Consider the following 112,246-nt stretch of genomic DNA (forward strand, 5'->3'; position numbering starts at 1 on the left):
GGGGGCCGGGGCACCCCCCGGGCGCTCGACTCCCCCAACCCCCGACCGCCGAGCGGAATCTGGCGCTCCGTCAGAACACGCACACCCCTTGATGTGACGTGCCCATGTCGTCACGCTGTTACCTGGCGCACCCCGTACGGAAACCTGGCGCCGCCACGATGACCGGGCCGCAGCCCGGCGCCCACGGGGACGGCCCGCCAAGGTCCCCCCACGTCAAGGGAGTTCACATGACCGTCCGCAATGTCTACGCGCGTCGACTCGCCGTGCTCGCCACCTCGGCCGCCCTCACCGTCACCGGTCTCCTCGCCACCGCGCCCGCCGCCCAGGCCGCCATGCCCACCCCGGTCAGCGCCGCGACCGCGCGCACCTACCTGGCCGCCCTCACGGTGAAGGCGGAGGGCTCCACCTCGGGTTACAGCCGGGACCTCTTCCCGCACTGGATCACCCAGTCCGGCGCCTGCAACACCCGCGAGACCGTCCTCAAGCGGGACGGGAAGAACGTCGTCACGGACTCCTCCTGTGCCGCCACCGGCGGCAGCTGGTACTCCGAGTACGACGGCGCCACCTGGACCGCCGCGTCGGACCTCGACATCGACCACATGGTCCCGCTCGCCGAGGCCTGGCGCTCCGGCGCCAACTCCTGGACCACCGCCCAGCGCCAGTCCTTCGCCAACGACCTGACCCGGCCGCAGCTCATAGCCGTCACGGACAACGTCAACCAGGCCAAGGGCGACCTCGACCCGGCGAAGTGGATGCCCTCGCGGACGGCCTACCGCTGCACGTACGTCAGGGCCTGGGTGCACGTGAAGTACCACTGGAACCTGAGCGTCGACTCCGCCGAGAAGAGCGCCCTCCAGTCCGCCCTCAACGGCTGCTGACACCAACCCACTTGAAGAAACGTCACGGCGGGATTGCCGGGAAGTGAACACGACCGCACACTTCCCGGCGGTCCTATGTTGAACTTGCAAGTACTAGTGAGGCAACCCTAACCTACGGTCTCATCGGTTCCGTCCCCCATCTCGTCCGCCGACGGACGAGGCCAGACCGAAGGAGTCCACCCCATGAGCAACACCAGCAATCCCGGCAGCCCAGCCACGCCCGGGAAGACGGCCGCCGCGAGCACCGGCGCCGGCGCCGAGGGGACGGCCGGCCTCGCGGCCCGCCTGAACCGGGCCCAGCCGTACGCGCTCGGCCTCTTCCGCATGGTCGCCGGCCTGCTCTTCGCCTGCCACGGCGCCGCCTCGCTCTTCGGCGTCCTCGGCGGGGCCCACGGCGGCGGCACGGTCGAGGCGGGCACCTGGCCCGGCTGGTACGCGGCGGTGATCCAGCTCGTCGCGGGCGGCCTGGTCCTGCTCGGCCTCGGCACCCGCAGCGCCGCCTTCCTCGCCTCGGGCTCCATGGCGTACGCGTACTTCAAGGTCCACCAGCCCGAGGCCCTCTTCCCGCTGCAGAACGGCGGCGAGCCCTCGGCCCTGTTCTGCTGGGTCTTCCTGCTGCTCGTCTTCACCGGACCGGGCGCACTGGCCCTGGACCGGCTCTTCGGGGCCGGGGCCCGCGACGGCGCGGCCGTGACGGTGCGGGAGAGGAAGACCGAGGAGCGCGAGGAGCAGGCCGCGCCGGTCACGGCCTGACCCGAACCCGGCCCACGGGCCCGGAGGACGTACAGGACCGGGAGGCTGCACGAGCCTCGGCGTCCTACAGGAGAGGGCCGGTGTCCACAGCGCGGATTCCGGCCCTTTCCGTACGGGTGCGCACCCGGTGCCGGCCCCCGTACCGGACGATTCCCTTCAGGTTCCCGCACGTTCCCGCACGTTCCCGCACGTCCGAACACCGGCGTCGCGCACCGGGGCCGGCACCCCTCCGGACGTCGGCACCGGGCCCCTCCGGGCGTCGGCACCGGGCGTCGGCACCGGCCGGGCACCCACCCGGCGGCGGATCCCCCGTTCCGCGTAGGCTCTGCCCCTGTGAATCTGCTCGACAGCCTGGGCTCGCTGCGGTCGCTCACCGCCGGTCCATGGATCTACCCGGTGGTGGCGACGTCGATCCTGCTCGACGTCTTCCTGCCCGTGCTGCCGAGCGGCTTCCTGGTGATCACCGCGGCCACGGCGGCGACCGCCGCGACGGCCACCGCGACCTCCCCCGACGTGCCGTCGCTCCTCCCCCTGCTGCTCTGCGCGGCCACGGCCTCGGTGCTCGGCGACTTCCTCGCGTACCGGCTGGCGCGCCGGGGCGGGGCCAGGCTGGACCGGGCGATAGCGCGCTCACGGCGCCTCACCCTGGCGCAGGAACGTCTCGGCACCGCCCTCGTCCGGGGCGGCGGACTGCTCGTGGTCCTCGCGCGCTTCGCCCCGGCGGGCCGCTCGGTGGTCTCGCTGGGCGCGGGCGCGGCGAAGCGGCGCAGCAAGGAGTTCCTGCCGTGGTCGGCGCTCGCGGGCGTGGTCTGGGCGTCGTACAGCGTGGGGCTCGGCTGGCTGGGCGGTCAGTGGCTGGGCGCGACCTGGTTCAGCGCGGGGGTGTCGACCCTCGCGCTCTTCCTGGCGGGCGGCCTCGCCGCGTACCTCATACGGCGTCCGGCCGAGGCTCCGGCGCCCGCTTCCTGACCGCCGGGTGCGGGTGCGCCCCGCGCACCTCCAGGCCGTCGAGGAGTCTCGCGGTGGCCTCGGCGACCTCGTCCACGGCCCGCTCGAAGACCTCGCGGTTGTGGGCGGCGGGGGCGCGGAAGCCGGAGATCTTGCGGACGTACTGGAGGGCGGCGGCGCGGATGTCGTCCTCGGTCGCCTCCTCGGGCAGTGCGGGCGGGCGGAGCGTCTTGATGCTGCGGCACATGCCTCCAGTGTGGCGCGCCCCACCGACAACCGCGCCGGCCCGACAACCGCGCCGGCCCGGACCCCCGCCCCTACGCCCCGACGCCGCCGAGGCCGCGTCTGCTCCGTGCGTTGATCTCGGCGGTGCGGGCCCGCAGCTCGTGCAGGGGCGTGGCGGGCTGGACGTCGACGGGCTCGGCCTCCCACTCGGTGCCGCCGTGGACGGCGCGGATGCGGAAGCGCCCGGAGACGCTGTCCAGATAGAAACCGACCCGCCCGGTGGCGGTGTCACGGACGAGGTCACCGACCTCGGGCAGTGGCTGCACGCGTCCCCTCCGTCCCGAACCTGAAGCATGGGGACACTCAGGGAAGCGCGGCGGACCCGCCCTGTCAACGTATCTCTAGAGATGTCCCCCGATGGATGGATCGACCGGTCGGGACGGCGTACACGTGTGCTTCCGCGTCGAGGGGTGCGCCGTAGGGTGTCCCGCAGATGAAGGGAGTGGTCCACCCGTGACTGACCAGGACAGCGCTCGACGGCCCAAGTACCAGCGGATCGCGGACGAGTTGAGGGCCGCGATCCGTTCGGGCGCCTTCGCGCCGGGCGACCGGCTCCCCGGCGAGAACGACCTCATGACGACCTACGAGGTGGCGCGGATGACGGCCCGGCAGGCCCTCTCGGTCCTGCGGACCGAGGGACTCGCCGAGGCGCGCAAGGGCTCCGGGGTGTTCGTCCGCGTCTTCCGCCCGCTGCGCCGCCGGGGCATCCCGCGCCTGGCGGGCGACCACTGGGGCGGCGGCCGCTCGGTCTGGTCGGCGGACGTGGAGGACCGGGACCTGGTGGTCGACCGGATCGAGGTGGGCGAGGCGGAGGCCGGCGCCCGGGTCGCGGAGGCGCTGAACCTGCCGCCGGGCGCGCCCGTCTGCGTCCGGAGCCGCCGGTTCGTCCTGGACGACAGGCCGGTGCTGCTCTCCGTCTCGTACCTCTCCGCCGACCTGGTGCGCGGGACGCCGATCGCCGAACGGGACACGGGTCCGGGCGGCACGTACGCGCGCCTGGCGGAGCTGGGCCGGCGGCCGGTGCGCTTCCGGGAGGAGATCCGCTGCCGGATGCCGACGGCGGACGAGTCGGAGCGGCTGGCCCTGGAGCTGGGGACGCCGGTGGTCCTCATCGACCGCACGGCCTTCACGGAGGCGGGGGTGGCGGTGGAGCTGAACGAGATGACGCTGGACTCGTCGTCGTACGTGCTGGAGTACGACTTCGACGCGTAGGGCCCCGTCCCGGGCGGGCCCCGCGAGCGGTCCGCGTCACGCGCCCGGCCCGGCGGGCGTCCCGATCCGGGCGTCCCGGTCCGCCCCGGGGACGAACCGCAGCCCGGGGTCGGCGTGGGCGATCTCCCCGGGGTACTCGGCGGCGGCGAGGGCGACGGCCTCGGCCGGTTCCGCTCCCGGCCCGACGTGGGTGAGGACGAGGCGGCGGGCCCGGGCGTCGGCGGCGCTCCGCCCGGCCTGCGCGGCCGAGTGGTGCCCCGGCCCCTCCCCGTCGGCCTCGCAGAGGAACAGGTCGCAGTCACGGGCGAGTTCGACGAGGGAGGGGCAGGGCTCGCAGTCCCCGGAGTAGACGAGCGAGCGCCCCCGCCCGTCCTCGACGCGCAGGGCGAAGGCGGGCGGGCCGCCGTGCTCGACGGCCCGGGAGCGGAGGGTGAGCCCGCCGACCCGGGTGACGTGCCCGTCGTACAGCTCCTCGACGGCGAAGGCCTTCTCGACGGGGCTGCGGACGGGCCCGTTGGTGAGGAAGCCGGCGAGGCGGTCGGCGGTGCCGGGCGGGCCGAGGAGCGGAAGCGGCAGGGGGAGGTCGAGTCCGCCGTACAGCAACGCGTAGGAGGCGGTGAGGAGATCGGCGCTGTGGTCGGCGTGCAGGTGGGAGAGCCACACGGCGTCGATCTCGCCGAGTGCGGCGTACCGCTGGAGCTCCGCGAGGGTGCCGGTCCCGGCGTCCACCCACACCCGCGCGCCGCCGCCCTCGACGAGGAAGCCGGAACAGGCGTTGTCCGGGCGGGGGTAGGGGGTGGCGGATCCGAGGACGGTGAACCGCAGGACGTCGCTGACCATGCGCCGACCCTAGAACACCCGTATCCCTCCGGCCCCCGCTTTCCCGGAACTTGTGCAGAGGGGGTGAAGGAGCTGCGTATCCTGTGTGCGCGCCGGGCCTCCACCGTCGGGGATCCGGCAGAAATCGAGGGACATCCATGCTTCGTGCACGCACGCTCGCGGCCCTGACCGCGGCCGCCGCCTCCGGCGTCCTCCTGCTGCCCGCGCAGGCCCAGGCCGCCGGTTCGGTCCACCTGTACAAGATCTGGTACGACAGCCCCGGCACGGACAACCGGTCCGCCGCCAGCCTCAACGGCGAGTACGTGCAGATACGCAACACGACCAACGCGGCGGTCAACCTGCGGGGCTGGACGCTCACGGACGCGGCCAACCACAAGTACACCTTCGGGAACCTCACCCTGGGCAAGGGCAAGATCGTGACGGTCCGCACGGGCCGCGGCACGAACACCGCCGCGAACGTCTACCAGAACCGCGGCGCGTACGTCTGGAACAACGACCGCGACACGGCGACGCTGCGCAAGTCGAACGGCGCGAGCGTCGACACCTGCTCGTACAACTCGACGCGGGTGGACTACAAGTGGTGCTGAGGCGCGACCGCGCCTGAGGGGGTGGGCCCCGGAGCCCGGGGCCCACGCCGAAGACCCCTACTCCTCCCCCTCCCGGGGTACTTCGCCACCCCGGGCGCGCTCCACCTTCACGCTCTCGGCCCGGACGCTCTCCACGAGCACGCTCTCGGTACGGGCGGCGGGAACTTCCTGCCGCACGTCGGAGTTGACCTGCCCGCCGAGCGTCATGACGTTCAGGGTGGCCGCGTTCTCGTTGGCGATGGCCTTCTCGACCCGGGCGACCAGCACGGAGAACGCCTCCCGCTTCGACAGGCCGCGATAGGGCCCCACCTTCGTCTCGAAGTAGACGCGCTCGTGCCCGAGGAGCTGCTCGGTCGAGCGGTAGTTCTTCCACTGCTCCCGGTACCGGTAGACGCTCTCCAGCGACACCGCGGCGACGACGACCACACTCAGGACCGTGGCCGTGACCCGGGCGAAGCCCAGGTCCAGGTTCACGAACACCGGCACGAACGCCGCGCCGACGACGGACACGGTCCGCATCCGCAGGTGCATCGCCTTCATGCGGGTCGCCTTGGCGTCGTACCACCCCTGGTACTGCTCGACCCTCGTCTCGATGTACCGCTGCGGCGTCATCTCGCCGCCCTGAAAGCCCTGTTCGGGCACGTCCCCCACCTCAGCCATGCCGGGAGTAGACCCGCGCCCCGACGCCTCCGTCAACTCTCCGCCCATTCCCCCGGGTCCCGCCACGAGGTACGTTCGCCCGGAACCCGACGGCTCTGCCCTCAGCGGCACTTCAAGGAGGCCCCCGATGTCACGAACCCACACCGCCATGGCCCTCGGCGTCCTCGCCGCCGCCCTGGTGACCCTGGCGGGCCACGCCGCGGCCAGCGCCGCCACGGCCGGCGAGCGCGAGACGGGCACGGTCAAGACGGTGGTCGTGGCGTCGGCGGGCGACAAGAAGGTGGAAGTGATCAAGGCCTGACCCGCAACGACTCCGCCTCGAACACGAAAAGCCCCGGACCGATCACGGCCCGGGGCTTTCGCACGCGGATCCGACGCGATCCTCAGGGCCGAGTCCGGCGACACCACACACCCCTTCGGCGTGGCCGCCACGGCGGGCACGACCGAGAGCCGGTGGCGGTTCACGGGCCGGCTGCCCGGGGGCGCCGCACCCGAGGCGGTGTCAGCACCCCGTGCCACCATCCTCCCGTGCTGAAGATTCCCGGTTACGAGCAAGGCCCGCTGGTCCAGGGCTCCGCCTATCTGAACGACCCGTTGTTCTGGCCGGTGCACTTCGGCACCTGCCTGCGGAGCGAGGACGCGCAGCGGGCCGCGTTCGGCGCCGACTGGGACGCCGCGGCGGACCTGCTCCACCTGCTGCACGACGAGCGCGAATGGCCGGTGTTCGACGTGCCCCTGCGCTCGGGGCACACCTTCCACGTCGTCTACCGCAACGTCGAGGGGGAGCGCGGGGTGGACTACCTGATCCATCACCCGACGTGGCCGGCGGCGGAGACCGTCGCCGTGGACGACGGTCACTTCATGGGACCCGGCACGGCCTGGCCGGAACTGCTGTCCGTCGCCCGGCAGCCGACGACAGGAGGCCTCGACGACGCCGACGCCCGCCTCCTGCTGCTCTTCCCGACGCTCGGCGACGCGCTGCTTCCCGACGACGCGGCCACCACCCTCACCTCCGCACTCGCCGCCCGCACCGTCATCGAGGAACCCGCGGAGGTGGCGCGCATGCTCCTCCACCACCAGGGCCAGTGGGCCCACGCCCACTGGAGGCGGGCGGACGGCGCCTGGATCAACGACGGAGGACACTCCCACCGGAACCCCGCCAACGCCTTCGCACTGCCCCCAAGCCGCCTCGTGGAGATCAGCGACGCCCTGAACGACGGGGAAACGACGGCTCACCGGGACCACACCTGAGAGCCGTACGGGCCCGCGCCGCGCCACGGACGACGGGACGGCGCACCTCCCCCGAAGGCACGGAGAAGCCCCCGGCCGCTGCGGCCGGGGGCTTCTCGTCTGTGGGCGCGGACGGTTTCGAACCGCCGACATCTGCTTTGTAAGCCTGGCACCCGCAGCTGATCCGTCATCGCAGCTCAGACCCTCTGCGCACTGCGACGGCTGTGACAAGTGGTGGACGCCGTAGCGATCCTCCAGTGACCGTGGTTGACCGTTCGATCTGGCACGCATCTGGCACGCGTCCGCCGGCTTCCTCATCGACCGCGAGCAGCCGCACCTTCCGTCAGGTCGGTGACACGCCGGGCGGTCACCAGGTAGCCCGCGAACCTGACATCCGGCCTGGCCTTCGCCCACCCGTCTGCCTTCTCCACCGGTACCAGTACGGTCGTGCCCGGAACGGGGTAGTTCACCTTGTCCGTGGCACCCGGGGGCACCCCGTAACGGCAGTGCACCTCGTCGATCGACACCACCTCCACCGAGGTGGGCGCGTGTCCCTCGTCCTGGCCGTGATGCTCTTCGCAGAAGTCAATCTCATCCGCGCGTTCGGCACCGACGATGTCGGCATAGTCCTCCGGATCGACCTCCAGCAGCGTCCACGAGACAACGTCCCCCGGCTTGAAATTCTCTCCGCAGCACTGCATCTGCCAGTCATCGACCCAAATCGTCAACGTCATGGCGTCATTGTCCACCGAGCGACCCACGCTCAAGAGGGCCTCGGACAGGACTGCCAGCGGTGGCAGTGCTGTCAAGGAGAGATGTCGGGCCGGCCCGGGGCTTGCCGCCCTTCGGCAGCCAACTCTTCGCTTTCCAGAGCCGCGATGGCGCGCCGACGCCACCTGACCGTCAGCACCGTGGCGACCACACCTGCGAGTAGGGCCATGGCGACGCTGCCCCACACCACGGCGGCAATCGCGTACCCGAGTGTCTCCAAAGCCTTTCACGCTCCCGCTTCGTCATCTTCGTCGCTGCCCACGGTCTCCAACAAACGCCGCCTCGCCTGCTCCAGGCGGCCGACGTAGTCAGGCATGAACACCTCGGGCAGAGTCGTCTCCAACGTTCCGGAAATCGCGTAGATCCCCGACCAGGCCGCCCGGTCCGGCACGATGGCGTCCAGCTTGTCGGACTGCATCATGACTTCATACAGCCAGTCAGACAGGACGAATGCCTGGTCACGCGTGAGTTTGATGATCACAGGTTCTTCGTCCACACGGTGACCGTACAGCCAAGGTCGGAAGAGCGGCTGTGGACTGGAGTTGTTCTGGAGCGAGCGACCTACAGGCGTCGCCCGCGTCCGGCATGACGATTCGAGCCACGGACGTCAGTGCCGGTTGATCGGAACCTCGTAGACGATCTCGCACAGGGAAGCAGGTACGACGATGTCCGCCGTCTCTACGGGCCTGCCCTGATCGCTGTAGTACGTCCGCCGGATGTGTGTGACGAGCGCGGCCTTCTGGATCCCGAGAAGTGACGCCTCCTCTGCGGTGGCCTGCCGTGGTTCGGGCTGCTCGACGGCATGGCTGACCGTGACGCCGATCTCGGCCATCCGGTTCACGACGCCAGCCCCGGCGTGAGGCCCACCCTCAGGAAGGACGATGAGCGTCCCGCCGGTGAGGTCGTACGGCTCCCAGCTCGTCGACAACTGCATGGGTCGCCCGTCGGTAAGGAACTCATACAACGTACGGACGCAAAGGGCACCCTCGGTGATGCCGAGCCGCGCCGCGATCTCCGCCGGCGCCGGAACCTTGGCCTCGGTCCGGCTCTCCCAGTCCCCCTGCTTACCCAAGGCCTTCATGTCAACCCGGAACGGCGAACCGCCACCCTGCTCGCGCGCTGACGAGCGGACCACGCGCACACGCTGACGAGGCTCCGCGACGTACGTTCCGGATCCCGCCCGCCCCTCAAGAACCCCTTGGGAGATCAGCAGCTCCTGCGCCCGACGGACGACGTTCTCGCCGACGCCGCACTCCTGGCCGATCTGGGCACGCGAGGGGAGCCGGTCTCCAGGCTCCCACTCGTGCTCCGCGATCCTCCGCCGGAGTTCGTCAGCGATGCGGAGATACGGCGGCTGCTGCTCAGGCATATGGAAAATCTAGTCCACTAGCCCTAATCTAGTTAACTAGCTTCACGCAAAGTGATCCCTTGGTGACGGAGGCTCTCCTGTGCCCGCTTCGACAGCAAGCGCGGAGGACATCGCCGCCAGGTTGTCCGCCCTCGGACTCACCACGCGCGTGGAGGAGCACGCCCGTCACACGTGGATCGAAGCGGAGGTGCCGGAATCGCTCCCCGCCGAGACATGGCGGGAGGCCTTGGAAGTGGTGGCGGAGGCCGATCGATTCGGACTCCAGGCCAGCAGCTTGAGCGGCCGCACCTTATGGGCCGCCGTACACAGAACGGTCCCCGCGACGGGCGCTGTCCGGGGACCTGGCCATCAGCGATAGGAGCTGATCAGCGTGTTAAACCGTATCCGCCGTGCAGTTGGGCGCACCAGAGTGCGTCCTTTAGGGACGCCGTGCTTCGTGCCGCCGGAGGTCAACTGATGCATGTGAAAGCCGTCCCCTACCGATCGAGCTCGTGTCGGATCGGCACGCACCACGAGTGTGCACAGTCCTCGCCGTCCCTGGCGCCGGTCGGCGTCCCCGTGATCTACGAGGCGTGCGACTGCCCCTGCCACCCGGCGGCTGGCCGGGAAGCGCCGGAGGAGGCGACCTCATGAGGAGCTGGACGCCGAGCGGTGCGCTGGCCTCCAGCGTCGAGATCACCTCGGCCAACGTCCAGCGGGGCGACGTCATCCAGATCGGCGGCCAGCCGTGCCGCGTGGCCGACCTCATCCAACTTCCGGGCGGTGCGAAGCGCCTCTTCTTCGAGTCGGGCGAACTGCTGACCATGCACTCCCGAACCCGGCTCATCGCCTTGAGGATGCAGAGAGTTGGTGATCAGCGCCGTGGCCTCTCGCCGTCACGTCATCGCCGATGACCTCAGGGCCCAGATCTCGACCGGCCGCTTCAAGGCCGGCGACCGCCTGCCCTCCGAAGCCCAACTCGCCGCCCGCTACACGGTCAGCACACCGACCCTGCGGAGCGCCCTCGCACTCCTCCAGGCGGAAGGCCTCGTCGAAAAGGTCCACGGCAAGGGCAACTTCGTCCGTCTCCCTCTTCGCACGATCAAGTACATCGGGGGCGGCCTTACACCACCGACTCCGGCTCTGCAGATCAGCATCCGCGCCACCAAAATCCGGGCACGCGGCCACCTGTCCACCTTGCTGCGAGTGCCAGCAGGGAGCCCCCTCACCGAATTCCACTGCCTGAGCCACGACGACACCTCCCCGCACAGCCTGGCCCGCGTCTACATCCCTCGCGATCTGGCGCCGGCTGTCATACCGGACGAGTCGACTTGGCCCGCAACCATGGCGACACCACTAGCCGAGATCGAGGAGAGGCTCTGCGCTCGCCTCCCCACCCCGGTGGAAGCAGCAACCCTCCGAATCAGCCCGACCCTTGCTGTTCTGGCTGTCACCCGCGTAGCGACTGATACCGCCGGCCGCGTCGTGGAGGCAGCGCTCCTGGCCCTCCCCGGCGACCGTGCGGAAGCCGTCTTCGCCACCCACTACACGGCCGACAACAGGAGGGTCGAACGATGACGCCCCACAACGAGCTCCGACTCCTCCCGTGGTCAGGCCCCGACGGCAAGCCCTGCTTCCTGAGCACTGACACCAGCGACGGCCCCGTGTCTCGACTGGCCGACTACACCGAAACCACCCAACTCGCCGTCGGCACAGAGCTCCTGGAGCACGCCCAGAAAGTACTCATCGACGAGACGTCGGATCTGGAAGAACTCCGCCTCTTGGCGTCGGACCTCGCTGGCGCCCTACGAGACGCACTCCGCGTAGCCACAAGCCGCGGCCACCGCCTCCCGGCCACTCCCGCTCATGAGGGCGACGACGAAGGGCCGCGGCTACCCGCTGCGGCCTTCTGCTAGCAACGCATCACCAGCGCAGAGAAGCCCCGGGCCAGAGCCCGGGGCTTCTCTGCACACAGCGCCGGAGAACGCATGCCATGAGAGCAATGTCGCTGGTCAGCCACCCACTCAGCCTGATGCGCCTCCGGAGGGTAGGTGTTCAGCGACCATCCCTGCCTCGCAGGAGCCCTGACCGTCCGCTCAATCGCGGCACGCGTTTCGCGCACTACGCGCGCGCGAAACGCTAACCTAGCAGTCGGACGTCTCCGGCATGGGATACAGGTGTTCAATGTCAGGCTGCCGGCCACCAGCCAGTGGGTCGATCACAGTGCGACTAAAGGATGCAGCAACACCTCTTTAGCGGAGCAGGGAAAGTGGGGGCACTTTGGGCGAACTGTGGGGCAAGGCCGCGCTCGGAAAGATCTTCATCTCGCACTCCTCGGCCGACAAGTCATTCATTCGCAGCCGCATCGTTGCCCCTCTGGAGAAGTTGGGATACAAGACATGGCTCGATGAAAAAGAGTTGATGCCAGGAGATCCCCTGCCACGTCGGGTGGCTCAAGGGATACGCGAAGCGAAGGTTCTGATCGTGGTTGTGTCGATCTCCTCCGTCAAGTCGGACTGGCTGAGATACGAGCTCAACGTGGCGGTAGACCTGATGATCAAGGGAAGCCTCCGCCTGGTCCCTGTGATCATCGATCAGGTGCAGATTCCCTCCGAGCTTGAAAGCCTTCTTTACGCAGATATGCGAAAGGGGATGCGCGGCGGCTTCAAAAAGATTGCCACAGCCCTTGAATACGAGGCGGCACGGTACCCTAAACCGGCCTCTCAAGTGTCTGTAGCTTCCGAATTCAGCTATCTCCGCGGCCAAGCGTATGAAACCATCCTGGCCGACGAAGCTGGCCGTGGCTTCTTTCATGCCTGGACGGACGTATCTGCCACGCGATCGATCAACTGGTCAGGATTTACTGTGCTTAACGTTGACGTGCGCGTTGACATGGTGCACAACTACGTCAATCGTAATGTCTTCGACTCTAGTGACCTCGATGACTGGATGGCGCAACTTGACGAGACCTCGGTTGACTTCGCGCTGCTAATCTTTGAGGGCGACATCAAACCTGAAGCAACCGCCAGTTTCAGCCAGCCGAAAGAATCCGTTTGGGTACAGACCTTCCCCGAAAGCCTTCTGACCGGAAGCCGTTCACATATCATTATTGAGGCCGGTGCCGAAAAGTCGCCAGAGCAGATCGAGAAGAGCCTGCGAGATGCCGTTAAGGTGATGACAAAGCGTGTTGCCAATCGCAGGCCGTCGATTTTAGAGGCAACAGGGATGGATACCCAATTGAGGGAATCATCGCCTGAATGACAGGTTCGCGCTCCAGATCATTCGTCGCCCTATTTGTTGCACGGACGCCGCGTGCGCGGATCTCAGCCCACCTTGCCACCACAGCCCAAAGTAGCGTCTGAGTACGTCTGACTCAGACCGGCCACGTGTGGACCGCAGCCTGTTGGCCATCCCCGACCCGTGACTTCCCAAAGTAGATTGGCGCCATGGAACAGATGTACAACCTGGAAGACGTTTTCAAGCTCAACGGAGTGCCCGACATTACCTTTGTTCGGCCGGTTGAGTTCCCACGCCTCCTTGTGGCGCTTAGGACTAACGGACGTGGGGTTGTAATTGAAGGGCCCTCGGGGATCGGCAAGACGAGTGCGGTGACTAAGGCTCTCGAAGAGCTCGGAATCCAGGCCGATGTCCTGACTCTCAGCGCCCGCAAAAAGGCCGATCTTGAGCTCATTAATGAACTTCCCGATATCGATTCCGCCGGCCTTGTGGTCATCGACGACTTTCATAGGCTTGATCCAAGCATCAAGCTAAGGATTGCGGACTATCTGAAGGTCCTCGCGGACGAGGAGCGAGCCGACACCAAGATCGTAATTATTGGCATCAATCGGGCCGGTGAGTCACTAATTTCGTTCGCGCCCGACCTTTCTGGGCGAATCGAAATTATCAAGTTCGAGGTCAATCCCGATGATCGCGTCGAGGAGCTCATCCGCAAGGGGTGCCAGGCGTTGCATATCGAGTTTCCCTTCGAAAAGGAGATCGTCCATTCAGCGGACGGGAGTTTCAACATTGCCCAGATGCTCTGCCATGACGCCTGCCTTGCTGGTGGAGTGATGGGCACCCAAGACGACTTCTCCTCTCTTTCGACATCTTTCGAGTTGATTAGGGAGCGTGTTCTTGATCGACTCAACACTTCGTTCTATCGTCGTGCAGAAACTTTCGCCAAAGGGAAGAAGCTGCGGCGCGAAGGAAGGGCACCTTACCTGCAGATCCTCAAATGGCTTTCGGAGTCCGAAGAGTGGACTATCGACATGGATCGAGAATTGTCCAAGCGCCCTTCCCTGCGGGGTAGCGTGGGGCAAGTGGTCGAGAAGGGACACTTGGCTAACCTGTTGGACGAGATCGACTCAATCCGAGACCTCTTGCACTATGATAGTGAGGCCCGGGTACTGGCAGTCGAAGATCCGAAATTCTTTTTCTTCATCAAAAACCTCTCTTGGAATAAGTTCGCTGAGCGGCTCGGGTATCTGGATGTGACGTTCTCATCTCGGTACGACTTTGCACTCTCTTTCGCAGGGAGCGATAGAGATGTTGCGCGATTGCTTTTCGATGCTCTTTCCGAGATGGAATTCGAGGTCTTCTACGACGCTCACGAGCAAGACCGCATTCTGGCGGCCAACGTTGAAGAGTACCTCGCTCCAATCTATAAGAGCGAGGCGACCTACGTAGTTGCAGTTCTGGGCGAGGATTATCCAAAAAGGATTTGGACTAAGTTCGAATCAGAGCAGTTCCAAACGCGATTTGGCGAAAATTCCGTCATTCCTGTCTGGTTCGCTGATACCGAATACGGCATCTTTGATACATCGCGTAGTTACGGCGGAGAAGTTGTCGATCGTAACCAGCCCTTGGAGCCGCAGGTTGATAGGATCGCCGCCCTACTGGCCGCGAAAGTCAAGGAGCATCGCATCCAGGGCAACAATGGATCGCTAGGAGCCGAGCAATTGAGCCTTCCCGACTCAGAAGAAGAGGTGTCAGAATAATGCGAGCGCCGTCTAGTATCGACGTGAAGCTGAATCTGAAGTTCTTTGAGATCAGCGGCACGTGGCAGCCTAATGATGCTGAGCGCCGGGCAGCTTGGGACCTATACGTTGAGCTGATCACAAGGGTCACCATTGCACCGATGCGGCAAGATGAGGGATTGCTGCGAGAGGCGCTAACCAGCGTCTATTCCATCTTCGCCAGTACGCGAGAAATCCTCAAGCGTTATGGTCCTGAAGTTGCCGAGCCGAAGAAGAATGGACAATACAATTTCGCCTTCCTCGCCATAGCTCTGCTGAACTACGAACTCCGGCCCATTCTTTCGAAATGGCATCCCGAGCTGGAACAGTGGGAGACACTGCAAGAGCCTGCCGTATCGCGTCGTGAGCATGAAGCGGCCTGGAGCCGCAGCGTGGAACTTAGAGAAGAGCTCAGCAATATGCGGAGGACCATCATGGTCTACGCAAACACTTTGGGTGCTGCATGCGGTGTCCCTGATCTCTCTTCCGCTGTGCCTGAAGCATGAAAAATGCTGGCAGTGCCTAGAGGTAGAGGTCGGCGGAGCGGCTTTGGGCTGGAGCTGCTTTGGGGCGAGTGATCATGGCCCCGTAAGCTTTCGGCGCGTCGGGCAGTCTGTGGACCTGCCCGGTAAAGCACGACGTTGGGGCCATGATCTTAGAGGCTCGCCCCAAAGTGACTGCCTAAAGCCGTGGAGCCGACCGCCCCAGCCACAGAGGGGTTGACCACCCATCAACCCGAGCCGTCAGGCGTGCGGACGGCGGCCGGGCTGGAGCGGGGCGCAGACAGGAGCGCAGGCCCGGGCGACGGGCCGCGCGCGCCGCGCCGTGCGCGGCGGGCGCCTTGATGAAGTAGAGAAAGTCTTACCGCGCTGGCCTCAGAGGGCGATTGGCTTGTAGGCCATGGCTCTCTCGACAACCTTCTCGGGCGTCAGCTCGGGGTCGAGGTCCCAGAAGATGTAGTCGCTGATGTGCGGGCAGGACAGGCCCCGTTCAAGGGTGGCCAGGATCTGGGAGGACTCTGCCTCGGGCGTCTCTGGGTTCATGAGGCGTTCGACGAGGGGGATCGCTTCCTCGCGGGTCATCCGCAGTGCTAGTTGCGTAGTCACTTGTGCGTGATCAGCTGGCGGCCGTCGTGGCTGCGGACGTGGGGGCCGTTTTCGTCCAGGGCGTCTAGGAGGCGGATCGCGTAGACCTCAGCCATGCGCTCCTTGACCTCGGCCGGCGTGAGCCAGTCGACCGCGGTGGATTCGTCTGAGGTTCGCTCGGTACCGCCGGAGGGCTTGCAGCGGAAGACCAGGGCGACGATGCCGCGGGTGGTGTTCTTGTAGACGCCCGTCAGCTCGTCCACCTCGACGTGGATGCCCGTCTCCTCCAGGACCTCGCGGGCCACGCCCGCTTCCGGAGCCTCGGTGAGTTCGAGGACTCCGCCCGGGAGTTCCCACGTGCCATTGTCCGCTCGGCGGATGGCCAGGAGGCGCCCGTCTTCGCGCACTACCGCTCCGGCCACGGACACCGAGTGGAGTGGCGTTGACTTTGTTCCCGCGCTCCCGTTACTCATGTACAGGAGCATATGAGAGTGGGTAGGACTGTGGGAACTCCAGCAGGAGCTGGCAGAGCCGTACCTAGGTACGTGCAGATTGCGGACGAGATCGTTCAGCAGATCCGGTCTGGCGTGCTGAAGCCCGGCGACATGGTGCCCAGTGAGTCCGAGCTCGTCGAGCGGTATGGGGTCGCCGGCGGGACCATCCGTAAAGCCATGGTTGAGGTACGGGCCAGTGGTCTCGTCGAGACCCGGCATGGCAAGGGGTCGATCGTGAAGGACCGGCCTCCTGTGCGACTTCGGTCCTCGGATCGGTTTCGCGCTTCGCATCGGCGGGGCGGTAAGGCTGCCTACCTCGCCGAGTCCGCGCAGTCCGGCGCCACTGCAAAGGTGAGCGTTCTCTACATCGGGCCCATGGAAGCGCCCGCGGACATCGCCGAACGGCTCGGTGTCGATGCGGGGACACAGGTACTCGCGCGGCGGCGTCTGTACTTCCGGAACGGGACGCCCGTCGAGACCGCCTCGTCGTACCTGCCGTGGGACGTTGTGAAGGACATCCCCGAGCTGTTCGCCGAGAACCCTGGCCCCGGCGGCATCTACGCCCGGCTCGAAGACCACGGCCACACCTTCGCCGAGTTCGTCGAAACGCTTCAGGCCCGGCCGGCCTCGAAGGCGGAAGCGTCCGAGCTGGCCCTAAGTCCTGGCGCCTCCGTGGTGCACCTGCTGCGGGATGCCGTGACGAAGGAGGGACGGGTCGTGGAGGTCTGCGACACCCTCATGGCTGCTGACCAGTTCGTTTTCCAGTACCGGATCCCCGCGACCGACTGACGCGCGCTCAACTTCCCTCAACCCGCTGCGGTTTCCTTCTGCGGCGGGTTGACTCATGTATAGGAGTGGTGCACTCTTCTTCATGTCACTCCTATACAGGAGTGAATGAGCCCAACCTCTATAGAGGAGTGATCCGCTATGCGTCAGATCCCCGTCGACACGTCCGCCGCGATGGTGATGGTGGCCCAGCCCCCGGCCCCGAAGATCGCGAACCGGCAGACCGGCGAGATCGCCACCGACCGGGACACCGGTGCCCCGCTGATGACCGTCGACGTCATGTTCGTCATGGACGGCAACGCCGAGATCCTCAACCTGACCGTCCCCAAGACCGGCATCTCCGAGGAGCTGTCCATGGGCACCCCGGTCGCCCTGACCGGGGTCGTCGCCCGGCCGTGGGAGAACGAGTTCAACGGCCAGAAGCGCCACGGCATCAGCTTCCGCGCGGTCGCCGTCACCTCGCTCGCCGCCGCGAAGGTCGGCTGACCCATGACCGCGTTAACGGTCACCCTCGCGCTGGTCGCCACGGTCGCACTGCTGCTGCAGTGGCAGCGTCCGGCCTGGTACTGGATGAGCTTCGGTGTCGTCTTCGCGGTGGTGCGGATCCTCGCCCGGTACGCGTCGGTCATGGACGCGTGTGGGCTGACCGTCCCGCCCTCGCGCTGGCGCCTGGCGCTGGCCCGGATGACCGGCCGGCCCATCCCCGACTCGCGGGCGCCCCGGATCCTGCGGCTACGGCCGACGCGTACCGGGCTCGTACTGCGGGTGAAGCTACGCCCCGGTCAGGACGCGTTCGACTTCTCCGCTGCCTCGGACCGGCTCCGGCACTCTTTCGTCATGCAGAACGTCACCGCCCGGGAGATCCGCTCGGGTGTCGTCGAGCTACGGATGACCGGGTACGACGTCCTCAAGCGGGTGCAGATGCCCGCGGCCGCCCGTGGTGGGGTGATGCGGGTTCCGGTCGCCATGCGGGAGGACGGGGAGGTCTACTACCGCGACTACCGCCAGACCCCGCACGCGCTGAACGTCGGTGCCACCCAGTCCGGAAAGTCCGTCTATCAGCGCAACCTCGTCGTCGCGCTCGCCACGCTGGATGTCGCCCTCGTCGGGATCGACTGCAAGCAGGGAGTCGAACTCGCCCCGCTCGCCAGACGGTTCACCGCCCTGGCCGACAACCCTGATGCAGCTGCCGACCTCCTCGACGCCCTTGTCGAGCACATGGAGGACGTCTATCAACTGATCCGAAGCGAGCAGAGATTGAGTGCAGACCTGCCGGATGCGGAGATCACCGCCGACATCTGGGACCTGCCCGATCACCTACGACCGACGCCGATCGTGCTCCTGGTCGATGAGGTCGCCGAACTCGCCCTCTTCGCTACGAAGGAGGAGGAGAAGCGGCGGGATCGGATCATCACCTCCCTCGTCCGGCTCGCCCAGCTCGGCCGCGCCGCCGGTATCTACCTGGAGGTCTGCGGGCAGCGCTTCGGCTCCGAGCTCGGCAAGGGCATCACCATGCTCCGCGCCCAGCTCACCGGCCGCACCGCCCACCGCGTCAACGACGAGACCTCTGCCAACATGGCCTTCGGCGACATCGCCCCGGACGCCGTCCTCGCCACGGTCCAGATTCGCACCGACCGTCCCGGCACCGCTGTCGCCGACAACTCCTACGGTGGGTGGGTCCGCATCCGTACTCCCCACCTCGCGCTCCGGCGAGCCGTGAACATCGCGAACTCCCACGCCTACCGAACGCCCGAGATCCCCGCGCTGGACGCCTTCCGGCCCGTCCTGCCGCCCCTGGGCAAAGCCGCGGCGCCCTCGACCGTCACGGCTCCTGTGATCGCCTGAATCCCCTCGCTCCACGGCGGCGTGACCGCTTCACGCCAGGTCCCTACCCCGCCCATGCCCGAAACCGGAAGGAGGACCCCTGATGCCTCCCATCCGCCGACCGGACGCCGTCCTCGTACAAGCCGTGATCGCCGGCGCCCTGTCCTTCGCTCACCTCCACGACCTGGCTGCGGCTGCCGGACAGTCCGGTTGGAAGGCTTGGGCCTACCCAGTCTCCGTGGATCTCCTGCTCGTCGCCGCCTGGCATCGGCTGCGGACCTCGCGGGCCGCCGGTGAACCTGCCCGCTCCGCCTGGACGTGGTTCATGGTCGCCCTGGCCGCGTCGCTCGGTGCGAACGTCACCACCGCCGGGCTCCTCGACCTCGGCCACGTCCCCGCCTGGCTGTGCATCCTCGTCGCGGGCTGGCCCGCCCTCGCGTTCCCCGGCGGGACCCTTCTTGTCCACTCCCCTGGACATCCGGCGGTCACCAAACCTGCCGAACCCGACACGGACACTGGGCACCCCTCGGCTGTGGAAGCGGTCATCGAGCGGGACGACGTGGCCGAGCCGGAGCCCGAGATGGCCGACGCCCCGGCCCTCCCCTCTCCGGAACCGGAGCCAGTCCCGGAGTCCGAACCCGCCCCCGTGGCCGTACCACCGGCGCTCGTCGCTCACGCCCGGAAGATCGCCGACGACTACCGCACCCGCACCGGCTACCCGATCGACGCCGACACCCTCCGCGCCCGCCTCGGCGTCCCGCCCCTGATGGCCAACGCCATCGCCGCCCAGCTCGACTGAAGGGAGACCCTCATGGCCGCTCGCGACCACTTCCACTCCGTGATGCGGATCGGTCCGGTGCAGATCGGCACCCACCGCGACCGCCACGGCCGCACCAAGTACGCCGCCGTGTGCACGGCCGACGGCTGCGGCTGGTCCGCCGAGTACTCCAGCTCCTCGGCCGCCCAGCTCGCCGCCCGTACCCACCGCTGCAAGCCCCGCTGACCTCGAAGGAGACCCGCGTCATGGACCTCCCGCTCTGGCTCGCCCTGATCGTCGTCGGCGGCCTCGGCATCAAGCTCATCCGCCCGCCCTGGTGGCTCGTCGCCGTGATCCTCCTCGGCGGCTACCTCCTCGCCGACAGCGTCCTCGCCCCGCTCATCGACAACACGCTCAGCAAGTAGGGAGAACCGTCATGCTCCAGCCGCGCATCCCGGTCAACCCGCTTCCGACCGGCATCGTCACCCCGCTCGTCCAGCCGACCGTCACGGCCGACATCGCGCCCCACCACACCGACCATGCGGCGGTCTGCACCCACCATCACGCCCCGGCCCCCGCGCCGTCCTCCGCCGTCCGCTTCAGCCCGGCCGGTCTGGCTGTCGTCGTCGCCGGCGGCGCGGGTGCCGTCCTGGTCGTCGGCACGGTCCTGGTCTCCATGCTCCTCGCTGTCGCCGTCAGCGCCGTCTCGGTCGCCGTCTGCGCCGTCGTCCTGCGCTCGCTCCTCAACGGCCAGCACCGACAGCGCTAGTCGTCGAACTCGAAGCCCGACGCCTCCGCACGGGCAATGATGTCGCGGACGGCCTCAGGGCTCGTGATGACGGATCCCAGGGCCGCCTTGAGTCGTGCGAGGTCGCTCGGACTTCCGACCGCGCAGAACATGCCGGCCTCGCTGTCGAAGTCGAGGTCCTCGGCAATGTCCGGCCAGGCGAACTGCACGAGACCTTCCCAGAAGTACCCGTTCGGCTCGTGCCCGGCGGCGGCTACAGCGGCATCGGCAGCCAAGCCACCGGCATTGAAGGTCAGCGAGTGCTCGCCGTCGAATTCATGCAGGTTGATCGTCACGGCGTGATCCTCCCACCGCCCTGTGACAGGGCCGCCCGATCTCTCAGGGCGCCTATCCGGTCCCCACCCACGCCGATCCCGGTGGGCTTCTCCAGTCACCGCACTAGTCGGCCTCCGGGCGGCTCAACCGCCAAGTCTCCGCCGCCCGGAAGCCCCGCCCCTAGCCAGCTCGCAGAACCAGAAGGAAGCACTCCATGATGACCGTCCCAGCCGCCTCGTCGACGGGGTTCGACACCGCCACCCTGGGCGACATGCTCCGGGTGGCCGGGTCCCCCGGCTTCGACCGCTGGAAGGAACAGATCCACCGCACCGGCGGCTGCTCCCACCCCATCCACCTCCAGGGCTGGACCCTCACTCGCGACAAGAGCACCGGGGAGATCCTCCACCGGTACTCCACCGACACCGAACCGGGCGCCCGGCTCCGGATCGCGTGCGGCAACCGCCGGGCCTCCCGCTGCCCCGCCTGCGCGTGGACGTACGCGGGCGACACGTACCACCTCATCCGCGCCGGCCTCGCCGGAGACAGCGCCCGGGACATCCCCGCCACCGTCCGCGAACACCCCCGGGTGTTCCTGACCCTCACCGCCCCTTCCTTCGGACCGGTCCACAACCGTCCCGCCACCCGCCCCTGCCGCTGCGGCGTCCGCCACGCCGAGGACGACGCCAACCTCGGCACGCCGCTCGACCCCGACTCGTACGACTACGCCGCCACCGTCCTCTTCAACAACCACGCCGGACAGCTCTGGCAGAGGTTCACGAATCGCCTCCGCCGGGAGATCGCCGCCTCGGCCGGCCTCTTGCAGCGGGAGCTGAAGGAGGTCGCCCGGATCTCGTACGGGAAGGTCGCCGAGTTCCAGAAGCGTGGCGCCGTCCACTTCCACGCCGTCGTCCGCATTGACGGCCCGGACGGTCCCGACTCGCCACCGCCGTCGTGGGCGACCACCGAGCGTCTTACTGACGCCATCCGCGCCGCCGCCACCCATGCGTACACGACCATCACCGTCCCCGCCGCTGATGACCAGCCGTTACGCCGCCTTCGGTGGGGCACCCAGCTCGACATCCGGCCCGTCAAGGCCTTCGGTGACGGCTCCGACATCACCGAACAGGCCGTCGCCTCGTACATCGCCAAGTACGCCACCAAAGCGGCCGAGACGACAGGCAGTCTCGACCGTCGCATCGGCAACCGTGGGGCTCTGGTCCTCCTCGGCGTCCCCGATCACACCCGGCGCCTTGTCGAAGCCTGCTTCGACCTCGACCTGCTCTACCCGGACCGCCGCCTCCTCGCCTGGGTCCACATGCTCGGCTTCCGGGGGCACTTCTCCACCAAGTTCCGCCAGTACTCGACCACCCTGGGCGAGCTCCGCCAGACCCGCGCCGACTACCGCGCCGCCCAGGAACGCACCGCCCGCGGCCTCGACGACATCGAGCCGGACACCGTCCTCGTCCTCGCCTCCTGGTCCTACGTCGGCCAGGGTCACTCCCCCGGTGAAGCCGCTCTCGCCGCCTCGATCGCCCGGGACATCCAGCTCAACCGTGAGACCGCCCGCGAAGCCCTACGCGACCAAACCGCCCTGGAAGGAGCACCCGCATGACCGACCGACTGCTGATCGTGGGCCAGGCCGCTGAATTCCTCGGCACCACCGAGAGGTTTCCGCGTCGGCTCATCGCCGAGCGCCGGATCGTCTTCGTCAAGGTGGGTCGGCATGTCCGCATCCCTGAGCGGGCCTTGGAGGAATTCGTCGACGCCCACACCGTCCAGCCGATCACCACTCGTCGCCGACTCGCGGCGGTGGCCTGATGGCGAACAGCAAGGGGAAGCGGCGACGCTTCGGAGCAGTGCGCAAGCTGCCGTCAGGGTGGTTCCAGGCTCGCTATCAGGGGCCGGATGGGCTGACGCGATCGGCTCCCGAGACGTTCGCCTCGCAGACCGATGCCGATCGGTGGCTCGTCCGCAAGGAAGCGGAGATCATCGACGGCAAGTGGAAGAACCCGGACGACAAGGTTCTCTTCGGGGTGTACGCCGACGCCTGGTTCAAGGAGCGCGACTACGCCGCGACCACCCGCGAGCGCAGCGGCAGCGCGCTACGCCTCCACGTCCTCCCGACCTTCGCGGACGTGGTCTTGAGTGAGATCACCACGCCTCAGATCCGCCGGTGGCGTGCCGGCCTCTTGGAGTCAGGAGTCGGTGAGCCGACGGTCGCCAAGGCGTACCAGATCCTCCGCGCCATCATGAAGACCGCGGTCGACGACGAGCTGATCCAGCGCAACCCCTGCCGTATCAAGGGCGCCGGGGCAGCCAAGACCGCCGAGCGGCCGTTCCTCGACGTCACCGAGGTCTTCCAGCTCGCCGACGCCGTGCCGGCGCGCTTCCGGGTGTTCATCCTGCTGGCAGCCTTCACCGGCCTCCGCTTCGGGGAGCTCGCCGCCCTCCAGCGCCATGACGTCGACCTCGACCGGCGAACCGTCGCCGTACGGCGTGCCCTGGCCGAGACCCGGACGGACGGCCTCCTGGTCAAGACGCCCAAGAGTGCGGCCGGTGTGCGTACCGTCGCCTTCCCGGCCTCGCTGGCGGAGAGCCTGGCCACTCATCTCGCCGTCTACGCCAAGCCCGGTCGGACCGGGCTGGTCTTCACCGGAGCCCGCGGCGGGCAGCTGCGCCGGAACAACTTCCGTCGGCTGTGGCTGCGGGCCCTGAAGGACACCGGCCTCCGAGACGTCCACTTCCACGATCTGCGCCACACCGGGAACACCCTCGCCGCGACCGGCGGCGCCACGACACGTGAGCTGATGCAGCGGATGGGGCATTCGTCGGTGCGGGCCGCGCTGATCTATCAGCACCTCGTGAACGGGCGTGACCACGCCATCGCCGCCCATGTCAACGAGCAGATCAAGAAGGTCCGGCCGGGCGAGTCCGGCGACGCATCTGGCACGTAACTGGCACGGCGCCCCTCCCCCGCCTTCCCGGCCGGGGAACGGATAAGGCCCAGGCTCCCGGTTCAGTACCGGTGACCTGGGCCTTTGTCTATCTACCTACTGGTGGGCGCGGACGGTTTCGAACCGCCGACATCTGCTTTGTAAGAGCAGCGCTCTACCCCTGAGCTACGCACCCGTGGAAGAGGCAACAGCCTACATGGCCCGTGGGTGGGTGCCGCAAACCGATACGGCCGAGGGGGCGGGGGGGGTAGCCCCACCCCGGGACGGTGGGCCGCCGGATCGTGACGGGGGGTGTGCGGGGCGTAGTTTCGGGGGGTCGTCGTGATTCTTCTGGGGGTTGGTCGTGGGTCGTCGGGGTCGGGTGCTGGTCGCTTCCTGTGGGGTTCTGGTCGGGCTGCTCGGGGTCGGGGGGTGCGGGACCGCCGATGCCGAGGGGGCGGCCGTGGAGAAGAGGAGCTTCGCCCTGGAGGGGGGCGCGCTCACCGTCGACTCCGACAACTCGCGGCTGGTGATCACGCCCGCCGACGTCGACGACGTGCGGGTCGAGCGGCAGGTCGACGGGTGGGTGTTCATGGGGTCCGGGCCCGAGGCCAGCTGGAAGCTGGTCGACGGGCGGCTGACCCTGCGGGTCGAGTGCGACGCGGTCGCCTCGAACTGCGCGGCCGTGCACCGGATCCAGGTGCCCCGGAAGGTCGCCGTCACCGTCGAGAGCGACAACGGGGACGTGACGGCCGAGGGGCTCGCCACGCCCCTGAAGGTGCGGACCGACAACGGGGACGTGCGGGTGCGGAAGGCCGCCGCGGCGCTCGACCTCGGCAGCGCCAACGGGGGCGTCACCGTCGACGCCGGCACCACGTCGACCGACCTGGCCGTACGGACCGACAACGGGGACGTCCGGCTCGCCCTCGGAGCCGTACCCCGGAACGTCGACGTCGCCACCGACAACGGCGGCATCACCGTGGAGGTCCCGGAGGCCGAGTACGCCGTGGTCGGGAGCAGTGGGAACGGGGACGTCCGCGTCGACGTGCCCGAGAACGACGGGAGCGGGAACGGGGTGCGCGCCCGGAGCGAGAACGGCGACGTCACCGTCCGTACGGCGAACTGACCGGCCCGTGTGTTCGTCCTTACCGGGTGGGAGAATGGACCCGGACCGGGCACGGCGGACACAGCACGGGAGAGGTACGTGGCGGCGAGCGATACGAGGAGCGCGTCGGCGCCCAGGATTCCTTCCGCGTTCCGGCTGGCGCTCCTGCTGCCCCTGGTGGCGGGGGCGGTGCTGCCGGGCGCCTTCGCCGGGGGCGGCACCCGCCGCTGGTTCGGGGGGCGGGGCGAGGGCCAGCGGGCCGAGGCGCAGGCCGCGAAGGACGCCGCCGCGGCCGCGTTCTACGAGCTCGACACCGCCCAGCGCGGGCTGCGCCTCTCGATAGAGGCCATCACCGCCGTCGACGGCTCCCCCGAGGCGGTCCGCGCCGTCGAGGGCTTCGAGGCGCTCGGGCGCCGCATCGACGAGGTCAGCCACGCGTACATCACCGCCGTCGACGCCCACGACCTCGACCGCGACGAACTGGACGCCGCCACCGCCTCCCGGGCCCGCACCGAACTCACCCGCGCCAAGGACGAGCTGGACCGGGTGAAGGGCGAGCTCGACCGGTTCGAGGCGGGGCTCGCCCCGCTCCTCGGGCGCGCCGAGACCCAGCTCGCCCGGCTGGCGCCCGCCGTCGAGCGCGCCCGGCAGGCCCTGCGCGGCGCGAGCGACGCCCTCGACGCCGTACGGGAGGGCGGGCTGCGCGCCGACGACCTCGCGCTGCGGCTCGCCCGGCTCGGCCCCGAGCTGACCCGGCTCAACGAGGGCGCGGGCCGGCACGGCGTCCCCGAGACCCTCCAGCGGGCCGACCGGGTGCTGCGGGACGCCGAGGCCGTACGGGCCGAGGCCGAGCGGCTGCCCGAGCGCGCCGCCGAGATCGACCGGCGCCTCGTCTCCCTCCGTACCCGCACCGAGGCGCTGACCACCCGTGCCGGAGGCGTCGAGCCCGTCCTGTCCGAGCTGCGGCGGCGCTTCTCCGCCGCCTGCTGGCAGGACCTCCAGCACGTGCCCGAGCAGGCCGCCACCACCCTCCGGCAGGCCGGGGAGCGACTCGCCGAGGCCGGGACGGCGCGGGCCGGGCAGCGCTGGCCCGACGCGACGTCGCTGCTCTCCACCGTCCGCGCCCTCCTCGACTCGACCGACGAGGCCGTCTCGGCCGCCGGCGACCGGCTGCGCCGCCTGGAGGCCGTCGCGAAGGACCCGAACGCCGAGGTCGACCGCGCCCGGTTCGCCGTGCGGGACGCCCAGCGGCTCGCCATGGACGGGCGGACCACCCCCGACCCCCGGCACGCCGCGCCCCTCGACCGGGCCGTCGCGCGCGTCGACCGGGCCGTCGCCTCGCTGGAGGGCCGCCACCCCGACTACTGGCACTTCCTGACCGAGCTGGAGGACGTCCGTGCCGCCGCCGCCCGGGTCGTCGGGCAGATCCGGGAGGAGCGGGGCGGCGGCGCCGGTCACTGACCGGTCGGAGCGGCGGGGCGGCCGGCCGGTCAGCCTCTAACCTGTCCCCATGCCTCGTTACGAATACCGCTGCCGCACCTGCGGCGACACCTTCGAGCTCAGTCGGCCCATGGCCGAGTCCTCCGCTCCGGCCGCCTGCCCCGCCGGACACGACGACACCGTCAAGCTGCTCTCGGCCGTGGCCGTCGGCGGAAGCGGCACCGCCGCCCCCGCGCGGAGCGGCGGGGGCGGCGGTGGCGGTTGCTGTGGCGGGGGCTGCTGCGGCTGAACCCGTGACCGGGGGCGTCAGCCCGCTGCCGCCGCCCTGAAGCGGCGCAGGATCTCCTCCCCCGCCGCGACCCCGCGCTCCGCGAGGACGTCGAGGTGGGGGGCGGTCCAGTCGCTGTCGGCCAGTTCGCCGTGGCCCGGGCGCCAGGCCCGGTCCGCGGCGAGCAGCAGGTCGGCGTCGAGCAGGGAGTCCCCGGCGGCCAGGGTGAGCGCGGCGCCGGTGCGGCGGGCGAGCTCGCGGACGGCCGCGCTCTTGGTGAGCGGCTTCGGCACCGCGTACACCTTGCGGCCCTGGAGCGAGACGGTCCAGCCGCGCTCCCCCGCCCAGTGGCCGAAGAGCTCCAGCCAGCCCTCGGGGAGCAGGTCCCGCTCGATGACCAGGTAGGTGAACAGGTCCTCGGCGACCCGGTGCTTGCGCACCCAGGACTGGTCCGTGGTGGCGGAGAGGTACGCGCGGACCTCGGCGAGCGGCGCGCACTCGCCGGCCAGCCGGTCGAGGACGGAGGCGTGCCAGGCCTCGTCGGAGACGCCGTCGACGAGGATGTGCCCGCCGTTGGCGCAGATCGCGTACTTCGGCGCGGTGCCGGGGAGCTGGATGCGCTGGTACTGCTTGCGCGTCCGCGTCGTGGTGGGCACGAAGACGGTCTCGTCGGCCAGTCGCGCCAGGAGGGCGGCCGCGTCCTCGGTCATGTAGGAGAGCGGCCTGGACTCGTGGACCTCGACGCAGAGCAGCCGGGGCGCGAGCGCGTCGGGCATGCCGAGGGCGAGGGCCGCGGACGAGTAGATGAGGGTGCGGTCGAGGTCGCTGGCGACCAGGACCGGCGCCGGGGTCAGGACCGGGGCCCCGGCCGGGGCTTGTACCGGAGCCGGATTCGGAGCCGGATTCGGAGTCGGAGTCGGGATCGGGGCCGTGCCCGTCGTCGTACTCACCGGGACGTCACCGCCTTGCCGTCGGCGCCCGTCGCGCCCCTGGTGTACTTGGGGTGGATCAGGCCCACACAGCTGTACGGGAGGTCGTCGACCTCCTCGACCGGGACGCCGCGCTGTTCGGCGAGCAGGCGCACGTGCGCGAGGTCGGCCTCCGCGCCCCGCTTGGCGAGGATCTTCCAGGGGACGCGGCGGAGCAGGACGCGGGTGGTCTCGCCGACGCCCGGCTTGACCAGGTTGACGTCGTGGATGCCGTACTCCTCGCTGATCCGCTCCACGGCCGCCCAGCCTTCCCAGGTGGGGGCGCGGTCGGCGGTCAGGAGCTCCTTGACGTCCGTGTCGACGGTCGCGGCGACCTCGTCGAAGCGGGCGGCGACGGCGTCCAGGAAGGCCTCGGAGACGTCGGAGCCGGCCAGCTCGCGGTAGAACTTGGCGCCGTGGAAGTCGTCCGGTCCGACGAGGTCGGGGCGGAGCACGGTGCGGGAGATCAGGCCGGAGACCGTGGAGTTGAGGCAGGCGGAGGGGATGAGGAAGTCCTCGCGCGTGCCGTAGGTGCGGACGCAGGAGCCGGGGTCCGCGAGGACCGCGATGTCCGGGTCGAACCCGTCGAAGTCCTCGAGCGCCTCGGCGAGTTCGCGGGTGATGGCGCCCTTGCCGGTCCAGCCGTCGACGAAGACGACGTCGGCGGGGTCGTGGTGGGCGGCGAGCCAGCGCAGCGCGTTGGCGTCGATGCCCCGGCCGCGCACGATGGAGACGGCGTAGTGCGGGAGGTCGAGGCCGTGGCGGGCCCGCGCCCAGCGGCGCATGAGGACGCCGACGGGGGTGCCCGCGCGGGCGAGCGAGACGAGCACGGGGGTTCCGGCGCGCTCGGCGAGGACGGTCTCGGTGACGGTGCCGACCGCGCGGGCGATCCGGGCGGCGGAGCCCTCCAGGGCGGCGTGGAAGAGCTCCTGGTAGCGCTCGCTGGGCTGGTACTCGACGGGCAGCGACTCCGCGTAGTGGGCGCCGCCGCTCTGGATGGCCTCCTCGCGCTCCTCGGTGGGGGCTTCGAGTTCGACGTCCGAGAGGTCCTGGAGCAGCCAGCCGACCTCTTCGGGTGCGTAGGAGGAGAAGGCGGGGCCGCGGAGGGGCTCGGGCAGCATGGAGCTCCTTTCGGGAGCTTCGGTGGCGTCGGGGCGTTCGGTGCCGGTTTCGGCGGTGTCTTCTTCGGCTCCGCCGTTCTCGACGGTTCGCGTGGTCCCGGTGGTTCCGGACGGGTACGGGGCGGCCCGGGGCACGTACGAGGGCACCACCGCGAGCACCACGTGCGGCACGTGCCGCGCGAGCCGGGCCAGGAGGCCGTCCGGGGCGTGCAGGGCCGGGGTGTCGGCGGCGGAGTCGACGACGAGGACGACGGCGTCGAAGCCGCCGCCCGCCACGTTGTAGGCGTAGCGCTCGCCGGGGCCGTCGGCCGGGTCGTCGTGGGCGGGGAAGACGAGCCGGGTGCGGATCGCGTAGCCGGGGTCGTCGACGGCGAGGACGGGCGAGCGGGTGGTGGTGGAGTACCGGACGTCGTGCCCGGCCTCCTCCAGGGCGGTGCCGAGGCGCAGCGGCGCGTACATCAGCTCCTCGAAGCCGAGGACGAGGACGCGGCCGGTGCCGGTGCCGGTACTGGTGCCCGTGCCCGTGCCCGTGCCCGTGCCCGTGCCCGTGCCGGTTTTCGGGGCCTGTGCGGCCTCCAGCGCCCGCGCCACCCCGGCCGCCAGGGACGGCAGGGCCGCCTCCAGGCGCTCCCGGTGCTCCGGCGTGAAGCCGTGCCGTCCGCCGTCGGGCAGCCCCCGGGGCCAGTCGAGACCGGCCCGTACGGCGGCGGTCGCCGGGGCCGGGGCCTCCGGTTCCGGTGCCGCCTCGTGCTCCGCGACCAGTGCCCGGCCCTTCTCCAGGACCCCTTCCGGGAGGCGTACGGTGCCGGACGCGCGGGCGATCAGGTCTATGCGGGCGCCGATCTCCTTGGCGAAGGCGTCCAGACGGCCGAGGTCGGCGGCCGAGCGCATGTCGACGAGGGCGACGACGACGTACCGCTCGCGCGGGTAGTTCTCGTGCAGGTCCCCGATCGTGTTGAGGACGGTGTTGCCGGTGGAGAACTCGTCGTCGACCAGGACCAGGGGGCCCTCGCCCGCCAGCAGCTCGGGGTCCTCGGGGAGCAGCAGGTGCGAGGTGGCGTGGGAGTGGGACTCCTCGAAGCCGCCCGCGCGGGCGACGCCGGGCACCGGGCGGCGGGTGGAGTGGAGGTACGGGGCGAGGGCCAGGCCGTCGGCGACGGCGTGGCCCAGGGCGGTGGCGGTCTCCGCGTAGCCGAGGACGACGGCGCGGGCGGCCTCCTCGTCGCCGAGGAGCGCGCGCACGCGCCGGCCGAGGTCGAGGCCGGCGCCGTACACCACCGAGGGGCGCTGCGGCACGTGCTTGCCGAGCACGCCGGAGACGAGCAGGTGCGCGCGCTTGGGGTTGCGGCGCAGTGCGAGGCCCAACAGGTCGGGCAGCTCCTCGTCGCCGATCAGTTCGACGCCCAGTCGCTCCGCGACCCACGTTCCGGTCCACACCACGTCGTCGACGTCCCTTCGTCAGCCGGCCAGTCCGGCGGTGAGCAGCTCCACGAAGCCGACGTCCTCCTTGGCGACGCCGAAGACCTCGGCGCGCAGCAGGATGCGTTCGGCCCACGCGCGGTGCGGCTTCACTTCGTTCATCTTGTTCGTGTACGCGGAGCGGAGCACCCCGCCGCCGCCCCGTTCGGGCCGCAGGATGTCCTGGGCGTCGCTCCACTCCTCGTGGCTGACCACGGAGAGCGCGTGCACCGGCACCACGTGGGTGGGGTGGATGCAGGTCTTGCCGAGCAGGCCGTTGGTCCGGTCGAGTTCGATCTCGCGCAGCAGGCCGTCGAGGTCGTGCTCTATGAGGGCGGTGCGCAGGTCCTCGGCGCGGCCCTCCAGGAAGGGGCTGCGGCGCAGCTGGGGCTTGAACATGCGCTCGCCGGGCCGGAAGTACTCCCAGACGGGTCCGGTGATGGTGAAGCCGGTGCCGTCGGCGCGGCCGAGGACGTTGACGACGTCGGAGATGACGTGGGCGACGACCTTGACGTCGTACGCGGTCATCTCGGGCGAGCGGCGGAGCCCGTAGGCGGAGCAGAAGTCGGTGACGCCCAGGCGCAGGGCGAGGACGCGGTCGCGGTACTCGCCGGTGAGGGCGGCGATGCCGGCGAGGGTCTCGACCCGGGTCTCCAGGTGGAGGAGCTCGGGGGACTCCAGGACGGGCATGGCGAAGAGGCGTCTGCCGCTCGTCCGCTCGGCCTCGACGAGCGCTTCGAGGAAGGCGCGGCCGCGGTTCTCGGTGAATTTGGGCAGTACGAATCCGGACAGCAGGCGAATCGTTTCGCCGAGACGGTTCGCGAGGTCGGTGATCTGGCCGGGCTCGCGGACGCGGATGAAGAGCAGGGGCACGTCCGTGCCGCCGGCGGCGAGGTCCGCGAACTCCTGGACGAGGTTGTCCTCGCCGGCCTCGACGTCGGCGTCGCTGATGGAGTCCTCCAGGCAGAGCACCATGGAGACCACGCCGCGGGCGGCCTGTTTGCGCACGGCGTCGGCGAGCCGCGGCCGGGTGGCCGGGCTGTAGAGCGTGGCGCCCAGGGCCGTGGCGAGCGTGTGCGCGGGCGAGTCGGCCGTGAACGCGGCCGGCTCGCGGTGGAACAGCCCGGCCCGCTTCGCGGACGGGATGTGCCCGAAATGACGCATATGAATATCCCGTCTGCCTCTCTGTGTCCCGGCGACACGTGGCCGGTAATAGTACGTAGACGCGAGTGTCCCCGGTCCCCCCAGCGTATGAAATTCAGGTAACCCGTCCACGTCCGTCGGTCTCGTCCCGGTCTCGGTACCGCCCCCGCGTTGTCCGCGGGTCGGCCGGGAGGGCAGGATTGCGGTCATGACGCACGCGATGCTGAAGGGCTCCAACGTCCCTCTCGACACCGCGGCCGTACGGGCCGTGCTCCGCTGGACCCCGGGCCCCGGGGTCCCCGACGTGGACGCCTCGGCCCTGCTGCTCGGGCCCTCCGGGCGCGTGCGGTCCGACGAGGACTTCGTCTTCTACAACCAGCCGCGCCACCCCTCGGGGTTCGTGCGGCGGCTGCCGAAGAAGCGGGACGCCGCGGGCCTGACGGACACCGTCGAGGCCGACCTCGGCAATCTCGACGCCTCCGTCGACCGGGTGGTGATCGCGGCCTCCTCCGACGGCGGCACCTTCCGCTCCGTCTCCGACCTGCGGATCCTGCTGTACGACGCCACCGGCCCCGAGCGCGAGCCGCTGGCCCTGTTCTCGGTGACGGCGGAGACCGGCGAGGAGACGGCGGTCATCTGCGGCGAGCTGTACCGGCGCGGGGACGGCTGGAAGTTCCGCGCGGTGGGGCAGGGCTATCCGACGGGCCTCGTCGGCCTCGCCACCGACTTCGGCATCTCGGTCGACGAGGACGCCCAGGACGGCGCCCAGGAGGGCCGCGACGGCCTTCCCGGGGCCCCGGGGCCCGCACCGGCCCCGGAGGGCTCCCCGGCCCACGGCGCGCCCGCCACCGGCCCGGTCGACCCCGACGCGACCGTGCTCCACCCTCCCGTACCGCCGCAGCCCTCGGTGCCGCCCCGGCCGGACCGGGCGCCCGCCTACGGCTACCCGCACCGGCCGGCGAGCGGCCCGGCCCCCGCGTACGGCTATCCGCAGCCGGTGGGCGCCGCGGAGCAGAACCCGTCCCCGGACTTCCGGATGCCGCCGATGGGTCCCCAGTTCGTCAGGTCCTGAACGCACGGTCCGGGCCACCGGCTACGTCTTGGTCTTGTAGCCGCGGCCCCACTGGAGCCCCCAGCCGTACAGCCGGTCCAGCTCCGCCTGGAAGCCGTACACGAACCGCACCTCGCGCCGGACCGTCAGGTCGCCCTTCACGTTCTCCAGGGAGAAGACCGCGCAGGAGCGGGCCTGCGGGGCGCGCTCGTCGAGCTCGATCTCGATCCGGGGGCCGTTGCTCGGGTAGAGCGTGACCTTGGCGTGGGTGCGGTCGAAGGCCGGCGTCTGGTCGTAGATGTAGACGAAGAACAGCAGCCGCTTGATCTCGTCCCGGTGGTCCAGGTTGACGAAGACCGTCTCCCCGGAGGAGCCGCCGAAGCGGTCGTCCCCGCTCAGCTTCACGTACGGCGCCGCGTTCAGGTCGCCGAAGAAGTTGCCCAGCGGCTGCACCACGCCCTTGGAGCCGTCGGCGAGCTCGTAGAGGCAGCCCAGGTCGAGGTCGACGTTGACCATGCCCTGGGTGTGGGCCTGGACGACCTCGGGCTTGAAGAACTGGGCGGGGTTGCGCAGCAGCCGGCCGCTCTGGCGGGAGCGGCCCTCGATGTCGGAGGTCCGCATCCGCCAGGAGAGGTTCACCCGGAGGTTGCCGGTGGCGGCCCCCTGTTTGCTGAGCGAGACGGACGGGCGCCGTTTCGTCAGGTCGATCGCGTTCGACACGGCGTTGCCCGAGTCGAACTGCGCCGCCCTCCCCGCGAACAGGTTGTCCCAGAAGGCCATGCCGCCCCCACCCCCACCGCTCGTCTGCATCCCCACATGCCCGCGGGGCGGCCGGGTGCTCCGGCCGCCCCGCAGTGAAGCGTTCCTCATTGTCGGGGGTGTCACACCCCCGACGTCACCTCTGTCTTGTCTCCGGAGGAGCCGCCGCCCCCGGCCGCCGCGAGCGCCTTGTTGCGGCGGACGGACGACCAGAAGGACAGGGCGATCAGGATCACGCCGATGGAACCGGTGATGAGCTCGCTGATCTCGTGCTGGATGGTGACGAGCAGGATGACGGCGAGCGCGCCGATCGCGTAGTGCGCGCCGTGCTCCAGGTAGACGTAGTCGTCCAGGGTGCCCTCGCGGACCAGGTAGACCGTGAGCGAACGGACGTACATGGCGCCGATGCCGAGGCCGAGCGCCATCCAGAAGATGTGGTTGGTGATGGCGAAGGCGCCGATGACGCCGTCGAAGGAGAACGAGGCGTCGAGGACTTCCAGGTACAGGAACAGGAAGAACGCGGCCTTGCCGGCGAGGCCGACCGCCGAGACGGGCTTGCCCTCGGCCTTGGCCTTCTCCTCCTCCTCGTGCTCGCGCTCCTCCTCTTCCTCCAGCTTGTTCTCGAAGAAGCCGGAGAGGCCGCCGACGACGAGGTAGGTGATCAGACCGGCGACGCCGGAGAGCAGTACGGTCGCGGACTTGTCCACGTGGCCGACGCTGGTGTGCGCGTGCGTCGCGAAGGTCATCGCCGTGACGAGCAGGGCGATGAGCGCGACGCAGACCGACAGCATGTCGACCTTGCCGAGCTTGGCCAGCGGGCGCTCCAGCCAGGCGAGCCACTTGATGTCGCGGTCCTCGAAGATGAAGTCGAGGAAGATCATCAACAGGAACATGCCACCGAAGGCGGCGATCGCCGGGTGGGCGTCCGTGACCAGCGCCTCGTACCGCTCGGGCTCGTCCAGGGCCAGCTGGACGGCCTCGATCGGGCCGACCTTGGCGCTGATGGCGACGATCGCGACGGGGAAGACCAGCCGCATGCCGAAGACCGCGATCAGGATGCCGACCGTGAGGAAGATCTTCTGCCAGAAGGCATTCATCTTCTTCAGGATTCCGGCGTTGACGACCGCGTTGTCGAAGGACAGCGAGATCTCGAGGATCGACAGGATCAGAACGACCCCGAACGCCTCCCACCCCCACTGCCAAGCGGCGAAGGCCAGGCCGATCGCCGTGATGGCGAACGACCAGCCGAAGGTTTTCAGAACCACTGTCTACCCCATCGTGAAATTACATGGCTTTACGAAACGTTGACCCCGAAGTCTAGAGCGATGCCCCGCAGCCCGGACGCGTACCCCTGACCGACCGCCCTGAACTTCCATTCGCCGTTGTAGCGGTAGAGCTCGCCGAAGATCATCGCGGTTTCGGTGGAGGCGTCCTCGGAGAGGTCGTACCGGGCGAGTTCCTGACCGTCCGTCTGGTTGACGACCCGGATGAAGGCGTTGCTGACCTGGCCGAAGCTCTGGCCGCGGTTGTCGGCGTCGTGGATCGAGACCGGGAAGACGATCTTGTCGCAGTGGGCCGGCACCTGGGCGAGGTCCACGATGAGGGACTCGTCGTCCCCGTCGCCCTCGCCGGTGAGGTTGTCGCCGGTGTGCTCGACGGAGCCCTCGGGGCTGCGGAGCTGGTTGTAGAAGACGAAGTACTCGTCCCCCAGCACCCGGCCGGCCTGGCAGAGCAGGGCGCTGGCGTCGAGGTCGAAGGGGGCTCCGGTGGTGGAGCGCGCGTCCCAGCCGAGTCCGACGAGGACCTGGGTGAGGTTGGGTGCGGCCTTGGAGAGGGAGACGTTGCCTCCCTTGGCGAGCGTGACGCCCATGATTCTGTTCCTCCCCGGTGGGTGATGAGGCACGTCCGGCGCCGCACTTCCGAGTGCGGCGCCGGACGGTTCGTGCGGTTCGGCTCAGACGTTGACGCCGAAGTCCTGCGCGATGCCGCGCAGGCCCGAGGCGTAGCCCTGGCCGACGGCGCGGAACTTCCACTCGGCGCCGTGGCGGTACAGCTCGCCGAAGACCATGGCGGTCTCGGTCGAGGCGTCCTCGGAGAGGTCGTACCGGGCGATCTCGGCGCCTCCGGCCTGGTTCACGACGCGGATGAACGCGTTGCGCACCTGGCCGAAGGACTGCTGGCGGTTCTCGGCGTCGTAGATCGAGACCGGGAAGACGATCTTGGCCACGTCGGCCGGCACGCCCGCCAGGTCGACCTTGACCTGCTCGTCGTCGCCCTCGCCCTCGCCGGTGAGGTTGTCACCGGTGTGCTCGACGGAGCCGTCGGCGCTCTTCAGGTTGTTGAAGAAGACGAAGTCCTGGTCGTTGCGGACCTTGCCCTCCTCGCTCACCAGGATGGCGCTGGCGTCGAGGTCGAAGTCCGTACCGGTGGTGGTGCGGACGTCCCAGCCCAGACCGACGGTCACGGCGGTGAGGCCAGGGGCCTCCTTGGTCAGCGAGACGTTGCCGCCCTTGCTGAGGCTGACTCCCACGAGTCCCTCCATAGGTTTCCAGGGGCAGCGCCCCCAGTCGTGCGTTGGCATCGGATCAACGTCTGGATCCTAGTGACGGGTTCCCGGTCGAAACAGTCGATTCGCCCGGTGAATCCGGGGGTGTCGGCCCCGGAGCCTCCCGGAACGCCCTCAGAGGGCTTCCAGCGCCTTCGCGTAGGCGGCGGCGTCGCGGGCGTCCGGCAGGGCGTTGACGACGCTCCAGCGGACGATCCCCGCCTTGTCGACGACGAAGGTGCCGCGCACCGCGCAGCCCTTCTCCTCGTCGAAGACGCCGTAGGCGCGGGAGACCTCGCCGTGCGGCCAGAAGTCGGAGAGCAGCGGGAACTCCAGGTCCTCCTGGTCGCCGAAGACGCGCAGGGTGGGGACGGAGTCGTTGGAGACGGCGAGGAGCTGGGTGTCGTCGTTGACGAACGCCGGGAGGTTGTCGCGGAGCGCGCGCAGTTCGCCGGTGCAGACGCCGGTGAAGGCGAAGGGGTAGAAGAACAGCAGGACGTTCTTCTCGCCGCGGAGGCCGGCGAGCCGGACGGTGCGCCCGTGGTTGTCCTTGAGCTCGAAATCCGGGGCCTCGGTGCCGACCTCGATCGCCATCGCGTGCGCGTCCCTCTCGACGGGGCCCGGTCCCGGGCCGACGGAATCCCGGGCCCTGGGCCGAAACGGTGAACCCCACCCTACGCCCGTGCGTGAAGGCCCCCGCCGGACCGGGTCCGGCGGGGGCCTCCACGTACGGGGTGGTTCAGCGCTTCGGGGTCGCCAGGCGGGTGCCCGCCCAGTCCTTGGCGACGACGATGCTCTTGGTCTGGGAGAGACCAGCGGTCTGCGCGGCATCGTTGATGTCGCTCGGCTCGATGTAGCCGTCGCGGCCGGTCTTCGGCGTCAGCAGCCAGATCACGCCGCCGTCCTCCAGAAGACTGATGGCGTCCACCAGTGCGTCGGTGAGATCGCCGTCCTCGTCGCGGAACCACAGGACGACGCCGTCGGCGACGTCGTCGTAGTCCTCGTCCACGAGATCGGCCCCGATGATGGACTCGATGCCTTCACGGAGATCCTGGTCGACGTCTTCGTCGTAGCCGATCTCCTGGACCACCTGTCCGGGCTCGAACCCCAGCCTGGATGCCGGGTTGGTCCGCTCCTCCGCGTGGTCCGCGGTCGCGCTCACGGCTTGCCTCCTGCTCATTCGGAAAATGCTGTGGGCCGCGCGTGTGCGCGCGGCGCTGGCCGTAGTCCACACGTGCCGGGGCGGATCGCGCAAGTACCCGGCCCCGGAGACCGCCGAAACGGTGACGTTTGGGGCCGTCTCGCCGCAACTTCCGGCACTGTCGGACCCCCTCCGCGATCGAGTGCGAGCGATTCGTCCGCTTTCGAGGACTTCTGACTCTTCAGTCTGCCGAACGCCCGGACGAAACGCATGCGCGGGTTGGGCGTAAGGTTGCGATTTGACCACACCGTGGCACCTGGAGGACGACCCCGGGGGTTACCCCTCGGTAAAGATGACGTCCGGTGTCGGCGGGGTACACGATGGAGATCCCGACCACCTTGTGGCCCCGTGACCACCCCGAACAGCGAAGGAAGAGCGTGGCTCCCGGATCCGATCGCAACCCGATCATCATTGGCGGCCTTCCCAGCCAGGTCCCGGACTTCGATCCGGAAGAGACCCAGGAATGGCTCGACTCCCTCGACGCTGCCGTCGACGAGCGGGGCCGGGAACGGGCCCGCTACCTCATGCTCCGCCTGATCGAGCGCGCCCGCGAGAAGCGCGTGGCCGTGCCCGAGATGCGCAGCTCGGACTACGTCAACACCATCGCCACCAGGGACGAGCCCTTCTTCCCCGGGAACGAGGAGATCGAGCGCAAGGTCCTCAACGCCACCCGGTGGAACGCGGCCGTGATGGTGTCGCGCGCCCAGCGCCCGGGCATCGGCGTCGGCGGCCACATCGCGACCTTCGCCTCCTCGGCCTCCCTCTACGACGTCGGTTTCAACCACTTCTTCCGCGGCAAGGACGAGGGCGACGGCGGCGACCAGATCTTCTTCCAGGGGCACGCCTCCCCCGGCATCTACGCCCGCGCGTACCTGCTGGACCGGCTGAACGAGGCCCAGCTCGACGGCTTCCGCCAGGAGAAGTCGAAGTTCCCGAACGGCCTCTCCTCCTACCCGCACCCGCGGCTGATGCCGGACTTCTGGGAGTTCCCGACCGTGTCGATGGGCCTCGGCCCGCTCGGCGCGATCTACCAGGCCCGGATGAACCGCTACATGGAGGCGCGCGGCATCGCCGACACCTCCAAGTCGCACGTGTGGGCCTTCCTCGGCGACGGCGAGATGGACGAGGTGGAGTCCCTCGGCCAGCTGTCCATCGCGGCCCGCGAGGGCCTGGACAACCTCACCTTCGTCGTCAACTGCAACCTCCAGCGGCTCGACGGCCCGGTGCGCGGCAACGGCAAGATCATCCAGGAGCTGGAGTCGATCTTCCGGGGCAACGGCTGGAACGTCATCAAGCTCATCTGGGACCGCTCCTGGGACCCGCTGCTCGCGCAGGACCGGGACGGCGTCCTGGTCAACAAGCTGAACACCACCCCGGACGGGCAGTTCCAGACGTACGCCACGGAGACCGGCGGCTACATCCGGGACCACTTCTTCGGCGACGACCACCGGCTGCGGGCCATGGTCGAGGGCATGTCGGACCAGCAGGTCCTGCACCTGGGCCGCGGCGGCCACGACCACCGGAAGATCTACGCGGCCTACGCGGCGGCGAAGGCCCACGCCGGCCAGCCGACCGTGATCCTCGCGCAGACCGTCAAGGGCTGGACCCTCGGCCCCAACTTCGAGGGCCGCAACGCGACCCACCAGATGAAGAAGCTGACGGTCGACGACCTCAAGCGCTTCCGCGACCGGCTGCACGTCCCGATCACGGACAAGCAGCTGGAGGAGGGCCTGCCCCCGTACTACCACCCGGGCCCGGACTCCGAGGAGATCCAGTACATGCACGACCGCCGCAAGGCGCTCGGCGGGTACGTCCCGACCCGGGTCGTGCGGGCGCGGCCGCTGGAGCTGCCCGACGACAAGGCCTACGCGGCGGCCAAGAAGGGCTCGGGCCAGCAGTCGATCGCCACCACCATGGCGTTCGTCCGCATCCTGAAGGACCTCATGCGGGACAAGGAGATCGGCAAGCGCTTCGTGCTGATCGCCCCCGACGAGTACCGCACCTTCGGCATGGACGCGTTCTTCCCGAGCGCCAAGATCTACAACCCGCTGGGCCAGCAGTACGAGGCGGTGGACCGCGAACTCCTCCTCGCCTACAAGGAGTCGCCGACCGGCCAGATGCTGCACGACGGCATCTCCGAGGCCGGCTGCACGGCCTCGCTGATCGCCGCCGGCTCCGCGTACGCCACGCACGGCGAGCCGCTGATCCCGGTGTACGTCTTCTACTCGATGTTCGGCTTCCAGCGGACCGGCGACCAGTTCTGGCAGATGGCCGACCAGCTGGCGCGCGGCTTCGTCCTCGGAGCCACCGCCGGCCGCACGACGCTGACCGGCGAGGGCCTCCAGCACGCGGACGGACACTCCCACCTCCTCGCTTCCACCAACCCCTCCTGCATCGCCTACGACCCGGCGTTCGGCTTCGAGATCGCGCACATCGTCAAGGACGGCCTGCGCCGGATGTACGGCCCCGAGGCCGAGGACGTCTTCTACTACCTGACCGTCTACAACGAGCCGATCCAGCACCCGGCCGAGCCGGAGGACGTGGACGTGGAGGGCATCCTCCAGGGCATCCACCGCTTCAAGCCGGCCGGGTCGGGCACGATCCCCGCGCAGATCCTGGCCTCCGGCGTGGGCGTGCCGTGGGCGATCGAGGCGCAGCGGATCCTCGCCGAGGAGTGGAACGTGCGGGCCGACGTCTGGTCCGCCACCTCCTGGACCGAGCTGCGCCGCGAGGCCGTGGCCGTCGAGGAGCACAACCTGCTCCACCCCGACGAGGAGCAGCGCGTCCCGTACGTGACGCGCAAGCTCCAGAGCGCCGAGGGTCCGTTCGTGGCGGTCTCGGACTGGATGCGCGCGGTGCCGGACCAGATCTCCCGCTGGGTCCCCGGCACGTACACCTCGCTGGGCGCGGACGGCTTCGGCTTCGCGGACACGCGCGGCGCGGCCCGTCGCTACTTCCACATCGACGCCCAGTCGATCGTGCTCGCGGTGCTGACCGAGCTGGCCCGCGAGGGCAAGGTCGAGCGGTCGGTCCTGAAGCAGGCCGTGGACCGCTACCAGCTGCTCGACGTGGCGGCGGCGGACCCGGGGGCGGCGGGCGGGGACGCGTGACGTCCTAGGGCGTGTGTCGAAAGTCCCGTCTGCCCGGCGGCGCCCGGCACACACCCCCTGAGGACGCGACACCCGCGAGGGGCGGTGGGACCGACGGTTCCGCCGCCCCTCGGCGTTTCCCGGGCCGTCCCGCGCCGTCTCCCGCCTCCGTCCCTACCGCTCCCAGATCTTGAACGCTCTGACCTCGTAGGGCGACTGCGGCACCCAGGTCCCCTTCCCGGGATAGGTCTCGAACTCGCCCGTCTCCGCGCACTCGGCGGACTGGTAGGTGGTGACCGGCCGCCCGGTGCGGTTCGCGAGGGACTGGGCCGAGGTGCCGGCCGGCAGGGCGACGCAGCTGTCGACGTCGGTGGTGGCCAGCTCGTGCGTCCGGGCCCTGCCCTTGAAGTCGGGCTTGGACCAGAGGCAGAGCCGGCCGGGGCCGCAGGGGCCGAGCTTCGTCCCCTGGGCGGTGGCCCCGGCAGCGGCCCTGCCGGTCGCCGTGGCGGTCGCCGCGCCCGGCAGGGCGGTGAGGAGCAGGACCGCCAGGACGGCGGTCGTCAGCAGTCGCTTCGTACGCAGGTCGTTCAAGGTTCTCAACCCCCGGTTTCGTCACTCTCTGTGACAAGAACTCTGCCGGATGTCACCGCCTGTTGAGAAGGGGGCCAAAGCTTCTTCACTCGAACGGGCGACGGCCCCCGCCGGACCAGGTCCGGCGGGGGCCGTACGAAAGACGCGCGACAGACGCGCGAAATACTCGTGCGAGAAGAGGACGAGCAGGTCAGATGTGGGCGCCGCCCATGCCCGCCTCCGCGTTCTCGCCGCGCTTGGTCAGCAGGGCGACGACCGCCGCGACGACCGCGACGACACCGGCGACGGTGAAGGCCAGGCCCATGCCGTCCAGGAAGGTCTCGTGGATGACGCCGGTGATCGTCTGGACGAGGTCGGGGGTCATGCCCGGAGCCTTGGCCAGCTCCGGCGGCACCATGCCGAACTCGGCGGCCTGCTCCAGCTGCGGGTTGGGCGGGGCCGGGATGCCGGCTGCCTTCCAGTTGTCCGCGAAGACGCCCGACACCTTGGAGGACATGACGGCGCCGAGGACCGCCGTGCCGAGCGCGCCGCCGACCTGCATGGCGGCCTGCTGGAGACCGCCGGCCACGCCGGAGAGCTCCAGGGGCGCGTTGCCGACGATGACCTCGGTGGCGCCGACCATGACCGGGGCGAGGCCCAGGCCGAGGAGGGCGAACCAGAGGGACATGACGAGGGTGTCGGTGCCGGCGGAGAGCGTGATCATGCCGAACATCGCGACGGCCGTGCAGACCATGCCGCCGACGAGCGGCACGCGCGGACCGAACTTGGTGATCAGCACGCCGGCCAGCGGCGAGGAGACGATCATCATCGCGGTCAGTGGCAGCAGGCGCAGACCGCTGTCGACCGGGCTGAGCCCCTTCACGCCCTGGAGGTAGAAGGTCACGAAGAACAGGCCGCCCATGAAGGCGAAGGCCATCAGGACCATCAGCACCACACCGGCCGAGAGCGGCACGGAGCGGAACATGGCCAGTGGGATGAGCGGCTCCTTGACCTTGGTCTCCCAGAGGGCGAAGAGCACGAAGAGGAGCACCGCGCCGAGCAGACAGCCCCACGTCTTGCCGCCGCCCCAGCCCCAGGACTCGCCGGCCTTGATCAGGCCCCAGACCAGGGTGCCCATGGCGCCGGAGAGCAGCAGGATGCCGAGGATGTCGAAGGAGCGCGGCGCGTTCTCCGCGCGGTGGTCCTTCAGGATCACCAGGCCGAAGACGAGCGCGACGACGCCGACCGGCACGTTGACGAAGAAGACGGACTGCCAGCTGACGTGCTCGACGAGCAGGCCGCCGACGATCGGGCCGCCGGCCGTCGAGGCGCCGATGACCATGCCCCAGATGCCGATGGCCATGTTCAGCTTCTCGGCGGGGAAGGTGGCGCGCAGCAGGCCGAGGGCGGCCGGCATCAGCAGGGCGCCGAAGAGGCCCTGGAGGACGCGGAAGGCGATCACGGCCGCGATGGAGTCGGAGAGGCCGATCGCGCCGGAGGCGGCGGCGAAGCCGGCGATGCCGATGAGGAAGGTCTGGCGGTGGCCGAAGCGGTCGCCGAGCTTGCCGGCGGTGATCAGGGCGACGGCGAGCGCGAGCAGGTAGCCGTTGGTGATCCACTGGACCTGGGCGAGCGAGGCGTCGAGGTCGGCCTTGATGGCGGGGTTGGCGATCGCGACGATCGTGCCGTCGAGCGCGACCATCATCACGCCCACGGCGACGGCGAACAGGGTCAGCCAGGGATGGCCGCGCAGTCCCTTCGCCGGACCCGGCACGGGTCCCGGGGTGCCCCCCTGGCCCTGCGGGGCCTTTTCCACGGTGGTCTGACTAGTCATACCCGGAGGCTAGTGACAGTCGCTGACAATTGACAAAGCGATTCACGCGTCGGTAACTGTCACGTAGCTCACAGGTACCCTGAGCCGGACGAAATGGCGCGAAAACGCCCGTGGGGCGTCGGCGTAGAAGACATACGAGAAGAGGATCCCGAGGTGACCTTGCCCGGTCTGCGCGAGCGGAAGAAGCAGCGGACCCGTGACGCGCTGATCCGGGTGGCCCTGGAGCTCTTCACCGCCCGGGGGTACGAGCGGACCACGGTCGACGAGATCGTCGAGGCCGTCGAGGTCTCCCAGCGCACCTTCTTCCGCTACTTCGCCTCCAAGGAGGAGGTCGCCTTCGCCGTCCAGCAGATGGTGGAGGAGCGCTTCGTCCGCTCCCTCGGGCAGCGGCCCCCGGCCGAGGGCCCCCTCGACGCGCTGCGCAACGCCGTCCTCTCCTCCTGGGACACCATCGGCGAGGCCATCACCGAGGTCGTCCCGGTCGGGCTGTACCTGCGCACCTTCCAGCTGATCGAGTCGACGCCCGCGCTGCTCGCCGTCCATCTGCGCCGCTCCACCGAGATGGAGGAGACGATCGCCCGGATCATCGCCGAGCGCGAGGGCGTCGACGTGGACGAGGACCCGCGGCCCCGGATCGCGGTGGCCGCGTTCAGCGGGGTGATGCGGGTCACCGGGCAGATGTGGGGCCGGGGCACGGACCAGAGCCTGGAGGCCATCCGCGCGCTCACCGAGGACTACCTCGACCACCTCGGCCCGGCCCTGGCCCCGCACTGGCGGGGGCGGTGCGGGGACACCCCCTGAGGGCGGTACGGGGGGCGCCCCCCGGAGCACGCCCTGGGGACCCCTTGTACGGGACACCTCCCGGAACACGCCCTGGGGGCCGTACGGGGCATCCCCGGAACACTCCCCGGGGGCCCGGCCCCGAAGGCCCGCCCCGGGGGCCCGTACGGGACACCCCTTCGGAACACACCCCTGGGACCCCGTACGGGACCACCCCCGGATCACGCCCCGGGGCCCGTACGGGAATCCCCGGATCCCCCCGGGGTCCTACGGGACACGCCCGGAACGCCCCCGGAGGCCCCTCCGTCCCAGGACGTGCGGAGGCGTGACCTCCGTCCCACCTGGTACGGAACCGTCCCCACCGCCCCGTAGGGTGGCGGCCCGTGAGCCCTGTCGACACCGCACCCGCCCCCTTCGCCGCGCGCGCCCTCCTCGCGCTCGTCGTCGTGCTCGTGCTCCTCGCGACCACCGGGTGGACCACGGTCCGGCACCAGCCCCCGCCGGGTCCCTCCCGCGAGGCCGCGCTCGCCGCCTGGGCGCGCGACCGGGTCGACCACCGCCCGCTGCCCGGCCCGACGGCCCCGCCCCGCACCGTCGCGGCGTTCTTCGCCGGGCTCGGTCCGGCGGGCGGGGTCCGGCTCGCCGCCCGGCACCCGCTCGTCGTCGGCAACCTCAACGGCGCCCCGGTCGCCCTCCGCTACCGCGCCAACCGGATCACGCTCACCCGCGCGTACGACGCCGAGCGCGGCAGGGTCGACGACCCCCGGCTCTCCCCCGAGGGCCGCCACGAGGCTCGGCGCCGGATCGACCGCTTCGCGTCGCTGCTGCGGCCGGACCGCCGGATCCTCGCGTTCGACCCGACGGGGGCGGGGCGGGCCGCCGAGGTCCTCGGGGACCTGGAGCGGGCCCGGCGCGTCTCGGTGGTCGTGCCCGGCGTCGACACCAACCTCCTCACCTTCCAGCGGACCCACGGCCGGTACGGGGCTCCCGCCGGCATGGCGCGGGCCCTCTACGACGCCGAGCGGCGGGCCGCGCCCGGCGCCCGGGTCGCGGTCATCGCCTGGGCCGACTACACCGCGCCCGTCGGGATCGGCATCGACGCGCTGACCGGCCGGCTCGCCGAGGCGGGCGCCGCACGGCTCGTCGGACTGGCCGAGTCGCTCCCCGGCGACTCCCGGGTGGCGCTCTTCTGCCACAGCTACGGCTCCGTGCTCTGCGGGGTCGCCGCGCCCCGGCTGCCCGCCCGCGTGACGGACGTGGCCGTCTCCGGAAGCCCCGGCATGCGGGTGGAGCGGGCCGCCGACCTCGCCACCCCGGCCCGGATCTGGGCGATGCGGGACGCGGACGACTGGATCGCCGACGTGCCGCACCTGGAGGTGGGCGGGCTCGGACACGGAGCGGACCCGGTGGCGCCCGAGTTCGGCGCGCGGCTGCTCTCGGCGGGCGGGGCCGCCGGGCACAGCGGCTATTTCACGCCGGGGACGGTGAGCCTCGGCAACTTCGCCGCGATAGGCGTCGGCGCCTATCCGCGGCTGGTCTGCGCACGTGCCGGTGGCGCCTGCCACGACGGAATATCCGGCGCGGAAGGGCTCCGACGCGCGTAGATCCCACAATTTCGGGACCTTTCACAGGGGCGACGCCGGAGCGGGCGCCGCTTACGATGAGGCGTATGGGTGATGTGCTGGCCGGAATTCATGCCGCCTGGGAGTTCGAGAGCGACGCCCTCGTCATCCGCTTCGAACGGGGGAACCGCGCGCCGAAGCTGTTCCAGGTGCTGCGCGAACGCCGCGTGCCGTACGAAGCGCTGGCGTCCGTGACGCTCACGCCCGGGAAACGGAACACCGTCGTACTGCACGCCGTGCCGAGACCGGGCGCCGATCCGCTGATGGAGGCGGCCGCGGGGCAGCTCAAGGAGAGCTGCGATCCGTACCGGCTCGTGCTCCCGGCGGACCGGGAGACGCTCGCCGAGTACTACCGGGACGAACTGCGGGCGCTCCTGCCGCCGGAGCCGGGGGCCGCGGGGGCCACCGGACACGGCGGGGGCGGCCTGTACGACGGACTCGACGGACTCGGCGACCTCGAAGGACCCGGTCGGATCGACGGGCTCGGTCGGATCGACGGACCCGTCCGGATCGACGGGCTCGACGGGCCGGAGGGGACGTACGGGGCCGGCGGGATCGTGACGCCCGCCGAGCGGTTCCTCGTGTCGCCGCCCCCGGGGCCGCTGTCCTTCAAGGCGTACGACGGGAAGGCGTCCTTCGACGGCCGTGCGGAGGTCTCGTTCCGCTGGTTCTGGACGGGGGCCTCCTCGGAGAAGTGGAAGGCGGGCGACCAGACCTTCTCGGTCCGGGACCTGTGCGGGATCGAGTGGCGCTCGCCCGACGTCTTCGACGGGCACCTGCGGCTGGTGTCCCGGGACGGCGAGCCCCGGCCCACCCGGCCCGACCACGACCCCGCCTCCCTCGTCTTCGGCCTCGGTTACGGGCTCGTCCACGAGTCCCTCCCCTTCGCCGCGGCCGTCCTCGCGGCGATCCGGGCCTCCGACCGCGCCCCCGTGCCCGTCGGGTCCCGGACCCCCGGGGCGGTGGCCGAAAGGATTCGGCACCTGGGCGAGCTGCACCGGGCGGGGCTCGTGACGGACGAGGAGTTCTCCGCGAAGAAGGCGGAGTTGCTCGCGGAGCTCTGAACCCGGGCCGGAGTTCCGGGAGCGGGACCGAAGCCCGGGAGGGGACCGAAGCCCGGGAGCGGGACCGAAGCCCCGCGAGCGGGAACAGGACCAGGAGCCGGAACCCCCGGGTCATACCCCGGTACCAGCCCGCACCCCGGTCCCCGGTATGACGCCGGGGGCCGGGGCCGCTGCCTACGCTGGGCGGGCCATGACCACCGCACCGCGGCCCGAGCCGCCCACCGCTCCCCCGTCCTCCGCCCTCCGGGCCGGTGCCCGGCGGGCGGTCGCCCGGGCACGCGGGACGTTCCAGGGGTTCGGGGCCGCGCTCACCACCCCGACCGCCCCCGGCGCGCCCCTCCTCGCCGACGCCGCCTCCCGCTGGGTGCGGCTCCTCCCGTACGTCGTCGCGCTGGCCTTCACCGCCTCGCTCCTCCCCACCACCGTCCTCCTCCTCACCGACGACTACGGGCTCGACGGCGCCCTCGCCGGGGCGGTCGGCACCGCGCAGACCGCGCCGCTGCTGCTCGCCGTCACCCGTCCCCTCCAGGCCTGGTGGGTGGTCTTCGCCGCCGACGTGACCGGCGCGCTCCTGCTGCTCGCCGCCGACGGCCCGCGCGCCCACCTGTGGCCCTGGACCCCGCCGCTCGTCGTCGGCTACTGCGCGCTGATGCTCGCGCTCGGCCTGCGCGAGTCCCGCCGGGCGCTGTTCGGCGTCTGGCTGGCGACGGGAGCCGCCGGATACGTCCTGGAGGCGTTCCGGCCCGCCGGGTACACCAGCGTCCACACCCTGCTGTTCGTCCTGAGCGGGGTGCTGCTCCTGCTCACCTCGGCGGTGCGCGCGCGGGGCGACGCCCAGCGGCGGCTCGCGGAGCAGGAGACCATCAGCGAGGCCGAGCGGTCCCGCCGCACGCTCCTGGAGGAGCGGGCCAGGATCGCGCGCGAACTGCACGACGTCGTGGCCCACCACATGTCCGTGATCACCGTGCAGGCCGACTCGGCGCCGTACCGCGTCCCGGGGCTTCCCGACGCGGCCCGCGAGGAGTTCGGCTCCATCGCGGCGAGCGCGCGCGAGTCGCTCGCCGAGATGCGCCGGCTGCTCTCCGTCCTGCGCAGCGACGGCGGCGGGGGCGAGCTGGCCCCGCAGCCGGGGCTCGACCGGCTCCAGCAGCTGGTGGAGGCGACCGTGCGGGCCGGGGTGCCGGCCGAGCTGCGGCTCGCCGCCGACCTCGGGGACGTCCCGCAGGCGGTGGACCTGTCCGCGTACCGGATCGTGCAGGAGGCCCTCGCGAACGTCGTCCGGCACGCGCCCGGCGCCTCGACCCGGGTGTCGGTCCGGGCGGACGGGGGCCGGCTGACGGTCCTCGTCGTCAACGGGCCCTCCCTGGAGGGCGGTTCGTCCGTCGAGCGGGGCGCCCCGGGCACCGGGCACGGGCTCGTCGGCATGCGGGAGCGCGTACGGTTGACGGGCGGCTCGCTGGACACCGGGCCGCTGCCCGACGGCGGCTTCCGGGTCGCGGCCCGGCTTCCCCTGCGCACGGAGGACCCCGAGTGACCATCCGCGTCATCATCGTCGACGACCAGGCCATGGTGCGGGCCGGTTTCGCCGCGCTGCTCGCCGCGCAGCCCGACATCGACGTCGTCGGCGAGGCCTCGGACGGACGGCAGGGCGTGGAGGCGGCGCGGTCGGCGCACCCGGACGTGGTCCTCATGGACGTGCGGATGCCCGAGCTGGACGGGCTCGCGGCGGCCCGCGAGATCCTGTCCCCGCCGCCCGGGGTCACGCACCGGCCGAAGGTGCTGATGCTGACCACCTTCGACGTGGACGACTACGTGTACGAGGCGCTGCGCGCGGGCGCGTCCGGCTTCCTCCTCAAGGACGCGCCGCCGGCCGACCTGATCGCGGCGGTGCGGGTGGTGGCGGCGGGCGAGGCGCTGCTCGCCCCGTCCGTGACCCGGCGTCTGATCGCGGACTTCGCCGCGTCCCGCCCGGCCCCGCGCCGGGACACCGCGGCGCTGCGCCTGAACGGTCTCACCCCGCGCGAGACGGAGGTCCTGGAGCTGATCGCCCGGGGCCTGTCCAACCAGGAGATCGCGAGCGGCCTGGTCCTCGCCGAGCAGACGGTGAAGACCCACATCGGCCGGGTCCTGGCCAAGCTGGACCTGCGCGACCGGGCCCAGGCGGTGGTCTTCGCGTACGAGTCGGGGCTCGTGACGCCGGGCACCGCCTGACCCGGCGGTACGGCCCGCCCTGGGGGAAGCCCCACCGCCCTTCCGGGGGCCGGCCCCTCCTCCACCCCCTACCCCGGTATCAAAGGAGGGTTGGCCCCCCGGTGTGACGTGCCGTCACCCTTCCCCTTCCTACCTTCCTCCCGTCGCCGGACGACCGGCGGACGAGCGAGAAGCCGGAGAGGGAGGGCGGGCCCATGCGCCGCACGTCGAGGACCCTGATCACCGTGGCCCTGGTGGCCGCCGCGGTCGCCGGGACGGCCGGATGGGCGTCCGGGGGCGCCCAGGAGGCCGTGACCGGGGCGCCGGTCGGGACGGGGGCGTGGGTGGGTGCGGGGTTGCCGGACCCGGAGGGGGTGGGGCCGGCCGGGATCGCGCGGTTCTTCGCGGGGCTCGATCCCGTACGGAAGAAGAAGCTGGTGCGGGCCCATCCCGGCGTCGTCGGGAATCTGGACGGGGCTCCTCCGGAGCTGCGGTACGCGGCCAACGCGCTGACCACGGAGGGGCGGTTCGGGGAGGCGCGGGTGCTCGCGCACGATCCGCGCGGCCGGGGACAGGTGGTCCTGGTGTACGGGGACCTGGCGCGGGCCGAGCACGTGGCGGTGATCGTGCCCGGCTCCGACGTCGACGCCGGGCACGTCCGGCCCCTCGCGGACATGGCGGCGGCGCTGCGCCGGGCGACCGGGGACCGCACGGCGGTCGTCGCCTGGGCCGGGTACACCACCCCCGTCGGCGTCGGCCTGGACGCGGCCACCGGCCGGCTCGCCGAGGCCGGGGCGGAGCGGCTCGCCCGGTTCGCGGACGGCCTGGCGGCCGTCGGGGCGGCCGAGCCCTCGGTGTTCTGCCACAGCTACGGCTCGGTGGTCTGCGGGCTCGCCGCCCACCGGCTGAAGGCGAAGGACCTGGTGGTGTTCGGCTCGCCGGGGATGCGCGCCGAGAACGTCGCCGGCCTCGGCACCTCCGCGCGGGTGTGGGCGGCGAAGGACCCCACCGACTGGATCGACCGCGTCCCGAACGTCGCGTTCGCGGGCCTCGGGCACGGCGCCGACCCCACCGGGCCGTCCTTCGGCGCCCGCCGGATCCCGGCGGAGGACGCCGCCGGGCACGGCGGCTACTTCGCGGCCGGGACCTCCTCCCTGCGCGCGTTCGCCGCGATCGCCGAGGGGGACGCCCGATGAGCGCCCTCGTCCTCGCGCGCCGCGCGGCCCGGCGGATCGAGGCCGCCACCCCCGCCCACCGCGACCGGGCGGTCGACGGGCTGCGGGCCCTCGCCCTGCTCGCCGTGCCCACCGGCCACTGGCTGCTCGGCGGCTTCACGCTCTCCGCCGACGGCGCCCTCCACAACGCCAGCCCGCTCGGCGCCTTCGCCGGGCTCGCGCCGGTGAGCTGGGTCCTCCAGATGCTCGGGATCTTCTTCCTGGTCGGCGGGTACGCCTCCGTCCTCTCGTACCGGCGCCGGAAGGGGTCCACGGGCGCGTGGCTCAAGGGGCGGCTCGCCCGGCTCGGGCGGCCGGTGCTCGGGGTCACCGCCGTGTGGGCGGCGCTGCTGCCGCTGCTCCACCTCGGGCTCGGGGTGCCCGTGGACACCCTGCGGACGGTGTCCACGCTGGTGGTCCAGCCGCTGTGGTTCGTCGGGGTCTACGCGGTGGTCACCGCCCTCACCCCGTCCTGCGTGCGGGCCGCCCGCCGCCTCGGGGTGTGGGCGGCGGCCCCGCTGCTCGGCTCGGTCGCCGTCGTCGACCTGCTGCGCTACGGGCCGTACGCCGACGCCGTCCCGTCCTGGCTGGGCCTGCTGAACGTCCTGCCCGGCTGGCTCTTCGCCTATCAGCTCGGCGTCTCGTGGGGCGGGGGCCGGGTCACCCGGCGCCACGCCTGGGCCCTCCTCGCCGGCGGGGCCGCCCTCTTCGCCGCCCTGCTGCTCGTCTTCGGCTACCCGGCGTCGATGGTCGGCGTCCCCGGCGAGGCCCGCACCAACTCGCATCCGCCGTCGCTGCTCGTCCTCGCCCTCGCCGCCGCGCAGAGCGGCGCCGCGGTCCTGCTCCGCGACCGGATCGGCGCGCTCCTGCGACGGCCCGCGCTCTGGGCGCCGGTCGTGGTCGTCAACCTCTCGGCGATGACGGTCCTGTGCTGGCACCAGACGGCGATGCTCGCCGCCGCGGTCCCCGCCGCGCACGCCGGGGAGGTCGCGGGCCTGGTCGGCGCGCCCGACTCGGCGGGCTGGATCCTGGCCCGGCTCGCCTGGATGCCGGTCTTCGCCGGGCTGCTCGTCCTGATCGGGCGGTACGCGCGGGGCTTCGAGTCCCCGTGGACGGGGGCCGGGCCCGCCCGCCGCGCCCTGGCGGGGCTGCTCGCGGCGGGCTTCGGGGTCTTCGCCCTGGGGTGAGGTGCCCCGGGGCTCAGACCTCCCGGCCCACCGCCGTGAAGCTCATGTCCGGGTAGCGGTCGCCCGCCACCAGGCCGGCGATCGGCTCCAGCTCCGCCAGTTCGTCGCCGGTGAGGGTGATGCGGGTCGCGGCGGCGTTCTCCAGGAGGCGGGAGCGCTTGCGGGTGCCGGGGATCGGGACGACCGCGAGGCCGTGCACGGAGGCCCGCTGCTGGACCCAGGCGAGGGCGATCTGCGCCGGGGTCGCCCCGTGGGCGGCGGCGATCTTTCGGACCGGGTCGAGCAGGGCGGCGTTCCGCTGCGCGTTCTCGCCGGTGAAGCGGGGCTGCCGGGCCCGGAAGTCGTCGCCCCGGAGCTCCTTGGCGGCGTCCGCGAACGCCCCGGTCAGGAAGCCCCGGCCGAGCGGCGAGTACGGCACGAGGGTCACGCCGAGGTCGGCGGCGGCGCCGACGGCGCTGCGCTCCACGTCCCGGGAGAAGAGCGACCACTCCGACTGGAGGGCGGCGATCGGGTGCACGGCGTGGGCCTCGCGCAGTTCGGGCCCGGTGACCTCGCTCAGGCCCAGGAAGCGGACCTTGCCCTCCCGGACGAGCTCGGCCATGGTGCCGACGGACTCGGCGAGCGGGACCGCCGGGTCGCGGCGGTGCATGTAGTAGAGGTCGATGGTCTCGACGCCGAGGCGGCGCAGGCTGTTCTCGACGGCGCTCCTGATGTACGCGGGGTCGTTGCGGATGCCCCGGTAGGAGGGGTCGTCGGCGCGCCGTTCCAGGGCGAACTTGGTGGCGATCACGACCTCGTCGCGGTGGGCGGCGAGGAAGGGGGCGAGGAACTCCTCGTTGGCGCCGCTGCCGTAGGCGTCGGCGGTGTCGATCAGGGTGACGCCGGCCTCCAGGGCCGCGTCGAGGGTGTCGCGGGCGGCGGCCTCGTCGGTCGCGCCGTAGAACTCGCTGATGCCCATGGCGCCGAAGCCCTGGACCCCGGTCTCCGGGCCGTCCTGGCCTCCGAGGCGTACGGTGTCGATCCTGGTCACGCTGCTCATGAAGGTGTTCCTCCGCATACGGTGCCGTAGTGGCCGATCTTGAAGTCGAGCACGGCGAGCGTGTCCTGGAGCTCGGTGATCCGGGCGAGGACGTCCCGCCGGGTGGCCTCCAGGAGCTCGCGGCGTTCCTCACGGGTGTGGTCCCCGGCGCGCACCAGCTCGGCGTACCGGACCATGTCGGCGACCGGCATCCCGGTCAGCCGCAGCTTGCCGACGAAGGCGAGCCAGTCCAGGTCGCGCGCGGTGAAGCGGCGCTGCCCGGTGTGCGAACGGTCGACGTGCGGCATGAGGCCGATCCGCTCGTACCAGCGCAGGGTGTGCGCCGTGAGACCGGTCAGGGCGGCGACCTCGCTGATGGTGTGGTGCTCCCGGGTACCGCTGGTGCTCGCGATCGCGCTCATGCCTCCACGCTAAAACGTTGGAGTGCACTCGAAGCAAGTACTCCCAGTAGGCTCGCCCCCATGGAGAGCAGCGTGCCGAGCCTGGCGTCGATCGAGAACTGGCCCGTCCCCACCGCGGCCGCCGCCGTGGTCCGCGCGGACGGCACCCTGGCCGGGGCCCACGGCCCCACCGGGCGGCGCTTCCCGCTCGCCTCGGTGACCAAGCCGCTGGCGGCGTACGCGGTGCTCGTCGCGTACGAGGAGGGGGCGGTCGACCTGGACGAGCCGGCCGGGCCCGAGGGCTCGACCGTCCGCCACCTCCTCGCCCACACCTCGGGCCTCGCCTTCGACGAGAACCGGGTCCAGGCCGCGCCGGGCACCCGCCGGATCTACTCCAACACCGGCTTCGAGGCCCTCGGCGACCACGTCGCCAAGGCTACCGACATCCCCTTCGCCGAGTACCTGCACCAGGCGGTCCTGGAGCCGCTCGGCATGGCGTCGACGACCCTGGAGGGCTCGCCGGCCAAGGACGGCGTGTCGACCGTCGACGACCTGGTGCGGTTCGCCGCCGAGGTGCAGGCGCCCCGGCTGCTCGACGCCCGGACCGTCCTGGACGCGATGACCGTGACGCACCCGGGTCTGACCGGCATCCTGCCCGGCTACGGGCACCAGCGGCCGAACGACTGGGGCCTCGGCTTCGAGATCCGCGACGGGAAGTCCCCGCACTGGACGGGCGCCGGTTCCTCGCCGCGCGCCTTCGGGCACTTCGGGCAGTCCGGCACCTTCCTGTGGGTCGACCCGGACGCGCGGGCCGCGTGCGTGGCGCTCGCCGACCGGCCCTTCGGCCCGTGGGCGGTCGAGGCCTGGCCGGCGTTCACGGACGCGGTCCTGGCGGACCTGCGGGCGGCATAACCGGCCCGCCGGGGCCGTTTGTCGCGGCCGACGCGGGCAAAACGGAGTCCATGAGAGGCATCGACTCCGTCATAAGAACCGTGGCCCACGTGCTCGCGGGCATCCTGGTCGTCTGGATCCTCCTGGATCTGTTCGACGCGAACCGGGCGAACACCGTCGTCGACTGGTTCCACACGGCCGCCGACTGGCTCGCCGGCTGGTCGATCGGACTCTTCGACGTGTCCGAGCACGTCCTCCAGGTGCTGCTCGACTACGGCATCCCCGCGGTCGTCTACGTGGCGATCGCCAACCTCGTCTCCCGCCGGACGTTCGCCCGGCGGTGAGCCGTCAGTCCTCGCAGCGGGCGGCGGGCAGCGTCCCGTCGGCGCCGCTGATCGTCACCTCGGTCCGCCCCGCCGGGTGCTGCGCGTAGGCGGTCGTGCACACCAGCTGGCGGACGGCCGCCGCCGGGAGGCCCCGGACGGGGAAGGGCGCCCGGAGCCGCGCCGAGTCGGATCCGGCCGGGCCCGCCTCCACGTGCGGTGCCAGGTCCTCCCCCCTCGGCAGGGCGGTGGTGGCGCCGGCCGCGGCCTCGTGGGGCCTCGGGCCGGCCATCAGCGCGGCGAGGACCTTGTCGGCGGGGATCCGTCCGCCGCGCGGGGCGTCGGCGGAGGTCTCGTACCCCGGGCCGAACCCGTCGTACGGGACCCGGTCGGCCTCCGGGCCGCCCACCGGCTGGGTGGGGAAGGGTGCCTGGGGCCCCGTGTCACGGGCCATCGGCATCGACTGCCCGTCGGGATCGAGGAAGTAGAGCACCATCCGCTCCTCGGGGACCGGCTGGACGACGACGGTCGCGGCCCCGCCCGCCTCGACGACGTCGCTCTTCTGTATGCCGCAGCCGGCCAGGGCGAGCAGCGAGAGCAGCGCGGCGCCCGTCCGGCGCCTCACAGCGGCGTCCGTACGGTGAACACGGCTCCGCCCCCGGGGTGGTTGGCGGCCGTGACGGTGCCGCCGTGGAGCCGGACGTTCTCCAGGGTGATGGCGAGGCCGAGGCCGCTGCCCGCCGAGCGGGTCCTGGCCCGGTCCGCCTTGTAGAAGCGGTCGAAGACGTGCGGCAGGACCTCCGGGTCGATGCCCGGGCCCCGGTCGGCGACCTCCGTCACGAGCGTGTCCCCCTCCGCGTACAGCCGGACCGTGACCGGCGCCCCGCCGTGCCGCAGCGCGTTGCCGACGAGGTTGGCGACGACGACGTCGAAGCGGCGCGGGTCGAGCCGGGCCCTGATCCCCTCGTCGAGGTACGGGACGACCTGCGCGGGATCGTTCCAGTGGCGGTGCTGGAGGGTCTTGCGGACGCAGTCGGCGGCGTCGACCTCGTCCGTGTGGAGCTCGGCGGCGCGCGCGTCGAAGCGGGAGATCTCCATCAGGTCCTCGACGAGCACGGCGAGCTTCCCGGTCTCGGCGCTGATCAGGCGGACCGCGCGAGCGGTGTCGCTGTCGAGGCTCCCGGCGTCCTCGTCGAGGACCTCGGTGACGGCGAGCATCCCGGCGAGCGGGGTGCGCAGTTCGTGCGAGACGTCGGAGGCGAAGCGGCGGGCGCGGGTCTCGGCGGCGCGGAGTTCGGCGACGGAGCGTTCGAGCGCGGCGGCCGACTCGTTGAACGTGCGGGCGAGGTCGGAGAGTTCGTCGCTGCCCTTGGCGTGGATGCGGGTGTCGAGGCGGCCCTGCCCCATGTGGTGGGCGGCGTGCCGCAGCTCCCGCACGGGCCGCAGGACGCCCCGCGCGGCGAGCAGGGCGGGGACCAGGGCGACGGCGAGGGCGGGCAGGACGCCGTCGCGGGCGGCGGTGACCATGGCCTCGACGCCGGCCTCCTCCTCGTTCAGCTCCATGACGGCGTAGAGGACGAGGCCGGTGGGCCGGGCGGTTCCCTCGGTCGCGTGGGTCCGGAAGACGGCGGGGACGGCGATGGTCAGGTAGGGGGTGCCGTTCTTCACGACCCGCTGGAAGCCGGCGTGCGGGGTGGCGTCCCGGGCCCGGGCGCGGGCCCGCAGTTCGGGGGTGATGACGGAGGAGGTGGGCCGGTCGGTGGAGGAGACCCGGACGGCGCCGTACTCGGCGTAGACCCGCCAGGGGCGGGGCTTGCCCTGGCGGGCGATCCGGAGGACGTCGGACCGCAGGCCGTCGGGGTCGGGGGGCAGGGTGACGTGCAGCTCGTCGACCTGCTCGCGGAAGGCGGAGACGGCGGTGTCCTGGGTCTGTTCCAGGATGGCGTTGCGGGCGGCCCGGTAGGTGAGGGCGGCGGTGGTGCCGCAGCCGACGGCGGCGACGAGCAGGAAGGCGAGGACGAGCCGGGTCCGCAGCCCGAAGGGGTGCGGCCGGAGGCGCGGGGCGCGTGCCCGGCGGCGGCTCCAGGAAGCGGCGCCCGGACCCGTGTTACCGGCGCCCGGACTCGTGCTCATGCTGGTACTCGTGCTGGTACTCGTACGGATCCTCACAGCGGTCCGAAGCGGTAGCCGAAGCCGCGCAGGGTCTGGATGTAGCGGGGTTCGCCGGGGATGTCCTCGATCTTGTTCCGGAGCCGGCGGACGCAGGCGTCGACCAGCCGGGCGTCCCCGTGGTAGCTGTGCTCCCAGACGTGTTCGAGGAGCTGCTGCCGGCTGAAGACCTGCTCGGGGGCGGCGGAGAGGTGGAGCAGCAGCTTCATCTCGGAGGGGGCGAGGGCGATCCGCTCGCCCGCCTTGGCGACGGTGAGCCCGGCCCGGTCGATGGCGAGCTCCCCGTGGGACTCGACGGCGGACCGCCCGGAGCCGGGCTCCTCGATCCGCCGGAGCACGGCCCGTATCCGCGCCTCGATGACCTCGGTACGGGCGGGCTTGACGATGTAGTCGTCGGCTCCGGCCTCCAGGCCGACGACGACGTCGAAGTCGTCGCCCCGGGCGGTCAGCATGATGATCGGCAGCTGGCTGTCCTCCCGGACCCGGCGGCAGACCTGGACGCCGTTCATGCCGGGCAGCATCAGGTCGAGCAGGAGCAGGTCCGGGCGGAACTCGCCGAGCGCGGCGAGCCCCGCCTCCCCGGTCGGGGCGGTCCGCACCTCGTGCCCGCGCCGCCGCAGCCCGAGTTCGACGCCCTCGCGGACGGAGGGGTCGTCTTCTATCAGGAGCACGCGGGGCATGTGTGGAGTATCCCAAGGTCGTCGGGGCGGGTCACGGGCGGCGGACGGGAAGCCGGAGCCGTCCCAGCAGGTCCCGCAGTTCGGTGAGGCGCAGGGGCCGGGCCAGGACGGCGAAGACGGCGAGGATCGTGAGCGCCCCGGCGGCCCCGGCGGGCACGGCCCCGGCCGGACCGGCCAGGTCGGTGACGAGGAGCCCGTACCCGGCGGCGGGCACGGCGGCGACGAGCAGCCGCGCGAGCCCGGCGGCGGAACCCCCGGAACCGTCCGCCCTCCCGGCCTTCCCGGAGGCCCCGAGCCGCCGCCGCAGCACGTACGCCGTCACGCCCCACCCCGCCCACAGCGCCAGCGAGTACGCCCCCGCCATGCCCGCGACGGTCCAGCGCGCGGGGAGCAGGAGGTGTGCGGCGAAGGAGAGGCCCGCGTTCAGCCCGGCGATCACCAGGTTGAGCAGGAAGGGGGTGCGGGTGTCACGCAGGGCGTAGAAGGCGCGGGTGCACACGTACTGGCCGGAGAGGGCCACGAGGCCGGGCGCGAGGGCCATCAGGATCCAGGACATCGCGCGGATGTCGTCGTCGCCCGTCGCCCCGTGCCGGAAGACCGCCGTCATCAGGGGCACGGCGAGCGCGAGGAGCGCGCAGGCGGCGGGGACGACGGCGGCCGAGCTGGTGCGCAGCGCGTACGACACGTCCCGCCGGAGCCCGGCGAGGTCGCCGTCGGCCGCCGCCCCGCTCATCCGGGGCAGCAGCGCGGTCACCAGGGAGACGGTGACGATGCCGTGCGGGACGGCCCACAGCAGATAGGCGTTGTTGTATCCGGCGAGGCCCGCACCGCCGCCGGCCGCCGAGCCGCCCGCCGAGGTGGCGATCCAGGTGGTCACCCAGTACGCGCCCTGGTTGGTGAGGACGAGCAGCACCAGCCAGCCGGCCGACCGCAGCGGGGCCGTGAGGCCGCTGCCGCGCCAGTCGAGGCGGGGCCGCCAGCGGAACCCGGCGGCGCGCAGCGGGGGGACGAGGGCGAGGGCCTGGAGCGCGATCCCGGCGGTGGTGCCCCACCCGAGGAGCGCGGTCTCCCCGGCGCTGAGGGCGCCCCCGTCGCTCACCACCAGGAAGAGCCCGAAGACCGCCACCACGACGACGTTGTTGAGGACGGGCGTCCACATCATGGCGCCGAACCGCCCCCGGGCGTTGAGGACCTGCCCGAGGAGCGTGAAGAGCCCGAGGAAGAAGATCTGCGGGAGGCAGGTCCGGGCGAAGGCGACGGTGGTCTCCCGTTGCGCGCCCGTGTAGTCGGTGTACGTGTCGACGATGACGGGCGCGGCGAGCACGGCGGCGGCGGTGAGCGCGACGAGGGCGAGCGCGCACAGCGTGAGGAGCCGGTCTGTGTAGGCGACGCCGCCGTCCTCGTGCTCCTTGGCGGCCTTGACCAGCTCGGGGACGAAGACGGCGTTGAGGGCGCCGCCGAGGAGCAGCGTGTAGACGATCGTGGGGACGGAGTTGCCGACCGCGTAGCCGTCGGCGACGACGGCCGCGCCGAGTGCGGCGGCGACGACGGAGGCGCGGACGAACCCGGTGGCGCGGGAGACGAGCGATCCGGCCGCCATGAGGGCGCCGCTGCGCAGGACGGAGGCGGCCTTCGTCTCCGGGGCCGGGGCGGTCAGGACGGTGGCCGTCATCGGCGGGCCAGGTACGCCTGGAAGGCGCGGTGGAGCGCCTGGTTGGTCGTGCCCCGCATCGGTGTCTCCCACTCCCCCAGCGTTTCGACGACCCGGCCGCCCGTGCCGAGCTTCCAGCGGAGGAGGCCGTGGGCGCGGTCGTCCGGATCGAGGGTGGAGGGTACCCCGCGCAGGTCGTAGACGGCGGCGCCGAGGGCGTGGGCGTCGAGCAGCATGCGCCACTGGAGGGCGTTGGAGGGCCGGACCTCGCGGCGGTGGTCGGCGGAGGCGCCGGTCTGGTACCAGACGCGTCCGCCCACGGTGACCATGGTGTGCGCGGCGAGGACCTCCCCTTCGTGCCGGGCCAGGTACAGCTTCATCCGTCCCGGCTCCTCGGCGTTCAGGACGGCGTACTGGCGCTCGTAGTACGCGAGGGAACGTCCGAGCCGGAACCCGTCCCGCTCCTCCGTGATCCGGAGCAGCCGGTAGAACTCGGGCAGGTCGGCGGCGGATCCGACCGTGACCTCGACGCCGGCCTTCCGCGCCTTCCGCACGTTCCTCCGCCACTCCTGGTTGAGTCCGGACCACAGGTCGTCGGCGGTGCGGCCGGCCAGCGGGACCTGGAAGACGTGCCGGGGCTGGGCGTCGGCGCCGTCCTCGGAGTCGCCGCCGCAGCGCTGCCAGCCCCGGGCCCGGAGGCGTTCGGCGACGGCGGTCCCGAGCGGGTCGACCTCGTCGGCGAGGACGTCGGAGAGCCGCCGGCCGGTTCCGGTGGCGGCCTTGACGGTGGAGGCGTTCCACCGGCGGTGGGCGGGCGTGGGCCCGATGCGCACCGCGAAGGCCCCGGAGGCCCTCAAGTGCCCGAGGAGCGGCCCGAGCCAGCCGTCCAGATCGGGATCGGCCCAGTCGGCGACGGGCCCTTCGGGAAGGTAGGCGAAGTACTTCCGGGTCCCGGGGAAGGGCCGCAGGAGCACCAGCGCGGCCCCGGTCAGCCCGCCCCCCTCGGGCCCCCACCCCACCAACTGGTGGCTCCACCCCTCCTTCACCCGTGCCCACGCGGGCACTTGGAGGAAGCTGGGCCCGTCCCCTCCCCCGCGGGTCGCGAGGAACGCCCGGTAGGCCTCGGGGGTCACGGGGCCGAGCCGGAAGGGAGCGGGTCGTTCGACGGACGCGGCCGTCACGAGCAGCGCTGACACAACGAGGGCCTCCTGGTTCCGCCCCTCGGTGGTGGGGCGCACAGCAGGCTCACAGCCGAATGCGACCGGGCCGCGCGGCGTGTGTGACCGGACGATGACCGTTGCGTCGCAGCCCATGTCACACGGATGTTCGGAAACCTCCGCCGCGTTCCGACCGTCCTACAGTGCGGAACGACCCACCCTTTCCCACCCGCGGAGGCCTTTCCGTGCTGCCGATACGCACATCCCGTCCCACCCTCGCGGCCGTAGCGCTGGCCGTCTCGCTCACGGCCTGCTCGGCCCAGGCGGCGGACAAGAACCCGGCGGAACGGTCCGCGGCGCCACCGGCGAAGGTGGCGGTCGCGGACAGGACGGCGGGCAAGCCGGTGACGGTGACGGCCGCGAACGGCAAGCTGACCGCGGTGCGGATCACGGACGCGGAGGGCGGGGTCCTCACCGGCCGCGCGGACGCGAAGGGCACGCGCTGGACGTCGGACCGCAAGGCGGCCCCGGGCACCTCGTACACGGCGGAGATCACGGCCGCCGGCGCCGACGGCAAGGAGACGACCACCCGCTCGTCCTTCTCCACCCCGGACGCCGAGAAGGTCAACAAGCTGACCCTGGCGCCGGGCAAGAACACCACCGTGGGCATCGCCCACCCCCTCTCGATCGTCTTCGACCTCCCGGTGACGAAAAAGGCGGACGTCGAGAAGCAGCTCAAGGTCACGACCTCGAACGCCACCGAGGGCTCCTGGGGCTGGGTCAAGGACTGGTCGGGCCGCGACCGGGCGGACTGGCGGCCGAAGGAGTACTGGAAGCCCGGCACGAAGGTCACCCTCAAGGCCGACCTCAACGGCACGGACTCGGGCGGCGGCTGGTTCGTACGGGACTACGCCACGGGCTTCACGGTCGGTGACGCGCAGGTGGTGAAGGTGGACCTGGACAGCCACAGGCTCACCGTCCAGCGGAACGGCGGCACCGTCCGCACGATCCCGGTCTCCGGCGGCACGCCCGGCGGCGACAAGCGCTCCTGGCGGGGCACGGCCGTCCTGATGGCGAAGGAGGGCACCATCAACATGAACTCGGAGACCGTCGGCCTCGGCGACGCCTACGACAAGATGGTCGACTACTCGATGCGCCTGACCTGGTCGGGCATGTACGCCCACGCGGCCCCGTGGAACGCGCGGTACTTCGGCAACGCCAACCACAGCTCGGGCTGCATCGGCATGAGCGACGAGAACGCGGCCGCCCTCTACGCCCTGGTGAAGCCGGGCGACCCCTTCGAGATCAAGGGCGCCGACACCAAGGGCACGGTGGCCGAGGGCAACGGCTACGGCGCGTGGAACGTGAGCTGGGCCGACTGGAAGGCGAAGAGCGCGCTGAACTGAGCGCGGGGCCCGGGTCTCAACTCACCCACTCCCACGGGTGGTTTAAACGATTCGCACCTCCGGCCCGCGATCTCCTGACTACGCTCGGCGACAAGAACGCCGCGCGTCGCAGGCCGGAGGTGCTGACCATGGTCAACATTCAGGAACTCGATCCCAGCGCTTCCCCGCTGGACTACTACGGCTGGGAACTCCGCCGTCGGCGTGAGGCGCACCGGCTCACGCAACAGCAGCTCGGGGACGTCATCTTCTGCACGGGCTCCCTCGTCTGTCAGGTCGAAACGGCGAGGAAGCTGCCCACCCGCGAGTTCTCGGAGCGGGTGGACGCGGCGCTCGGTACGGACGGGGCGTTCTCCCGGCTGGTCGGCCTGGTGCTGCGCAGCCGGCTGCCGACGTGGTTCCAGCCGTACGCGGACCTGGAGGCGCGTGCCACGTACATCTCCGTCTTCCAGGCACAGGTCGTGTACGGCCTGTTGCAGACGCCGGAGTACGCGCGGGCGCTGCTGGCCGTCGACTACCCGGACAAGGTCGAGGAGATGGTGGCGGCCCGGCTCGAACGCCAGCGCGTCCTGGAGCGCAACGAGCCGCCGGCCCTGTGGGTCGTGCTGAGCGAGGCCGTGCTGTTGCAGGAGGTGGGCGATCGCAAGGTCATGCGCGAACAACTGGCCCACCTGTTGACCTTCCGCGACAACCCGTGGGTGCACATCCAGGTGCTCCCGTTCTCCGCCGGTGAACACACGGCGCTCATGGGCTCGTTCAATCTGCTCAGGTTCGAGGACGACCCCGACATCTTCTACACCGAGAGTTATGACCAGGGGCACATGACGGCCAATCCTTCCGTGATCAAGGATCGCTCCGTCGGCTACGCTCGGCTGCAAGCCACGGCCCTCTCTGTCGAGGATTCGGCGGCGCTGATCACCCGTGTGATGGAGGAACGCTATGGAGACCCGTCCTGACCTGACCGGAGCGCGGTGGCGGAAGTCGTCGTACAGCGGCACCAATGGCGGTGATTGCGTCGAGGTCGCCGACGGCTTCCCCGGCGCCGTCCCGGTCCGCGACAGCAAGAACCCCTCCGGTCCGGCCCTGGTCGTCGGCCCCGGGGCGTGGCAGGCGTTCGTGGACGGGCTGCGCTAGAGCGCGCGCCGCATCTCCCACACCAGTACCTCCGCGTCGCCGGTCGCGAGCAGGGCGAGGCCCTTCTCGTCGGTGGCGCGGGCCGCGTCGCCGGGGGTGAGGTCCTCGGTGCCGACGCGGACCGTGCCGCGTGCCACGTGCACGTACACGAAGTCGCCGTCCGGGAGCGATACCTGCGCGTTCTTCTCCAGGCGGTGGACGCGCAGGGTCGCGCCCGGGACCTCGTGCACGAGGTCCCCTCCGGTGCCGCGCACCACCTCGTACGACGGCTCCCCGCCGAACGACGGCGGGGCGAGCCACATCTGTACGAAGACCAGCGGGGCGTCGGCGTCGTTGCGTTCGACGTGCCGGACGCCCGCCGCCGCGCCGAGGTGCTGGAGGTCGCCGGCGCGGACGACCGTCGCGCGGCCCGTCGAGTCGCGGTGGGTGAGTTCGCCCGCCACGACCCAGGTGACGATCTCGGTGTGGCTGTGCGGGTGCTCGTCGAACCCGGCCCCCGGCGCGAGCCGCTCCTCGTTGCAGGCGACCAGCGATCCGAAGCGGAGGTTGTCGGGGTCGTAGTGCGGGCCGAAGGAGAAGGCGTGCCGGGTCTCGATGCCGGCCGCCGGGTCGCCCCCGGGGTACCGCTCGCCCGCGCGCTGGATGCGTATCACGTGCCCCACCGTAGCCACCCCGCCCCGCCCCCGCCGGAGGCGATCCCGCCCCGGCCCCGCACGTCGGCGTCCGGATAAGGCAGTCTTGTCCCCGTGCCTGAACCCGTGAACGCCTCCCATCCGCACTCCGCGACCCTGAAGCGCCTCGAACAGTCCTCCGGGCGGCTCGCCGCCGGCGCCATCGCGCGCATGGACGAGACGCTGCCGTGGTACCGCGCGATGCCGCCCGAGAACCGGTCGTGGATCGGCCTGGTCGCCCAGGCCGGCATCGCCGCGTTCACGGAGTGGTTCCGGCACCCGGAGACCCCGCAGGCGATCTCGACGGACGTCTTCGGCACCGCGCCCCGCGAGCTGACCCGGGCGATCACCCTGCGCCAGACCGTGGAGATGGTCCGGACGACCATCGAGGTGATGGAGTCGGCGATCGAGGAGGTCGCCGCCCCGGGCGACGAGTCGGTGCTCCGCGAGGCGCTCCTCGTCTACGCCCGGGAGATCGCCTTCGCGACGGCCCAGGTGTACGCGCAGGCGGCCGAGGCCCGGGGCGCCTGGGACGCGCGCCTGGAGTCACTCGTGGTGAACGCCGTGCTGTCCGGCGAGGCCGACGAGGGCGCGGTGTCGCGGGCCGCCGCGCTGGGCTGGAACTCCCCGGACCACGTGTGCGTGCTGCTCGGCACGGCCCCGGACGGGGACAGCGAGCTGACGGTGGAGGCGATCCGCCGGGCCGCCCGGCACGCCAAGCTCCAGGTCCTCACCGGGGTCCTCGGGAACCGGCTCGTCGTGATCGCGGGCGGCAACGACAACCCGCTCGCGGTGGCGAAGGCCCTGATCGGGCCGTACGCGCAGGGTCCGGTGGTGGCCGGTCCGGTCGTCCCCGACCTCCTCGCGGCGACCCGTTCCGCGCAGGCCGCAGCGGCCGGCCTCAAGGCCTGCTCGGCCTGGCAGGACGCCCCGCGCCCGGTCCTCGCGGACGATCTCCTGCCGGAGCGCGCCATCGCGTCCGACCCTTCGGCGCGCGAGCAGTTGGTGGAGGAGATCTACAGACCACTGGAGGAAGCGGGGTCGGCGCTTCTGGAAACTCTCAGTGTGTACCTGGAGCAGGCGAGCAGCCTGGAAGGCGCGGCGCGGATGCTCTTCGTCCACCCGAACACCGTGCGCTACCGGCTTCGACGTGTGACCGACGTCACCGGCTGGTCACCCTCCGACGTCCGTTCCGCCTTCACCCTGCGGATCGCGCTCATCCTGGGACGCTTGGCCGACGGGGATACGCAGTCCTAGACTTTTGTCGAACACCAACAATTCCCCCGACGGTTCTTCGTCCTTGTCCCCACGGGCGCTCGGAGCCGTCCCCAAGAGAGAGTGTGAGGGTGCTCGTACTCGTCGCTCCCGGCCAAGGCGCCCAGACGCCCGGCTTCCTGACCCCCTGGCTCGAACTCCCCGGCGCCGCCGACCGCGTGGCGGCCTGGTCCGACGCCATCGGGCTCGACCTCGCCCACTACGGCACGAAGGCGGACGCGGACGAGATCCGTGACACCGCCGTGGCACAGCCCCTGCTCGTCGCCGCCGGCCTGCTCTCCGCGGCCGCGCTCGGCGACGACCTGGCGCCCGGCGTGGTCGCCGGTCACAGCGTCGGCGAGTTCACCGCGGCCGCCTTCGCGGGCGTGCTCGACGACACGGCGGCGCTGCGTCTCGTGCGGACCCGCGGACTCGCGATGGCGGAGGCCGCCGCGATCACGGCGACCGGCATGTCGGCGCTGCTCGGCGGTGACCCCGAGGTGACCGTCCCGCACCTGGAGAAGCTCGGCCTGACGGCCGCGAACGTGAACGGCGCGGGCCAGATCGTGGCCGCCGGCACCCTGGAGCAGCTGGCCGCCCTGGAGGCGGACAAGCCCGAGGGCGTCCGCCGCGTCGTGGCGCTCAAGGTCGCCGGCGCCTTCCACACGCACCACATGGCCCCGGCGGTGACGAAGCTGGAGGAGGCGGCGGCCCTGCTGTCGCCGGCCGCTCCGACCACCCGTTACGTCTCCAACAAGGACGGCCAGGTCGTCATGGACGGCGCCGAGGTCGTGTCCCGTCTGGTCGGCCAGGTGGCGAACCCGGTCCGCTGGGACCTGTGCATGGAGACCTTCCACGACCTGGGGGCGACGGCGCTGATCGAGGTGTGCCCCGGTGGCACCCTGACCGGCATCGCCAAGCGGGCCCTCCCCGGCGTGTCCACGATCGCCCTGAAGACTCCCGACGACCTCGACGCGGCCCGTACGCTCGTCGCCGAGCACGCGGCCGTCTGACTAGGAGTGTCGAGAAGCATGTCGAAGATCAAGCCCAGCAAGGGCGCCCCGTACGCGCGGATCCTCGGCGTGGGCGGTTACCGCCCCACCCGGGTCGTGCCGAACGAGGTGATCCTCGAGACGATCGACTCGTCCGACGAGTGGATCCGCTCGCGCTCCGGCATCGCCACCCGGCACTGGGCCTCTCCGGAGGAGACCGTCGCCGCGATGTCGGTGGAGGCCTCCGGGAAGGCCATCGCGGACGCGGGGATCAGCCCCGAGCAGATCGGCGCCGTGGTCGTCTCCACGGTGTCGCACTTCCACCAGACCCCGGCGATCGCGACGGAGATCGCGGACCGCATCGGCGCCGGCAAGCCCGCCGCGTTCGACATCTCCGCCGGCTGCGCGGGCTTCGGCTACGGCCTGACGCTCGCCAAGGGCATGATCGTCGAGGGTTCCGCGGAGTACGTGCTCGTCATCGGCGTCGAGCGGCTCAGCGACCTGACGGACCTGGAGGACCGCGCGACGGCCTTCCTGTTCGGCGACGGCGCCGGCGCCGTGGTCGTCGGTCCGTCGGACGAGCCGCACATCGGCCCCACGGTCTGGGGTTCCGAGGGCGACAAGGCGACGACGATCAAGCAGACCGTCCCGTGGGACGCGTTCCACGGCGGCGACGTCTCGAACCTGCCGCTCAACCAGCAGGGCGAGATCAAGTTCCCGGCCATCACGCAGGAGGGTCAGGCGGTCTTCCGCTGGGCCGTCTTCGAGATGGCGAAGGTCGCCCAGCAGGCCCTGGACGCCGCCGGCATCTCGGCGGACGACCTGGACGTCTTCATCCCGCACCAGGCGAACATGCGGATCATCGACTCGATGGTGAAGACTCTGAAGCTGCCGGAGCACGTCACGGTCGCCCGTGACGTGGAGACCACCGGCAACACCTCGGCCGCCTCGATCCCGCTCGCCATGGAGCGGCTCCTGGCGACCGGGAAGGCGAAGAGCGGCGACACCGCGCTCGTCATCGGCTTCGGGGCGGGTCTCGTCTACGCCGCGACGGTCGTTACCCTCCCCTAGGCACCCGGATCTCCCGGAAGCCCCTTACCGAAGCAACCACAGAAGGAGCGCCACCATGGCCTTCACCCAGGAGCAGATCGTCGAAGGTCTCGCCGAGATCGTCAACGAGATCGCCGGCATCCCGACCGAGGACGTCGAGCTGGACAAGTCCTTCACCGACGACCTGGACGTCGACTCGCTGTCCATGGTCGAGGTCGTCGTCGCCGCCGAAGAGCGGTTCGAGGTCAAGATCCCGGACGAGGACGTCAAGAACCTCAAGACCGTGGGCGACGCCGTCGACTACATCCTGAAGAACCAGGGCTGATCCGGCCCTCGCTGTTCCGGTCAGCCACCCGGCGGTGGCGCCGCATTCCGACCATCACACACATGGAGAACGAATTCCTGTGAGCTCGACCAATCGCACCGTGGTCGTCACCGGTATCGGCGCAACCACACCGCTGGGTGGCGACTCCGCATCGACCTGGGAAGGTCTGATCGCGGGGCGCTCCGGCGTCCGTCCGCTCGAGGGCGAACGTTTCGCCGAGCTGCCCGTCAAGATCGCCGCGACGGCCGCCGTCGACCCCGGCGACGTCCTTCCCCGCCCGCTCGCCCGCAAGCTGGACCGCTCGGCGCAGTTCGCCGTGATCGCGGCCCGCGAGGCGTGGGCCGACGCGGGCTACACCGCTCCCGCCGGTGAGGACGAGAAGATCGTGCCCGAGCGGCTCGGTTCCGTCATCGCCTCCGGCATCGGCGGTGTCACCACGCTGCTCGACCAGTACGACGTGCTGAAGGAGAAGGGCGTCCGCCGCGTCTCCCCGCACACCGTCCCCATGCTCATGCCCAACAGCCCCTCGGCGAACGTGGGTCTGGAGGTGAACGCCCGGGCGGGCGTCCACACCCCGGTCTCCGCGTGCGCGTCGGGCGCCGAGGCGATCGGCTACGCCGTCGAGATGATCCGCACCGGCCGTGCGGACGTGGTCGTCGCCGGTGGCACCGAGGCCGCGATCCACCCGCTGCCGATCGCCGCCTTCGCCAACATGATGGCGATGTCCAAGAGCAACGACGAGCCCGAGAAGGCCTCGCGCCCGTACGACACCGGCCGTGACGGCTTCGTGCTCGGCGAGGGCGCGGGCGTCGTGGTCCTGGAGTCCGAGGAGCACGCGAAGGCGCGCGGCGCGCGCGTCTACTGCGAGGTCCTGGGCCAGGGCCTGTCGGCCGACAGCCACCACATCGCGCAGCCCGAGCCGACCGGCCGGGGCATCGCGGCCGCGATGCGGAACCTGCTGGACTCGACGGACCTGAAGCCGTCGGAGGTCGTCCACCTGAACGCGCACGCCACGTCGACGCCGCAGGGCGACACCGCCGAGATCAAGGCGCTGCGGAACGTCCTGGGCGACGACCTGGACCACGTCGCGATCTCCGCGACGAAGTCGATGACGGGTCACCTCCTGGGCGGCGCGGGCGGCATCGAGACCGTCGCGACGGTCCTGGCGCTGCACCACCGCCTCGCCCCGCCGACGATCAACGTCGACGAGCTGGACCCGGAGATCGACGCGGACATCGTCCGCGGCGAGGCCCGCCCGCTCCCGGAGGGCACGGTCGCCGCGATCAACAACAGCTTCGGCTTCGGCGGCCACAACGTGGTCCTGGCGTTCCGCACGGTCTGACCCGCGCCTCACGCCCGAGGCCCGCCCCCATCCCGGGGGCGGGCCTTCGGCGTGTCGCGTGCGGTTTCGGGCGCGTGGGGCCCGGCCCCGGCGTGGGGGCGGGCCTTTCCGGGGTGCGAGGGGGCGTCAGACGACCTGGTGGAGCCAGCGGACCGGGGCGCCCTCGCCCGCGTAGCGGAAGGGCTCCAGTTCGTCGTCCCAGGGCTTGCCGAGGAGCGCGGCGATCTCGGCCTCCAGCGGGGTCCCGCCCTGCGCGGAGCGCGCCAGGGCGGCCCGGAGGCGGTCCTCGGGGACCAGGATGTCGCCGTGCATGCCGGTGACGGCGTGGAAGATGCCCAGGTCGGGGGTGGCGCTGTAGCGCTCGCCCTCGGCGGTGGGGCAGGGTTCCGCCGTGACCTCGAAGCGGAGCGTCTGCCAGCCCCGGAGGGCGGAGGCGATCCGGGAGGCGGTGCCGGTCTCGCCCTTCCAGGAGAGTTCGGCCCTCCAGGTGCCGGGGGACGCCGGCTGGCGGATCCAGTCGAGCTGGACCCTCGCACCGAGGACGCCCGCCACCGCCCATTCGACGTGCGGGCAGAGCGCGCGCGGTGCGGAGTGTACGTACAGGACTCCACGTGTCGTCACCGGGACCTCCAGTGTGGGACGAGGTTCGCCTTTCCCAGCGGCCTCAGTAAACATCATCGGGAGCTGATCTTCACAAACCCTCAAAAAGGGGACAGGTTGTGACGTGATGTAATTTACCGGAGCCGGTCGGCGAGGGCGCCTCTGGTTCGACGGGGGAAAAGCTACCCTGCCGCACCGTCATCGGGGTGACGTACCGTCGGACCGATGACCGTGCACACGAAGCTTTCACCCGCGAGGACGCCGAAGGAGGGGCCGGGGATGCGCGGCCGACGCCGTTTCCGTACCGCCGTCGCCGCCGCGACGGCGGCGCTGCTGTGCGCCGGGGCGCTGGCCGGATGCTCCTCCGGGACCCCGGAGCGGCCCGCCCCCGCCAGGAGCGCGCCGGTCCCGTCCCCGACGCCCACCTCCTCCTGGAACGCCTCCCCCTCCTCCCTCGCCGCCGTCGGCGACTCCATCACCCGCGCCTTCGACGCCTGCTCGCTCCTGTCGGACTGCCCCGAGGCGTCCTGGGCGACCGGGACCGACACGGCCGTCAACAGCCTGGCGCTGCGGCTCCTGGGCCCGGAGAAGGCGGCCGGCCGCAGCTGGAACCTGGCGCGGACGGGGGCGCGGATGGCGGACCTCCCCGGGCAGATGACCGCGGCGGCGGCCCGGAAGCCGGAGCTGGTGACGGTGATGATGGGCGCCAACGACGCCTGCCGGCCGACTCCGGGCCTGATGACCCCGGTCGCGGAGTTCCGCGCCTCCTTCGCGGCGGCGCTCGCCCGGCTGCGGACGGCGGCGCCGGAGGCGCGGGTGTACGTGGCGAGCGTGCCGGACCTGAAGCACCTGTGGTCGACGGGGCGGACCGGCGGCGCGGCGGGCGTGTGGGACCTGGGGATCTGCGGCGCGATGCTGGCGGACGCGACGGACCTGGGACCCGAGGCGGAGCGGCGGCGCACGACGGTGTCGGAGCGGGTGGACGCGTACAACGGGGTCCTGGCGGAGGTCTGCGCGAAGGACGAGCACTGCCGGTACGACGGCGGGGCGGTCCACCGGTTCCGCTTCGACGGAGCCCAGTTGAGCCCCTGGGACTGGTTCCACCCGAGCCGGGACGGCCAGGCGCGGCTCGCGGAGCTGGCGTACCGGCGGATCACGGCGGAGTGAGGACCCCGGGGCGGATGTCAGGTTCCGCCCCGGGGCCCGGTCTCTCTGCTCTCTCCGCGGGCCGCGACCGGAGGGTCAGTCGATCTCCAGGACGGCCGTCAGGCGCACGTCGTCCAGGGAGTGGGCGGCCCTGACCTCGTATGCCCCGGGAACGAAGGTCCAGTCGTCCTTCTCCTCGTCCCGGATCTCGAAGGCCCGGCGGGAGAGCGCGATCCCGGCCTCGACGGTCTCCCCGGGCCCGGCCGCGACGCTCGCGAAACCGGCGAGGAGGCGGGCCGGGCGTTCGGCGGTGGAGGAGGGGGCGGGCGCCAGATAGATCTGGACGGTCTCGCGGCCCGGCCGGTCGCCGGTGTTGGTGATCCGGACGGTGACCGTGTCGGGGCCCGCGACCAGGGAGTCGTACGACCAGGTGGTGTAGCCGAGGCCGTGCCCGAAGGCGTACGCGGGGGTCCGGCCGCTCCGGTCCCAGGCGCGGTAGCCGATGAAGGGGCCCTCGGCGTAGACGAGTTCCCCGTCGGTGGGGACGACGTCGGTGACGGGGGCGTCGGCGAGGACGGCGGGCCAGGTGGTGGGGAGGCGGCCGCCGGGCTCCTCGGCGCCGGTGAGGACGTCGGCGAGGGCGGCGCCGCCCTCCTGGCCGGGGAACCAGGTGAGCAGGACCGCGGCCACGTCCTCGCGCCAGGGCAGTTCGACCGGGGAGCCGGCGTTGACCACGACCACCGTGTTCGGGTTGGCGGCGGCGACGGCCCGTACGAGGTCGTCCTGGCGGCCGGGGAGCGCGAGGTCCGCGCGGTCGAAGCCCTCGGACTCGACGCGTTCGGTGGTGGCGACGACCACGACGGCGGTGTCGGCGGCGCGGGCGGCCCCGACGGCTTCGGCGATCAGTTCGTCGGGGTCACGGCGCGGACCGAGGTGGACGAGGGAGAAGGCGACGGCCGGCAGCGGGGCCGCGAACTCCTCGTCGAGGGTGTGGAGCAGGGAGACCTCGACGGTCTCGCCGGCGGTGAGCGGGACCCGGGCGCGCTCGACCGGGGAGCCGAAGAAGGCCTCGAAGGGGTCGGTCTCGGAGCCCATGGCCTGGACGCCGTCGAAGACGGTCTCGCCGCCGACGGTGAGGACGAAGGCGCCGAGGCCGCGGGTGCCGAAGGAGTGCGCGCCGGTCTCGCGCGGGGTGAAGGTGCCGACGACCTCGACGGAGGCGAGGGTCTCGTGGGTGACGCCGTCGGGCAGGTCGCCGCCGATCCACTGGACCTGGCCGCTGGGCAGGGAGCCCTCGCCGAGGAGGTTCCCGGCGGCGTCGCGGCAGCGGGCGCGGAGGGTGAACCCCTGCCCGGCGGGGGCGGGTTCGTCGCTGGGGTCGGCGCCGACCGCGTACGTCAGGGAGCCTTCGGGCAGGGCGGCGGTGAGGCCGTCGAGCGGGGAGACGACGTGGTCGGGGAAGACCTGGGCGGAGCCGCCGCCGAGGACGCGGGCGTCGCGGGCGGCGGCGCCGGAGAGGGCGACGGTGGTGCCGGGGGCGAGGGGGAGGACCCGGGCCCCGTTCCGTACGGGATTCCCGTTGCGCACGGGATTCTCGTTCCGTACGGGATTCCCGCTCCGTGTGGAGTCTTCGCTCCGTGTGGAGTCTTCGTTCCGCGTGGAGTCTTCGTTCCGTACGAGGACGAAGCCGCGGTGGGCGATCTCGCGGGCGAGGGCGTCGCCGTCGATCGGGGCCGGGGGTTCGGTGACGGCCGGCGGGGCGCCTTCGAGGGCGCCGACGCGGGCGGCGAGCCGCAGGACGTTGCGCACGGCGGTGTCGACGGCCGACTCCTCGGCCTCGCCGGCGCGGACGGCGGCGGCCAGGGCCTCGCCGTAGACGGTGGCCGGGCCCGGCATGGCGACGTCGAGGCCGCCCCGGAGGGCGCCGGCGGTGGAGCGGGCGGCCATCCAGTCGGAGACGTTGACGCCGTCGAAGCCCCATTCGCCGCGCAGGACCTCGTTCACCAGGTGGTGGTGTTCGGTCATGGTCACGCCGTTGACCTGGTTGTAGGCGGTCATGATGCCCCAGGGCCGGGCGTTCTTGACGATGGCCTCGAAGGGGGCGAGGTAGAGCTCGCGGAGGGGCCGGGGGCCGACCCGGTTGTCGACGGTGAAGCGGTCGGTCTCGGCGTCGTTGGCGACGAAGTGCTTGACGGTGGTGCCGACCCCGCCGTCCTGGACGCCCAGGACGTAGCCGGTGCCGATCGCGCCGGTGAGGAGGGGGTCCTCGCCGTAGGCCTCGAAGTGGCGGCCGCCGAGGGGGCTGCGGTGCAGGTTGACGGTGGGGGCGAGGAGGACGTGGACGCCCTTGCGGCGGGCCTCCTGGGCGAGGAGCCGGCCGGCCCGGCGGGCGAGGGCGGGGTCCCAGGCGGCGGCGAGCGCGGTCGGGGAGGGCAGGGCGACGGAGGGGTCGTCGGCGGTCCAGCGGACGCCCCGGACGCCGATCGGGCCGTCGGACATGACCAGGGACGCGAGCCCGATCTCGGGCAGGGGGTGCAGGCTCCACATGTCCCGGCCGCCGAGCAGCCGGGCCTTGGCGTCCAGGTCGAGCCTGCCGAGCGCCGCCTCGACGGCCGCCTCCCGGGCGGCCTCTCCCGCCGCGCCCGCGTCCGTGCCGCTCTCCGCCATGGCCGTACCTCCTCGTCGACGTGCCGATGGGCCCATCGTGCACCGGTTTCCCTGTAGGGGGGTAGGCGATGTGATGATTCTGTTACTTATATGAAGAGGTACGGTCCTGTCCGGACGGACCTTCGGAAGGGAGCCCCGGGGATGGTGCGGGCCAGGAGCGAGGAGCGGCGCGCGGTCATCGTGCGCGCCGCCCTCGAAGTGATCGCCGAGCGCGGCTACCGGGGCGCGACCCTCGCCGCCGTCGCCGAGCGCGTCGGGCTGACCCAGCAGGGGCTGCTGCACTACTTCCCGACGAAGGAGGCCCTGCTCGTCGCGGTCCTGGAGGAGCGGGACCACTGGGACACCAGCGGCGGCGGGGGCCGCGAGGGCTGGCGGCTCGACCTGGTCGACTCCCTCGTGGAGTACAACGCGATGCGTCCCGGGATCGTGCAGACCTTCTCCGCGCTGCTCGGCGAGAGCGTCACGGACGGGCACCCGGCGCGGGAGTTCTTCACCGAGCGGTACGCCCAGGTGCGGGCGCACATGGCGGAGGTGCTGCGCCTGGAGTTCGGCGAGCGGCTGCCCGGCGGCCTCACCCCGGAGCGGGCGGCGCCGCTGCTCACGGCGGTGATGGACGGCCTCCAGTACCAGTGGCTCCTGGACCCCTCGGCGGTCGACATGCCGGGCGCCTTCCGGGACTTCGTACGGCTGCTGTACGGCGGGGAGGACCCTTCCTGACCCGCGCCGGTCCACGGGCGGGATGATGGGGGCCATGATCGTCGCAGCCACCCAGTTCGCCCCGGTCGCCGGGGACGTCGACGCCAACGCGCGAACCGTCGCCGGTCTGGTCCGGGCGGCCGGGGAGGCGGGGGCCCGCGTGGTCGTCTTCGCCGAACTCTGCCTGAGCGGATACGAGCCCGCGCTGATCCGGGACTCCCCCGGTCTGGTCCTCGCCGAGGACGACCCCCGGCTCGACCCCGTGCGGGAGGCGTGCCGCGCGGTGTCGGCGGCGGCCGTGGTCAACGGCCCGGTGCGGACGGCGGACGGTCGGCCCGGCATCACCTCGCTGGTGTTCGGCCCGGACGGCGGGCTCCTCGCCCGCTACGACAAGCGGCACCTGTACGGCGTCGAGCGGGAGGTGTTCGCGGCGGGGACGGAGGACGGGCGGTTCGCGCTCGACGGGGTCCGGTTCGCGACGGCCACCTGCTACGACAACCGCTTCCCCGAGCTCGCCGAACGGGCCGCGGCCGACGGCTGCGCGGTGTACCTGGCGAGCTCGGTGCTGACCGCGGGGAACGACTCGTTCACCGAGGTGTATCCGGTACGGGCCCGGGACTTCGGCCTGTACGTGGTGCTCGGCAACGTCCTCGGGACCAACGAGGACGGGGTGGGGCAGGGCCGCGCCGGGGTCTGGGGACCGGACGGGGAGCGGCTGGCGGACGCGGGCCCGGACCGGGCGGGCTTCGTCCTCGCCGAGGTCGGAGGGGTCGGAGGGGTCGGGGAGGTCTGAGAGGTCCTGTGTCCGAGAGGTCCTGTGTCCGAGGGATCCCGTGTCCGAGGGATCCCGTGTCCGAGGGGGCTCGGGCGCGCGGACGCCGGGCGGCCGTCGGGTCGGCCGCCCGGCGCGGGACCCCGTGACGGGACCCCCGGCCCGCTACGGGGCGCTCAGACCCAGCGTGTAGGCACCGGAGCCGCTGTACGCGTGGACCACGTAACGGTAGTAGCCGGCGGTGCCGTTGTAGCTGGTGTTCTCGTCGGCGGTCGCCGTGCCGCCCACGGCCACGTCGGACCAGCCGTACCCGTTCCACTTCTGCAGGTACAGGTCGTAGTCCTGGCCGGCCGGGCCGCGCAGGCAGCCCGTGTGGGTGCCGGACGTCGCCGCGTAGTAGTACGAGCCGTCGGGCTGGACCGCGGTCTGGCCGGACGTCAGGCTGCCCTGGTAGGTGCGCTGGGCGCCCGCGCAGCCGGTGGGCGGGGTCGTCGAGCCGACCGACAGCTGGTAGGTGACGGTGTGGGTGGCGGAGCCCGTGCCGGTGACGGTGATCGGGTACGTGCCGTCGGCGGTGCCCGCCGCGACCTGGACCGTCATCGTGGCGGAGTTGCCGGAGGTCACCGAGGTGGGGCTGAAGGAGACGGTGACGCCGCCCGGGGCGCCGCTCGCGGAGAGCTGGACGGTCTGCGCGTTGCCGCCGACGGTGCCGGTGTTCACCGTGGAGGTGACGGAGGCGCCCGGCTGGACCGAGCCCGAGGACGGGTTCAGGGCGAGCGAGAAGTCCGGGGTGCCGGTGCCGCCGCAGTCGGTCTCACCGGACTGGGCGGGGACGCCGATCGCGTTCCAGGCCGTCTTCACGGCGGTGCACTCGGCGCTGCCGTAGGTGTTCTTGGCACTGGTCAGGGTCGCCCTGCGGGCGGCGAGGTGGTTCCAGGAGGAGGTCTTCATGAGCAGGGCGCCCATGAAGATCTTGCCGGCCTTCTGGATGCCGATGCCGGTCACGGAGGAGGGGCCGCCGGAACATATGGGGCTGCTGGGCTTGCCGCCGCCCGGGTTGGAGCCCTCGGCGAGGAGGTAGAACCAGTGGTTCTGCGGGCCGGCCGCCGCGTGCACCTCGGTGCCCGAGGTCAGCTGGGTGTAGCAGTTGGGGTCGTTGTTGATGAGCGACGGGTTGTACATGTTGCGTATCGGCTTGTTGTTGCCGGTGAAGTTCAGCTTCTCGCCGACCGTGTAGTCCGGGGTGTCGTTGGGGTTGTTGGCGTAGTGCTCGGTGAGCGCGCCGAAGATGTCGCCGGTGGACTCGTTGAGGCCCCCGTTCTCGTTGGAGGAGCCGGCGCTGCCCGGGGTCCGGTCGAAGATCTCGTGGCCGTACTCGTGGGCCACGACGTCGATGCCGGTGAGCTGGTTGGTGCCGTTCTGGTTGCGGCCGTAGGTGGTCTTCGTACCGTCGTAGTACGCGTTGACCTCGCTCAGTCCGGCGCGGGCCGGGACCATGCCGCCCTGCCCGTTCTGTCCGTTGTAGCCGAACCACTCCTTGAGCATGGAGTGTTCCTTCTGCGCCGCGTACATGATGTCGACGCAGGCGGTCACCAGGTCGTTGGCGCCGTTGTTGCCCCACGGCGGGGTGCCGGTGTAGGCGCTGCCGTTCTGACCGCCGCACTTGAAGGAGCCGCGGGTGGTGTCGGTCATGGAGTTCGCGGCGGTGTCGAGGGTGACGTTGCCGTTGTGGTAGCCGCGGCCGTCGGCGTGCAGGATCTTCTCGGTGGACCGCGCGACGGCCCCGGTGCGGGCGTCGACGTGGGTGTCGAGGGAGCTGGGGGCGCCCTTCGCGGTCCGGCCGACGACCAGGGTGTGCCAGGTCAGGACGGGCTTGCCGGCCTTGAGGAGCACGGTCAGTTCGGGGGTGCTCGCGGACTCGACGGAGGCGAGCTGCCCGCGGGCGGTGGCGAGCGCCGCGGCGGCGGGGACCTCGGCGGTGGTGGTGGCGAGCCTGATCGCGGGGGCCTTGACCCCGGTGACCTCGCGGACCGCGCCCGTGGAGTCGGTGAGGACGACCGCGTCGCCGCCGCCGGCGACCGGGAGGCCCTTGTAGGTGCGCTCGTAGGCGGCGTAGTACAGGCCGTTCGCCCAGGGGGTGACGGAGGTCCGGACGAGCTCCTCGCCGGCGCCGTGCCGCAGTTCGTCGAGGCCGCTCTCGGCGGCGGTGTCGGCGGCGGCCAGGGCGAGGGACCGGCCGTGCCCCGGCGGTACGGGCTGGGCCTGCGGTCCGGACGGGGCCTGCGGGGCGGCGGTGGCGGGGCCGGCGAGGGCGGTCGCGAGGCTCGCCGAGAGCGCCAGGGCGGCCACGGCCGCCGTGAGTCTGAAGGGGTGCACGAGTGCTCCGTTCGAGGTGGGGGATCCGGGGTGGGGATTCCGGGCCGGTGATCCGGGGTGCGGGATCGGGGTGGGGATCCGGAGTAGGGATCCGGGGTGCGGGATCCGGAGTGGGGGTCCGGGGTGAGGATCCGGAGTGGGGAAGTCGGATCGTCGCGCCGAGTATGGGCGCGGACACGGCCGCTCCGGGACATCCCATCCGGCATAAGACGCGGGTTATGGTGCGGCCGCGCGGTGCTGCGTACGCTGCTGAAATGCAGCTGGAGTTGAGGCATCTCGAAGCCGTCTGCCGGATAGCGGAAGCGGGCAGTCTGGGGCGCGCGGCGGTGCGTCTCGGGGTCTCGCAGCCGGCCCTCTCGGCGCAGTTGCGGCGGATCGAGCGGGTCGCGGGCGGGGAGCTTTTCCTGCGCGGCCGCAGCGGTGTGGAGCCCACGCCGCTCGGCGAGTTCGTGCTCGCCAAGGCGCGTCTGGTGCTCGGCGAGATGGACGCGCTGGCGGCCGGGGCGCGGGCCGCCGCGCCGGACGCCCCGCTACGGCTGGGCTGCATCCTGCTCGTCCTGGTGGACCGGCTGATGGCGCGGCTCGAAGAGGTGCTCGCGGGGCGGGAGATCGCGGTGACCGTGGAGCAGTCGGTGACCACGCTGACCCGGCAGCTGGGCGCGGGCCGGTACGACGCCGTGCTGTACGGCGAGGTCAACGACCACGAGGTGCCGCTGCCGGAGGGCGCGACGGCCCGGACGCTGGTCCCCAGGGAGCCGTTCTGCGTGCGGCTCTCGGCGGACCACCCGCTGGCCGCGAAGGAGCGGATCGCGCTCGCGGAACTGGCGGGCGAGTCCTGGATGACGCTGGTGAAGGACGACGACGGCGGCCCGGAGGCGCTGGTCGCGGCCTGCGCGCGGGCCGGGTTCGCCCCGCTGCTCCGGCACCGGGTGGCCGACCGCAAGATCCACTACGACCTGATCGCGGCGGGCCGGGCGGTCTCGCTGAGCCAGCCGACGGCGCCGCCGGCCGCGGGGACGGTGCTGCGGCCGCTGGAGGGCGATCCGGTGAACGGGCGGATCCGGCTGGCCTGGAACAGGGCGGCGGTGCCCGCCCGGCACGCGGAGCTGCTGTACCGGGCGGCGGCCGGGGCCTATGTGGCGAACGTGCGGACCAACGCCTTCCACCGGGAGTGGTGGGAGGCCCGGCCGGAGCTGCACCCGGTCCTGGCGGACCTTCCGGAAGAGGGCCGCCCGTAGCGACGGCCCTCTTGGTCACTGGTGGCGGCCCTCTTGGTCACTGGTGGCGGCCCCTCGGGGTCACTCGTGGCGGCCCCTCGGGGTCACTCGTAGGAGAGGTCCCCGGCCGAGTAGCGGCAGGTGATGCCGTCGGGTCCGGTGCCGGTCTTCTTCGGCTCCTTGCCGGCGTTGTTGCCGGTGAAGCGGGTGCACGGCTCGATCTTCTTCTTGGCGTCGCCGTGGATCCGTACGTTCCGCAGGGCGGCGGTGTCGCCGTAGTTGGCGTTGACGCCGACGATCGACGTGCCGGGGGCGGTGACGTCGACGTCGTTGAGGATGATCGTGCGGGGGTACTGCTTCTTGCAGTTGCCGCAGGAGCGGACGAGCTTGCCGAAGCCGGAGACCTGGAACCTGGTCACGACCAGTTTGCCCGCGCCGTTGAACTGGAAGACCTTGTCGGAGGCGCCCCGGGCACCGCCGCCGTGGACCGTGTAGACGGATTTCGCGGAGGTGCCCTTGAAGGTGGCGGCGTCCTCGCCGACGTTCTCCCACCAGACGTTCTGGAGGGTGCAGCTGCCCAGGCAGTGGACGCCGTCCGCGGCGGGGGTGCCGAGGACCACGTTCTTGAGGACCGCGCCGTCCTTGAGGACGAAGACCGGCTTCTGGCTCTCGTCCTGGCCGTCCGAGCCGAGGGCGCCGGTGCCGTGGAAACGCCTGAGCCCGCCGTCGTAGGTGCCCGAGACCTCGATGGTGGTGGCGACCGGCGTACTGCCCTCGGCCCGGGGCCAGGCGCCCGCCGCCGCGCCCGCCGGGGCGAGCAGGGTACTGGTGACGACGGCGGCGCCGGTGATGCCGAGGGCGCTCAGTCCGCCGATGAGGGCGCGGCGGCGGCCGGTCTTCCGCTGGTGGGAGGTCATCGTGCTCCTTGGTCAGTGGGGGAGGTGGTGCACTCCCTGGTCGCCACCGGGCGGAGGAAGGTTGCCGTGTTTCCGGCCGCTCTCCGCGGAGTTCCCGTTCCGGTCCGCGTTCCGGCCCTCGTTCCGGTCCGCGTCGGAGGTCTCGCCGCGCAGGTCGCGGGCCATCAGGGTGGCGCCGGCGACGGCTCCGGGCATCAGGAACACGGCGACGAAGGGCACGAGGAAGGAGAGGGTCAGCGGAACCCCGAAGCCCAGGGCGGCGGTCCGGCGGCCGCGGAGCAGCCGCAGCCGCTCCTTGAGGTCGACGCCCCGGCGCTGGAGGGCGACGGAGGTCAGCTCCTGGGTGAGGAAGAAGCCGGAGACGCAGAAGCCGAGGACGGGGACGACGGTCTGGCCGACCACCGGGACGAAGCCGCAGGCGAAGAGCAGAATGCCGTAGAACGCGACCCGCAGCAGGATCCGCAGGCTGTCCCGGGCCGAGATCCACAGCTCGCGCCAGAGCGGGAGCCCGGACTCGGGCACCTCGCCGCCCTCGTCGCGGTCGACCGCCTCGGAGAGCGACTCGTAGAAGGGCTGGCCGACGAGGAGGGTGACGGCGGTGAAGGTGATGACGGCGAGGAAGAGGCCGAAGACGAAGACGAGGGCCGTGAGGGTGCCGCGCAGGACGTCGATCCAGGGCGCGGTCCAGTCGTCGGCGAACGGGGTCGCCCAGACGGCCAGGTCGTCGGCGCCGTAGCCGAGTCCGACGAGGCCGCCGACGTAGAGGACGAGGGTCACGAGTCCGGGCAACAGCCCGAATCCGAACCACCGTCCGTGCCGGGCCACCCACTTCTGGCCCTTTACCAGGTAACCGAAACCCACCCCGAGATCACGCATGGGGGTCACCCTATCGGGGCCCGTCGGGGGCCGGTTTCCGGTCGGGGGCCGGTGTCCGTTCGGGGGCCGGTGTCCGGTCGGGCCTGCCGCCGGTCGGGGCCCTGCCGCCGGTCGGGATCCCGTCCCCGGTCGCGGCGAGGGCCGCACCCCGGTCGGTCGGGGTGCGGCCCTCGCCGCGACGGTGCGCGTCCGGGATCAGACCGCGAGTTCCACCGTGATGTTGCCGCGGGTCGCCTTGGAGTACGGGCAGACCTGGTGGGCCTTCTCGATGAGGCTCTTGGCGGTATCGGCGTCCACGTTCGGGATGGTCGCCGAGATCTTGACGATGATGCCGAAGCCGTCGTCGTTCTTGCCGATGCCGACCTCGGCGGTGACCGTCGAGCCGGAGACGTCGGCGTTCTCGTTGCGGGCGACGACCCCGAGGGCGCCCTGGAAGCAGGCGCTGTAGCCGGCCGCGAAGAGCTGCTCGGGGTTGGTGCCCTCGCCGGAGCCGCCCATGGCCTTGGGCGGGTTGACGACGACGTCGAGCCTGCCGTCGTCGGTGGCGACGCGCCCGTCGCGCCCGTTCTCGGCGGTGGCGACCGCGGTGTAGAGGACGTCGGAGTGCTGGATGGACATGCTGGGTACTTCCTTCTGCGGTTCGCCGCGACTCGCGCCCACGATCGCGACGGCTGGGGGAAGCCTAGCGGGTCACACCGAGACGATCATCTTTCCGGTGTTGTCGCCGCGCAGCAGGCCGAGGAAGGCGTCCACGCCGTTCTCGATGCCCTCGGCGAAGGTCTCGCGGTGCTTCAGCTCGCCGGCGGCGAGCCAGCCGCCGACCTCCTGGACGAACTGCTCCTGGAGGTCGTAGTGGTCGCCGACGAGGACGCCCTGGAGGCGCAGCCGCTTGCCGATGATCAGCGCCATGTTGCGCGGGCCGGGGACCGGCTCGGTGTCGTTGTACTGGGCGATCATGCCGCAGATGGTGGCGCGGCCGTGCACGTTGAGCGAGGAGATCGCGGCTTCGAGGTGGTCCCCGCCGACGTTGTCGAAGTAGACGTCGATGCCGTCCGGGGCGGCCTCGCGGAGCTGGTCCTTGACCGGGCCGTTCTTGTAGTTGAAGGCGGCGTCGAAGCCGAGCTCCTCGACCAGCCACTTGACCTTCTCGTCGGAGCCGGCCGAGCCGATGACCCGGGAGGCGCCCTTGATGCGGGCCATCTGGCCGACCTGGCTGCCGACGGCGCCGGCCGCGCCGGAGACGAAGACGGCGTCGCCCTCCTTGAAGGAGGCGACCTCGAAGAGGCCGGCGTAGGCCGTGAGGCCGGTCATGCCGAGCACGCCGAGGTAGGCGGAGAGGGGGGCGAGGTCCGGGTCGACCTTGGTCGCGTGCTTGGCGGGCACGTCGGCGTACTCGCGCCAGCCGAGACCGTGCAGGACGTGGTCGCCGACGGCGAAGCCCTCGGCGTTCGAGGCGACGACCTCGCCGACCGCGCCGCCGTCCATGGGGTGGTCGAGCTTGAACGGCGGAATGTACGACTTCACGTCGTTCATCCGGCCGCGCATGTACGGGTCGACGGAGAAGTGCAGGTTGCGCACGAGGATCCGGCCCTCGGCGGGCTCGGCGACCGGGGTCTCGCGCAGGGCGAAGTCCGCGGGGACGGGCCAGCCGTGCGGACGGGCGACGAGGTGCCACTCACGGCTGGACGCGGGAAGAGCGGACATGAGCACGGCCTCCATAAAGCTTCAGGTCACAAAAGATTCACTGCCTGAAACAACCATGCGCCTAGATATTTCACGTTGTCAAGTATCCGGGTAGGATGGACCCCATGGCCACCTCACGCACGGACCCCCTGACCCTCGAAGTCGTCGAGCTGATCGGCACGGTCGTGGCGCGCTACTACGAGGAGTACGAGCAGGCGGCCGCGCAGCACACGCTGACCGGCGCCCAGGCCAGGGTCCTCGGCCTGCTCTCGCTCGAACCGCTGCCGATGCGCCGCATCGCCCAGAAGCTGAAGTGCGAGCCGTCCAACATCACCGGGATAGTCGACCGCCTGGAGGCGCGCGGCCTCGTGGAGCGCAGGCCCGCCCCGGAGGACCGGCGGGTCAAGCTGGCCGTGCCCACGGACGAGGGCCGGGCCGTCGCCCGCCGACTGCGCGAGTCGCTCGACTTCGCGCGCGAGCCGCTCGGCGAGCTGACCGAGGTCGAGCGGGCCCTGCTGCGGGACCTGCTGAAGCGGATGCTGGGCGACGCCCCGGCGTAAGGCGTGGCCGGGGCCCGCGTCCGTCCTCCTATACGCACCACCAGAGGAAACGGGTGCAGGTGGGCGTCGGCTCCGGGGACGGGGTGACGGTCGGCGCGGGGCCGGTGGCCGGAGGCGTGGGCGTTCCCGGCTTTCCGGGGTTTCCGGGCTCTCCGGGGTTCCCCGGCCCTCCCGGACCGGAGGGCGTCGGGTCGTCCGCGGACGGGGTCGTGTCGGGCGAGCCGGACGGCGGGGCCGACTCCGTGGCGTCCGGCGACTGCGCCGGGGCGCCGCCGCCCTGACCGGCGGCCGGACCGGGGCCGGAGCCGGATCCACCGGAGCCGTGGCCGGGCGCGGGGCCGGAGCCGGGTCCCGTCCCCTTGACCGCCCCCGGTCCCGTACCGACGCCCGCGGCGGATTCCGCGCCGGTCCCGGCGGTGGAGTCCGCGCCGACCTGGCGGGGACGGGTGGACGCGGAGCCCGGCGCGTCCGTCACCGGGGCCGGGCCGGAGCCGTCCGGCGCTCCGGTGGTCTCGACGGGGTCGGGCGGCAGCGGGGTCTCGGTGACCTCCAGCTCCTGGACGGCCGTGGCGGCGCCGCCCGGCGGCGGCTCCTCCAGGGCCAGTTTCGCGAGGCTCAGCGTGCCGGCCGCGAGCACCAGGCCCATCGTTCCCAGCAGGACCGTGCGGCCCCGGCGCGTCCGCGACCGCCTCCCCCGGCGCGCGGAACGGCCCCGCGCGGCGGTGCGGGCGGCGCGGCGGCCGCCGGCGGACGGGCGGGGCTGCTCGACGACGTCCAGTTCGTAGACGTGCTCGGGAGCCGCGGCCGGGGCCGGCCGGGGAGCGGTGACGCGGGGGGTCTCGTACCGCAGTTCCTCCACGGGGGTCCCGCACCCGGCACAGGCGAGGGCCCCGTTGAGATGCCGCCGGCACGCGTGGCAGTAGTCCATGGGGCCCGCAGGCTATGCGGCCCGGCACGCCGTCAGATAGGCGCGAACGTGAGGATCCTGTGAGGAAACCGCAGGTCGACGGCGGTGCGTCGCGATTCTCCCGCTTCGGGAAGGATCGCCTCCGGTTCCCTCCCGACCCTCCGGAACCGACCGGCTGCGGACGGTTCACCCCACCGCGAAGCCTCGGCGTGGAGTCCCACCGCGAAGCCTCGGCGTGGAGTCCCACCGCGAAGTCCCGCCATGGAGTCCCACCAGGCAGCCCCGCCACGCAGCCCCGCCACGGAGGGGACGCCCCCGAAACCACCTCCGATCCTCTCGGACCCCGGCCGGAGCAGCCCAGCGCGCGCCAGGGGCCGGAGGGCCCGACGATGCGAAGAGGACCGCGCACCACCTCGCACGTGCCGGCACCGCACTCCGGAGGATCCGCCATGACCGTCAGCCTTGAGCAGCTGCGCCGCTGCCATGTCGCCGTCGACCTGGGTGCCTCCCGCACCCGGGTCTTCGTCAAGGGCGCCGGACTCGTCGTCGACGAGCCGAGCGTCGCCGCCGTCAACACCCGTACCGGCGCGCTGATCGCCGTGGGCGAGCTGGCCGAGAAGATGACCGGCCGCACCCCCGACTACATCCGGGTCGTACGCCCGGTCTCGGGCGGCACGGTCGTCGACATCGAGATGGCGCAGCGGATGCTCCGTCACCTCCTGGGCGAGAAGCTGCGCCGGCAGCTGCGCCGCAAGCCCCGGCTGCGCGCGGCCGCGTGCACCCCGCACGGCAGCGACCCGCTGGCGCAGCGCGCCACCGTGGAGACCCTCGTGGGGCTCGGGGCGCGCCGGGTCGAGCTGGTCGACACCCTGATCGCGGCGGCCGTGGGCTGCGGGCTGCCCGTCGAGCAGCCGACCGCGACCATGATCATGGTCTGCGGGGCGGCGACCACGCAGGTCGCGGTGCTCTCGCTCGGCGCGATCGTCACGGCGGAGCGGATGCCGATCGGCGGTGACGCCATCGACCACGCGATCATCCAGCACCTGCGCCACCACCACGAGCTGATGCTGCCGAGCCAGTCGGTGCGTCCGCTGCAACTGGCCCTCAGCGGCAACGGCCTGACGCCCCTGGGCCCGGCCTGGACCGAGATCCACGGCCGGGACGTCGCCACGGGCCTGGCCCGTTCGGTGACCGTCGACACGGCCGCCGTGCGGGAGGCCATCCACACCCCGCTGACGTCGGTCCTCGACGGCATCGGGAAGGTGCTGCGGGACTGCCCGCCGGACCTGGTGGCCGACCTCGCGGACCGGGGCATCATGATGGTCGGCGGCTCCGCCCTGCTGCCGGGCCTCGACCAGATGCTGCGCGAGGCGACCGGGATGCCGGTGCACATCGCCGAACGGCCGGACGTGTGCGCGGTCCTGGGCCTCGGCGCGATGCTGGAGGGCAGGGTCGAGCCGATGGTCCTGGACCCGCTGTCGGTGCGGGACCCCTTCGCCGAGGAGGAGGAAGGGGAGGAGTGACCCTCCGGCGTACCCGAAACGCCAAAAAGGTCCCGTTCGTACGACAATGAGACCATGACGCTCATGGATGAGGACAGGGCCGGGGGTAGGGGCGAGGGTTCCTCCGGAGGCCCGGACGCGGACCCGCCCCGTCTCCCCCTGCTGCTCGAAGCGGTCCTCAGCGTCGGTACGGACCTCGAACTGCGGGCCACGCTCCAGCACATCGTGGACTCCGCCACCGAGCTGATCGGCGCCCGCCGCGGCGCGCTCGGGGTCGTCGACCCCGAGCGCCACCGGCTCACCGAACTCTTCACCGCCGGCACGACGGAGGAGGAGCGGCGGCGCGCCGGCCGCCTCCTCGACGGCGACGCCGGTTTCCTCGACGGCGGCACCGGCTTCCTCGACGGCGACGCCGGTTTCCTCGACGGCGGCACCGGCCTCCCCTCCGGGGACCCGCGGCCGCCGCGGGCCGACGACCCGACGGCCGCCGGTCCGCGCTCCTCCGGCGCGCCCGAGGGCCCCCCGGAGACGCACGCCTTCCTGGGCGTCCCGATCCGGGTCCACACCGAGGTCTTCGGCAACCTCCGCCTCACCGGGAAGCGTTCGGGCCGCTTCACCGAGGAGGACCACGCCCTGCTCCGGGTCCTCGCCTCGCAGGCCGGGATCGCCATCGGCAACGCCCGCCTGTACGAGACGGCCCGGCAGCGGGAGCGCTGGATCGAGGGCGCGGCCGCGGTGACCACGGCCCTGCTCACCGGCGCGTCCGCCGAGAACGCCCTGACGACCGTCGCCGAACGGGCCCGCGTCCTCGCGGGCGCCTCGGCCGGGGTGGTCCTCCAGCCCACCCCCGAGGGCGGGATGGAGATCGTCGCCGCCTCGACCCGGGACGACCCGGGCGACCTGATCGGCACGACGATCGCGCCCGGCTCCCCGGTGCTCGTCCAGCTCCTCGGCGGGGAGCCCGTCTTCGTCGAGGACTCGGCGACCGACCCGCGGATGACCACCCACGTCCGGTCCCGTTTCGGCCCGTCGATGATGCTGCCGCTGCGCAGCGGCGGGAAGCTCATCGGCACCCTCGCCCTCCCCCGGCGGCGCGGCGACCGGCCGTACTCGGCGGTGGACCGGCTGCTCGCCTCGCAGTTCGCCTCGCAGGCGGCCCTCGCGCTCGTCCTCGCGGACGCGCGCCACGACCGGGAGCGGCTCGCGGTGTGCGAGGACCGGGACCGGATCGCCCGTGACCTGCACGACCTGGTCGTCCAGCGCCTGTTCGCCACGGAGATGATGCTGGAGTCGACCCGGCGGCGGGCGGCGGACCCCTCCGAGGAGAACGCGCTGCTGGGCCGGGCGGTGGACGAGCTGGACTCCACGATCCAGGAGGTCCGCACGGCCATCTTCGCGCTCCAGCAGCCCCCGGCGGACGCGCCGACGACCTTCCGGGGACGGGTGCTGCGCGAGACCGGCGGGGCGGCGGTCCTGCTCGGCTTCCAGCCGTCCGTGCGCTTCTCCGGCGCGGTCGACGCCCTCGTCGACGAGGCGACGGAGGGAAGGCTGCTCGGCGTCCTGCGCGGGGCGCTCGCGGCGGCGCACCGGCGGCCGGGGATCGGGGCGGTCGCCGTCGGGGTGACGGCCGGGGACGGGGGCGTCCGGCTGCGGGTCGAGGACGACGGGACCCCGCCGACCGTGGTGACCTGGCCCTGAGGCGGGCGCGGGACCTCCCCGTACGGAGCAGTCCGGCGCGCCGTGCCCCCGGCCGGGATCTTGACTGGAGGGGTGGACACCGACACCAAGCCCCCTACCACGGCGGCCTACCGCAATCTGGTGATGGCCACCATCGGCTTCACGCTCACCTTCTGGGCGTGGAACCTGATCGCACCGCTCGCGAGCTGGTACGGCGACCGGCTCGGCCTCAGCTCCTTCCAGCAGTCGCTGCTCGTCGCGGTGCCCGTCCTGGTCGGCTCGATCGGTCGCGTCCCGGCCGGCGCGCTGACGGACCGGTACGGGGCGAAGATGATGTTCCCGCTGTTCTCGGCGCTGACGATCGTCCCCGTGCTGCTGCTCACGGTGGTCAAGGACAACTACGGCCTGCTGCTGGTCGTCGGCTTCCTCCTGGGCCTGGGCGGCACCACGTTCGCGATCGGCATCCCGCTGGTCAACTCCTGGTTCCCGCCCGCCAAGCGCGGTCTGGCGCTCGGCGTGTTCGGCATGGGCATGGGCGGCGTGGCGCTCTCCGGCTACTTCACGCCCCGGATCGCGAAGCACGGCGAGAACCTGCCGTTCCTCGTGGTGGCGATCGCGCTCGCCGCGTACGCGGTGCTCGCCTTCTTCCTCATCACCGACCGGCCCGACCGGCCCGTGCCCACCGCGTCGCTCGCGACCCGGCTGGGTTCGGCGGCGCGGCTGCGGGTGACGTGGGAGCTGTCGGCGCTGTACGCGATCGGCTTCGGCGGCATCGTGGCGTTCGGCGTGTACCTGCCGACGTACCTGAAGACCTGGTACGAGCTCGACCCGACGGACGCGGGCACCAAGGCGGCCGGCTTCGCCCTGGTCACCGTCGTCTTCCGGCCGATCGGCGGCTGGCTCTCGGACCGGTTCCACCCGGCGCTCGTGACGGCCGCCGCGCTCGGCACGGCCGCCCTGTTCGCGATCGTCCAGGCCTTCGACCCGCCGCTGTACCCGGGCGGCACGATCGCCCTCCTGGTGATGGCGGCCGGGCTCGGCACGTCCAGCGGCTCGGTCTTCGCCCTGGTCTCCCAGGTCACCCCGCAGGCCAAGGTCGGCAGCGTGACCGGCATCGTCGGCGCGATGGGCGGCCTGGGCGGCTTCCTGCCGCCGCTGGTGATGGGCGCGATCTACAGCGCCAAGGACTCGTACTCGATCGGGTTCATGCTCCTCTCCGACCTGGCGCTCGCGGGCTGCGTGTACGCGTACGGGCGGATGCGCGGGATCCGGCCGGGCGGCGAGGAGCCGGAGCCCGAGCCGGTGAGGACGGCGGCGGGCCGCCCTTGAGGGGCTCTCGGCGGCGGGCCGTTCCGGAGGACGCCTCGGGGGCGGGTCGTCCCTGAAGCGTTCTCGGCGGGCCGTTCCCGACCCGAGAAGGCCTCGGCGGCGGGCCGTCCCTGAGGGGCTCTCGGCGACCGTCCCTGAGGCGGTCTCGGGGGAACGTCGGGGGAAGCTCGGGGCAGGGGCCCGGGAAAGGCTTCGGCGTGTGGGCAGGATTGCTCCCGACGATCCTTGGCGAGACCCCTCGCCCCGACCCGAGGAGGACGACCGGTGAGCGCTCTCTTTCCCGCCGTCGCCGCCCGTTCCGACCGGCCCGCGCTGCGCTGCGGCGCGGACGCGCTGACGTACGGGGAGCTGGCGCGGACCGCCGGCGCCCTGGCCGCCCGGCTCGACGGCCTGGAGCGAGTGGCCGTCTGGGCCGCGCCGACCGCGCGCACGGCGGTCGCGGTGGTCGCCGCCCTCCTCGCGGGCGTCCCCGCCGTGCCGCTCAATCCGCGCACGGGCGAGCGGGAGCTGGCGCACATCCTCGGGGACAGCACGCCCGGCGCGGTGCTCGCGGCCCCCGGGGACGTCCTGCCGGCGGGGCTCGCGGCGCTCCCCCGGATCGACGTGGGGCTCGACGACCCGGGCCCCCTCCCGCGGGCCGGGGAGAAGGAGACCGACCCCGAGTCCCCCGCCCTGGTCGTCTACACCTCCGGCACCACGGGCCCGCCCAAGGGCGTCCTGCTCTCCCGCCGGGCGGTCGCCGCCTCGCTGGACGCGCTCGCCGAGGCCTGGGCGTGGACGTCCGACGACGTCCTCGTGCACGCGCTGCCGCTGTTCCACGTGCACGGGCTCGTCCTCGGGATCCTGGGTCCGCTGCGGCGGGGCGGCGAGGTCCGGCACCTGGGCGCGTTCTCGGTGGAGGGCGTGGCGCGGGAGCTGGGCGCCGGGGGCGGCACGGTGCTGTTCGGGGTGCCGACCATGTACCACCGGCTCGCGGACGCCCTCTCCGGCGACGAGGGGCTGGTCCGGGCGCTGGCCGGGGCGCGGCTGCTCGTCTCGGGCTCGGCGGCGCTGCCGGTCCACGACCACGAGCGGATCGCGGCGGCGACGGGCCGGACGGTCGTGGAGCGGTACGGGATGACCGAGACCCTGATGAACACCAGCGTGCGGCCGGGCGGAGAGCCCCGGCCGGGGACGGTCGGGACCCCGCTGCCGGGCGTGGAGCTGCGGCTCGCGGACGAGGACGGCTCGGTGCTCGGCGCGCGGGACGGGGAGACGGTCGGGGAGGTGCAGGTGCGCGGGCCGAACCTGTTCTCCGGCTATCTGAACCGGCCGGAGGCGACGGCCGCGGCCTTCGACGGGGACTGGTTCCGCACCGGCGACATGGCGGTGCGGGAGGCCGACGGGACGGTGCGCCTGGTGGGCCGCCGGGCGACCGACCTGATCAAGAGCGGCGGCTACAAGATCGGGGCGGGCGAGATCGAGAACGCGCTCCTGGACCATCCGGGGGTGCGGGAGGCGGCCGTCACCGGCGAGCCCGATCCGGACCTGGGCGAGCGGATCGTGGCCTGGGTGGTGCCCGCCGACGCGGAGGAGCCGCCGGCGGAGTCGGAGCTCGCGGACCACGTGGCCGGGCTGCTCGCCCCGCACAAGCGGCCCCGGACGGTGCGCTATCTGGAGGCCCTCCCGCGCAACGACATGGGGAAGGTCCTGAAGAAGGCGCTGTCGGCGGCGGGGCGGGCATGAGGAGGCCGGGCCCCCGGAGGGAACCCGGCCCCGTGTTCCGTCCGGGCGGTTACCTCACGCCCACCGCCCGGATCAGCTCCTGCGTGACCGAGCCGCCCCGGTCGTCGCCCGCGCCGGCCCGCAGCGAGACGGAGCCGGCGCCGTGCGGGATCCGCAGCTCGCCGGTCCAGGAGGCGCCGTGGCGGTCCTTCTTCAGGGCGACCTTCCGCCAGGTCTTCCCCTCGTCGTAGGAGACCTCCAGGGTGCCGGTGCGGAGGGTGCCGGTGCCGGTCGCGCCCTTCACGTACTCCGCGAAGATCCCGACGGGCAGGCGGCCCCCGGCGCGGACGTCGCCGTTCAGGTCGGTGTCCAGGTCGAAGCCGAGGTTGAGCATCGGCAGGTAGGTGACCCGGTCGGACGGGGTCTCGGCGGAGCGGAAGGTCCACTCGCTGTGGCCCTCGGTGCCGAGCCGCCAGCGGTCCCGGTCGAGCGCGGTGTCGGTGACGACCCGGTACTCCGCCTCCCGCGCCGGGGCGTCCCAGGCGTAGGCGCCGGAGCCCGTCTTGCGGTCGACGCGGACGCCGTCGACGTACACCTCGGTGTACTGGGTCATCGAGTCGTCGTTCCACACGTTGCCGAAGCCGGTGTGGTCGGTGCCGGAGTCGCCCCAGCCGGGGGTGTTGAACCGCAGGTCGTTGCCGGTGCGCTGCTGGCCCCAGCCGAGGCCGGTGCCCAGCCACGGGTGCCAGACGGGGCCGAACCAGTCGAGGTCGGCGCGGCTGCCGCCCTGGTGGGCGGACCGGCCGCCGCGCTGTTCCAGGGAGTCGCCGAGGTCGACGGACTCGTGCCAGTACTGGCCGGTGCCGGTGGAGACGTACTCGGTGCGCTCGGCCGGGAAGGCGACGTACTCCTTGAAGCCGAAGCCGATCGGGAAGGTGTCGGTGATCGAGTACCGGAACTCGCCGCCCGGTTCCTTCCGTGCGGTGGGCGCGTGGAAGGTGGTGGAGAGGGTGGCCAGGTCCTTGCGACCGGGCTGGAAGACGAGGTCCTCGCCGATGGCGCCGGGGTGCCCCTCGGAGAGGTCGTAGGTGTACGGGGTGAAGCGGGTGCCGGTGAGGTCGACGCGCTTGCCGCGGGCGGCGGCGGTGGCGAGCCGCCCGGGCGTCGGCCGCGTTCACGGTGGCGACGGCGAGCGGGCGGTCCTGGTAGTCGGCGGTGCCGAACCACTTCATCAGGCGGCCGGCCCGGTCGTCGGTGACGAACAGGGCCTTGGCACCCGCGTCCTGGGCGGTCTGGGCCAGCCGGACGGGGTCGGCGCCGTCGGCGAGCCGGACCAGGACGGCCTTGCCCGTGACGTTCCTGCCCTTGTACGCGCCGGGCGTGCCGTCGCCCGCGTCGACGAGGCCGAGGCGGTGGCCGCCCTCCAGCAGGGCGGTGCCGGCCTGCGGGGTGGCGCCGGAGAGGCGGGCGCCGTCGACGGAGGCCTCCAGGAGCGGCTTGCCGAGGCGCCAGACGGTCCGGTACTCGAAGGTGCCGGTGGCGGGCTTCCGGGTGGGCGCGGCGAAGATCGAGTCGTAGGCCGGGGGGACCTGGACGGCTCCGCCGTAGGAGGCGCCGTTCGCCTTGCGGTCGAACTCCATGAGGAGCTGCCGGGTCTCGGTCCGCCGGTCGACCTCGGCGCGGATCTCGCGCAGCCGCCGCCCGTCGAGGGTGATCTCGCGGTCCCGGTCGAGGACGATCTCGGGCGCGGTGAGGAAGCCGAGGCCCAGGGAGTCCGCGCCGTGGGAGCCGCGCACGTCGAGGAAGGTGTCGACGGTGTACGTGCCGGGCCTGAGGCGCAGTGCGAGGGTGCCGGACTCGCCGACGGCGGCCGGGAACGGGTCCACGCCCGGGGTGAGCCGCTGCACGCCGAGGGAGGCGGGGGCGGGGGCGCCGTCGCGGTCCTTGACGTGGACGGTGAGGGTGTGGCGCTCCTCCTCCTTGACCAGGCCGAGGGCGGTGCGGGCGACGGGCGCGCCGCCGGCGGTGGCGGTGATCCGGCCGGAGGACTGCCCGACGGGGGCCTCGGTGCCGTCGCCGGTGACGGTGGTGGAGGCGGTGCCGTGGGCGGGGACGGTGAGGGCGGTGTCGGCGAGGGCGGCGACCCCGGCGGGCATGCCCTCGACGGCGAGGCTCAACTCGACCGGCGCGTCGGAGGAGTTGGTGTAGGTGACGGTCTTCGTGACCGGTTCGTTCTCCTCGTACGGCCAGGAGGTGAAGCCGAGGTCGGCGGAGCCGGTGGCGGTGATGTCCGCGGAGATCGCGGCGGGCACGTCGACCCGGCCGGCGCCGAGCGCGTACGCGGGGGCGTCGAGCGGCTTCGAGGAGGACATCAGGGCGTCCTTGAGGCGGGCGCCGGTCCAGTCGGGGTGCCGCTCGGCGAGGAGGGCGGCGACGCCGGCGACGTGCGGGGTCGCCATGGACGTGCCGTTCATCGAGGTGTAGAGGCCGCTGCCGGGGGTGAGCTGGGAGCGGGCGGCGAGGATGCCGACGCCGGGGGCCGACAGGTCGGGCTTGAGGGCCTGGTCGCCGTGGCGGGGACCCTGGCTGGTGAAGTACGCGGCGCGGTCGTCGGAGTCGACGGCGCCGACGGTGAGCGCGGAGTCGGCGGCGCCGGGCGAGCCGATGGAGCCGGGGGCGCCGGAGTTGCCGGCGGCGATGACGAAGAGGGCGCCGGTCTCGGCGGAGAGGGCGTCGACGGCGCGGGCCATCGGGTCGGTGCCGTCGCTGGGTTCGCGGGAGCCGAGGCTCATCGAGACGATCTTCGCGCCGACGTCCTCGGCGGCCCACTCCATGCCGGCGATGATCTGCGACTCGGTGCCGGAGCCGGCGTCGTTGAGGACCTTGCCGACGGCGAGGGTCGCACCGGGGGCGACGCCCTTCTCCTCGCCGTCGGAGCCCGCGCCGCTGCCGCCGACGGTGGAGGCGACGTGGGTGCCGTGGCCGTTGCGGTCGGCGACCTCCTCGCCCTCGATGAAGGACTTCGACTCGGCGACCCGGCCGGCGAGGTCGGGATGGGCGAGGTCGGCGCCGGTGTCGAGGACGGCGACCTTGACGCCCTTGCCGGTGAGCCCGGCCTCCCAGGCCTCCGGGGTGCCGATCTGGGCGTTGGAGTCGGCCATGGCGGCCCGGACGCGGCCGTCGAGCCAGACCTTGGCGGGTGCGGCGGCGGTGCTCCGGGCGGCCGGTGCGGTGAAGGCCCGCCAGAAGGCGGCGGGGTCGGTGGCCGTGACGGCGGCGCCGCCGATGCTGGGCAGGGCGCGGACGGTCTCGGCGCCGCGCGGGGCGGCGGCCGGTCTCCGGGTGCTCTTGCCGCCGTACGTGACGATCAGGGGGAGTTCACCGGTGACGCCCTGCTCGACGAGGCCGGTGACGTCGAGGAGGCGCGGGTCGAGCGCGCCGGAGGCCAGGTGGGGGCGGGCCTCGTCGGGGATCACGGTGATCCGGCCGTTCGAGGTCCGGGTGCGTATCGCGCCGGTGGCGCCCTTCGCCCGGTCGACGGTGACGGTCCGCCGCCCGTCGCCGAGTTCGGTGAGGGTGACGCGGTCGCCGGTGACGAGGGTGACGGTGCTGCTCGTCGCGGGCGCCCCGGAGGTGTCCGGCGGGGCGGAGGCGGTGGTCCCGGCGGCGGCGGTCTGCCCGGCCGAGAGCATCACGAGGGAGATGCCCGCGGCGAGCAGCCCGGCCCTCCCTCTGGCGATGGGTGTGGACATCGGCGGAGTGCTCCTCGCGGCCCCGGGGTCGGGGGTGTTTCCGGGTGCCGCGAGGAGTCTTGGCTCATCGCACGGCAGTTGACTCCTGTCACCCCTGGCGGTTATGTGCCGTGGCGGCCAACCGCCAGGACGGGCCGGGCCGTTCGGGGAGGTCGCCCCCGGAGCGCACACAGCTCGCGGAGGCCGTGGAACCCGTGGAACCCGCGGATCCCGTGCGGCTCACGGGGTCGGGTCGAGGGCGTCGTAGCGGCGGAATCCGCGCCCGTACAGGGCGAGCAGTCCGACGGCGACGACGCAGGCGATCCCGCCGCCGGTGATCGCGACGGCCGGGGAGGTCAGGCCCGCGACGGAGCCCGCGAGGAAGTCCCCGAGCCGGGGGCCGCCCGCGACGACCACGATGAAGACGCCCTGGAGCCGGCCGCGCATCTCGTCCGGGGCGGCGACCTGCATCATCGTGTTCCGGAAGATCATCGAGACGGTGTCGGAGTAGCCGGCGAGGGCGAGGAACAGCAGTCCGAGCCAGAGGTTCCGGGTCAGTCCGAAGACGGCGATGGCGGTGCCCCAGCAGGCGACGGCGATCAGGATCGCCTGCCCGTGGTGGCGGATCCGGCCCTGCCAGCCGGACAGGACCCCGCCGAGGAGCGCCCCGAACGCGGGCGCGGCGACGAGGAGTCCGGCGGTCTTCGCGTCCCCGCCGTACCAGAGGACGGCGACGGCCGGGAAGAGGGCGCGGGGGTGGGCGAGGATCATCGCGCAGAAGTCGGAGAAGAACGTCATGCGCAGGTTGGGCCGGGTGGCGAGGAAGCGCAGCCCGTCGAGGACCGAGGCCGGTTCGGTCCCCTTGCGGTCCGGGAGCATCGACGGCAGCCGCCACATCGCGTACAGGCTCGCGGTGAAGGCGACGGCGTCGACGAGGTAGGCGGTCTGGTAGCCGGCGAGCCCGACGATCAGACCGCCGAGGCTGGGCCCGACGAGGGTGCCGAAGGTCATGACCATCGAGTTGAGCGCGTTGGCGGCGCGCAGCTGCTCGGGCGGCAGGAGCCGGGGGATCATCGCGCTGCGGGCGGGCGAGTTGAGCGCGGCGCACACGGCTTGGAGGGCGACGATCGCGTACAGGAACCAGACGCGGTGGAAGCCGGCGAACGCGGCGCCGGCCAGGGCCACGGAGAGCACGGCGGAGCCCGTCGCGCTGGCGAGGCCCAGTTTGCGGCGGTCGACGGTGTCGGCGATCGCGCCGCCGTACAGGCCGAAGACGACGAGCGGGACGAGGGAGAAGAGCCCGACGAGGCCGACGGAGAAGGGCGAGCCGGTGATGTCGTACACCTGGAGGGAGACCGCGAGGGCGGTCATGCCCTGTCCGACCCAGGAGACGGTGCTTCCGAACCAGAGGCGGCGGTAGTCGGCGGAGGTGCGCAGCGGGGTGAGGTCGGCGAAGACCCGCCGGCGCTCCCGTGCCTGCTCCTGCTCGCGTGCGTCGGTGGCGGTCACGCGACGTCGTACCGCAGCTCGGGGCGCTCCCAGTGGATGCGGCCGGAGGGCGGGACGGCCCCGGTGCGGACGGCGCCGGTGCGCAGGTAGAACTCCTCGGCGGGCGGGTGCGCGACGACCTTCACGGCGCCGAGCCCGGCGGCCCTGGCCTGCCCGGTCATGTGCTCCATGAGCAGCCGCCCGATGCCGAGCCCCTGGGACCCGTCGGCGACGAACGCGAGGTCGAGCTCGGCCTCGTCGAGGAGGAGGGCGTAGAAGCCCAGGACGCGCCCGTCCTCGTCGGCGGCGACGTACACGGTGTGGTGCTCGATGTAGGTGGCGCCCACGACGTACCCGTCGACCATGGTCGCGTAGTCCCCGCGGTAGGCGGCTGATCTCCGGATGAGCCGGGTGAGCCGCCGGGAGTCGTCGGCGGTGGCACGCCGGAGGGTGAGGGTGGGCACGAGAGCGAGTATATGAGCGGTACACGGATCGGGGTCACGGCGCGGGACGGCCGTCCGTCCCGCCCGGACGCCTTCGGGGACCTTCGGGGACCTTCGCCCGGACGTCTTCACCGCCCGTGCGCCGGGATCGTCCCGACCGCCGCCTCCGGCGGAAGGGTTCCGCCCCGGGCGAAGGCCGTGGCGAAGGCGTCGGGCCCCAGGGCCTTCCGCGCCGTCGCCTCCACCCGCGCCACGTCCCGGCGCTCCGCGGGCGGCAGCGGGGCGCCGGTGGCGGTCCGGAGCGCCGCCGCCGCGCCGAGGAGCACGGCCGCCCCCTCGGCACGGCCGGCCAGGGCGTGGGCGCCCGCCAGTCCCTCCAGGGCCAGCGCGACGGCCCGCGGGTCCCCGGTCGTCAGCGCCGTCGCGTACCCCTTCTCGTGCCGCTCCCGTGCTCCCTCGGCGTCGCCCCGCAGCTCCGCGACGAACCCGAGTTCCGCGAGGACCAGCGCGTTCGCGCCGTCGAGGCCGACCTTGCGGTGCCAGTCCAGGACCTCCCGCAGGCGTTCCTCCGCCTCGTCGAGCAGCCCCTCCCGGCGGGCGCCGAGCCCGAGGCCGAGGATCGCGTTGACCTCGCCCGCGCGGAAACCGAGCCGGGCCGCCTCGGCGCGCGAGCGCCCGTGGTACGCGCGGGCCCGCTCCGGATCGCCGGTGAGCAGCGCCAGCCGGCCGAGCCCGGACAACAGGTCGGCCGCCCGCGTCGAGAGGCCGAACTCCCTCGCCGTCGCGAGCCCCTCGCGCTGGAGCCGGACCGCCCGGTCGTAGTCGCCGCGGATCTCGGCGACCGCGGCCAGCGGGTACACCGACCACAGCCGGCCGCACGCGTCGCCGGCCTCGCCGAAGAGCTCCGCGCCCCGCGCCCCGTCGGCCTCCGCCCCCGCCGGGTCGCCCTTGAGGAGCCGCTGCACGGACCGGTCGGACAGCGCGGCAGCCTCGCCCCACCGGTCCCCGAGGGCCCGGAAGCCCTCCAGGGCCAGGGCTGTCAGGGCCTCGCCCTCCGACGGGTCGCCGGTGCCGCTGAGCGCGTGGGCCAGGAACCAGCGCGCCCAGGTGCGTCCGGCGGCGTCGTCCGCCGCGTACGCGCCGAGCGCCCGTTCGATCCGCCCGGCACGGTCCTCGCCGTCCCCGGTGAGCACGGTGATCCCGACGTGCCAGGTCGTCACCCGGGCCCGCCGCTCCGGCCCGGCACCCGGGGCGGCGAGCGCCGCTTCGGTGGAGCGGCGCGCCTCGCCGAGTCGGCCGCGCAGGATCCAGTACCAGGCGAGCGCGTCGACCAGCCGGAGCGCGTACTCCCCCTCGCCCTCCGTCAGCGCGCCGTCGAGCGCGCGCCGGAGGTTGGCGTTCTCCGTGTCGAGCCGCTCCAGCCATTCCTTCTGCCGCGGCCCGCGCAGCGCCGGTTCGGCGGTCTCGGCGAGGCCCGTGTAGTACGCGAGGTGACGGGTCCGTACCGCCTGCGTCTCGTCCCGTCCCGCGTCCCGCAGGCGTTCCTGGCAGTAGGCGGCGACGGATTCGAGGAGCCGGTAGCGCGGCCCTCCGCCGGTCTCGGCCACGGAGACGAGAGAGCGGTCCACGAGCCGTACGAGCAGGTCGAGCACGTCCTCGGCCGCGACGTCGCCCCCCGCGCAGACCTCCTCCGCGGCCTCCGGGGTGCAGCCCTCGGCGTGGACGGCGAGCCGGCGCAGGACCGTTCGCTCGGGCTCGGAGAGCAGCTCCCAGCTCCAGTCGATCACGGCACGGAGGGTCTGCTGCCGGGCGGGAACGCCGCGCCGGCCGGCACCGAGCAGCCGGAACCGGTCGTCGAGCCGTTCGAGCAACCGGTGCACGCCGAGCGCCCGGACCCGGGTCGCGGCCAGTTCCAGGGCGAGCGGGATGCCGTCGAGCCGGCGGCAGATGCCGGCCACGGCGTCGGCGGTGGTCCCGTCGAGGACGAACCCGGGGGCCGCGGCGGCGGCCCGGGCGGCGAACAGCTCGGCGGCGTCGCCGGGTGCGAGGGGAGGAACGGGCCAGAGGGTCTCGCCCGCGAGCGCGAGGGCCTCCTGGCTGGTGGTCAGGACGACGAGTCCGGGGGCGGTGCGGAGCAGCAGCTCGGTCAGTACGGCGGCCTCGTCGATCACGTGCTCGCAGTTGTCGAGGACGAGGAGCATCCGCTTGCCGCGCAGTACGCCGGCGAGCCGTTCGGCGGACCCGAGCCGCCGCTCCTCCTCGGGGAGCACGCCCCAGACGCCGTCGTCCCGGAGGCCGGTGGCGGCCGCGACGACCTCGGCCAGGTCGCCGCGGACTCCGGCGAGTTCGACCAGCCACTTGCCGTCGGGGAAGCTCCCCCGCACCTGCCGCGCGGCCTCCACGGCGAGCCGCGTCTTGCCGACCCCGCCCGGCCCGGTGAGCGTGACGAGCCGGCGCGTGCCGAGCAGTTCCCGCACCTCGGCGACGGCCCCGGCACGCCCGACGATCCCGCCGAGGGACACGGGGAGGTTGCCTGTTCCGGGGACGGGAGCGGCGGGGCCCGGGGCGGGGACGCCGGTGCCCGGGGCGGAAGCGGTCGCGGCCGCGACCGCGACCGCCTCCGTCCCGCCCGGAGCGGCGAGTTCCGGGTCCTGGCGCAGCATCGCCCCGTGCAGGGCGACGAGTTCGGGGCTCGGATCCAGGCCCAGGTCCTCCGCGAGACGGGTCCGCAGGTCCTCGTACCCCGCCAGCGCCTCGCTCTGGCGGCCCGCGCGGTAGAGCGCGCGGAACTGGACGGACCGGAGGCGTTCCCTCAACGGATGCCGGTCGGCCAACTCGGCCATTTCACCAGCGAGTCGGGCATGATCACCCGCCGCGAGACGCGCCTCGGCGATCTCCTCGCGGACGACGAGCCGCTCCTCCTCCAGCCGGTTCGCGGCGGCCCGGGTGAAGGCCTCCTCCGCGAAGTCGGCGAACGCCGGTCCCCGCCACAGCTCCAGGGCCGCGTCGAGCAGCCCGGCCCGGGCACGCGGGTCGGCCGTGCCGCGTGCGCGCTCGGCGAGATCCAGGAACTCCCGGGCGTCCAGGCCGCTTCCGGACACGTCGAGCAGGTAGCCGGGGGCCCGGGAGACGACCAGGGCACGGCCGCCGGGCTCGGCGTCCTCCAGCGCGCGGCGCAGCTGGGAGACCTTGGCGCGCAGGGCCCGCAGGGGATCTCCCGGCGGCTCCTCGCCCCACAGGTCGTCGATGAGGCGGTGGGCGGCGACGGGCCGTCCCGCGTCGACGAGCAGGGACGCGAGCAGGGCGCGCACCTTCAGCTCCGGGACGCGGACGGGACGGTCGTCATCGGTCCGTACGCGTGTCTCCCCCAGCACCCCGAATCGCATGCGGTCACCGTAACCCGCCCCCGGTCCGCACCCGAACGACCGCCCCCGCAGGCTTAGTCCGCACCCGAACGACCGCCCCGGCAGGCCCGGTGCGGTCCCGGACAACCGCCCCCGCCGGCCCCGATACGGACCCGGATCCGACTCGACCCGAACCGGATCCGACCCGACCCGACCCGGGTCCGACCCGAACCGGATCCAACCCGACCCGAACCGGATCCGAGCCGTACCCGAACACCCGCCCCGCAGAGTCGTCCCCGTCACCGAGCGCCGGTCACCAGGACCGGGCGCCGGCGGCCGGCGGAACCACCGCCCGCCCGGCCCGCGAGCCGGGGAACGACCCGAGGAGCACGCACCATGAGCAGCACCGCACTCACCGGCAGGACCGCCCTCGTCACCGGCGCAAGCCGCGGCATCGGCAGGGCGATCGCCCTCCGCCTCGCCGCCGACGGCGCCCGCGTCGCCGTCCACTACGCGAGCAACGAGGCCGCCGCCAAGGAGACGGTCGACACGATCGAGGCGGCGGGCGGCAGCGCCTTCGCGATCCGGACCGAACTCGGCGTCCCGGGCGACGCCGAGGCGCTGTGGGAGGCGTTCGACGCGCACGCCGACGGCGTCGACATCCTCGTCAACAACGCCGGGATCGCCGGCCCCGGAACGATCCACGAGGTCGAGGAGGCCGACTACGACCGGGTCTTCGCGGTCAACGCCAAGGCCCCCTTCTTCATCGTCAAGCACGGCCTGGAGCGGCTGCGCGACGGCGGCCGCATCGTCAACGTCTCCTCCGGGGTCACCAAGGTCGCCTTCCCGGGCATGACCTCGTACGCCGCCTCCAAGGGCGCGGTCGAGGTGCTGACCCTCACCCTCGCCGAGACCCTGGGCTCCCGGGGCATCACGGTCAACGCGGTGTCGCCCGGCACCATCGAGACCGACATCCACCCGTGGATGGCCGACCCCGCCGCCAAGGCGCACGCCGCCGGGTTCTCGGTCTTCAACCGGGTCGGGCAGCCGGCCGACGTGGCGGACGTGGTCGGCTTCCTGGCCTCGTCGGACGGCCGCTGGGTGACCGGGCAGAACATCGACGTCAGCGGCGGCTCCGGCCTGGGTCTGTGAGGGGTCACCACCATGGACCGACCGACAGCACGACACGCCCTCCTGGTCGTGGCCCACCCGCGCCACGACTCCCTGACCGCCCAGGTCGCCGGCCACCTCCGCGCCCGGATCGAGGACGCGGGCGGCACCGTCGACCTGCTCGACCTGTACGCCGAGCGGTTCGACCCGCGCCTGACCCCGGCCGACGAGCCCGACTCGGAGGACCGCGAGAAGCGGTACTCGCCCGAGGTCCACGCCCACATGGACCGGATCGCCGCGGCCGACGAGATCCTCGTGGTCTTCCCGGTGTGGTGGTTCGCGCCGCCGGCCGCGGTCAAGGGCTGGATCGACCGGGTCTGGAACTACGGCTTCGCCTACGGCCGCAGCCGCCCCCGCCTCGCGGGGAAGCGGATGCGGTGGATCGGCCTGGCGGGCGGCCCGGCCGAGGAGTACGGGAAGACCGGTCTCGGCGCCGCCCTCGATCTCCAGTTGCGGGCCGGGGTGTCGGAGTTCTGCGGCATCACGGACGCGTCCGTACGACTTCTCCACGGCACCGAACTCTCCGGTGTCCCCCACGCGCTGCGCCCCGAGCGGGCACGGCAGGTAATGGCAGCGGCCGAGGAGGCGCTCAGCTCATGACCACGCCCACCGACACCGCCGGGACCGCCGGGACCGCCGGGACCGCCGGCACCGCCGGCACCGGCCCCCACGGCGCCCCCGGCACATCCACCCCCACCGGCCTCCCCGTACCGCCCGCGCGGGCCGGGGCGCGCCAGTGGCTGGGGCTCGCGGTGCTCCTGCTGCCCGTCACCCTGATGACGGCCGACCTCGGGGTGCTGTGGCTGGCCACCCCGTACCTGGCGGCCGATCTGCGTCCCGGCAGCGCGCAGTTGCTCTGGATCACGGACGTCTACGGGTTCCTCACCGCCGCCACGCTCGTGATCATGGGCACGCTCGGGGACCGTCTGGGCCGCCGCCGGCTGCTGATGGCGGGATCGGCCGGCTTCCTGCTGGCCTCGCTGCTCGCCGCGTACGCGCCGAACGCCGGGACGCTGATCGCCGCCCGCGCCCTGCTGGGCGTGGCGGGGGCGGCCGTCCTGCCCTCCACCCTGGCGCTGATCAGCCACATGTTCACGGACGCCCGGCAGCGGGCCACGGCCATCGCGATGTGGGTGACCGCGCTCTCGGTGGGCCTGGCGATCGGGCCGGTCGTCGGCGGGGCGCTGCTGGCGCTCTGGTGGTGGGGCTCGGTGTTCCTCATCGGACTGCCGGTGATGCTGGTCGCGCTGGTCGCGGCGCCCCTGCTGCTGCCGGAGTACCGCGATCCGCGCCCCGGGCGGCTGGACCCGGCGAGCGTCGCCCTCTTCCTCCTGGCGGTGCTGCCGCTGGTGTACGGGGTGAAGTCGCTGGCCGCCCATGGGCCGACGGCCGAGTCGGGGCTCGCGTTCGCCCTCGGCGCCGCGTTCACGCTGCTCTTCGTACGGCGGCAGAACCGGCTGGAGACCCCGCTCCTCGACCTGCGGCTCTTCCGGAGCCGCGCCTTCACCGGGGCGCTGCTGACCCTGCTGCTGGGGATGACCGCCCTGAACGGGGTGGAGTACCTGATCCCGCAGTACCTGCAGGCGGTGGCGGGGCTGTCGCCGCTGGAGGCCGGCCTTTGGCTGCTGCCGGGGGCGGCCGGGCTGATCGCCGGCTCGCAGCTGACCCCGGCCCTGGCCCGGCGGCTGCGCCCGGCGTACGTCCTGGCGGGCGGTCTGCTGGTCTCGCTGACGGGGTACGCGGCGATCGCCCTGGGGTCCGGGGTGGTGGTGGCCTCCCTCGGGCTCACGGTGGTGATGTTCGGGGCGGCGCCGATCAGCGTGCTCGGCACGGCACTCGCGGTGGGGTCGGCCCCGCCGGAGAAGGCGGGCGCCGCGGCGGCCACCGGCCAGACCGCCTACGACCTGGGGCTGGCCCTGGGCATCGCGGTGACCGGCAGCGTGGCGGTGGCCGTCTACCGGGCGGGCATCCCGTCGGACGCGCCGGCGGCGGCCCGGGACAGCCTGGGGGCGGCGGGCGCCGTGGGCGACGAAGGCCTGCTGGCCCTGGCGCGGGACTCGTTCACGACGGCCCTGCGGTCGGCCTCGGCACTGAGCGCGCTCTTCGCGGTGGCGACGGCGGTCCTGGTGCTGACGCTGCTGCGGGGGGTGCCGCGGATCGCGTCGGAGGAAGAGGAGGGGAACGATCCGTCACAGGGGGCGGGCCCGTCGTAGGAGGCGGGCGGTACGGGGCCCGGTTCGTCGCGAGGTGCGGCGGACCGGGCCTCGGCCGTGGCGGAAACGTGGCCGTGACCGGCGCCGAGGGCGGAACGGAAGCCGAAATTCAGCCGCAGCCGGAGAGCCCCTCGGCATCGGCGGCGCCGAGCCGGACGGCCAGTTCGTGGAGCCGCTCGCGCAGGTCGCCGAGTTCGGCGAGGTCCAGGCCGGTGGCGGCGGCGATCCGGCGCGGCACGCCGAGGGCCCGTTCCCGCAGCCCGGCCCCGGCCTCCGTGAGGCGTACGGTGACGGACCGCTCGTCCTCGGGGCTGCGCCGCCGCTCGACGTACCCGGCCGTCTCAAGGCGCTTGAGCAGCGGCGACAGGGTGCCGGAGTCGAGCCGGACCCGCTCCCCGATGCCCTTCACGGACAGCTCCCGGTGCTCCCAGAGCACGAGCATGACGAGGTACTGGGGGTAGGTGAGCCCGAGCTCCTTGAGGGCCTCGCGGTAGACGCCGTTGAAGGCGCGGGTCGCCGCGTGCAGCGAGAAGCAGATCTGCCGGTCGAGCCGGAGGAAGTCCCCGTCGGGAAGGACGGGAGACCCACCGGGGCCGGGGAGGGTGTCGGGCGTCTCCATGGCTCCAGGATACGCGAGGGCACCTCACGCGCGATTGAGTTGTGCACAATTTAATAGTGCGCTACAAATGAAGAGCACCACCCGGCCGCGCCACCGGCCGGCCACCCCACCGAGAGGACCAGGACCCCATGGACGCGATCTACACCGCCGTCGCCACCGCCAACGGCCGTGAGGGCCGCGCCGTCAGCTCCGACGGCCACATCGACCTCCCCCTCGCCCACCCGCAGGCGCTCGGCGGCAACGGCGAGGGCACCAACCCCGAGCAGCTCTTCGCCGCCGGGTACGCGGCCTGCTTCGCCAGCGCGATGGGCATGGTCGCCCGCCAGGAGAAGATCGACGTCTCCGAGGCCTCCGTCACCGCCGAGGTCTCCATCGGCAAGGACCCCGCCGACGGCGGCTTCGGCCTCGCGGTCGTCATGCGCGCCGAGTTCCCGGAGCACCTCCAGGGCGAGGCGGGCCTCGCACTGCTGGAGAAGACCCACGCCTTCTGCCCGTACTCCAAGGCCACCCGCGGAAACATCCAGGTCGAGCTGGTCGTGGAGTAGCGACCGCACCCGCCTCCGCGCGGGGACCGTACGAAAGCCCCGGCGCCGCCCCCGCGCGCCGGGGCTTTCGCACAACCGGCACGCGGGGTTCGCCGGGCGTACGGCGGGCAGCCATGGAACGGCTTCCGGACGGTGGCCCACGGGCGCTGTTCTTGGGGCGCCCGCCGGGCAGGAGCCCGGCCGCCGCACGCACGCGCCCCACCCGTGCCCGTGCACGCGCCCCACCCGTGCCCGTCCCCGACCCCGGAGGAGAACTCCCCCATGGCCGACATCGACCGCCGCCGGTTCCTTCAGCTGACCGGCGGGGCCGCCGCGTTCACGATGCTCTCGGAGAGCATCGCCCGCGCCGCCGCGATCCCCGCGCAGGGCTCCACCGGCACGATCCAGGACGTCGAGCACATCGTGGTCCTGATGCAGGAGAACCGCTCCTTCGACCACTACTTCGGTGCGATGAAGGGCGTGCGCGGCTTCGGGGACCCCCGGCCGGTGACCCTGCCCAGCGGCAAGTCCGTGTGGAACCAGTCCGACGGCTCCAAGGTGACCCTGCCCTTCCGGCCGCAGAGCGCCAAGCTCGGCATGGAGTTCCTCCAAGGCCTCAACCACGACTGGGCGGGCGGCCAGAAGGCCTTCGCGCAGGGGCGGTACGACCAGTGGGTACCGGCCAAGACCAAGGCCACGATGGCGTACCTCACCCGTGAGGACATCCCGTTCCACTACGCGCTCGCCGACGCGTTCACCGTCTGCGACGCCTACCACTGCTCGCTCATCGGCTCCACCGACCCGAACCGCTACTACCTGTGGAGCGGGCACACCGGCAACGACGGCACGGGCGGCGGTCCGGTCCTCAACAACGCGGAGGCGGGGTACGGCTGGACCACCTACCCCGAGCGCCTGGAGGCGGCCGGGGTCTCCTGGAAGGTGTACCAGGACGTCGGCGACGGCTTGGACGCGGCGGGCTCCTGGGGCTGGATCAGTGACGCGTACCGGGGCAACTACGGCGACAACTCCCTGCTCTACTTCAACAACTACCGGAACGCCAAGCCCGGCAGCCCGTTGTACGAGAAGGCCCGCACGGGCACGAACGCCAAGAACGGCGAGGGCTTCTTCGACCGGCTGCGCGCCGACGTGCGCGGCGGCCGGCTGCCGCAGGTCTCCTGGATCGCGGCCCCGGAGGCCTTCTCGGAGCACGCCAACTGGCCCGCCAACTACGGCGCCTGGTACATCGCGCAGGTCCTGGACGCGCTGACCTCGAACCCCGACGTGTGGGCCCGTACGGCCCTGTTCATCACCTACGACGAGAACGACGGCTTCTTCGACCACGTGGTCCCGCCGTACGTCCCGGCCTCGGCGGCGCAGGGCCTCTCCACCGTGGCGACCGCCCTCGACCACTTCCCGGGGAAGACGGGGTTCGTGGCCGGTCCGTACGGCCTCGGCCCCCGCGTCCCGATGCTCGTCGTCTCTCCCTGGTCCACCGGTGGCTACACCTGCTCCGAGACCTTCGACCACACGTCGGTGATCCGCTTCGTGGAGAGCCGCTTCGGCGTCCGCGAGCCGCAGATCTCGCCCTGGCGCCGGGCCGTCTGCGGCGACCTGACCTCAGCCTTCGACTTCACGCGCACGGACACCCGGCCGGCCCCGCTGCCGTCGACCGCCGGCTACTACCCGCCGGACCGCGACCGCCACCCCGACTTCCCGGCCACCGCGCCCGCGACGGGCACGATGCCCCGCCAGGAGCGCGGCACCAAGCCGACCCGCCCGCTGAAGTACGCCCCGTACGTGGACGGCTCCGCCGACACGGCGGCCGGCACCTACCGCCTGACGTTCGGCGCGGGCCCCGGCGCGGGCGCGCAGTTCTACGTCACCTCGGCCAACCGCACGGACGCGCCCTGGACGTACACGGCGGAGGCGGGCAAGTCGATCGCGGACACCTGGAACACCAAGTACTCGGCCGGCGTCACCGACCTCACGGTCCACGGCCCCAACGGCTTCCTGCGCCGCTTCCGCTCCCCCGGCAAGACGGCGGTCCCCGAGGTCGCCGCCCGGCACAACGCCGCCACCGGCGGCCTGGACCTGACCTTCACCAACGCGGGCGCGACCACGACGGTGACCGTCGCCAACGCCTACGCGGGCTCCCCAAAGACCCTGACGGTCGCCAAGGGCGCCACGGTCACCCACACGGTCGCCCTGACCACGGGCCACCGCTGGTACGACGTGACGATCACCTCGCCGGTCTCCGCCGACTACCTCCGCCGCCTGGCGGGCCACGTGGAGACGGGCGCCCCGGACGTCTCGGACCCGGGGATCCTGACGTACTGAGCCCCCGCCGGGCCGATGCCCGTTCCGGCGCCCGAGGGTGCCGGGACGGGCATCGGCCCGCAGCCCGTCGTCCTGGTGAGCACACGGGACGGCGACCGCCCGGGCGAAGGGGACTTAGCGGCAGCGACGCACCCCTTCGGAACCGTTCCCGACTCGCGGCCGGCGCTGCACCACGAGAGACGCCGCCTCCACGTCGGGGGGCAGCCGCCATTCGACGACGTGGAGGCCGGACAGTTCGATCAGTTCCTCGGGGACCCCCAGACGATGCAACGGGGTCGCCCCGTACCGGGCCAGCCAGACGCGACGCCTGACCTGCTCCTCGTGCCGCAGGGCGGTCCAACAGTCGAGAGCGACCCCGGGCGGGTGGTGACTCTCCTTCGCCCGCCGTGCGAGCAGGTTCTGCACGAAGGGGACGTTCGTCGGGTCCTGAGCGAGGGCGACCAGGCACCAGGCAGTCGTCGACGACAGCAAGGCTCCATGAGCCCTCTGCAGCTTTCGGGCGTTCCACTGCCACCTCGGCGCCAGCACCCAGCGGAGAACCGGGGGCGGCCCGTTCTCCGCGAACCGGCCCTCGACCGTCATCCCGCCCGCTCCTCGTTCGAGGAACTGGACTGCTCGAGCTGCAGCTCGCGCTTTCTCTGCTCTTCCTTCAGGCGCTCGACGAAGCCGGCGAACCTTCTCAGCCGCTCCCCTTCGGAAAGAGGAGCACCGTCACTCCCCGCATACTCGTCGAGCATGAACTGAGAGGCGTTGTAGTGCTTCTCGATATCGTCCGCGGTCGATTGAAGGTTGTAGCCCCTCTCGCGGAACTTGAAGTATCCGGTCACGCCGGCGGAGATTCCGACCAGGGCGCTCAGCGTGGACGTGATGATCCGGAGCGCGAGATTGCTCCCCTCGTTCATCGCGGTGAGCGTGGAGGCGGCGATCGAACCGGTGATGATGACGAGCTGGAAAAAATTGTGGATGCGGCGGTTGTTGTTCGCCGACTTGCGGTACTGCGCGATGAGGTCGAGGGAGGCCTCGCGGTAGATGCGAAGCCCGGAGGGAGAGTCGAGAGGCAGACCGGCCGCGGCCGTCTGCCGGTCCTGCAACGCGTTGCGCAGCTCGCCGGCACGGGTGACAACGGTCTTGCGGTTCGCCAGAAGCAGCCAGCCCATCGCCGCCACGAGACCGACGACCACGACAAGCCCGACGTAGCGCACGAAGAGCGGCTTGGTCTGCCACAGCCCCACGACGACCGTGTAACCCAGCAGGCAGGAAAGCGCCATCGCCCCCAGAAGGCACAGCCAGTAGATGCGCTGGAACACCCGGGAAGCCCTGAGGGCGGAGTCGATCTGATCGTATTCCTTCACCCGATTTCGGTAGTCCCTCTGCAGGGCTGCCTCTTCCGCCTCCGTCAGGCGCGACTCGACCCTTCCCAGCTCGACCGTCACGTCCCCTCCTCACCTCTCGCCCGGACAGGGCGAGGAAACAGGAGTAAAGCGAGGTGGCCACACACTCGACAAGAGGCCCCGGGGCCACCTCCACTCCACTCTTCCCGACAAGGAGGCCACCGGGCCGAAATTCGCCCACGCGAGCAGGAGATTTCATCGACATCGGACGCTTCAGGCCACCCTCGCACCACCAAGAAATGCACGATCGAACCCATTTGCCATTCCTGGTGATGCCACCTTCGGTGCCGTGGCCGCGAACTCCCGCGCCGCCGGGGGTCACTCCCGGTCCACCGGCCGCCCGGCCCCTTCGCCGCTCCGCGACAGCCGCCTCAGAGCGAGGCACAACAGCACGGCCGTGTAAGCGCACAGGACGGTGACCCCGGCCCACCACGGAAGGGGGAAGTACCCGGCCGAGGGGGCGTAGTGGGCGACGACCTGCGGGTGTTCGACGAGGGTCTGCCGGACGGCGAAGCCGGCGGCCGGGGTGACGCGCAGCAGCCACTGTGCCGCGCCGTCGGGCAGCAGCGGGACGGAGGCCACGGCGTACGGGACCGCGATCGTCAGGACGGCGACGAGTATCGCGAGCCAGGAGCGCCGCAGCAGGGAGCCGAGCGCGAGGGCCAGTACGGCGGCGAGGGCGAGGGCGCCGGCCGTGCCGACGACGACCCGTGTTCCGGTGAGTACGGAGACCCCGAGGACCGGGATCCCGTTGCCCTTCAGGATCGTCGCGCCCGCCGGGACCACGATGCCCAGGGCGAGGAGGCCGGTCGCGAACGTCACGGCCGCGAGGACGACCGCCTTCGCCGCGAGCCGGGAGCGGGTGACCGGCGCGCCGTCCGCGGGCCCGGTCCGGTGCCCGGCGGTGGCGTACCGCACCGAGATCACGAGCACGACGAGCAGCGCCGGGAACAGGCCTCCCAGGGCGTGTTCCACCGGGCGGGCGCCGTCCTCGGCGCCCCTCGGGCCGATGTCGCCGGCACCGGTGACGGTGATCGTGCCGTTCTCCTCCACCGCCCCGGACGCCCGTTCGTTCTTCTCCCAGTCCGTCCGGTTCCGCTCGCCGACGGCGTCGTCTCGCCAGCCCCCGGCGGCCGCCCCCCGGAGGGCGATCCTGTCGAAGGTGCCGCCGGCCTGTGTCCAGCGCACCTCCTCCGTGGCGCCGCCCAGGCCGGTCCGCCGCAGCGTCAGGTCCCCGGGGGAGGCCGCGAACAGTCCGACCTGTACGGTTCCGGGCAGCCCGGGCAGCCGCACGGCACCGACCTTCGTCCATCTCGTACCGTCGGCGGACTCGTGGCCGGTGACGGTGTCGCCCGACCGGGTCAGCCGCAGCCAGCGCGGCGCCCCGTCCACCACTCCCCCGCCGCCGGCGATGTCGTGGCGGTAGTCGTACTGCATCCGTACGCCGTGACCGCCGGTGGACATCAGTGCCGCGTAGGACGAGCCGGGGCGGACGCCGTCCTTGACGATGATCCCGACCTTCGCCCACGGCACGAGGCCCGGGACGATCCGGTCGTGGTGCGGCGGCGGGTAGGTGATCGTGCCCGTCATGGACGTCAGCCGGACGGTGATGCTGCCCTCGGGGCCCATGTCGCGGTGCAGGAAGGAGAACCGGTCGTTGACGAGGGTCCCGTCCGGCCCGGTCGGTTCGGCCGGGCAGGGGCCGTCGCACGAAGCGTGGTCGCCGGCCGCCCGGAGCAGACCCAGGGCGACGACGGCCAGGGCCGCGACCGCCATCGCGACCAGCCTGCCCACGCGCCGGAACCCGGTCCACTCCCGTCGGAGTCGTTCTGTGGTCGAAGTCATGGCCCCGGTCTACGGATCCGGCCGTAACACGGTCCGAACCGCCGCTGTCACCCCGCTGTTAGGTCCGGCCGGGCATGCTGGATCCGGCCGGACGCGAAGGGGTGGGGGACCATGGGCAGACCGCGGGGCGGAACCGTCCGCCGACGATTCACGCTCCTGTACGCCGTGGGGTACCTCGGGTCCGGAACCGTGCTGCTCGCCCTGACCTATCTGATGTCCGGGACCCGGGTGACCGCGCTCGCCCCCGGGCAGGTTCCCGAACAGCCCCCACCGGGCGGCTTCGACCCCCTCTCCGCCGAACAGCGGATCCGGGACCTGGGGAGGCAGCTCTCGGAGACGCACGCACAGCAGAACCACCGGCTGCTCGTCGGCTCGCTGGTCGCGCTGGCGGTGACGGCGGTCGCCTCGCTCGTGCTCGGCCGGATCCTCGCCGACCGGGTCCTGCGCCCGCTGCGGCTGATCACGGCGGGCGACACGGCGGATCTCCGCGGAGAACCTGCACGAACGGCTCGCGGTATCCGGACCCGCCGACGAGGTCAAGCAGCTCGCCGACACGGTCGACGGCCTTCTGGAGCGCCTGGAGGCCTCGTTCGTCGCACAGCGCCGGTTCGTCGGCAACGCCTCGCACGAACTGCGCACGCCGCTGGCGACGATGCGGGCGTCGTTGGACGTCGCCGTTGCCAAACCGGAGCCGGCGGCCGAGACCGTCGCGCTCGCGGACCGGTTGCGGGTCGAGCTGGACCGGGTGGACCACCTCCTCGACGGCTTCCTGGTCCTCGCACGGGCGCGGCACGGCACCCCGGCCGACCGGACCCCCGTGTCGCTCGGCGAGCTGGTGCGGGAGGCACTGGCCGACCGGGCCGCCGACATCGCCGCGAAGGAGCTGACCGTCGACGACGAGGCGCGGACGGACGCGTGGACGGAGGGGAGCGCGGCGCTGCTGTCCCGGATGGTGGAGAACCTGGTCGACAACGCGATCACGCACAACCGGGCGGGCGGCTGGATCCGGATCTCCACCGGGCACACCGCCGCGGAGGCGCTTCTGGTCGTCGAGACCGGAGGACGCCTCCTCGACCAGAGCCGGGTGGACCGGCTGACGCAGCCGTTCGAGCGGCTCGGCGCCGACCGGACGGGACCGGAGGGGAGCTCCGGGCTGGGGCTGTCGATCGTGGCGGCGATCGTCGCGGCGCACGGCGGGGACCTCGCCCTGCTGGCCCCGCCCGAGGGCGGTTTGCGCGTCACGGCGGCGCTGCCGTCGACGGCCGGCGGGGAGGGGTGACGTGGTGCGGGTTCTGGTCGTGGAGGACGCACGGACGCTGGCCGAGGTCGTCGCCGAGGGACTGCGGGACCAGGGGATGGCCGTCGACGTCGCGCACGACGGCCTGGCCGCCGCCGCGAAGCTCGGTCTGAACGCGTACGACGTCGTCGTGCTCGACCGCGACCTGCCGGGGATCCACTGCGACGCGCTCTGCCGGATGATCACCGAGCGGGACGGCCGGGCGCCGGTCCTGATGCTGACCGCCGCCGCCTCGCCGGGCGACCGCGTCAGCGGCTTGGTCCTGGGCGCGGACGACTACCTGGCGAAGCCCTTCCACTTCCCCGAGCTCGTCCTGCGGATCCGCGCCCTGGCCCGCCGCCGTCCGGCCGCCCGGCCCCGCACGCTGCGCGCGGCGGGCGTCGAGCTCGACCAGCTGCACCGCACGGCCGGCCGCGACGGGCGCCCGCTGGCCCTCTCCGTCAAGGAGTTCGCGGTCCTGGAGGCGCTCCTGGAGGCGAGCCCCGCGTTCCTCAGCGCGGAGGACCTCCTGGAACGGGTCTGGGACGAGCACGCCGACCCGTTCACCAACACGGTCGCGGTCACCATCAGCCGCCTGCGCCGCAAGCTCGGCGACCCGCCGGTCATCACCACCACGCCCGGCGTGGGCTACCGGATCGCCGACCCGGCGCGGTGAGCGGACCGGGGCACGACCCGCCGACGGTGAGCCGAACGAGGGAATCGAACGCGCCGCGCGACCCGCGTCCCATCATTGTCCCAACAGGCGTGATTCCCTGGCTCGGACGGGCCACCAAGGTCCTTCGGACTCTCACTCGACCGGCAAACTGCCTGGTCAGAACGTTTTTCTCTGGTGGGGCGGGTGGGACTCGAACCCACGGCCGACGGATTATGAGTCCGCTGCTCTAACCGGCTGAGCTACCGCCCCGTTCGGTGAGGCGCGTACATGTGTGCGCGCCGTCTGCCGCAGCATAGCCGCTCATACGATCTCCTGCTCCGGAAGATCGGCTCTGCTCGACCATGAAGACCGCGCCGCGCTCCGCGCGGTTCCCCGGGACGCGAAAAAGGACCCCGAAGGGTCCTCTTCCGTTCCGCTCCCCCGGCTGGACTCGAACCAGCAACCCTCCGGTTAACAGCCGAATGCTCTGCCAATTGAGCTACAGGGGATCGCGCTCCCCCGACTGGACTCGAACCAGTAACCTGCCGGTTAACAGCCGGCTGCTCTGCCAATTGAGCTACAGGGGATTGCTGCGTTGCACCGAACGGATCCACCTCGGACCTTCCCGGGCGGCGCGCGTTCGCTGCGACACATACATTAGCGCAAGCAGGGGGGTGCTCCGCCAATCGGTATCGCGTGGCACCGCCGTGGGCACCAGCGATGCATCAAGCGAGCTCTCCAGGGAAGGTGGTGGCCATGCGATACAAGATGACGTTCGTCGTGGGACTCGCCCTCGGTTACGTGATCGGCACGCGGGCCGGACGCGAGCGCTACGAACAGTTGAAGAAGTCCGCCAAGGAGTTCAGCGACAACCCGGCCGTGCGCAACGCCGCCGAGTCCGCCGCCCAGACCGGGCGGCAGGTCGCCGGCAAGGCCGCGCACGTCGTGGGCGACAAGGTGGGCGACCACCTGCCGCCCGCCGTGGCCGACAAGGTCCACGCGCTGCGCGAGCGCAGCCAGGGCAACGGAAAGGTCGAGAACGACGAGTGGGGCACCAGCAACACCTGAGGCCCCGCGTGCGGCAGAATCTGTGGCATGGGGATAGTCGCCGGACTGGACAGCTCTGCTGAGTTCACACGCATCGTCGTCTGTGACACCGACACGGGTGCCGTACTGCGGCAGGGGTACGCCCCGCATCCCGGCGAGCCGAAGGCCGTGGACGTCGATCCGCAGACCTGGCTCCTCTCGCTCGGGGAGGCCGCCACCGGCGGCCTCCTGGAGGGCGTGGAGGCGATCGGCGTCTCCGCGCAGCAGCACGGGCTCGTGCCGCTCGACGCGCAGGGCGGCCTCGTGCGGCCCGCGCTCGTGCGCAACGACAAACGGGCGCAGGTCGCCGCCGCCGACCTGATCGACTCGCTCGGCGGCCGGCACGCCTGGGCCGAGGCCGTCGGCAGCGTGCCCGCCTCCGGGCAGCCGGTCGCCAAGCTGCGCTGGCTGGCCCGTACCGAACCCGAGCACGCCCGGCGGACCGCCCTCGCCCTCCAGCCGCACGACTGGCTGGTCTGGCAGCTCCTCGGCCGCCCCGCCCGCCGCACCACCGACCGCGGCGCCGCCTCCGCCACCGGCTACTGGTCGGCCCGCACCGGCGCGTACCGCCCCGACCTGGTCGAGCTCGCGCTCGGGCACCGGGCCGCGCTGCCCGAGGTCCTCGGGCCCTCCGACGCCGCCGGTACCACCCCCGAGGGGCTGCTGATCTCCGCCGGCACCGGCGAGACGATGGCCGCCGCGCTCGGCCTCGGGCTCGGCCCCGGCGACGCGGTGGTCTCGCTCGGCGCCTCCGGCTCCGTGATGGCCGTGCACCACGAGGCCCTCGCCGACCCCGGCGGCATGATCACCTCCTTCGCCGACGCCACCGGCATGCACCTGCCGGTCGTCTCCACCTCCAACGCGGTGCGGGCGCTGCGCGGCGCCGCCGAGATGCTGGGCCTCGACTCCCTCGAAGAGCTCTCCGCGCTCGCCCTGAAGTCGACGCCGGGCGCCTCCGGGCTCGTCCTGCTGCCCTATCTGGAGGGCGAGCGGACCCCGAACCTGCCGCACGCGGCGGGCACGCTCAGCGGGCTGCGGCGCGAGTCGATGAGGCCCGAGCACCTGGCGCGGGCGGCGTTCGAGGGGATGCTCTGCGCGCTCACCGACGCCCTGGACGTGCTGCGCGGGCGGGGCGTGGAGGTGCGGCGGGTCTTCCTGCTCGGCGCCGCCGCCGCGCTGCACGCGGTGCAGGCGCTCGCGCCGGCCCTCCTCGGCGCCCAGGTCCTCGTCCCCCAGCCGGCCGACTACGCGGCGCTCGGCGCGGCCCGGCAGGCCGCCTGGGCCCTCGGCGTCGCGCGGGGCACCCTGTCGCCCTCCGCTCCCCCGGCCTGGCAGGGCGCCGCCACGCAGGTCCTGGAGCCGGGGGACGAGCTGGCGGCGGGGCAGGCCGTGCGGCAGCAGTACACGGCGACGCGGGAGCAGCTCCACCCGGGCGCGTTCGGCGGGTGAGCGCGGCCGTTCCGGGTGCGGGCGGCGGTTTGGGGGCGGGCGGCCTCCGGACCCGGAGCGGGTGACCGGGGCCGTCCCCGGAGCGGGCGAGCGCCGCCGGTCCGGGGCGGTGCCCGAAGTCCGGGGGCCCGCTCGTGAAGGGGCCCCCGGAGGCCCTTCGTAAAGACTTCCCCAGGGTTTCCACCGCCCCGGAAACCGGTCGTAACGGCCCGGGGCGGCGGGCGATAGTAAGTCCCGTGCTCATAAGACTTCTCCGGACCCACCTACGGCCGTACCGAAAACCCGTCGCGCTGCTCGTGCTGCTCCAGTTCCTCCAGACCTGCGCGAGCCTCTACCTGCCGACCCTGAACGCCGACATCATCGACAACGGTGTCGTGCACGGGGACACCGGCTACATCCTCCGCTTCGGCGCCCTGATGGTCGGCATCTCCGTCGTCCAGGTCGTCTGCAACGTCGGGGCCGTGTACTACGGCGCGCGGACCGCGTCCGCCCTCGGCCGGGACGTGCGCGGGGCCGTCTTCGACCGGGTGCAGTCCTTCTCCGCCCGGGAGCTCGGGCACTTCGGCGCGCCCTCGCTGATCACCCGTACGACCAACGACGTGCAGCAGGTCCAGACGCTGGTCCTGATGGCGTTCACGCTGATGGTCTCCGCGCCCATCATGTGCGTCGGCGGCATCGTGATGGCACTCGGCCAGGACGTGCCGCTGTCGGGCGTGCTGCTCGCGGTGGTGCCGGTGCTCGGCGTCGCCGTCTCGCTGATCGTGCGGCGGATGCGGCCGCTCTTCCGGACCATGCAGACGCGCCTCGACACGGTGAACCGGGTGCTGCGCGAGCAGATCACCGGCAACCGCGTCATCCGGGCCTTCGTGAAGGACGGGTACGAGGAGGAGCGCTTCCGGGGGGCCAACGCCGAGCTGACCGACATGTCGATGGCCACCGGCCGGCTGATGGCCCTGATGTTCCCGACGGTGATGACGGTCGTGAACGTGTCCAGCGTGGCCGTGGTCTGGTTCGGCGCGCACCGCATCGACGGCGGCGGGATGGAGATCGGCGCGCTGACCGCCTTCCTCGCCTATCTGATGCAGATCGTGATGGCCGTCATGATGGCCACCTTCATGTTCATGATGGTGCCGCGCGCCGAGGTGTGCGCCGAGCGCATCGAGGAGGTCCTCGCGACCGGCTCCAGCGTGGTGCCGCCGGCCGATCCCGTGACGGCACTCGACCGGCGCGGGCACCTGGAGGTCAGGGGCGCGGAGTTCCGCTACCCGGGCGCGCAGGAGCCGGTCCTCAAGGACGTCGGGCTCGTCGCCCGGCCCGGCGAGACCACCGCGATCATCGGCTCGACGGGCAGCGGCAAGTCGACCCTGCTCGGGCTGGTGCCCCGGCTCTTCGACGCGACCGGCGGCGAGGTCCTCGTGGACGGCGTGGACGTCCGCGTCCTCGACCCCGCCCTCATGGCCAGGACCGTCGGGCTCGTGCCGCAGAAGCCGTACCTCTTCTCGGGGAC

General features: G+C 72.2%; 109 protein-coding genes, 4 tRNA genes and 1 pseudogene (1 of these 114 cut by a window edge). 65 read left to right on the forward strand and 49 right to left on the reverse strand.

Annotated features, from left to right (window positions below; genetic code table 11):
• Positions 1-227 precede the first annotated feature (227 nt).
• From ADL08_RS26075 to ADL08_RS26085, 3 genes are all read left to right on the forward strand, one after another.
• The gene (locus ADL08_RS26075; RefSeq protein ID WP_053647116.1) at positions 228-878 is read left to right on the forward strand and encodes an HNH endonuclease family protein; all 651 of its coding nucleotides are present in this window, start codon (positions 228-230) and stop codon (positions 876-878) included.
• 324 nt (positions 879-1,202) lie between these two features.
• Entirely contained in the window at positions 1,203-1,631 is a 429-nt protein-coding gene (locus tag ADL08_RS26080; RefSeq protein WP_234352262.1) for a DoxX family protein, read from the forward strand.
• 333 nt (positions 1,632-1,964) lie between these two features.
• Entirely contained in the window at positions 1,965-2,600 is a 636-nt protein-coding gene (locus ADL08_RS26085) for a DedA family protein (RefSeq protein WP_420709593.1), read from the forward strand.
• Here the strand turns inward: ADL08_RS26085 and ADL08_RS26090 are convergent.
• Both ADL08_RS26090 and ADL08_RS26095 read right to left on the reverse strand, forming a co-directional pair.
• On the reverse strand, positions 2,560-2,826 hold the full coding sequence (locus ADL08_RS26090; protein WP_053647117.1) for a DUF2277 domain-containing protein: 267 nt from the start codon (positions 2,824-2,826) through the stop codon (positions 2,560-2,562). The two genes, ADL08_RS26085 and ADL08_RS26090, sit on opposite strands and share 41 nt — an antisense overlap.
• Before the next feature lie 70 nt (positions 2,827-2,896).
• On the reverse strand, positions 2,897-3,130 hold the full coding sequence (locus ADL08_RS26095; protein ID WP_053647120.1) for a hypothetical protein: 234 nt from the start codon (positions 3,128-3,130) through the stop codon (positions 2,897-2,899).
• 187 nt (positions 3,131-3,317) lie between these two features.
• Here ADL08_RS26095 and ADL08_RS26100 point away from each other — a divergent pair, with 187 nt between their 5' ends.
• Positions 3,318-4,076, forward strand: coding sequence for a GntR family transcriptional regulator (locus ADL08_RS26100; RefSeq protein WP_053647121.1), 759 nt, complete (start codon positions 3,318-3,320; stop codon positions 4,074-4,076).
• Between the two features lie 36 nt (positions 4,077-4,112).
• On the opposite strand, the gene ADL08_RS26105 is transcribed toward ADL08_RS26100, so the two are convergent.
• On the reverse strand, positions 4,113-4,916 hold the full coding sequence (locus ADL08_RS26105) for an MBL fold metallo-hydrolase (protein WP_053647122.1): 804 nt from the start codon (positions 4,914-4,916) through the stop codon (positions 4,113-4,115).
• A gap of 137 nt (positions 4,917-5,053) precedes the next feature.
• Here ADL08_RS26105 and ADL08_RS26110 point away from each other — a divergent pair, with 137 nt between their 5' ends.
• Complete coding sequence (locus ADL08_RS26110; protein WP_053647123.1) at positions 5,054-5,503, forward strand: lamin tail domain-containing protein; 450 nt, start codon at positions 5,054-5,056, stop codon at positions 5,501-5,503.
• 57 nt (positions 5,504-5,560) lie between these two features.
• On the opposite strand, the gene ADL08_RS26115 is transcribed toward ADL08_RS26110, so the two are convergent.
• A complete protein-coding gene (locus tag ADL08_RS26115) occupies positions 5,561-6,163 on the reverse strand; it encodes a DUF4231 domain-containing protein (RefSeq protein WP_234352256.1) in 603 nt (200 codons plus the stop codon).
• 127 nt (positions 6,164-6,290) lie between these two features.
• Here ADL08_RS26115 and ADL08_RS37350 point away from each other — a divergent pair, with 127 nt between their 5' ends.
• Positions 6,291-6,464: a hypothetical protein gene (locus tag ADL08_RS37350; RefSeq protein WP_159043045.1), complete on the forward strand. Its 174-nt coding sequence runs from the start codon at positions 6,291-6,293 to the stop codon at positions 6,462-6,464.
• A 227-nt stretch (positions 6,465-6,691) separates the two neighbouring features.
• The gene (locus ADL08_RS26120) at positions 6,692-7,414 is read left to right on the forward strand and encodes a hypothetical protein (protein WP_053647124.1); all 723 of its coding nucleotides are present in this window, start codon (positions 6,692-6,694) and stop codon (positions 7,412-7,414) included.
• Positions 7,415-7,707: 293 nt separating this feature from the next.
• Here ADL08_RS26120 and ADL08_RS26125 read toward each other — a convergent pair whose 3' ends face one another.
• The 3 genes from ADL08_RS26125 to ADL08_RS26140 form a co-directional block, all read right to left on the reverse strand.
• Positions 7,708-8,127 carry a DUF6578 domain-containing protein gene (locus ADL08_RS26125; protein WP_053647309.1) on the reverse strand — a complete coding sequence of 140 codons (420 nt, stop codon included), beginning with the start codon at positions 8,125-8,127 and terminating at the stop codon, positions 7,708-7,710.
• Positions 8,128-8,390: 263 nt separating this feature from the next.
• On the reverse strand, positions 8,391-8,660 hold the full coding sequence (locus ADL08_RS26135) for a hypothetical protein (protein ID WP_053647127.1): 270 nt from the start codon (positions 8,658-8,660) through the stop codon (positions 8,391-8,393).
• 111 nt (positions 8,661-8,771) lie between these two features.
• Entirely contained in the window at positions 8,772-9,533 is a 762-nt protein-coding gene (locus tag ADL08_RS26140; RefSeq protein ID WP_053647129.1) for a GntR family transcriptional regulator, read from the reverse strand.
• Between the two features lie 79 nt (positions 9,534-9,612).
• Between ADL08_RS26140 and ADL08_RS38430 the strand changes: the two genes are divergently transcribed.
• From ADL08_RS38430 to ADL08_RS35935, 7 genes are all read left to right on the forward strand, one after another.
• Positions 9,613-9,891: a hypothetical protein gene (locus tag ADL08_RS38430; protein WP_053647131.1), complete on the forward strand. Its 279-nt coding sequence runs from the start codon at positions 9,613-9,615 to the stop codon at positions 9,889-9,891.
• A gap of 271 nt (positions 9,892-10,162) precedes the next feature.
• Entirely contained in the window at positions 10,163-10,426 is a 264-nt protein-coding gene (locus ADL08_RS26150) for a hypothetical protein (protein ID WP_053647133.1), read from the forward strand.
• Positions 10,383-11,090 carry a GntR family transcriptional regulator gene (locus ADL08_RS26155; protein WP_199837092.1) on the forward strand — a complete coding sequence of 236 codons (708 nt, stop codon included), beginning with the start codon at positions 10,383-10,385 and terminating at the stop codon, positions 11,088-11,090. The genes ADL08_RS26150 and ADL08_RS26155 overlap by 44 nt, the downstream gene beginning before the upstream one ends.
• Positions 11,087-11,428 carry a hypothetical protein gene (locus ADL08_RS26160; protein WP_053647136.1) on the forward strand — a complete coding sequence of 114 codons (342 nt, stop codon included), beginning with the start codon at positions 11,087-11,089 and terminating at the stop codon, positions 11,426-11,428. Before ADL08_RS26155 ends, ADL08_RS26160 begins: the two co-directional genes overlap by 4 nt.
• A 364-nt stretch (positions 11,429-11,792) precedes the next feature.
• A complete protein-coding gene (locus ADL08_RS35930; RefSeq protein WP_078968118.1) occupies positions 11,793-12,773 on the forward strand; it encodes a toll/interleukin-1 receptor domain-containing protein in 981 nt (326 codons plus the stop codon).
• Positions 12,774-12,958: 185 nt separating this feature from the next.
• Positions 12,959-14,509, forward strand: a complete 1,551-nt coding sequence (locus ADL08_RS26165) for a TIR domain-containing protein (protein WP_063885353.1) — start codon at positions 12,959-12,961, stop codon at positions 14,507-14,509.
• 23 nt (positions 14,510-14,532) lie between these two features.
• On the forward strand, positions 14,533-15,033 hold the full coding sequence (locus ADL08_RS35935) for a hypothetical protein (RefSeq protein ID WP_234352257.1): 501 nt from the start codon (positions 14,533-14,535) through the stop codon (positions 15,031-15,033).
• 369 nt (positions 15,034-15,402) lie between these two features.
• Here the strand turns inward: ADL08_RS35935 and ADL08_RS26170 are convergent, their stop codons facing one another.
• On the reverse strand, positions 15,403-15,633 hold the full coding sequence (locus tag ADL08_RS26170) for a hypothetical protein (RefSeq protein ID WP_053647138.1): 231 nt from the start codon (positions 15,631-15,633) through the stop codon (positions 15,403-15,405).
• A complete protein-coding gene (locus ADL08_RS26175) occupies positions 15,630-16,097 on the reverse strand; it encodes an NUDIX hydrolase (RefSeq protein WP_053647140.1) in 468 nt (155 codons plus the stop codon). The genes ADL08_RS26170 and ADL08_RS26175 overlap by 4 nt, the downstream gene beginning before the upstream one ends.
• On the opposite strand from ADL08_RS26175, the gene ADL08_RS26180 reads away from it, so the two are divergent.
• From ADL08_RS26180 to ADL08_RS26205, 7 genes are all read left to right on the forward strand, one after another.
• Positions 16,098-16,895, forward strand: a complete 798-nt coding sequence (locus ADL08_RS26180; RefSeq protein ID WP_107092007.1) for a GntR family transcriptional regulator — start codon at positions 16,098-16,100, stop codon at positions 16,893-16,895.
• Between the two features lie 138 nt (positions 16,896-17,033).
• Complete coding sequence (locus tag ADL08_RS26185; RefSeq protein ID WP_030688073.1) at positions 17,034-17,378, forward strand: hypothetical protein; 345 nt, start codon at positions 17,034-17,036, stop codon at positions 17,376-17,378.
• A 3-nt stretch (positions 17,379-17,381) separates the two neighbouring features.
• Positions 17,382-18,737 carry an FtsK/SpoIIIE domain-containing protein gene (locus tag ADL08_RS26190; protein ID WP_053647142.1) on the forward strand — a complete coding sequence of 452 codons (1,356 nt, stop codon included), beginning with the start codon at positions 17,382-17,384 and terminating at the stop codon, positions 18,735-18,737.
• 82 nt (positions 18,738-18,819) lie between these two features.
• A complete protein-coding gene (locus ADL08_RS26195; RefSeq protein WP_053647144.1) occupies positions 18,820-19,515 on the forward strand; it encodes a DUF2637 domain-containing protein in 696 nt (231 codons plus the stop codon).
• Between the two features lie 12 nt (positions 19,516-19,527).
• Positions 19,528-19,719, forward strand: a complete 192-nt coding sequence (locus ADL08_RS26200) for a mobile element transfer protein (RefSeq protein ID WP_053647146.1) — start codon at positions 19,528-19,530, stop codon at positions 19,717-19,719.
• Between the two features lie 20 nt (positions 19,720-19,739).
• Positions 19,740-19,898, forward strand: coding sequence for a hypothetical protein (locus ADL08_RS36835; RefSeq protein ID WP_107092008.1), 159 nt, complete (start codon positions 19,740-19,742; stop codon positions 19,896-19,898).
• An 11-nt stretch (positions 19,899-19,909) separates the two neighbouring features.
• Positions 19,910-20,242 (forward strand): hypothetical protein, encoded by a 333-nt coding sequence (locus tag ADL08_RS26205; RefSeq protein WP_053647148.1) that lies wholly within the window; start codon positions 19,910-19,912, stop codon positions 20,240-20,242.
• Here ADL08_RS26205 and ADL08_RS26210 read toward each other — a convergent pair.
• Positions 20,239-20,556, reverse strand: a complete 318-nt coding sequence (locus ADL08_RS26210) for an Imm51 family immunity protein (RefSeq protein ID WP_053647150.1) — start codon at positions 20,554-20,556, stop codon at positions 20,239-20,241. The two genes, ADL08_RS26205 and ADL08_RS26210, sit on opposite strands and share 4 nt — an antisense overlap.
• 194 nt (positions 20,557-20,750) lie before the next feature.
• Between ADL08_RS26210 and repSA the strand changes: the two genes are divergently transcribed.
• Genes repSA through ADL08_RS26225 form a run of 3 tightly spaced genes read left to right on the forward strand, consistent with a single transcriptional unit; the run spans position 20,751 to position 23,490 of the window.
• On the forward strand, positions 20,751-22,148 hold the full coding sequence (gene repSA, locus ADL08_RS26215) for a replication initiator protein RepSA (RefSeq protein WP_053647152.1): 1,398 nt from the start codon (positions 20,751-20,753) through the stop codon (positions 22,146-22,148).
• Positions 22,145-22,354, forward strand: coding sequence for an excisionase family DNA-binding protein (locus ADL08_RS26220; RefSeq protein ID WP_053647154.1), 210 nt, complete (start codon positions 22,145-22,147; stop codon positions 22,352-22,354). The genes repSA and ADL08_RS26220 overlap by 4 nt, the downstream gene beginning before the upstream one ends.
• Complete coding sequence (locus ADL08_RS26225; RefSeq protein ID WP_053647156.1) at positions 22,354-23,490, forward strand: tyrosine-type recombinase/integrase; 1,137 nt, start codon at positions 22,354-22,356, stop codon at positions 23,488-23,490. Before ADL08_RS26220 ends, ADL08_RS26225 begins: the two co-directional genes overlap by 1 nt.
• Before the next feature lie 100 nt (positions 23,491-23,590).
• On the opposite strand, the gene ADL08_RS26230 is transcribed toward ADL08_RS26225, so the two are convergent.
• Positions 23,591-23,665, reverse strand: a tRNA-Val gene (locus ADL08_RS26230).
• A gap of 267 nt (positions 23,666-23,932) precedes the next feature.
• On the opposite strand from ADL08_RS26230, the gene ADL08_RS26235 reads away from it, so the two are divergent.
• The 3 genes from ADL08_RS26235 (at position 23,933) to ADL08_RS35940 (ending at position 26,303) form a co-directional block, all read left to right on the forward strand.
• A complete protein-coding gene (locus ADL08_RS26235; RefSeq protein ID WP_234352258.1) occupies positions 23,933-24,595 on the forward strand; it encodes a DUF4097 family beta strand repeat-containing protein in 663 nt (220 codons plus the stop codon).
• Positions 24,596-24,673: 78 nt separating this feature from the next.
• On the forward strand, positions 24,674-26,035 hold the full coding sequence (locus ADL08_RS26240) for a hypothetical protein (protein WP_053647159.1): 1,362 nt from the start codon (positions 24,674-24,676) through the stop codon (positions 26,033-26,035).
• Positions 26,036-26,084: 49 nt separating this feature from the next.
• The gene (locus ADL08_RS35940) at positions 26,085-26,303 is read left to right on the forward strand and encodes an FmdB family zinc ribbon protein (protein WP_078968121.1); all 219 of its coding nucleotides are present in this window, start codon (positions 26,085-26,087) and stop codon (positions 26,301-26,303) included.
• A 17-nt stretch (positions 26,304-26,320) separates the two neighbouring features.
• Here the strand turns inward: ADL08_RS35940 and ADL08_RS26245 are convergent, their stop codons facing one another.
• The 3 genes from ADL08_RS26245 to ADL08_RS26255 all read right to left on the reverse strand — a co-directional run bounded on the left by ADL08_RS26245 (position 26,321) and on the right by ADL08_RS26255 (position 30,993).
• Complete coding sequence (locus ADL08_RS26245; RefSeq protein WP_053647318.1) at positions 26,321-27,136, reverse strand: hypothetical protein; 816 nt, start codon at positions 27,134-27,136, stop codon at positions 26,321-26,323.
• Positions 27,137-27,228: 92 nt separating this feature from the next.
• Entirely contained in the window at positions 27,229-29,811 is a 2,583-nt protein-coding gene (locus ADL08_RS26250; protein ID WP_053647161.1) for a phosphoribosyltransferase, read from the reverse strand.
• Between the two features lie 18 nt (positions 29,812-29,829).
• Positions 29,830-30,993: an HpcH/HpaI aldolase/citrate lyase family protein gene (locus ADL08_RS26255; protein WP_053647163.1), complete on the reverse strand. Its 1,164-nt coding sequence runs from the start codon at positions 30,991-30,993 to the stop codon at positions 29,830-29,832.
• Between the two features lie 187 nt (positions 30,994-31,180).
• On the opposite strand from ADL08_RS26255, the gene ADL08_RS26260 reads away from it, so the two are divergent.
• Positions 31,181-32,044 (forward strand): TerD family protein, encoded by an 864-nt coding sequence (locus ADL08_RS26260; RefSeq protein WP_053647165.1) that lies wholly within the window; start codon positions 31,181-31,183, stop codon positions 32,042-32,044.
• A 21-nt stretch (positions 32,045-32,065) separates the two neighbouring features.
• Here ADL08_RS26260 and ADL08_RS26265 read toward each other — a convergent pair whose 3' ends face one another.
• The 6 genes from ADL08_RS26265 to ADL08_RS26290 form a co-directional block, all read right to left on the reverse strand.
• Positions 32,066-32,803 carry a TerD family protein gene (locus ADL08_RS26265; RefSeq protein ID WP_053647167.1) on the reverse strand — a complete coding sequence of 246 codons (738 nt, stop codon included), beginning with the start codon at positions 32,801-32,803 and terminating at the stop codon, positions 32,066-32,068.
• A gap of 101 nt (positions 32,804-32,904) precedes the next feature.
• Entirely contained in the window at positions 32,905-34,047 is a 1,143-nt protein-coding gene (locus ADL08_RS26270) for a DUF475 domain-containing protein (protein WP_053647169.1), read from the reverse strand.
• 29 nt (positions 34,048-34,076) lie between these two features.
• Positions 34,077-34,652 (reverse strand): TerD family protein, encoded by a 576-nt coding sequence (locus ADL08_RS26275; RefSeq protein ID WP_053647171.1) that lies wholly within the window; start codon positions 34,650-34,652, stop codon positions 34,077-34,079.
• An 84-nt stretch (positions 34,653-34,736) separates the two neighbouring features.
• On the reverse strand, positions 34,737-35,312 hold the full coding sequence (locus ADL08_RS26280) for a TerD family protein (RefSeq protein ID WP_053647320.1): 576 nt from the start codon (positions 35,310-35,312) through the stop codon (positions 34,737-34,739).
• Positions 35,313-35,462: 150 nt separating this feature from the next.
• On the reverse strand, positions 35,463-35,921 hold the full coding sequence (locus ADL08_RS26285; RefSeq protein ID WP_053647172.1) for a peroxiredoxin: 459 nt from the start codon (positions 35,919-35,921) through the stop codon (positions 35,463-35,465).
• Between the two features lie 145 nt (positions 35,922-36,066).
• Positions 36,067-36,489: a DUF3052 domain-containing protein gene (locus tag ADL08_RS26290; protein WP_053647174.1), complete on the reverse strand. Its 423-nt coding sequence runs from the start codon at positions 36,487-36,489 to the stop codon at positions 36,067-36,069.
• Between the two features lie 416 nt (positions 36,490-36,905).
• Between ADL08_RS26290 and aceE the strand changes: the two genes are divergently transcribed.
• Positions 36,906-39,638, forward strand: a complete 2,733-nt coding sequence (gene aceE, locus ADL08_RS26295) for a pyruvate dehydrogenase (acetyl-transferring), homodimeric type (RefSeq protein ID WP_053647177.1) — start codon at positions 36,906-36,908, stop codon at positions 39,636-39,638.
• Positions 39,639-39,791: 153 nt separating this feature from the next.
• Here aceE and ADL08_RS26300 read toward each other — a convergent pair whose 3' ends face one another.
• Positions 39,792-40,199, reverse strand: a complete 408-nt coding sequence (locus ADL08_RS26300) for a peptidase inhibitor family I36 protein (RefSeq protein WP_234352264.1) — start codon at positions 40,197-40,199, stop codon at positions 39,792-39,794.
• 199 nt (positions 40,200-40,398) lie between these two features.
• Positions 40,399-42,021, reverse strand: a complete 1,623-nt coding sequence (locus ADL08_RS26305; protein WP_053647179.1) for an MFS transporter — start codon at positions 42,019-42,021, stop codon at positions 40,399-40,401.
• 153 nt (positions 42,022-42,174) lie between these two features.
• Between ADL08_RS26305 and ADL08_RS26310 the strand changes: the two genes are divergently transcribed.
• The 7 genes from ADL08_RS26310 (at position 42,175) to ADL08_RS26340 (ending at position 50,078) form a co-directional block, all read left to right on the forward strand.
• Positions 42,175-42,822, forward strand: coding sequence for a TetR/AcrR family transcriptional regulator (locus tag ADL08_RS26310; protein ID WP_053647181.1), 648 nt, complete (start codon positions 42,175-42,177; stop codon positions 42,820-42,822).
• Between the two features lie 362 nt (positions 42,823-43,184).
• Positions 43,185-44,405: an alpha/beta hydrolase gene (locus ADL08_RS26315; RefSeq protein ID WP_053647184.1), complete on the forward strand. Its 1,221-nt coding sequence runs from the start codon at positions 43,185-43,187 to the stop codon at positions 44,403-44,405.
• Between the two features lie 65 nt (positions 44,406-44,470).
• Entirely contained in the window at positions 44,471-45,487 is a 1,017-nt protein-coding gene (locus tag ADL08_RS26320) for a DUF4429 domain-containing protein (protein WP_053647186.1), read from the forward strand.
• A gap of 190 nt (positions 45,488-45,677) precedes the next feature.
• Positions 45,678-47,021 (forward strand): sensor histidine kinase, encoded by a 1,344-nt coding sequence (locus ADL08_RS26325; protein ID WP_053647188.1) that lies wholly within the window; start codon positions 45,678-45,680, stop codon positions 47,019-47,021.
• Complete coding sequence (locus ADL08_RS26330) at positions 47,018-47,698, forward strand: response regulator (protein ID WP_053647190.1); 681 nt, start codon at positions 47,018-47,020, stop codon at positions 47,696-47,698. Before ADL08_RS26325 ends, ADL08_RS26330 begins: the two co-directional genes overlap by 4 nt.
• 194 nt (positions 47,699-47,892) lie before the next feature.
• Positions 47,893-48,873: an alpha/beta hydrolase gene (locus ADL08_RS26335; protein WP_053647193.1), complete on the forward strand. Its 981-nt coding sequence runs from the start codon at positions 47,893-47,895 to the stop codon at positions 48,871-48,873.
• Entirely contained in the window at positions 48,870-50,078 is a 1,209-nt protein-coding gene (locus ADL08_RS26340; protein ID WP_053647195.1) for an acyltransferase family protein, read from the forward strand. Before ADL08_RS26335 ends, ADL08_RS26340 begins: the two co-directional genes overlap by 4 nt.
• Before the next feature lie 13 nt (positions 50,079-50,091).
• Here ADL08_RS26340 and ADL08_RS26345 read toward each other — a convergent pair whose 3' ends face one another.
• Both ADL08_RS26345 and ADL08_RS26350 read right to left on the reverse strand, forming a co-directional pair.
• A complete protein-coding gene (locus ADL08_RS26345; protein WP_053647196.1) occupies positions 50,092-51,117 on the reverse strand; it encodes an aldo/keto reductase in 1,026 nt (341 codons plus the stop codon).
• Positions 51,114-51,518: a MerR family transcriptional regulator gene (locus ADL08_RS26350; protein WP_053647198.1), complete on the reverse strand. Its 405-nt coding sequence runs from the start codon at positions 51,516-51,518 to the stop codon at positions 51,114-51,116. Before ADL08_RS26350 ends, ADL08_RS26345 begins: the two co-directional genes overlap by 4 nt.
• Before the next feature lie 60 nt (positions 51,519-51,578).
• Here ADL08_RS26350 and ADL08_RS26355 point away from each other — a divergent pair, with 60 nt between their 5' ends.
• Together ADL08_RS26355 and ADL08_RS26360 are read left to right on the forward strand one after the other, a co-directional pair.
• Entirely contained in the window at positions 51,579-52,409 is an 831-nt protein-coding gene (locus tag ADL08_RS26355) for a serine hydrolase domain-containing protein (protein ID WP_234352259.1), read from the forward strand.
• A gap of 80 nt (positions 52,410-52,489) precedes the next feature.
• Positions 52,490-52,732, forward strand: coding sequence for a hypothetical protein (locus tag ADL08_RS26360; protein WP_324610431.1), 243 nt, complete (start codon positions 52,490-52,492; stop codon positions 52,730-52,732).
• Positions 52,733-52,736: 4 nt separating this feature from the next.
• Here ADL08_RS26360 and ADL08_RS26365 read toward each other — a convergent pair whose 3' ends face one another.
• Genes ADL08_RS26365 through ADL08_RS26385 form a run of 5 tightly spaced genes read right to left on the reverse strand, consistent with a single transcriptional unit; the run spans position 52,737 to position 58,407 of the window.
• Complete coding sequence (locus ADL08_RS26365; RefSeq protein WP_053647204.1) at positions 52,737-53,336, reverse strand: hypothetical protein; 600 nt, start codon at positions 53,334-53,336, stop codon at positions 52,737-52,739.
• On the reverse strand, positions 53,333-54,844 hold the full coding sequence (locus ADL08_RS26370) for a sensor histidine kinase (RefSeq protein ID WP_053647206.1): 1,512 nt from the start codon (positions 54,842-54,844) through the stop codon (positions 53,333-53,335). Before ADL08_RS26370 ends, ADL08_RS26365 begins: the two co-directional genes overlap by 4 nt.
• A 32-nt stretch (positions 54,845-54,876) precedes the next feature.
• The gene (locus ADL08_RS26375; RefSeq protein ID WP_053647209.1) at positions 54,877-55,560 is read right to left on the reverse strand and encodes a response regulator transcription factor; all 684 of its coding nucleotides are present in this window, start codon (positions 55,558-55,560) and stop codon (positions 54,877-54,879) included.
• Between the two features lie 31 nt (positions 55,561-55,591).
• Positions 55,592-57,232: a murein biosynthesis integral membrane protein MurJ gene (gene murJ / locus ADL08_RS26380; protein ID WP_053647211.1), complete on the reverse strand. Its 1,641-nt coding sequence runs from the start codon at positions 57,230-57,232 to the stop codon at positions 55,592-55,594.
• The gene (locus ADL08_RS26385) at positions 57,229-58,407 is read right to left on the reverse strand and encodes a lipid II:glycine glycyltransferase FemX (RefSeq protein WP_053647213.1); all 1,179 of its coding nucleotides are present in this window, start codon (positions 58,405-58,407) and stop codon (positions 57,229-57,231) included. Before ADL08_RS26385 ends, murJ begins: the two co-directional genes overlap by 4 nt.
• 206 nt (positions 58,408-58,613) lie before the next feature.
• On the opposite strand from ADL08_RS26385, the gene ADL08_RS26390 reads away from it, so the two are divergent.
• The 3 genes from ADL08_RS26390 to ADL08_RS26400 all read left to right on the forward strand — a co-directional run bounded on the left by ADL08_RS26390 (position 58,614) and on the right by ADL08_RS26400 (position 60,905).
• Positions 58,614-59,774 (forward strand): L,D-transpeptidase, encoded by a 1,161-nt coding sequence (locus tag ADL08_RS26390; protein ID WP_053647215.1) that lies wholly within the window; start codon positions 58,614-58,616, stop codon positions 59,772-59,774.
• A gap of 128 nt (positions 59,775-59,902) precedes the next feature.
• Complete coding sequence (locus ADL08_RS26395) at positions 59,903-60,727, forward strand: helix-turn-helix domain-containing protein (protein WP_053647324.1); 825 nt, start codon at positions 59,903-59,905, stop codon at positions 60,725-60,727.
• Complete coding sequence (locus ADL08_RS26400) at positions 60,711-60,905, forward strand: DUF397 domain-containing protein (protein WP_053647217.1); 195 nt, start codon at positions 60,711-60,713, stop codon at positions 60,903-60,905. Before ADL08_RS26395 ends, ADL08_RS26400 begins: the two co-directional genes overlap by 17 nt.
• Here ADL08_RS26400 and ADL08_RS26405 read toward each other — a convergent pair.
• The gene (locus ADL08_RS26405) at positions 60,902-61,558 is read right to left on the reverse strand and encodes a pirin family protein (protein WP_199837094.1); all 657 of its coding nucleotides are present in this window, start codon (positions 61,556-61,558) and stop codon (positions 60,902-60,904) included. The two genes, ADL08_RS26400 and ADL08_RS26405, sit on opposite strands and share 4 nt — an antisense overlap.
• Positions 61,559-61,651: 93 nt before the next feature.
• Between ADL08_RS26405 and fasR the strand changes: the two genes are divergently transcribed.
• The 5 genes from fasR to fabF all read left to right on the forward strand — a co-directional run bounded on the left by fasR (position 61,652) and on the right by fabF (position 66,539).
• The gene (gene fasR, locus ADL08_RS26410; protein ID WP_053647220.1) at positions 61,652-62,833 is read left to right on the forward strand and encodes a fatty acid biosynthesis transcriptional regulator FasR; all 1,182 of its coding nucleotides are present in this window, start codon (positions 61,652-61,654) and stop codon (positions 62,831-62,833) included.
• Positions 62,834-62,922: 89 nt separating this feature from the next.
• Positions 62,923-63,843, forward strand: a complete 921-nt coding sequence (locus ADL08_RS26415) for an ACP S-malonyltransferase (RefSeq protein ID WP_053647222.1) — start codon at positions 62,923-62,925, stop codon at positions 63,841-63,843.
• Between the two features lie 18 nt (positions 63,844-63,861).
• Positions 63,862-64,893: a ketoacyl-ACP synthase III gene (locus tag ADL08_RS26420; RefSeq protein ID WP_053647223.1), complete on the forward strand. Its 1,032-nt coding sequence runs from the start codon at positions 63,862-63,864 to the stop codon at positions 64,891-64,893.
• Positions 64,894-64,948: 55 nt separating this feature from the next.
• Entirely contained in the window at positions 64,949-65,197 is a 249-nt protein-coding gene (locus tag ADL08_RS26425; protein WP_053647225.1) for an acyl carrier protein, read from the forward strand.
• A 79-nt stretch (positions 65,198-65,276) separates the two neighbouring features.
• The gene (fabF, locus tag ADL08_RS26430) at positions 65,277-66,539 is read left to right on the forward strand and encodes a beta-ketoacyl-ACP synthase II (protein WP_053647227.1); all 1,263 of its coding nucleotides are present in this window, start codon (positions 65,277-65,279) and stop codon (positions 66,537-66,539) included.
• A 126-nt stretch (positions 66,540-66,665) separates the two neighbouring features.
• Here the strand turns inward: fabF and ADL08_RS26435 are convergent, their stop codons facing one another.
• Positions 66,666-67,160 (reverse strand): DUF3145 domain-containing protein, encoded by a 495-nt coding sequence (locus tag ADL08_RS26435; RefSeq protein WP_053647229.1) that lies wholly within the window; start codon positions 67,158-67,160, stop codon positions 66,666-66,668.
• A gap of 258 nt (positions 67,161-67,418) precedes the next feature.
• On the opposite strand from ADL08_RS26435, the gene ADL08_RS26440 reads away from it, so the two are divergent.
• Complete coding sequence (locus tag ADL08_RS26440) at positions 67,419-68,306, forward strand: SGNH/GDSL hydrolase family protein (RefSeq protein WP_053647231.1); 888 nt, start codon at positions 67,419-67,421, stop codon at positions 68,304-68,306.
• 75 nt (positions 68,307-68,381) lie between these two features.
• Here ADL08_RS26440 and ADL08_RS26445 read toward each other — a convergent pair whose 3' ends face one another.
• Entirely contained in the window at positions 68,382-70,952 is a 2,571-nt protein-coding gene (locus ADL08_RS26445) for a beta-glucosidase family protein (protein WP_053647233.1), read from the reverse strand.
• A gap of 141 nt (positions 70,953-71,093) precedes the next feature.
• Here ADL08_RS26445 and ADL08_RS26450 point away from each other — a divergent pair, with 141 nt between their 5' ends.
• The gene (locus ADL08_RS26450) at positions 71,094-71,669 is read left to right on the forward strand and encodes a TetR/AcrR family transcriptional regulator (protein WP_053647235.1); all 576 of its coding nucleotides are present in this window, start codon (positions 71,094-71,096) and stop codon (positions 71,667-71,669) included.
• Positions 71,670-71,703: 34 nt separating this feature from the next.
• On the forward strand, positions 71,704-72,441 hold the full coding sequence (locus ADL08_RS26455) for a carbon-nitrogen hydrolase family protein (protein WP_053647328.1): 738 nt from the start codon (positions 71,704-71,706) through the stop codon (positions 72,439-72,441).
• 144 nt (positions 72,442-72,585) lie between these two features.
• Here the strand turns inward: ADL08_RS26455 and ADL08_RS26460 are convergent, their stop codons facing one another.
• Positions 72,586-74,796: a M4 family metallopeptidase gene (locus tag ADL08_RS26460; RefSeq protein WP_267889588.1), complete on the reverse strand. Its 2,211-nt coding sequence runs from the start codon at positions 74,794-74,796 to the stop codon at positions 72,586-72,588.
• 254 nt (positions 74,797-75,050) lie between these two features.
• On the opposite strand from ADL08_RS26460, the gene ADL08_RS26465 reads away from it, so the two are divergent.
• A complete protein-coding gene (locus ADL08_RS26465; protein ID WP_053647237.1) occupies positions 75,051-76,034 on the forward strand; it encodes a LysR family transcriptional regulator in 984 nt (327 codons plus the stop codon).
• A gap of 83 nt (positions 76,035-76,117) precedes the next feature.
• Here the strand turns inward: ADL08_RS26465 and ADL08_RS26470 are convergent, their stop codons facing one another.
• The 4 genes from ADL08_RS26470 to ADL08_RS26485 all read right to left on the reverse strand — a co-directional run bounded on the left by ADL08_RS26470 (position 76,118) and on the right by ADL08_RS26485 (position 79,510).
• Positions 76,118-76,930, reverse strand: coding sequence for a pectate lyase (locus ADL08_RS26470; RefSeq protein ID WP_053647239.1), 813 nt, complete (start codon positions 76,928-76,930; stop codon positions 76,118-76,120).
• 12 nt (positions 76,931-76,942) lie between these two features.
• Entirely contained in the window at positions 76,943-77,806 is an 864-nt protein-coding gene (locus ADL08_RS26475) for an EI24 domain-containing protein (RefSeq protein ID WP_053647333.1), read from the reverse strand.
• 195 nt (positions 77,807-78,001) lie between these two features.
• Complete coding sequence (locus ADL08_RS26480) at positions 78,002-78,424, reverse strand: organic hydroperoxide resistance protein (protein WP_053647241.1); 423 nt, start codon at positions 78,422-78,424, stop codon at positions 78,002-78,004.
• A 72-nt stretch (positions 78,425-78,496) separates the two neighbouring features.
• Complete coding sequence (locus ADL08_RS26485; RefSeq protein WP_053647335.1) at positions 78,497-79,510, reverse strand: NADP-dependent oxidoreductase; 1,014 nt, start codon at positions 79,508-79,510, stop codon at positions 78,497-78,499.
• Between the two features lie 104 nt (positions 79,511-79,614).
• On the opposite strand from ADL08_RS26485, the gene ADL08_RS26490 reads away from it, so the two are divergent.
• Entirely contained in the window at positions 79,615-80,049 is a 435-nt protein-coding gene (locus ADL08_RS26490) for a MarR family winged helix-turn-helix transcriptional regulator (protein ID WP_053647243.1), read from the forward strand.
• Between the two features lie 28 nt (positions 80,050-80,077).
• Here the strand turns inward: ADL08_RS26490 and ADL08_RS26495 are convergent, their stop codons facing one another.
• Positions 80,078-80,977: an SCO2400 family protein gene (locus tag ADL08_RS26495; protein ID WP_063885355.1), complete on the reverse strand. Its 900-nt coding sequence runs from the start codon at positions 80,975-80,977 to the stop codon at positions 80,078-80,080.
• A 428-nt stretch (positions 80,978-81,405) separates the two neighbouring features.
• Here ADL08_RS26495 and ADL08_RS26500 point away from each other — a divergent pair, with 428 nt between their 5' ends.
• The 4 genes from ADL08_RS26500 (at position 81,406) to ADL08_RS26515 (ending at position 87,189) form a co-directional block, all read left to right on the forward strand.
• The gene (locus tag ADL08_RS26500; protein ID WP_053647247.1) at positions 81,406-82,479 is read left to right on the forward strand and encodes a rod shape-determining protein; all 1,074 of its coding nucleotides are present in this window, start codon (positions 81,406-81,408) and stop codon (positions 82,477-82,479) included.
• 54 nt (positions 82,480-82,533) lie between these two features.
• Positions 82,534-84,156, forward strand: a complete 1,623-nt coding sequence (locus ADL08_RS26505) for a GAF domain-containing protein (protein ID WP_078968122.1) — start codon at positions 82,534-82,536, stop codon at positions 84,154-84,156.
• A 123-nt stretch (positions 84,157-84,279) separates the two neighbouring features.
• Entirely contained in the window at positions 84,280-85,464 is a 1,185-nt protein-coding gene (locus ADL08_RS26510) for an MFS transporter (protein ID WP_078968128.1), read from the forward strand.
• Between the two features lie 264 nt (positions 85,465-85,728).
• A complete protein-coding gene (locus tag ADL08_RS26515; RefSeq protein WP_053647252.1) occupies positions 85,729-87,189 on the forward strand; it encodes an acyl-CoA synthetase in 1,461 nt (486 codons plus the stop codon).
• 49 nt (positions 87,190-87,238) lie between these two features.
• On the opposite strand, the pseudogene ADL08_RS26520 reads toward ADL08_RS26515, so the two are convergent.
• The 4 genes and pseudogenes from ADL08_RS26520 to ADL08_RS26535 form a co-directional block, all read right to left on the reverse strand.
• A pseudogene (locus ADL08_RS26520) lies at positions 87,239-90,920 on the reverse strand (S8 family serine peptidase).
• 219 nt (positions 90,921-91,139) lie between these two features.
• Positions 91,140-92,408, reverse strand: coding sequence for an MFS transporter (locus ADL08_RS26525; protein WP_053647254.1), 1,269 nt, complete (start codon positions 92,406-92,408; stop codon positions 91,140-91,142).
• Entirely contained in the window at positions 92,405-92,851 is a 447-nt protein-coding gene (locus ADL08_RS26530) for a GNAT family N-acetyltransferase (RefSeq protein ID WP_053647256.1), read from the reverse strand. The genes ADL08_RS26525 and ADL08_RS26530 overlap by 4 nt, the downstream gene beginning before the upstream one ends.
• 107 nt (positions 92,852-92,958) lie before the next feature.
• Positions 92,959-96,216: a BTAD domain-containing putative transcriptional regulator gene (locus ADL08_RS26535; protein WP_053647258.1), complete on the reverse strand. Its 3,258-nt coding sequence runs from the start codon at positions 96,214-96,216 to the stop codon at positions 92,959-92,961.
• 354 nt (positions 96,217-96,570) lie between these two features.
• Here ADL08_RS26535 and ADL08_RS26540 point away from each other — a divergent pair, with 354 nt between their 5' ends.
• The 3 genes from ADL08_RS26540 to ADL08_RS26550 are packed head-to-tail and all read left to right on the forward strand — an operon-like array spanning position 96,571 to position 99,557.
• Positions 96,571-97,326 carry an SDR family oxidoreductase gene (locus tag ADL08_RS26540; RefSeq protein WP_053647261.1) on the forward strand — a complete coding sequence of 252 codons (756 nt, stop codon included), beginning with the start codon at positions 96,571-96,573 and terminating at the stop codon, positions 97,324-97,326.
• Between the two features lie 12 nt (positions 97,327-97,338).
• The gene (locus tag ADL08_RS26545; RefSeq protein ID WP_053647263.1) at positions 97,339-97,944 is read left to right on the forward strand and encodes an NAD(P)H oxidoreductase; all 606 of its coding nucleotides are present in this window, start codon (positions 97,339-97,341) and stop codon (positions 97,942-97,944) included.
• Positions 97,941-99,557 carry an MFS transporter gene (locus ADL08_RS26550; protein WP_078968123.1) on the forward strand — a complete coding sequence of 539 codons (1,617 nt, stop codon included), beginning with the start codon at positions 97,941-97,943 and terminating at the stop codon, positions 99,555-99,557. The genes ADL08_RS26545 and ADL08_RS26550 overlap by 4 nt, the downstream gene beginning before the upstream one ends.
• 109 nt (positions 99,558-99,666) lie before the next feature.
• Here the strand turns inward: ADL08_RS26550 and ADL08_RS26555 are convergent, their stop codons facing one another.
• Positions 99,667-100,176, reverse strand: coding sequence for a MarR family winged helix-turn-helix transcriptional regulator (locus tag ADL08_RS26555; RefSeq protein ID WP_053647265.1), 510 nt, complete (start codon positions 100,174-100,176; stop codon positions 99,667-99,669).
• A 128-nt stretch (positions 100,177-100,304) separates the two neighbouring features.
• On the opposite strand from ADL08_RS26555, the gene ADL08_RS26560 reads away from it, so the two are divergent.
• Positions 100,305-100,721, forward strand: coding sequence for an organic hydroperoxide resistance protein (locus tag ADL08_RS26560; protein ID WP_053647267.1), 417 nt, complete (start codon positions 100,305-100,307; stop codon positions 100,719-100,721).
• A 261-nt stretch (positions 100,722-100,982) separates the two neighbouring features.
• A complete protein-coding gene (locus tag ADL08_RS26565; RefSeq protein WP_053647269.1) occupies positions 100,983-103,037 on the forward strand; it encodes a phosphocholine-specific phospholipase C in 2,055 nt (684 codons plus the stop codon).
• Positions 103,038-103,151: 114 nt separating this feature from the next.
• Here ADL08_RS26565 and ADL08_RS26570 read toward each other — a convergent pair whose 3' ends face one another.
• From ADL08_RS26570 to ADL08_RS26580, 3 genes are all read right to left on the reverse strand, one after another.
• Positions 103,152-103,619, reverse strand: coding sequence for a hypothetical protein (locus tag ADL08_RS26570; RefSeq protein ID WP_053647271.1), 468 nt, complete (start codon positions 103,617-103,619; stop codon positions 103,152-103,154).
• Complete coding sequence (locus tag ADL08_RS35945; protein WP_053647273.1) at positions 103,616-104,470, reverse strand: DUF4231 domain-containing protein; 855 nt, start codon at positions 104,468-104,470, stop codon at positions 103,616-103,618. Before ADL08_RS35945 ends, ADL08_RS26570 begins: the two co-directional genes overlap by 4 nt.
• A gap of 276 nt (positions 104,471-104,746) precedes the next feature.
• Entirely contained in the window at positions 104,747-106,273 is a 1,527-nt protein-coding gene (locus ADL08_RS26580) for a hypothetical protein (protein ID WP_053647276.1), read from the reverse strand.
• Between the two features lie 652 nt (positions 106,274-106,925).
• Here ADL08_RS26580 and ADL08_RS38445 point away from each other — a divergent pair.
• The gene (locus ADL08_RS38445) at positions 106,926-107,552 is read left to right on the forward strand and encodes a sensor histidine kinase (protein WP_234352260.1); all 627 of its coding nucleotides are present in this window, start codon (positions 106,926-106,928) and stop codon (positions 107,550-107,552) included.
• A 4-nt stretch (positions 107,553-107,556) separates the two neighbouring features.
• The gene (locus tag ADL08_RS26590) at positions 107,557-108,225 is read left to right on the forward strand and encodes a response regulator transcription factor (RefSeq protein WP_078968130.1); all 669 of its coding nucleotides are present in this window, start codon (positions 107,557-107,559) and stop codon (positions 108,223-108,225) included.
• 172 nt (positions 108,226-108,397) lie between these two features.
• Here ADL08_RS26590 and ADL08_RS26595 read toward each other — a convergent pair.
• The 3 genes from ADL08_RS26595 to ADL08_RS26605 all read right to left on the reverse strand — a co-directional run bounded on the left by ADL08_RS26595 (position 108,398) and on the right by ADL08_RS26605 (position 108,791).
• Positions 108,398-108,474, reverse strand: a tRNA-Ile gene (locus ADL08_RS26595).
• 166 nt (positions 108,475-108,640) lie between these two features.
• A tRNA-Asn gene (locus ADL08_RS26600) sits at positions 108,641-108,713 on the reverse strand.
• A 5-nt stretch (positions 108,714-108,718) separates the two neighbouring features.
• Positions 108,719-108,791: transfer RNA gene (locus ADL08_RS26605), tRNA-Asn, on the reverse strand.
• A gap of 169 nt (positions 108,792-108,960) precedes the next feature.
• On the opposite strand from ADL08_RS26605, the gene ADL08_RS26610 reads away from it, so the two are divergent.
• The 3 genes from ADL08_RS26610 to ADL08_RS26620 form a co-directional block, all read left to right on the forward strand.
• On the forward strand, positions 108,961-109,272 hold the full coding sequence (locus ADL08_RS26610; RefSeq protein WP_053647279.1) for a YtxH domain-containing protein: 312 nt from the start codon (positions 108,961-108,963) through the stop codon (positions 109,270-109,272).
• 27 nt (positions 109,273-109,299) lie between these two features.
• A complete protein-coding gene (locus tag ADL08_RS26615) occupies positions 109,300-110,739 on the forward strand; it encodes an FGGY family carbohydrate kinase (RefSeq protein WP_053647281.1) in 1,440 nt (479 codons plus the stop codon).
• Positions 110,740-110,975: 236 nt separating this feature from the next.
• Positions 110,976-112,246 carry the 5' portion of an ABC transporter ATP-binding protein gene (locus ADL08_RS26620; RefSeq protein WP_053647283.1) on the forward strand. 463 nt of this gene lie beyond the right edge of the window, so the window shows 1,271 of its 1,734 coding nt (coding positions 1-1,271); it begins with the start codon at positions 110,976-110,978; its stop codon lies off the right edge, out of view.

The organism is Streptomyces sp. NRRL F-6492 (genome assembly GCF_001280125.1).
Classification (GTDB): Bacteria; Actinomycetota; Actinomycetes; order Streptomycetales; family Streptomycetaceae; genus Streptomyces.

Bases quoted from the DNA above. Each gene is read 5' to 3' on its own strand.
- ADL08_RS26455 (WP_053647328.1), top strand. From the start codon at position 71,704: ATGATCGTCGCAGCCACCCAGTTCGCCCCGGTCGCCGGGGACGTCGAC.
- ADL08_RS26490 (WP_053647243.1), top strand. From the start codon at position 79,615: ATGGCCACCTCACGCACGGACCCCCTGACCCTCGAAGTCGTCGAGCTG.
- ADL08_RS26440 (WP_053647231.1), top strand. From the start codon at position 67,419: ATGCGCGGCCGACGCCGTTTCCGTACCGCCGTCGCCGCCGCGACGGCG.
- ADL08_RS26570 (WP_053647271.1), bottom strand. From the start codon at position 103,619: ATGACGGTCGAGGGCCGGTTCGCGGAGAACGGGCCGCCCCCGGTTCTC.
- ADL08_RS26225 (WP_053647156.1), top strand. From the start codon at position 22,354: ATGGCGAACAGCAAGGGGAAGCGGCGACGCTTCGGAGCAGTGCGCAAG.
- ADL08_RS26090 (WP_053647117.1), bottom strand. From the start codon at position 2,826: ATGTGCCGCAGCATCAAGACGCTCCGCCCGCCCGCACTGCCCGAGGAG.
- ADL08_RS26200 (WP_053647146.1), top strand. From the start codon at position 19,528: ATGGCCGCTCGCGACCACTTCCACTCCGTGATGCGGATCGGTCCGGTG.
- ADL08_RS26275 (WP_053647171.1), bottom strand. From the start codon at position 34,652: ATGGGCGTCACGCTCGCCAAGGGAGGCAACGTCTCCCTCTCCAAGGCC.
- ADL08_RS26325 (WP_053647188.1), top strand. From the start codon at position 45,678: ATGACCACCGCACCGCGGCCCGAGCCGCCCACCGCTCCCCCGTCCTCC.
- ADL08_RS37350 (WP_159043045.1), top strand. From the start codon at position 6,291: ATGTCACGAACCCACACCGCCATGGCCCTCGGCGTCCTCGCCGCCGCC.
- ADL08_RS26080 (WP_234352262.1), top strand. From the start codon at position 1,203: ATGGTCGCCGGCCTGCTCTTCGCCTGCCACGGCGCCGCCTCGCTCTTC.
- ADL08_RS26165 (WP_063885353.1), top strand. From the start codon at position 12,959: ATGGAACAGATGTACAACCTGGAAGACGTTTTCAAGCTCAACGGAGTG.
- ADL08_RS26265 (WP_053647167.1), bottom strand. From the start codon at position 32,803: ATGGCCTTCTGGGACAACCTGTTCGCGGGGAGGGCGGCGCAGTTCGAC.
- ADL08_RS26500 (WP_053647247.1), top strand. From the start codon at position 81,406: ATGACCGTCAGCCTTGAGCAGCTGCGCCGCTGCCATGTCGCCGTCGAC.
- ADL08_RS26150 (WP_053647133.1), top strand. From the start codon at position 10,163: ATGAGGAGCTGGACGCCGAGCGGTGCGCTGGCCTCCAGCGTCGAGATC.
- ADL08_RS26375 (WP_053647209.1), bottom strand. From the start codon at position 55,560: ATGCCCCGCGTGCTCCTGATAGAAGACGACCCCTCCGTCCGCGAGGGC.
- ADL08_RS26400 (WP_053647217.1), top strand. From the start codon at position 60,711: ATGGAGACCCGTCCTGACCTGACCGGAGCGCGGTGGCGGAAGTCGTCG.
- ADL08_RS26320 (WP_053647186.1), top strand. From the start codon at position 44,471: ATGGGTGATGTGCTGGCCGGAATTCATGCCGCCTGGGAGTTCGAGAGC.
- ADL08_RS26580 (WP_053647276.1), bottom strand. From the start codon at position 106,273: ATGACTTCGACCACAGAACGACTCCGACGGGAGTGGACCGGGTTCCGG.
- ADL08_RS26105 (WP_053647122.1), bottom strand. From the start codon at position 4,916: ATGGTCAGCGACGTCCTGCGGTTCACCGTCCTCGGATCCGCCACCCCC.
- ADL08_RS26255 (WP_053647163.1), bottom strand. From the start codon at position 30,993: ATGCGTCATTTCGGGCACATCCCGTCCGCGAAGCGGGCCGGGCTGTTC.
- ADL08_RS26075 (WP_053647116.1), top strand. From the start codon at position 228: ATGACCGTCCGCAATGTCTACGCGCGTCGACTCGCCGTGCTCGCCACC.
- ADL08_RS26260 (WP_053647165.1), top strand. From the start codon at position 31,181: ATGACGCACGCGATGCTGAAGGGCTCCAACGTCCCTCTCGACACCGCG.
- ADL08_RS26195 (WP_053647144.1), top strand. From the start codon at position 18,820: ATGCCTCCCATCCGCCGACCGGACGCCGTCCTCGTACAAGCCGTGATC.
- ADL08_RS26615 (WP_053647281.1), top strand. From the start codon at position 109,300: ATGGGGATAGTCGCCGGACTGGACAGCTCTGCTGAGTTCACACGCATC.
- ADL08_RS26395 (WP_053647324.1), top strand. From the start codon at position 59,903: ATGGTCAACATTCAGGAACTCGATCCCAGCGCTTCCCCGCTGGACTAC.
- ADL08_RS26465 (WP_053647237.1), top strand. From the start codon at position 75,051: ATGCAGCTGGAGTTGAGGCATCTCGAAGCCGTCTGCCGGATAGCGGAA.
- ADL08_RS26355 (WP_234352259.1), top strand. From the start codon at position 51,579: ATGGAGAGCAGCGTGCCGAGCCTGGCGTCGATCGAGAACTGGCCCGTC.
- ADL08_RS26480 (WP_053647241.1), bottom strand. From the start codon at position 78,424: ATGTCCATCCAGCACTCCGACGTCCTCTACACCGCGGTCGCCACCGCC.
- ADL08_RS26555 (WP_053647265.1), bottom strand. From the start codon at position 100,176: ATGGAGACGCCCGACACCCTCCCCGGCCCCGGTGGGTCTCCCGTCCTT.
- ADL08_RS26445 (WP_053647233.1), bottom strand. From the start codon at position 70,952: ATGGCGGAGAGCGGCACGGACGCGGGCGCGGCGGGAGAGGCCGCCCGG.
- ADL08_RS26505 (WP_078968122.1), top strand. From the start codon at position 82,534: ATGACGCTCATGGATGAGGACAGGGCCGGGGGTAGGGGCGAGGGTTCC.
- ADL08_RS26610 (WP_053647279.1), top strand. From the start codon at position 108,961: ATGCGATACAAGATGACGTTCGTCGTGGGACTCGCCCTCGGTTACGTG.
- ADL08_RS26140 (WP_053647129.1), bottom strand. From the start codon at position 9,533: ATGCCTGAGCAGCAGCCGCCGTATCTCCGCATCGCTGACGAACTCCGG.
- ADL08_RS26305 (WP_053647179.1), bottom strand. From the start codon at position 42,021: ATGACTAGTCAGACCACCGTGGAAAAGGCCCCGCAGGGCCAGGGGGGC.
- ADL08_RS26510 (WP_078968128.1), top strand. From the start codon at position 84,280: ATGGCCACCATCGGCTTCACGCTCACCTTCTGGGCGTGGAACCTGATC.
- ADL08_RS26180 (WP_107092007.1), top strand. From the start codon at position 16,098: ATGAGAGTGGGTAGGACTGTGGGAACTCCAGCAGGAGCTGGCAGAGCC.
- ADL08_RS26370 (WP_053647206.1), bottom strand. From the start codon at position 54,844: ATGAGCACGAGTCCGGGCGCCGGTAACACGGGTCCGGGCGCCGCTTCC.
- ADL08_RS26470 (WP_053647239.1), bottom strand. From the start codon at position 76,930: ATGACCTCCCACCAGCGGAAGACCGGCCGCCGCCGCGCCCTCATCGGC.
- ADL08_RS26205 (WP_053647148.1), top strand. From the start codon at position 19,910: ATGCTCCAGCCGCGCATCCCGGTCAACCCGCTTCCGACCGGCATCGTC.
- ADL08_RS26340 (WP_053647195.1), top strand. From the start codon at position 48,870: ATGAGCGCCCTCGTCCTCGCGCGCCGCGCGGCCCGGCGGATCGAGGCC.
- ADL08_RS26115 (WP_234352256.1), bottom strand. From the start codon at position 6,163: ATGGCTGAGGTGGGGGACGTGCCCGAACAGGGCTTTCAGGGCGGCGAG.
- ADL08_RS35940 (WP_078968121.1), top strand. From the start codon at position 26,085: ATGCCTCGTTACGAATACCGCTGCCGCACCTGCGGCGACACCTTCGAG.
- ADL08_RS26350 (WP_053647198.1), bottom strand. From the start codon at position 51,518: ATGAGCGCGATCGCGAGCACCAGCGGTACCCGGGAGCACCACACCATC.
- ADL08_RS26495 (WP_063885355.1), bottom strand. From the start codon at position 80,977: ATGGACTACTGCCACGCGTGCCGGCGGCATCTCAACGGGGCCCTCGCC.
- ADL08_RS26285 (WP_053647172.1), bottom strand. From the start codon at position 35,921: ATGGCGATCGAGGTCGGCACCGAGGCCCCGGATTTCGAGCTCAAGGAC.
- repSA (WP_053647152.1), top strand. From the start codon at position 20,751: ATGATGACCGTCCCAGCCGCCTCGTCGACGGGGTTCGACACCGCCACC.
- ADL08_RS26545 (WP_053647263.1), top strand. From the start codon at position 97,339: ATGGACCGACCGACAGCACGACACGCCCTCCTGGTCGTGGCCCACCCG.
- ADL08_RS26550 (WP_078968123.1), top strand. From the start codon at position 97,941: ATGACCACGCCCACCGACACCGCCGGGACCGCCGGGACCGCCGGGACC.
- ADL08_RS26485 (WP_053647335.1), bottom strand. From the start codon at position 79,510: ATGTCCGCTCTTCCCGCGTCCAGCCGTGAGTGGCACCTCGTCGCCCGT.
- ADL08_RS26540 (WP_053647261.1), top strand. From the start codon at position 96,571: ATGAGCAGCACCGCACTCACCGGCAGGACCGCCCTCGTCACCGGCGCA.
- ADL08_RS26175 (WP_053647140.1), bottom strand. From the start codon at position 16,097: ATGCTCCTGTACATGAGTAACGGGAGCGCGGGAACAAAGTCAACGCCA.
- murJ (WP_053647211.1), bottom strand. From the start codon at position 57,232: ATGACGGCCACCGTCCTGACCGCCCCGGCCCCGGAGACGAAGGCCGCC.
- ADL08_RS26450 (WP_053647235.1), top strand. From the start codon at position 71,094: ATGGTGCGGGCCAGGAGCGAGGAGCGGCGCGCGGTCATCGTGCGCGCC.
- ADL08_RS38445 (WP_234352260.1), top strand. From the start codon at position 106,926: ATGCGGGCGTCGTTGGACGTCGCCGTTGCCAAACCGGAGCCGGCGGCC.
- ADL08_RS26110 (WP_053647123.1), top strand. From the start codon at position 5,054: ATGCTTCGTGCACGCACGCTCGCGGCCCTGACCGCGGCCGCCGCCTCC.
- ADL08_RS26425 (WP_053647225.1), top strand. From the start codon at position 64,949: ATGGCCTTCACCCAGGAGCAGATCGTCGAAGGTCTCGCCGAGATCGTC.
- ADL08_RS26185 (WP_030688073.1), top strand. From the start codon at position 17,034: ATGCGTCAGATCCCCGTCGACACGTCCGCCGCGATGGTGATGGTGGCC.
- ADL08_RS26345 (WP_053647196.1), bottom strand. From the start codon at position 51,117: ATGAGCAGCGTGACCAGGATCGACACCGTACGCCTCGGAGGCCAGGAC.
- ADL08_RS26565 (WP_053647269.1), top strand. From the start codon at position 100,983: ATGGCCGACATCGACCGCCGCCGGTTCCTTCAGCTGACCGGCGGGGCC.
- ADL08_RS26535 (WP_053647258.1), bottom strand. From the start codon at position 96,216: ATGCGATTCGGGGTGCTGGGGGAGACACGCGTACGGACCGATGACGAC.
- ADL08_RS26190 (WP_053647142.1), top strand. From the start codon at position 17,382: ATGACCGCGTTAACGGTCACCCTCGCGCTGGTCGCCACGGTCGCACTG.
- ADL08_RS36835 (WP_107092008.1), top strand. From the start codon at position 19,740: ATGGACCTCCCGCTCTGGCTCGCCCTGATCGTCGTCGGCGGCCTCGGC.
- ADL08_RS26335 (WP_053647193.1), top strand. From the start codon at position 47,893: ATGCGCCGCACGTCGAGGACCCTGATCACCGTGGCCCTGGTGGCCGCC.
- ADL08_RS26220 (WP_053647154.1), top strand. From the start codon at position 22,145: ATGACCGACCGACTGCTGATCGTGGGCCAGGCCGCTGAATTCCTCGGC.
- ADL08_RS26420 (WP_053647223.1), top strand. From the start codon at position 63,862: ATGTCGAAGATCAAGCCCAGCAAGGGCGCCCCGTACGCGCGGATCCTC.
- ADL08_RS26160 (WP_053647136.1), top strand. From the start codon at position 11,087: ATGACGCCCCACAACGAGCTCCGACTCCTCCCGTGGTCAGGCCCCGAC.
- ADL08_RS26475 (WP_053647333.1), bottom strand. From the start codon at position 77,806: ATGCGTGATCTCGGGGTGGGTTTCGGTTACCTGGTAAAGGGCCAGAAG.
- ADL08_RS26125 (WP_053647309.1), bottom strand. From the start codon at position 8,127: ATGACGTTGACGATTTGGGTCGATGACTGGCAGATGCAGTGCTGCGGA.
- ADL08_RS26560 (WP_053647267.1), top strand. From the start codon at position 100,305: ATGGACGCGATCTACACCGCCGTCGCCACCGCCAACGGCCGTGAGGGC.